The organism is Streptomyces sp. NPDC031497, assembly GCF_055580905.1.
The window spans coordinates 570,845-686,187 of the sequence record NZ_JBVIKO010000001.1 but is presented as its reverse complement, the minus strand read 5'-3'; the positions used below and the strand labels follow the sequence as shown (position 1 = coordinate 686,187).

The following is a 115,343-nucleotide window of genomic DNA, read 5'->3' as shown; positions in this document are numbered from 1 at the left end:
CACCGTCATCGTGCTGCGCGGCTTCATCGGCACGATCCCCCCTGAGCTGGAGGAGTCCGCCCAGGTCGACGGCTGCACCCGGCTCGGCGCATTTCGGCACATAGCCTTCCCGCTCCTTGCCCCGGGGCTGATGGCCACCTCGCTGTTCGGCTACATCACCGCCTGGAACGAGTTCGCGTACGCCAACTTCCTGATCATCAAGCAGCAGGACAACCGCACCCTGCCCGTCTGGCTCTCCTCGTTCCAGAACGTCTTCGGCACCGACTGGGGCGCCACCATGGCCGCCTCGACCCTCTTCGCCGCCCCCGCGCTCGTGGTGTTCCTGCTGCTCCAGCGCCATGTCACCGCCGGCTTCGCGGCCGGTGCGGTCAAGGGCTGACCTCCCACACGACCCCCGCTCCAGCCCCACACCAGCCCCACTCCAGCCCCACGCGACCCCGCTTCCGGAGACGATCCATGCCCGCACATCGATCCGTCCTCACCCTTGTCCCCCGCCCCGCCAGGACCGTGCCGCGGCCGGGGTACTTCACGCTCGACGCCGAGACCGCGCTGCACATCGGCGCAGGGACCGCACAGGCCGCGGAGCTGCTGCGCACCCTGCTCGCCCCCGCCACCGGACTGGCCCTGCGACCCTCCCCGGGCGGGCAGGTGAAGCTGGCCATCGACTCCACCCTCGGCACCCTGGGCGACGAGGGATACGTCCTCACGATCGCCCCGGACGCCGTGCTGCTGCGCGCCGCGCACCTCACCGGCCTGCTGCGCGGCATCCAGACGATCCGTCAACTGCTGCCCCCACAGGCCCTGTCGGAGACACCGCAGCCCGACACACAGTGGCTGCTGCCGTGCTCCGAGATCACCGACCACCCGCGTCACCCCTGGCGCGGCGCGATGCTGGACGTGGCCCGCCACTTCCAGCCCGTCTCCTATCTGCGCCGGTACGTCGACCTGCTGGCGCTGCACAAGATCGGCGTGTTCCACCTGCACCTCACCGACGACCAGGGCTGGCGCATGCCGGTCACGGCCCGGCCCAAGCTCACCGAGATCGGTGGCTACCGCACGGAGTCGCAGAAAGGCCCGGCCGGCAGCGGCGAGTTCGACGGCATCCCGCACGGCGGGGCGTACACGCGGGCCGAACTCACCGGCCTGGTCCGGTACGCGGCCGCTCGCGGCGTCACCGTCATGCCCGAGATCGAGATGCCCGGACACGTACGCGCGGCCCTCGCCGCCTACCCCGGACTGGGCAACCGACCGGAGCGCAGCCTCGACGTCTGGACGCGCTGGGGCGTGTGCGACACCGTCCTCGGTGTCCACGACGAGGTTCTCGACTTCTGCCGCAACGTCCTCGACGAGGTGATGGACGTCTTCCCCTCGCCGTACATCCACGTCGGCGGCGAGGAGTGCCCCACCACCGAGTGGACGCAGAGTGCCGCCGCACGCGAACGGGCGGTGGCCGAGGGACTGCCGAACCCCGAGGCCCTGCACGGCTGGTTCCTCGGACAGATCGGCGAGTTCCTCGTCCGGCGTGGCCGCCGCCCGGTCGGCTGGGCCGAGACCGGCGCCGAACTGCCCCTCGACTTCACGGTGATGACCTGGCGCGACTCGGCGCACACCCTGACGGCGGCCCGCCGCGGCCACCCCGTGGTCAGCGCGTACCACCGGGCCACCTACCTCGACTACGCCCAGTCCGACGACCCGGGCGAGCCGCCGGCCCAGCCCGGAACCGTCGTCGACCTGCGCGCCGCCCACGCCCACGACCCCGTGCCCGAGGACGCCGAACCGGACGTGGCCGGGCGGGTGCTCGGCACCCAGGCCCAGCTGTGGACCGAGTTCGTCACGACGCCCGCCCACATCGAGTACCTCACCTACCCCCGGCTGTGCGCACTCGCCGACCGCGCCTGGAGCGGCGCCACCGACTGGGCCGACTTCCGGTCCCGCCTCGCCGAGCACTCGGCCCGACTCGACGCGCTCGGCGTCCGCTACCACCCCTGACACCACCCCAGACCCTGTCCCGTTCCGGAATCACCCCACCTTCTGGAGAGGAACAACGATGAGATTCGCGAAGAACCGGCTGCGCGCCGCCGCGTCCGCCGCCGTCGCGGTGGCCATGGGAGCCGCCGCGCTCACCGCACTCCCCGCCACCGCGAGCGCGGCCGGCGACGGGCTGAGCGTCCAGTACCGTACGAGCGCCCCCGGAGCCACGGCCGACCAGGCCGAACCCTGGTTCAAGGTGAAGAACACCGGTACCACCAGCGTGCAGCTGAGCGGCGTCAGGATCCGCTACTACTTCAAGGCCGACTCGGCGAGTGCCACCTACCGCTTCGCCTGTTCCTGGGCCGTCAAGGGCTGCGCCAACGTCACCGGCACCTTCGGCACGCTCGCCAACCCGACCGCCACGGCCGACCGCTACCTGGAGATCGGCTTCACCTCCGGTGCCGGCACACTCGCCCCGGGCGCCGACACCGGCGACATGCAGCTGCGCTTCTACCAGTCGACGTGGGCGCCGCTGGTCCAGAGCGACGACTATTCCTTCGGCGCCTCCCAGACCTCGTACGGCGACTGGTCCAAGGTCACCGCGCAGCTGTCCGGCACCACCCTGTGGGGCCAGGCCCCCGCCGGCAACGATCCGACGGACCCGCCCACCGACCCGCCGACCGACCCTCCGGCCACCGGCGCCACGTTGTTCGACGACTTCAACTACAGCGCCTACAACGACCCGAAGATCTCGGGGCACGGCTGGAGCGTGCGCTCCGCCTCCGGCGGCCCCGGTGTGTCCGGCGCCACCTGGGCGCCCGAGAACGTCACCTTCGCCACCACCAGCGGTAACTCCGTCATGAACCTGGAGACCTCGACCGCGGGCACCGGCGAGAGCACCAGGCAGACCGAGGTCGTCACCAACGCGCGGAAGTTCAGGAACGGCACCTACGCGGCCCGGGTCAAGTTCGACGACGCGCCCAGGTACGGCCCGGACGGCGACCACCTCGTCCAGACGTTCTTCACCATCAACGACCTCACCGCGCCGATGGCGGACGACTACTCCGAGTACGACTTCGAGTACCTGCCCAACGGCGGCTGGGGCGAGTCGTCGAACATCCTCTACACGACGTCCTGGGAGACCTACCAGCCGGACCCGTGGGTGGCGGTCAACCAGCACACCGAGGGCCGGCAGAGCTACGACGGCTGGCACGACCTGGTGCTGACCATCGACAACAACAACATCAAGTACTACATCGACGGACAGCTCTTCGGCACCCATGACGCCGCGTACCTGCCGGAGCGACCGATGTCGATCAACTTCAACCAGTGGCTGATCGACTTCGGCGGCCTGACCAGCTCCACCGCGCGCGCGTACGACGAACAGGTCGACTACGTCCTGCACGTCAAGGACCAGGTCCTCACACCGGCCCAGGTCGCCGCCAAGGTGGCGGCGTACCGCGGCGCGGGCACCACGTTCGAGGACACCGTGCCCAGCAGCTGATACCGGCGCCGCCGCGCACTCGGCGCACCGGAACCGGGTGCGCGGCCGGCGGGGCCGCTCTGCTCCTCTGAGACTCCTCAAGTCGCTTGGCACACAAGGAACACGACCGTCAGGCTGATCCTCGTGACAGGAATCGCGGGACTGAGCAAGAGGAACACCTTCGTGCTGGCCATCCGGGACGCGGACGTGGTCGCGGCGGCCTTGCGGCAGGCGCTGGCCGAGGCCTCGGCGGAGGAGCGCCCGGGGCTGGAACGCGCCGCCGCACTCGTCGAGTCCACCGCGTCCGCCACCGAACCCGAGCTGCGCGCCCGCTGGGTCCGCTCCCGGCTGGCAGCCGTCGGCTTCACCGGGGACGTCGGCTCGGTCGCGGCGGTGAAGGCGCTGCGCGAGGCGGAGCCGAAGCTGAGCCTGCTCGCGGCGGTGCAACTGCAGAAGGAGGCGGTGGCTCATCCGGAGTGATCCGGCAGCCCGCGGACCACGTGGGGGCTGCCGGATCACGCATGGGCGGGCTACCGGGTGCGTTGCGTTGCCCTCCTCAGGAGGTGAGGTAGCAGCCCTTCCGTACGCCCGGCAGCGGGTCCGTGCCGCCGAAGGCCGCCGTCGTGCAACCGGTGCCGCCGGTGAACGACTTGTAGACGAAGGTGCCGCGTGCGCCGTAGGCCACGGTCTGCTGTCCGCTGAACGCACAGGTCCCGGCCTCGTCCGAGCAACTCGTGGCGTAACCGGCCGGGCCGCCGGTGGCGGTGTAGCAGGCCTTCGACTCGCCGGGGATCGGGTCGCCGAACTTCGCGTCGGTGCACGGGGTGTCGCCGGTCGCGGTCGTGCCCGTGAACGCTCCGAAGGCGCCGTACATCACCGGCTGTCCCGCCGCGGACGGGCAAGTCCCGTTCTGGTCAGCGCACTTGGCCCAGCCGCCGGCCGGCGCTCCGGCGGGCGGCAGGTAGCAGGACTTGGCGACGCCGTCGACGGGGTCGCCGAAGTGGGCGTTGGAGCAGTCGACGGAGCCGTTGGTGACCTGGTGGACGAAGTTGCCGTTGGCGCCGTAGGCGACGTCACGGTTGTAGCCGGGCACGGCGCAGGTGCCGCCCTCGGCCGCGCAGGCGGTGTATCCGGGCGGACCGCCCGCGTCGGCGACATAGCAGGACTTGACGAGGTTCGCCGCCGGGTCGCCGCCGAAGGAGTCGTTGGAGCAGGCGGTACTGCTCGTCACCGTCTTGTACGTGTACGTCCCGGCGCCGTAGGCCACCGAGCGGGTGCCGCTGAAGGAGCAGGTGCCGCCCTCGCCCGCGCACCGGGTGTAGCCCGCACGCAGGGCGCCGGTGCCGGGGTCGGTGGGTGCCGAGGGATTGCCGAGGCCGGTGGCGGAGACGGTGTAGCTGCCGGGGGCGACGCCCGTGAGGTAGACGTAGGTGTCGTCCTGGCTCCCGCCGGTGATGCCGGAGGCGGGCGTGAAGGTTCCGTTGCTCCAGACGACGGTGCCGTTCACGGTCACCGTGATGGTGCCGCCGAGCTTCGGGACGCCGATGCGGCCGGTGCTGCCGGACGGGCTGGAGAGGGTGGCCGAGTAGGTGCCGGCCGACGGGTTGCGGGACCAGGACGCGTTGACGGCGCCCTGGGGCATGGTGATGCGGCCCTCGGCGCTGGTGAGGTCGCCGGGGTGCGGGACGAAGCGGTAGGCGCCGGTAGCCGACTCCGGTGCGGTGCCGAGCACGTCGAAGGTGAGCGTGGAGGTGGGCGCCGACGACCAGCCATGGGCCAGGCTCATGAACGAACCGCCGTAGGCGAGGCCGCCGTCGGACTTGATGCCCTCCCAGAACGTGCTCTTGGTGCCGATGTCGCCGTCCAGCATGTGGCCCCAGGTGCGGCGGATCTGGTCCAGGGCGGTGAAGTCGTCGTTGGCGGTGAAGCGGGCGTTCAGCTCCATACCCCCGGCGAAGGGCGAGACGTTGCCACCCCACTCGGGGGTGGTGGGGCCGTAGATGCCCCAGTTCTTGCCGAGCCCCGCGGTGATGCTCTTCGACTTCGCCGTGGAGTCGGTCAACCCGTACCAGACGGCGAGGGAGTTGCCGTCCTGCGGATACAGCCCGCTGGTCGGGTTGTCCTTGTACATGCCCTTCGCGGCGTCCCACAGCAGGGAGTTGGCGGCGGACCTGATGGCGGCCGCCTTGCTGTTCCAGCTCGCGGCCAGCGCGCTGTCGCCCTCGACCGTGGCGAGCGTGGCGCCGCCCTTGAGGGCGCCGTACAGCAGCGCGTTGGCGGAGATGTTCTCACCGCCCTGGCCGACCCGGGCCCAGTCCTGGGTGCGGGTCACGTCGAGCAGGTTGTTGCCGTCGATCTTGTTCGTGATGAAGGTCATCCCGCGCTTGTAGTTGGCCCATTCGGAGTCCAGCCACGCCCGGTCGCCGGTGTACGTGTAGTACGTGGACGTCCCCAGCAGGGTCCACGTGTGGTAGGTGTCCGAGCCGGTGAGGTTGAACGGCGGCCCGGACCAAGGGATTTCACCCGCGGACGACTGTGCGTCGTACATCGTGGTGAGCGCGTTGCGGGTCGAGGTGAGGTCGTTCGAGTACGCGTACTGCGTGGGGACGGCGATGCCCATGTCGCCCGGCCACACCGTGCGGTCGCGCTTCGCGCCGTCGACCAGCACGGAGTCACCCACCCCGACGGTCGCGCTGTTGTCCCACGCCGAGGTCGGCGGGGGCCAGGCGCGGCCCTGGTTCGAGGCGACCGTGTTGAGCTGGACGGTGTACGCCCCGGCGTACCAGATGCGGTTGAGCAGGTCGTCGCTGGAGTGGAAGTAGTTGGCGTAGTCGGCCGGGTTCGATTTCCCGGGCGCCGCGGTGAAGCCGAGGCTGACGCCCTTGAGGTCCACCCAGCCCGAGGTGTCGAGGAAGACCGTCAGGTAGCGGAAGCCGCCCCGTAGTTGGGCGGTGGGCACCGTGTAGGTGCCGTTGGCGGAGGCGGTGGCGTACAGGGCGCCGTCCTCACCGTCACGGCCGCTGCTGCGGTCGCTGTTGTTGCCCACGTACAGGGACGACTCGCTGAAGGCCAGGCCGACCCGTTGACCGCCGTCACTCACACCCCCGAAGGACAACGTTGTCACGCCGCCGACCTCTTTGCCGAAGTCGAGGGTGACAGCCGACTGTGAGCCGGAGATCCGGGTCGGCTGTCCGCTCAGGACGTTCTGCGGGTTCGCGACGCTGCCGGACGTCCGGTAGACGGCGGTCGGCTTGAGGGTGCGTGAGGTCGGCGAGTAGTTCAAGGGGTCGACTGCCGCCGCCCGGGCGCCCGTCGGGGTCTCCGTGGCGGACATCGGTACGGCATTGGTGGAGGGGACCGGGCCGGTGGCGAGCGCGGTGGCCGCGAGGACGGCAAGGCCGAGCAGATGATGCCGGCCCGGCGGTCTGCTCAGTGGTGAGCGACGGCGCATGGAGACCTCCTGAGTGGGGGGTGCCTGGGGGAGTGGACGTTCTGAAACGATTCAAAACCGTGCCGCACGAAGCCTGGTGCCTGTTGCGACAGCTGGATGCACGAGGAGCCTCGCCGAAGTTCCACCGATGATGGGCGCCCGAAAACCGGGTGTCAACCCGTCACGGCCGCCTCTCGACTCCCTTGGAACGGGGCGCACTTACGGCATTGACAGGGCCCCGCCAAGCCGGTTCACTGCCTCGCAGACAGGTATGGACCAGTGCTCGATTCCGGCCCGGCTCGACAAGAGCTCCCGGCCTCCGCCACGCGCGTCGACCGTCGTCCCCCATCGTGAAATCGAGGCGAGTCCCGGTGTCCTCACCCAGCTCAGACATCGTTGTCACACCACGTCTTCTCGGCTTCCTGCTGGCGGCCGCGCTCGCGTTCGCCGCCCTGGTGCCGGCCGCGACGCCCGCGTCCGCCGCCACCCAGGTCTGCGTCCTGGCCTGTGACACGCTCGACCCCTCGCAGGCCCGGCAGGAGACCTTCCCGGTACCGGACAAGGACCTCAACGGCCGCCGTCTGGAACTGCACGTGTCCGACGCGGACGACATGGCGTGGGCCAGCATCGACGACGGCGTGACCGGGGACTCGGTGTGGCTGGACCGTTCCTGGGACGGCGGCGCCACCTGGGAGGGACTGCTCGGCAAAGCGAGCATCCCGGGCTCCTGGACCGGCACCAGGACGCTGATGTACAACATCACCGACCCCCGCGACCACCGGCGCGGACTCGTGCGGGCCTGCGGCGACGCAGCCGGAGTCGGCTGCACGAACTGGGTCTATCCCACCGTCTGCGACACCCTCTGCGACGGTACGAGCGCGGGCCAGGCGGCCGGCGACGACCAGCCGGTGCCGTCAACGACCTTGTACGGCCGCACGATCCGGCTGCACGTCGACCAGAAGAACTCCATGGCCTGGGCGAGCATCGACACCGGTGGCGCCGGCGACGAGATCTGGCTCGACCGCTCCTGGGACGGCGGGTCGACCTGGCCGGACGGCTCGTCCCTCGGCCGTACCAGCACCCCCTCCGGAGCCACCGGCACCCGTACCGCGATGTACGCCACCCGCGACCCGCGCGGCCTCCTCTACGGCGGCGCGGTCCGCGCCTGCGGCCGGGAGGCGAGCCACAACGAGGGCAGCTGCACCGCCTGGGTCAGGCCCGCGCCGACCAGGGCGCGCGCGGCGGCGGACGCGCTGATGACGTCGTATGACCCCTACAACGGCTGGTGGCCGAGCAGTTGGTGGAACTCGGCCGCCACGCTCACCTCCGTCATCGACTTCGCGAAGACGACCGGAACGCACGACTACGACTGGGTCGTCGCGCGCACCTTCGACCAGAACAAGGGCGTTTTCGCGGCCGGGACGCGCAGTTCGGACGCGATCGAGGGCGACTTCATCAGCCGTTCCATCGACGACTCGGGCTGGTGGGCGATCGCCTGGATCGACGCGTACGACTACACCCACGACTCCCGGTACCTCAACGAGGCCGTCACCATCGCCAACTACGTCCAGCAGTACTGGGACACCGGCACCTGCGGCGGTGGCGTGTGGTGGGACCGTGAACGGACCTACAAGAACGCGGTGACGAACGGGCAGTACCTGTGGCTGACCACCGCGCTGCACCAGCGCATCCCGGGCGACACCGTGTGGCTCCAGCGGGCGAAGACGTCCGCCGCCTGGTACCGGGCCAGTGGGATGATCAACTCCTCGGGTCTGGTGAACGACGGTCTGACCTCGGCCTGCGCCAACAACGGCTCCACCGTGTGGAGTTACAACCAGGGGCTGGCCATCGGCGGCTTCACCGAACTGTGGAAGTCGACCGGCGACAGCTCGCTGCTCACCACCGCGCGGACCCTCGCCGATGCCGCGATCAGCAGCCCGGCGCTGACCTCCGGCGGGGTGCTCACCGAGTCCTGCGACGTCGGCTCGGCGTCCTGCGACGACAACCAGAAACAGTTCAAGGGCATCTTCATGCGGAACCTCGCCGACCTGGCGACCACCACCGGCGCCGCCACGTACCGGAGTTACGTCCAGAAGCAGGCGGACACCCTGTGGGCGCAGGACCGCACCTCCCTCAACGCCCTGGGCGAGCGCTGGGCCGGTACCAGCCCCAACCAGACCGACTGGCGGACCCAGGCCAGTGCCCTCGGAGCGCTCACCGCCGCCGCGGGCTGACGGCGGAACCGGCCGACGTGGGCGGGCGCGTCAGCCCTGGTCACGGGCCTTCCCGCACTCCGGGTAGAACGTTCTCATTGTCGAGCGGGGCAGTTCGACCGGGTTTCGCTGATACGCGTAGCACGACGTGACCGTGGGGCTGCCCGTGGGACGCGGCGGTGCCCCCGCGGCCGACTCGGCGCAGGCCGCGAGCAGGGCTGCGACGGTGGCCCAGACGGCCGCCTGGCCGAGCAGCCGTCCGTGTCGCTTCGGGCGGGCCGTTGTTCGCATGACGGTGACGGATGCCTTTCGTGGGACGGAGGAGAGGCTCTCATGGATGCGAGGACTCGTCCGGGGAGGGCGACGACGCCGCCGAGGGACCTGCCCTGCCCCGCAGCCGGACCTCCTCCACGTCGAGCGTGCGCTGGACGGTACGCAGGACGATGTCGTCGATACGGCCGACGTCGCGCAGGTCCGCGAGGGTGTCCCGTTTGAGCTGGAGCAGGGCGAGTTCGAGTCGCCGCACGCTCTCCTGGCGTCGCGCGGTGCCGGGAGCGGGGGCCGTGCGGTCCTCGATGTCCTGGATCATGCGCAGGGTGTCCTCTTCGGGGACCCCGAACCGCCGCGCCAGCTCCGGCAGGGCGTCCATCGCGGCGCTGCTCATACGGCAGCGGGCGAGAGCGAGTTCCGCGGTCTTGTCGGTGTCCTCGGGGAAGCGGGCCCTGCGGACCACGGCCGGCAGGGTGGGACCGAGGACCGTGAGGGTGACGACGATGACGACGGTCGTGAGGAACACCACGGCGTCGCGCTGCCCGACGGCGTGCCCCCCGGCGGTCGTGGCGGGCACGGTCAGCGCCGCCGCCAGCGAGATGGCGCCACGCATCCCCGCCCACGCCAGCGGCAGCCGCTGGCGTCCGGTGATACGGCGGCCGCGCTGCCGAGGGCTCCGGTCCAGGAGCCTGACGAGATAGGGGATCGAGTAGAACCACGCGATCCGGGTCCCGATCACGGCGACACTCACGGCGACAGCGGCGAGCGTCGCCTGCGCCAGGGAGACGGATGTCAACGCCCGTACAGTCGCAGGCAGTTGGATGCCGACCAGGACGAACAGCGCGCTGTTGAGCAGATAGCTGGCCACTTCCCAGAAGGCGACGGCCTGGATACGGGCGTCGGAACCGATGACACGAGGGCCGAACCGGGTGGTCACCAGGCCGCAGGTGACGACGGCGAGGACGCCGGACACCTGCACGAGTTCGGCGGGCAGGTACGCCAGGAACGGGGTGGCGACGCTCAGCACGCTGTGCAGCAGCGGTTCGGGCAGCCGGCGCCTGACCGGGATCAGGAGCAGGGCGACCGCGCCGCCGACCAGCACTCCGCCGGCGTAGGACCCGGCGAAGGCGACCGCCGTGCCTGACCAGGAGAAGGGGCGCTCGTCGGTGACGACATCGACGGCCACCGCCAGCAGGACCAGGGCGGTGCCGTCGTTCAGCAGGCTCTCGGTGCGCAGCACGGTCAGGATGCGGCGCGGCATGGCCCTGGCGACGGCGGCGACGGCCGCGGCGTCGGTCGGGGCCAGGACGGCACCGAGGACGAAGGCGACGGGCCAGCCGTAGCCCAGCGCATGGGCGACGGCCGCGACGGCGACGGCCGTTGCCAGGACCAGCCCGGTCGACTGGAGGGCGATGCTGCGGAAGTTGTCGCGGATCTCGCGCACCGAGGAGGTGAGCGCCTCCCAGTACAGCAGGGCGGGCAGAAAGAGGAACAGGACGACCTCGGGGGACAGGGTGAACGACGCGACGGGCGGTGTCAGTCCCACGAGGCCGCCCGCGCCGAGCAGCAGCAGCGGTTCGCTCAGGCCCGTACGACGCGACAGCCAGCCCATCAGGAGGACACCGACGGCGACGACGGCGATCAGTTCCAGGCTTGCCATGGTGGAGTCCTTTGACGTGCGCGGGGCCCTCGGGCCGGCGGGAGAACGCTCAGACGGCCGGGGTGTTCAGTACGTACTCGCGGGAGGCGTGCACCTCGCCGCGCAGAGCGGTCAGGTCGACGTCGAGGACCCGTCCGTCCCACTTGCGGGGTTCGCCGTTGATGAGGACGGCGCTGATGTTGCGGGCGTCGGAGCCCAGCACGATCGTGCCGATCGGGTCGTTGAGCGGCATGTTGTTGAGGTCCTCGGCCCGGATGACCAGGAGGTCGGCCTTCTTGCCCGGGGTGAGTGAACCGGTGACGCCTGCCAGGCCGTTGGTGCGGGCGCCCTGGAGGGTGGCGAAGTCGAGGACGTCGTGCGTGGTGATGCGGGAGGGCTGCCGGCCGGTGCCGTAGGCGGCGTTGACCGCGCGCATCCGCTGGATGGCGTGCAGGGTCCGCATCTGGGTGAACATGTCGCTGGCCAGGGCGACTTCGACGTCTATGCTCAGTCCGGGGCGGATACCGACGGACAGCGCCTCGTCGACGGCGGGGATCGCGGTCTCCAGGCCGATCTGGGCGTCGGAGGTCGGTGCGAGGGCCACGGTGGTGCCGGACTCGCCCATCTCCCGCCATGCCTCGGGGGTCAGTCCGGTGGAGTGGATGAGGGTGACGTCGGGGCCGAGGATGCCGTCCTTGGCCCAGCGCAGGACCGCGTCGGAGGAGGCGGTGCCGAAGACGGCGTCCACGCTCACCCCGATGCCCAGCTCCTTGGCGACGCGGGCGAGTTCGGGGCCGTAGGCGAGCGCGGGTCCGGCGATCTCGTCGGTGGCCAGGGTCGCCAGGCGCAGCGTGAGCAGCTGGTCGTCGCTGCTGAAGTACCGGTCCTTGAGGCGGGTGAGGTCGCCGGGCCACTGCCGGTCCCAGTCACCGAAGTGCGGGCCCATGGAGGCGTGCACGCCGCGGATGCCGGTGTCGCGCAGGGCCTCGACGGCGGCGTCGGAGTGCTCGCGGGTACGGGAGTTGTGGGAGAAGTCGAGCATGGTCGTGATGCCGCTGTCGATCGCGGTCAGGGCCGCCAGCCTGGTGCCGGTGTACATGTCCTGGGGCCGGTAGACCGTGGCGTAGCCGGCCAGGGTGGCCGTCACATAGCCGCCGAGGTCGTCGACGTCCGGCATGATCCGGCGCAGCTGGGCCTCCCAGGCGTGCCGGTGGGTGTCGACGAAGCCGGGGGCCAGGATCGTGCCGGTGGCGTCGACGACCACGGCGTCCGGTGCGTCGAGGCGGGGGCCGACGGCGGTGATCGTGTCGCCCTCGACGAGGAGGTCGCCGCCGTCGACGACGCCGAGGCCGGGGTCCATGGTGACGACGGTCGCGCCGGTGAACAGGATGTGCCGCCGGTCGGCGGGCCGCCGCCGGAGCTCTTCGAGTACGGCGGCGCTGGTGGTGCCGTTGAGGTTCATGAGGGGGTCTTCTTTCGGTATTCGGTATGACGACGGGGGGTGGGGGCGGGGCAGGTCAGCCGAGCTTCATGACGTAGCCCGCGTGGTGGAGTTCGTCGCCCTGGAACGCGCCGTAGGCCCAGAAGCCGAGGTCGTCCAGGTAGTCGATGCGGTCGCCGTCGATCCAGTAGCGACCCTGATAGGCGTGCGGGCGCCCGCCCCGCGTCTCGTCGTAGCGGCCGTCGGCGGTGAGCTCCTGGTGCAGGAAGCCGTTCCGGTCGATCCAGACCCCGACGCGCGGGCTGCCGGTCAGGTCCGCGGCGGCCGGGATGCCCGTCCTGGGGGCGGTGGCCCGGCCGGGGACGGCGGCACCGGCCCACAGGACCGGGCGCCCGGCCGCGACGAGTGCGCGGACCTGCTCCGGCCGGGACAGGAGCGTGGCCACCGCGCTCGGCACGTCGTCGGCGAGTTCGTCGGGCACCACCAGGAAGTCGGTGGTGTTGCCCGGGGCCAGCGTCGCGACGTACTCCGAGCGGCTGCCGCGGCCGCCGGTCAGCGCGACGGTGTCCACGACGGCGGGAACGATGGTCGTACCGGTGCCGTCGACGACGATGGCGTTGTCGTCCCCGGCCGCGGTGACGATGCCAGGGCCGACACCCACGATCAGCGAGCCGACGAACAGGATGTCGGCGCCGACCATGGCCCCGATCAACGGGTCCGTCGTCAGGATCCGGGCATTCGTGAACAGGACGGGCCGCCTCTCGTCGTTCGAGAGGATCTCGTCGAGGGCCTCCGGGTTCCAGTTCACGGTGCCGGCGCCGGTGATGGTCATCGCGTGCTCCTCGAGACGAGTGTCCGGCGGCTACGGCAGCCGCCTGACCATCAGGTTCGTGGCCCGGCGGCGCCGGAACCAGGCCGCTCTGTCCCTAGGTGTCCGGCACCCACGATCCGGCCGGCTCGCGATGCTGGGTGCGCGGCACCCAGGAAGGCCTCACCTGGGGAGACGGCGGCCTGGTCGGCACCGCCCGCCGGGCCGATCGTGGAAACATGACCAGCGACGACACGCCCCGCGACCCGCATCCGTACGTCGGCATGTGGGTGACCGCCGACGGATTCATCCGCCAGGAACTGCTCCCGAACGGCCGCTACGACGAAGCCCGCGGCAACCGCCCGAGCGCCTACACCGGCAGCTACACCGTCACCGGCGACCACCTCGACTACGTCGACGACACCGGCTTCACCGCCACCGGCGACGTCCGTGACGGTGTCCTGTTCCACGAGCACCTGGTGCTCTACCGCGAGGGCGACGAGCGTGCCCGGCGGAAGAGCCGGCCATGACCAGGACCCAAGGGCCGGCAATGCCTCCGCCCCCTCGTACGGGACCGCGTGCGGGGCACCTCCCGGATCCGGAGGGGGACAGCCGCCGTTCCGTCCCGGGAAGGGATCCGCGGAGACCGGCGGGTCCTGGGCCGCCGGCCGGGTGCGGTCGGAGGCGTCGCCGTCCTCGTCGCGTTCGTGGCGGGACAGCGGTTTTCGTCCGAACTCTCCCACGGTGTCTTCGGCATGCTTATCCTGCTGTCCCAGCAGAACAGCACTGTCCGGGGGGATCGTGTCCGACGCTTTCAGGTCCAAGCCCGCGCTCAAGCGGTGTGTCGTGTGCCGACAGCCGGTGGCCACGAAGAAGCTCGTCTTCGCCACGGACGGACAGCCGGTGCACCGCGCCTGCCGGACGACGACCACGGCCCGTCCGGCGGCCCGTCCGGCGGCTCCGCCCCGTCTCACCCGGGCGCCGAAGGACATCAGCCGCGCCGAACTCCTCAAACGGATCGAGGCGTTGCGGAAGCGCGACGCCAAAAGGAAGCCGGCCGCTGTGAAGACACAGCCCGTCGGCCGTCCGAAGCCGCCGAAGCCGCCGCACCTGGGCAAGCGGCCGGTTCCGCCGCCCCAGCCGTACTCCGGTGTGGAGATGAAGTTCATCGGCGGCCGGTGGGTACAGATGCACCCTGACTCCGAATAGTCGCCGCCCGCGCTGCCTGCCCGGTCCGGGACACCCCCGGGCCGCGGCCGGACGGGCCGTCAGGGCGGACAGGCGTCCTGGAGGCACATCCCGTCACACCTCCGGGCCGGCGGGTGAACCTGACTGTGACGCTTGTCCGTCGACCGTGCGGAAGACCTCGGGGGTGAGCCTTGTATGGCACTCGGCTCGGGAGAATGGCCTGTGCGAAGCCTGCTCGGGGCGGTGTCCCCGGACGCCCGCGCGGAACTGCTCGACATGGGTGCGGCCACGCGGTTCGAGGTGGGGGAGACGATGCTGCGCGAGGGCGACGGCAACCGCCATGTGCTGCTCCTGCTCTCCGGGTTCGCCAAGGTGACCGCGCGGGTGGAGAACGGCGAGGAGACCCTGCTCGCCGTCCGGGTCGGTGGCGACAGCGTCGGGGAGATGGCGGCCATGGACGGCGCGCCGCGCTCGGCCACGGTGACCGCCTGCGGTGCGGTGACCGCGCGGGTGATGCCGCCGGAGGCGCTGCACGCCCTGCTGGCCCGGCGCCCGGACGTGCACCTGGCGCTGACCGGGATCGTCGCCGACCGGCTGCGCTGGGCCAACCGCCGGCGCCTGGACTTCCGGGGCTACCCGGTCAAGGTGCGCCTCGCCCGGCTCCTGGTGGAGCTGGCCACCCGGTACGGACGTCCCGGCGAGGGCGGTACGGTCCTCGGCTGCCGTCTGACCCAGCCCGAACTGGCCGCGCTCACCGGCGCCGCCGAGACGACCGTCCAGAAGGCGCTGCGCGACCTGCGCACGGAGGGCCTGCTGACCACCGGCTACGCCTCGACCGTCATACGTGACCTGCCGCGGCTCAGGGACCTGGGGGACCTGGCGCCCGAGGGGTGAGCGGACGGGGTTCGGGGCGGAGCCGGGCCCAGGAGCCTGGGGTGCTCCCCCCTTCCGAACCCAGCCACAACTTGGGACTTCCGCTGTAAGTTCCCGTAACTTTCCGCATCCCGTATTTCGACGGGGTTCGCGGCGCGCGGGGCGTGTACCACTGGCCTACCGGCGTCCGCCTGTGGGGGAGCGGACGTCGGCCTGTACCGTAGCGCGCCCCTCACTGCTCATGGTCCGTCGACGCATGGGTGCGCTGTCACTGAGTGAGCGGGGATTCTGATCATGCAAACGTTCTGGCGCCGACCGCTGCTGGCGGTCGACGCGAAAGGGTACGGCGGCGTCGACGCGGTGACCCAGCGGCAGCTTCAGGAGGCCATCGAGCGGCTGCTGGGCGAGTCGGCCGCGGAGGTCGGCCTGGACTGGGAGCGCTGGAAGCTCCAGGAGGGCGGCGACTCGGTGTTCGCGGTGCTCCCGGAGGGGGCGTCCGAGCCCGACCTCGTCGACCCGTTCATGCGCCGGCTCGACGCCGGGCTGCGCGCCTTCAACCACGGACGCAAGCGGGAGTCGTGGCTGCGGCTGCGGGCTGCCGTGCACTTCGGCACGGCCTCGCCCGGCCCGATCGGCTTCGTCGGCCGCGCGCCCGTGGAGGTCGGACGCATGCTGGACAGCGCGGTGCTGAAGGCGGCCCTCGCGGCCGCGCCGGATGCCTGCCTCGCCGTCGCGGTGTCGCCGACCGTCTTCAACGAGGTGATCGCCCAGGCGTTCACGACCATCCGGACGGAGGAGTTCCGCGAGGTGCGGGTGGTGGAGAAGGAGCACAGCGGGCGGGCGTGGATCTGGGTGCCCGGGTACGACACGGGCGCCCTCGACCTCGGGGCGGCCGCCGGTTCGGGAACGGCGGAGACGGTTGCCGGTTCGGAAGCGGCGGAGACGGCTGCCGGTTCGGAAGCGGCTGGCGCGGGCCGTGCCGCGGAGGCGGTGAGCGCGGGGGGTGGTGAAGCTGTCGACGCGCGCCCCCTGGATGCGCCAACTGCTCCCGGAGACACGGTGGTTCAGGTCTACACCGGAACCATCCATGCTCAGGGGGCCGTCTTTGGGATCTCCAAGTGACCTTGAGTGACGGCTGAGGATGAACGAGGAACCGTGCGAAGAGGGCTCGCCGAGCGAGCCGAGCGAGCAGATGTCCCAGGACACCCCTGAGTCCGCGCCTTCGGGCGACCCGGAACCGGAACCTGAACCGGAACCGCACTCCGAGCCGGAGGCGGAACCGGTGAAGCCGGAGACGGCCCCCGAGACCGAGGCCGAGGCCGGCCATCAGCCCACGTCCAAGAGCCGCCCCGGCCAGGTTCACCAGAACAACGTCAACCAGTACTTCTACGGAGCCCTCGACGCCTCCGGCGCCCTCTTCGGCGTCGGTGCCGCCGACTCCGGCAACGCCCGCCGCCGTGCCGTCGGCCGCCTCGACGCGGGCGAAGCGGAAGCGCTCATCGGGTCGTATGTGAAGCCCGACTGCTTCGGAGAGGCCCTCCAGGCCCTGGAGGAGGCCGGGGTCGTGGTCCTCGTCGGCCCGCCCGGCACGGGCAAACGCTCCGGGGCGGTCGCGCTCGTGGAGGCCGTCGCCGAGGGGTCGGACCACGTGGTGCTCTCCCCGGGGCGCAGCCTGGACGACCTGGCCGGCGGACGGGTCGCCTTCGAGCGGGGCGTCGGCTATGTCCTGCTCGACTGGATGGGCGAGGAGACGTCCGCGACGGCCGACTTCGACTGGCGGCGGGTCCGGGACACCGTGCGGGAGCAGGGCGCGCACCTGGTCGTCACCACCGTCCACCCGGCCGCCCGGGTCGAGTCCGTACGGTACGTGCCCTGGGCGCTGCCCGATCTCGCGGCCGTGCTGCGGGCCAGACTGGCGAACGCGAAGTGCGACGGGGACACCATGCGGCGCGCCGTCGATCTGATGCCCGGCGGGTGCAGGATCACCGAGGTCACCGCGGCCGCCGAGCGGATCGCGGGCGGTGCCCGGCCGACCGAGGTCTGGCAGGAGTACGGCAGCAGCGCCGCCCAGCCGGTGCGCGGCTGGTTCGACCTGGACCGTACGCCGCAGGAGTGGGCCGAGCTGACCACGCTGGCCTTTGTCACCGGCGCGGGCTACCGCGAGGTAGAGACCTGCCAGGAACGGCTGGAGCACTGGCTGGAGCCGGCCTTTCCGCCGCCGTTCACCGAGGAGGACAGGGCCGAGGCGGCGCGCCGCGTCGTGGACCGGCGGCAGTCGTTGACCCGTAACGCCCTGATCACCGCGGAGGAGCGCAAGGACGGCGCGCTCACCCGCACCGCGCTGGTCTTTCCGCAGCCCCAGTACCGGCAGTGGGTGCTGGAGGAGCTGTGGACCAGGCGCTCGACGCTGTTCTGGGACGGCGTCCGGGACTGGCTGACGGAACTCGTGTCCGGCCAGCCGAGTCTCGCCCTCCAGCTGTCCGTGGCACAGGGGCTCGCGCTGCTGGCCCGGCCCGCCTTCGACGAGGTGGCCGACAACTACCTCCACTCGTGGGCGGCCGGAACGGCCGGCCGCTCCGGACAGTCCACGGCGAACCTGGTGCTCCAGTGCATGTGCCTGGAGGAGAACCTCGCCGCCACCGCCCTCGGCATCGCCCGTGGTTGGGCCCGCTCGATCAGTCCCGCGCTGCGGTCGACGGCCACGGCGGCCTTCAGCGGGGCGCTCGGCGTGCTCTTCCCCACGGACGCCGTGCACGGCCTGCTCCAGCTGATGGCACGGCGTGACGGCCGGCCCGTGGAGGCGGCCTACGCGCTGGCAGGGCTGGTCGCGGTGCTCGCCGAGTGCGGCGAGGACACCGGCGCGGTGTTCCGGCCGCTCGCCTACCGGCTGCGGATCGAGCGCGAGACCCGCAGCGGACGGCTCAACGACCACACCCTCGACAGCGTGCTCACCGTCCTGCGGGCGCGGGACGCCCGCACCCGCCGACTGGTGTGCGCCACATTGCTGCAGAACGATCCGCGCCAGACGGACCGGCTCGGCCAGCTGTGGGCGGGCGTCCTGGAGAACCTGCCCCGCCGGAGACTGGCGTTGCGCAGCCTGTACGCCACCCTGTGCCAGCTCCCCGCCGTGTCGCAGGAGCCGAAGACGGTGGCCGAGCGTTTCGGCCGGGCCGTCGGCGCGGCGCTGGCGCCCGGTGAGCGGCCCCGACTGTCCACGGCCCTGCGGCAGGCGGCCGTACCGCCCGTGGAGCCGGACGAAGAACTGATCGACCTCTTCCTTACCGCTGTACTGAGCACGGAGGACTGACACTCATGGCTGAGAATTATCCGCTCGTCGAGCAGCGGGAGTACGGACGGCCGGAGAAGCGCGGCGGCATCCTGAAGAAGCGTGCCCGGCGCGAGGAGGGCGACCTGCCCAGGATCGCCGCCCACCAGGTGCGGGTGTTCAGGGTCGGCGAGGAGTACGTGGAGGACCACGGACAGCTGCGCGCGGACGACCCGCTGGTGGTCTCGGCCAGCTCGGTCACGGTCGTCGACCAGCGGGCCGACGTGCCCGTGGTCGTGGAGACCCGGATCCCCTCCGCGCAGGCGGGCGAGTTCACCGTACGGGTGACGTACTTCAGCAACGTCGTCGACCCGTGCGCGGTCGTGCGGGACGGCGTCACGGAGGTGGAGGCGCTGCTGCTCGCGCAGCTGCTGGCGGTGCCCGGACTCACCGAGGACGGCAGCGACCTGCCGATCATGGAGTCCGCGTCGGTGCGCAGCCGTATCGACGCCCGGCTGACCGCGTACCACGAGATGCGGCCGGCCGAGGTGTCCGGCCTCAAGGTGCGCTGCGGGCAGGTGGAGGTCCGTACCCCGGAGGAACAGGCCGCGCACCTCACCGAGATGGAGCAGGCCGACCTGGTCCAGGAGGCCGCCCTGCGGCGGGAGATCCTGGGCGCGGAGCTGGCGCTGAAGCAGGAGGAGCTGCGCTCCCTGAAGGCCGAGCGGGAGGCGCGCAACGCGCACGCGCTGGCGATGATGGAGGAGGAGAACCGGCAGCGGCGGGACTCGCTGATCAGCCGGTTCAGGCGGTCCTCGGAGTCCGAGGAGCAGGAGCACGACCTCACGTTGCGTGGCCAGCGCAACCGTTCGACCCGCGCGGAGATCCAGGAGGACATCAGCCTGCTCGGCACCGACCCGCTCGGCGCGGCCTACCTGGCCTTCCGCAGCGGTGAGATCAGCGCCGACGAACTCTCCAGGCGCCTGCACGAGGCAGAGCGGGACCGGCTCGGGCGCTCGGAGGAATGGACCCGCGAGGACCGCGAGTACGACATGCGGCGGCAGGCCGTGCGGCGGGAGGAGGAGCGCTGGCGCATCGAACGCGCCGACACCCAGCGGCAGCTCAACCGTGTGGACCAGCGCGAGGACGCCGCCGCCCAGCGGGCCGAGGACGCCCGGCGCTGGAACCTGGAGCACAAGGACCAGCAACTCAAGCACGAGGAGGGCCGCGTGGACGCCCAGCGCTGGGAGCGCGACGAGCGCGAGTGGGCCAAGCAGCAGCTGGCGGTCCGCGCCGACCTGTACAAACAGGGCATCGCCCGAGGGCTGTTCGACAGCACCGGGTACGACCCCGGCACGCTCATCAACAGCGTCGGGAACGTCAACGGCCCGGGCCGGCCCTCGCGCGAGGGCGAGGTGGAGGCCGAGGTGCAGGGCGAGCTGAACGACGGCTCCCGGGCCGCGGACGAGGGCACGGCCGCCGCCGGGCGGGACACCGACGACGCCGAGGACGCCGTGATGGACTTCGGCGGTACCGACCAGGAGGCCAGCCTTGTCGACTGACACCCCGCTCCGCCCCGCCGACCCGGCCTCCGTCGGTGGCCATGGCGACGCCGGCTCCGAGCGCCGCCCGGTGGCACCCGCCGGCGGCCCGGCGGCCCGGCTGCGCAAGCTGATCGGCGTCGACGAGGGGCTGCTGGCCTGGGTTCCGGAGGACCGCCCCCGCTACACCCGGTACGGGGCGCTGGTGTTCAACACCGCTCTGGTGGGGTCGGTCTCGATGGCCCTGGCCCTCACCAGCTTCCGCTCCGACCTGCCGGGCATAGCCGTGGTCCTGGTGGCCCTGATCTGGTTCTGGGTGGTCCTCACGCTGGACAGCTGGCTGGTGTCCAGCACCCACGGCACCTCGGTCAAGAAGTGGACTTTGATGCTCCGCTTCTTTCTGTCGATCCTCCTGGGCCTGTTCATCGCCGAACCGATCCTCTTCCAGATCTTCGACAAGGAGATCCGCCAGGAGATCGCCGTCGGCAACGAGCAGACGGTCGCGGACTACCGGGGCATGCTCGTCTCCTGCAACCCCACCGACGGCGCCTCCACCAGCGATCGCGCGGAGTGCGGCCGCTACCAGCTGAAGGTGGTGGGATCACCCGCCGAACTCGCCCGCCAGATCAAGACCGGAACCGCCCGCGCCGCCACCCTGAAAGCCCAGGTCGACGAGTTGTCCAGGGAGCACGACGACAAACTGGCCACCGAGCAGCGCCTGTGCGGACCGAAGTACTGGATCTGGACGGCCAACGGCCGGGACGTCACCCTCACCTGCAAGCGGGCCCGCGCGGCCACCGCCGCCGCGGCCACCGAACTCGCCCCGTACCAGAGGCAGTTGAAGGAGATGACGGCCAAGGGGCAGACCCTGGCCGCCGAGCAGGACAGCGCCGCCAACGCCTACCAGCCGAAGCTCCAGCGGGCCATCGACGCCAAGACCGCGCAGCGCGCCGCCGACCTGGACACCGACGGCATCCTCACCCGCGCCCACGGTCTCAAGGAGGTCGCCGAGTCGGACGGGTTCGCGTTCTTCCTCACCGTCGTCCTGCACCTGCTGCTCGTGTCCTTCGACGCGATGCCCGTCCTGGCCAAGCTCATGAGCGGCGCGACGGTCTACGACAAGATGCTCGGCAGGCGGTTCGAGACGAGCCAGCGGCTGTACGCGGACGAACTCCAGGTGCAGCACGCCTGCGCGCGGATGGAGCACGAGGCGCAGCGGTACCAGGTGGAACAGGACACCCAGGACCGGATGCGGCGCGTGCAGCGCCGCTACCAGCGGGCCCAGGCGGAGTACGCGGCCGAGGAGCGCGCCGAGCTGGAGGCCCGGATGAACCGCATCCTGGCGGCCCGCAGGGCCTGAACTGAACCTCCAGGGTGCGGTGGTGAGGTCACAGGGTGAGCGTGGCGTGCATCTCCCAGGCGAGGATCTCGGCGGGGGTGGTGGCGCTGACCCGGTGGCCGCCGGCGGCGGTGAAGCGTACCGAGTCGCCCTCGCCGAGGGCGCCGGTGCCTTCCAGGTCGACGGAACCGCGTGCCACGAACAGGTGCAGGTACGGGGCCTCGGGAAGCGTCACCCGCTGTCCCGGGAGCAGCCGTGCCGCGTGCAGTGCGGCGTGCCGGTTCTGGATCCGGATGGCGCTGGCGTCCCGGTGCCTGTCCATGCCGGAGGCCACGGTGACCAGTCCGCCGGCCAGCAGTTCGGCGTCGATCTCGAGCTGTTCGTAGCCCGGGGTGACGCCGGCCTCGTCGGGTACGACCCACATCTGGACGAAGTGCACCGGGTCGGTGGGGCGTTCGCCGGTGGACCGGTACGAGTCGTTCTTCTCCGAATGCAGGATGCCGGTGCCGGCGCTCATGCGCTGGGCCAGGCCGGGGTAGATCACGCCGGAGTGGCCGCTGGAGTCCTGGTGTACCAGGGAGCCCTGGAGAACCCAGGTGACGATCTCCATGTCCTGGTGCGGGTGCGTGTCGAATCCGGTGCCCGGTTGCACCCGATCCTCGTTGTTGACCAGCAGCACGCCGTGGTGGGTGTTGGCCGGGTCCGGCCGGTGGGTGCCGAGGGAGAAGGAGTGCCTGGAGTCGAGCCACGACAACTGGCTGGCCAGGCGCCGGCCGGCAGGTCGCACGTCCACCGTGGGGGTCAGCAGTGCGCTCATGGGTCGCTTCCTTTCGCGCGGAGATCCCGCAAAGTTCAATATTCAACCTCCATGGTACTCCGGGATCACATGAACATTCAACTGTCGGTCGCCTGGCTCGACGCGAAGCCTGGCCCTGCATCTCGTATCCCACTTGAGAATTGAAGTCATCGGCCGGTCGTACCGGTCCCCGGCCGGGCGTCAGGGGATGGCCAGTTCCGCCCAGATGGTCTTTCCGGACGCGGTGTAGCGGGTGCCCCAGCGCTGGGACACCTGGGCGACCAGGAACAGGCCGCGGCCGCCTTCGTCGTCCCGGCGGGCGCGTCGCAGGTGAGGTGCCGTGTGCGCGTTGTCGGAGACCTCGCAGAGCAGGCTGCGGTCCTTGATCAGCCGTAGCATCACGGGACCGGTGGCGTACCGGATGCTGTTGGTGACCAGCTCGCTCACCACCAGCGCGGCGGTGAAGGACAGCTCGGACAGGCCCCAGGTCTCCAGCTGGCGCTCGGTGTCCGTGCGGGCGTTCGCCACCATGGCCGGCTCCGGTGGCAGCCGCAGGTCCGTCACGTGGTCGCTGCCGAGCCGCCGGGTGCGCACCAGCAGCAGCGTGGCGTCGTCGGCCTGGGGCCCGGGCGGCAGGGTCGACATCGCCCGGTCGCACAGTTCCTCCAGCGGGCAGCGCTGCCAGGTGAGCACGTGGGCGAGGCGGTCGATCCCGCTGTCGATGTCGGTGCGCCGGTCCTCCACGACACCGTCGGTGAAGAGAGCCATCACGCTGCCGTCGGACAGGCTCAGCTCGACGTTCTCGTACGGCAGGCTGTCCACGCCCAGGGGCGGGCCCGGCGTCGGCGAGGACAGGGTCACCCTGCCACCGGCGTCGGCCACGATCGGCGGGGGATGGCCCGCGCTGGCCCAGACGCAGCGGCCGCCGACCGGGTCGTAGATCGCGTAGAGGCAGGTCACCCCGAGCGCCTTGTCGGTCAGCCCGTCGGCCGCTTCGGGATCCGCGTCCTGTGCGACCAGGCCGTCCAGCCGGGTGAGCAACTCGGCCGGGTCCAGGTCCAGCAGCGCCAGGGTCCGTACGGTGGCGCGGAGCCGGCCCATGGTCGCGGCCGCGTGCACACCGTGGCCGACCACGTCGCCGACGGTCAGCCCCACCCTGGCACCGGACAGCGGGATCAGGTCGAACCAGTCCCCGCCCACCCCCACCCGGCTGTCGGCGGGCAGGTATCGGTACGCCACCTCGACCGCGCTCTGCTCGGGCAGATGCTGGGGCAGCAGGCTTCGTTGCAGTACCAGGGCCGCCGCGTGCTGGCTGGTGTAACGGCGGGCGTTGTCGATGCCGACGGCGGCCCGCTCGGCCAGCTCCACGGCAAGGGTCTGCTCCTCGGGCCCGAAGGGGTCGGGGTTGTCGGCGCGCCGGAAGGTGGCGAGGCCCAGGACCGCGTCGCGGGCGATCAGCGGGACGAAGAGGTCGGAGCCCCGGCGGGCCGGGAACCCTTCTCCCGGGGATGGGGCGGTTTCGACGACGGGGCGGTTGGTGGCCAGGCTCAGGGCCTGCGGTGACGACGGCGGATAGGAGACCGGACTGGTCCGGAACTCCTCCGGGGTACGGCCGTGCATCCGCAGCAGACTGTGCCCCGGCGCGGAACCGGTCGGCGGCTGCCGTCCCTCGATGACCGCCGGCGGCAGATCCACCAGCACCTCGTCGGCCAGCTGCGGCACCGCCACGTCGGCCAGCTCCGCGGCCGTACGCCGCACGTCCAGCGAGGCGCCGATGCGCTTTCCCGCCCGTACGAGCAGCGACAGCCGTTCCTGGGCGCGGTAGCGGTCGGTGATGTCCAGGGACTCCTCGAAGAGCCCCAGCGGTTCGCCCCTGGCGTCCACCAGCCGGTGGTACGAGCAGGACCAGACGTGCTCGCGCACCGGGTCGGCGGGGGCACGTCCGCGATAGTGCATGCCGAGGACCGGTTCGCCCGTCTTCAGCACCTGCTCCATCACCTGGTCCTCGTCCGGGGGGTGATGGCGGGAGATGAACTCGCCCTCGGGAAAGAGATCCGACGCGGGCCGGCCGACGTACTGGGCCACCCCCGCCAGCTCCTGATCGGTGGAGCTGTTCCCCCAGACGACGCGCATGTCCGTGTCGAAGATCGTCAGACCCACGGAGGACTCGGTCGCCAGTCCCTGCAACATCGCCAGCTGGGCCTCCCAGCCGCGCAGGGCCGCCAGGTCCGCCGCGACCACGACGGTGGCGGCCGCGCCCTGGTGGGTGAGCGAACTGAACGTCACAGCGGCGCGCAGGGTGTGTCCGTCCCGGCAGCGGAGGTCCAGGACCGTGCTGCGGGGCCGGTGTGTCTTACAGAGAGCGGACAGTCGAGGCCCCGGGGCCGTCGCCAGCAGCCGGTCGGCCGGCCGGCCGAGCACCTCCTCCGGGGGATGACCGAGGAGACGCTGGGCCGAGGTGCTCCACCCCGAGATACGGCCTTCCGCGTCCAGCACCGCGGCAGCGGCCTTGGTGAGGTCCAGAGGACTGTGGAATTCGACGTCGGCGGCATTCGGAAAACGATCCATGGCACCGCTTCCCTTCGTGCTCCCTCAGCATCCCGTGCCACACGACGGACGACAACCGCACGCGTTGGCGCCCCCGGTTCACGGGGGTGAGCGGGTCGCGCCGTGATGTGCCGTCGATCGGCTGCGGCGCCGTCGCGGCCGGTCGCTCCCCCACTCTCGGCTTCGCCGGAGCGGGGACCTCCATCGCGGCGGAGCCGCATACCGATGCAGCCCCGCGCCCCTTCGGGGTGCTACCGAACCCCAGCCGACCTCACTCGATCAGGAGGCGGTTCCGCCGATACCTCGGCCGCCGCGGAACCGCGGCGCCGACTCAGATCATGTGGCCGTCGCCGCGGCGACGGCCACGTTCGGGCGCCCCGGGGCCCGCGGCACACGGGCCGGCCGCCCAGGTCAGCGGCTTCGGTACGGCGTTCCCGGTGTGCGGGGTGGCGACACGCCGATCCCGCCCGCCGCCCGCCGCCCGCCGCCCGCCGCCCGCCGCCCGCCGCCGGCCAGCCGGCCGGCAGGCAGGTCCGTGCCGGTCGCGCCGGTCGCGCCGGTCGCGCCGGACAGATTCGCCGTGCACGCCGAGCCCGCGTTGCCGAGGGCGAAGCCCAGGTCGCGCAGCGTGGTCGTGGTGGCGCCGGCCATCCCCAGGTGCCGGGGCCAGGCTGTTCGGCGCCACAGCTGTCACCAGGCCGGCGGTCGGGGCGAACCCGACGCCGATCAGCAGCGCGGTCACCCTCCGCCCGGCCACCGCCTGGTGGCCGAGGTGTCGAACGACAGCCCCTCGGTCGACGCCCACAACGCCCTGCTGCCGCCGGACGCCTTCCACCTCCCCGTGGGCCGCGCGGTCACGCACAAGACCTACCGCGACGCCGCCCTCCCCTCCCGGCCGGTGCTGCCGTTCACCACGGTCACGGCGGCGGAACCGGCCCGGTGCGCGGCCTCAGACGCCCGCGTCTCCCTCCGCGGTGAGGGCGTCCCGGAGCTGGGCCCTGGCCGTGACGCCCAGCTTGGGGAAGACCTTGTGCAGGTGGTAGCCGACCGTGCGCGGCGAGAGGTAGAGCCGGGCCGCGATGTCGCGGTTGGTCAGGCCCTGGGCGGCCAGTTCGGCGATCTGGCGTTCCTGCGGGGTGAGTTCACCGGCCGGGGCCGTGGCCACCGCCGTACCCGCCGCCCGCAGTTCCGCCGCCGCCCGCTCGGTCCAGGGGCGGGCGGCGAGCCGCTCGAAGCACTCCAGCGCCGCGCCGAGATGCCGGCGGGCCTCGGAACCGCGGCGGCGCCGGCGCAGCCACTCGCCGAAGTCGAGGTGGGCCAGCGCCTTCTCGAACGGCCAGCAGTCGGTGCCGGAGCCGTCGAGGGCGGCCCGGAAGTGCCGCTCGGCGTCGTCGGTGTCGGTCAGCAGGGCGGTGGCCCGGTGCAGTACGGCGGCCAGCCGCGGGGAGGGGGCGGGCTTCAGGTCCTGCGCCACACCGTCGACCACCGTACGCGCGTCGTCCGCCCGCCCGGCGCGGACCGCCGCGGCCGCCAGGTCGCCCAGGTAGTAGAGCGAGGCGTGGTAGTGGACGGGGGCGGGGCGGAAGTCGCGGGTGAAGGCCGCGCGCAGTTGCTCGTAGGCGCCGACGTGGTCCCCGGCGACGAACGCGGCCATCCCCAGGGCGTGCCGGTGGCGGACCTGCAGACTCAGGGACTTGCGCAGATCCGCCTCCCGTACCGCCTCCATCGCCCGGGTCCGGGCCGCCGCCGGGTCACCCCGCAGCGCGCACAGCGTGGCCCGCAGGACGCGGGCGCCCACGGTCACGTTGTCGGCGCCCGCCTCCGTCGCCATCCAGAACGCCTCGTCGGCCGCCTCCTCGGCCGCCGTCCACGAGCCGTTCTCGAACAGGGCGAGGGCGAGCGCCTGGGTCACGGTCGCGTTCGTACCCGTGCTGCCCGCGCGGCGCAGGACGTCGATGGTCCGGCCGAGGATGCGTACGGCCTGCTCGGTCTCGTCCAGGATCCAGGCCGTGCCGCCCATCGCGGTGAGGTTCCCGAGGGTCTCTTCACGGGCCAGCTCGGCCAGCCCCTCCGCCAGGTGGCCCATGAGCAGCGGCCGTTCACGATGGGGGTCGGCGACCGCCAGAGCCCAGGAGCGGCCGGCCGGGTCGCCGTCCCCGTCGATCAGGTCGCCGATCCGGCGGAGTTCCGCGCGGTGGTAGGGCGCGCCGGAGTTGTAGACGGAGGTCGCGGCGGTGCTCAGGGCGCCCAGGGCCAGCCCCGGAGCCGAGGCGGCGGTGGCCTCGGCGACGCCCAGCAGCAGCGCCAGCGCGTCCTCGTGGCGGAGCGTGACCCCGAGGGCCCAGCCACCCAGCAGCGAGGCCTCGGCGCGCAGCCGGGGATCCTCGGTCAGGTGGCCGACCCGGCCGCTCATCTCGCCGACCCACTGCGGATGACCGGCGAACATCGCCGACCGCGCGGCCGTCAGCAGCCGCCGGGCGCGCAGTTCCGGATCAGGGGTCAGCTCCGCGGCGCGCTCCAGCGCGGTCGCGGCGGCCGCGTGACCGCCCCGGCCCCGGGCCCGCTCGGCGCTCTCGGCGAGGGCGTCGGCGACCGCGGCGTCCTGGCCGGTCGCCGCGGCGGCCAGCTGCCAGGCGCGGCGGTCCGGCTCCCCGGTGAACGCGGCGGCCAGGGCGAGATGGGCCCGCCGGCGCTCGTGGAAGGAGGCCGCGTGGTAGACGGCCGAGCGGACCAGCGGATGCCTCGGCAGCACCCGGCCGTCCGCCACCCGGACCAAGCCGACGCGCTCGGCGGGGTCCAGGGCCCGGACGAAGTCCAGCTTCGGGGCGGCACGGATGACGTCGGTCAGTTCCGCCGTGCCCGCCGCGGCCACCAGCAGCAGGGCCTGCCGGGTGGGCGCCGGCAGGCCGGGCAGTTCGGCGGCGAACAGGTTCTCCAGCCGCGCGGTGAGCGGAAGGACAGCGCCCCCGGCACCTCCTCCGGCGCCCGCGGCACGGCCCCGGGCCAGGGCGCGCGGCAGCTCGACCAGGGCCAGCGGATTGCCGGCCGCCTGCTGGAGGATCTCCGCGCGCGCCTTGCCCCGCGGCGGATCCGGCTGCGCGTCCAGCAGCTGTCCGGCCGCGGTCCGGCTCAGCGGGCCCACGGTCACCTGCGGGAAGTCCCGGTCGAACCGGGCCGGCACACCTTCCTCACGGGCGGCCAGCAGCAGCACCACCGGCTTGCCCTCCAGCCGCCGGGCCAGAAAGGCCAGCACGTCCACCGAGCCGAGGTCCAGCCACTGGGCGTCGTCCACCAGCAGGAGCAGCGGCCGGCGTGCCGCGGCCCCGGTGACGAGCCCGAGCACACCGACGCACAACGACAGCTGGTCCAGTTTCAGTTCGTACTCCGCCGCCCCCGGGCCGAAGGCCTGGTCCAGGGCCTCCCGGTGCGCCGCGGGCAGACCGTCGCCGGGCAGCAGCGGATGCAGCAGCTGGTGCACGCCCGACAGACCCAGGCCGGCCTCGCCCTCGCTGCCGCGCACCCGCAGGATGCCGAAGCCCAGCGCCAGCCCGCGCTCGGCCGCCCGGTCCACGAGGGTGCTCTTGCCCGCCCCCGGCTCCCCGGTCAGCACCAGCACCTGGGGGCCGCCGCCGTCCACCGCTCCCAGCAGCCGGTCCAGCCGGGCCAGTTCGGCGGCCCGGCCCAGGACGACCGGATCGGTGGGACGGTCGGTGCCGGTGTGCATGAGCGGTCCTTGTCATCGAGGTGGTCGAGGTCATCGAGGTGGTCTAGGTGGTCGTGGTCATCGAGGTGGTCGTGGTGGTCGAGGTGGTCGTGGTGGTCGGGCTCCCGATGGGGCAATCCTGCCAGCGGTGGTCCACGGGGCGGCGGCCGCGGGTGACTGGTCATGTGACAGAAGCGTGGCCGCCCGGTCTCCGTGATGATGGCTCTGGCCAGGGAGAACGTTCACCGCCACGGGAGTATGTGCATGACGGTCCAGTCACCTCAGCAGTCCGCGATCGCCGCCGAGGCCTCCGTTCTGGGCCGGGACGGCGAGACCGAGCGGATCCTGCGGTGCGTGACACGCGAGCCCGGCACTCCCCAGACCCTGCTGGTCCTCGGCGAGGAGGGGATCGGACGTACGGCCCTGCTGCGGCGCGTCCGTGAACTGGCCGCCGGTGAGGGCGTGTCGGTGCTCTCGGCACAGGGCTGGGCCGGCGACCCACAGCACACCCGGGCCTGCCTGCACCAGCTGCTGGCGCCGCCGGTGCCGGCCGAGACGGCCGCCCTGCCCGCCGCGTCCCAGCGGGTGCTGACGGCCGTGCTCCGCGAAGACGACGGGCCGGACGCGGGAACGCTGCGGGCGGCGCTGACCGCGCTGCTCGACCGGCTCGCCGCCGCCCGGCCGGTGCTGGTGTGCGTGGACGACGCCGACCTGTGCGACCGCGCCACCCTGGAGGCGCTGTTCGCCGCCGCCCGACTGCTGGCCGGCCGCCCGCTGACGGTGCTGCTCGCCGCACGCCACGAGACCGCCCTGCCCGGGCTGCCTCCCGGCACCGAGACTTTGAGCCTGGGACCGCTGGACGACGCGTCGGCCGCCGCGCTCCTCGACCGGCAGCCGGCGCCACCCGCCGGCAGACACCGGTTGGAGATCCTGGCGGAGGCCGGGGGCAACCCGCTGGCCCTCGTCGAACTGAGCCGCGGCGCGCCCGGCCCCGCCGGAGCGGTGCGGCACGCACCCGCCGAGCCCGTCTTCGGCGTACGACTCGACGCGGTTCCCGCCGGCACCCGGCGCGCCCTGCTGTACGCGGCGGCCGCCGGACCCGGCGAGACCGTCGCCGCCGTCATGGCGGCCCTGGACACCGGCGACCTCGCGGTGTGGGCCCCGGCGGAGGCGGCCGGACTCGTCTCGCTGGTCGAGGACCGGCTCGTCTTCCGGCATCCGCTGGCGCGGTCGGCCGCGTATCTGCGGCCCCCCTCGGGCGAGCGCCAGCAGGCCCACCGGGACCTGGCCGAGGTCGCCGTACTGCCGGAGGCCAGGGCCCGTCACCTGGCCGCCGCGACCGTGGGCGCCGACGCGTTCGTCGCCGCCGCGCTGGAGACCTCCGCCTGGCGGCACGGGGACGCCGTACAGGCCGCCCGCGCCCTGGAACAGGCGGCCCGGCTCAGCCCACGGCGGCCGGAACACGCCCGCCGGCTGGCCGAGGCCCTGACGGCCGCGCAGGCGGTGGGCGACCCCGGCTGGGTACGCGACCTGTACGGCCGGCTCCTCCGGGAATCCGCCGAGCCGGAGTTCGTCTGTGTCGCGGCCGGTGCCCTGGCCTCCGTCCTCTGCCACGAGGCCGCCCAGCGCGAGGCCTTCGAACTGCTGGCCGCCGCCTCCGAGCACTTCCCCTTGATCGGCGCGCCGCTCGCACTCGCGCTGGTGGGGCAGGCGGCGGGCGTCGCCGCCCAGTCCGGCCTGCCCGAACACCGGGCGGCCCTGCCCACCCTGCTGGAACGGGCCCACCAGGCCGACGGGGGCGGGCGAGGGCATCGTGGTGCGCTCGGGTTCTTCGGGCAGGTGGATGCGGCGGGTGTCCAGCGGGGTGATGGCGGCGGGCGAGGGCACCTCGGTGGGGCTGGGTCGCTCGGCCGTCCGGACGTACCGGGTGCCTGGCGGGCCGACGGGGGTGGGCGTGGGTACCTCGGTGCGGCCGGGCCTCTCGGGCAGCTGGACACACCGGGTACCCGGCGGGCTCTGGCTGCGCTGGTCGCCGTGGTGGTCCGGCCCGAGACCGCCACCGGTGAGCTGCGTGGCCTCGGCCGGCCGCCCCGCGTGCCGCTCGGCGGTCACGACGCGCCGGCCGGCCGGCCGGCGGCCGCCGCGGTGGCCCACCACGCCGACGAGGCCGACCTGCACCTGGGGCAGTCCCGTCTGGCCGACGACCGGCTGCGCACCGCCCACGCCTTCGGCCTGCGCGGCTGGTCGGTCCTCGGCCTGGTGGACAACCTCCTGGCCGTCGGCCGGTTCACCGAGGCCCAGACCGTGATCCAGAACGCCATGACCGAGGCCACGGTGCTGCGCCTGCCACGCCTGCGGGCGGACCTGGAGACGCAGGCGCTGACCCTGCGCGCGCTGCGCGGCACCCTCCCCGCGGAGCCCTGGTTCACCCCGGCCGTCTGGCGTGCCGTCTGCCTGGACGAGAACCGGGCCACCCACGCCCGTCTGCTGCGCGCCCACGGCCTCGCCGCCATGGCGCGCGACGACTGGGAGGACGCCTGGCGGCGGCTGCGCGAGCTGTTCACCGCCGACGGCTCGCCGCTGCACCCCTTCCTGTCGCCCCGGAGCATCGCCGAACTCGCCGTCACGGCCCAGCGGACCGGCCGGTCGGCCGAGGCCCTGCCGATCCTGGAACGGGTGCGCACGGATCAGGGGGACCGGCCGAGCACCCGGATGACGCTGCTCCTGCACCACGCGACCGCCGTACTCGGTCCGGACACGGAGGCCGAGGAGCACTTCCAGCTCGCCCTGGTCAACCACGCGGCGAACCGCTGGCCGTGGGAGAGCGGCCACGTCCGCCTCAACTACGCCCACTGGCTGCGCCGTTGCCGTCGGACCCTGGAGGCGCGCGGGCAGCTGACCACCGTCCTGGAGACCGCCGAACGCCTCGGCGCCGGCCCCCTCGCGGCCGCCGCCCGCCGCGAACTGCGCGCCAGCGGAGCCGCACCCGCCCCCGAGTCCGGCGGCCCGCTGGAGGAGCTGACCGCACAGCAACGGCAGATCGTCCAGCTGGTGGCGAGCGGCCTGTCCAACCGGGAGATCGGCGAACGGCTCTTCCTCTCCCCGCGCACGGTGGGCTCGCACCTCTACAAGGTGTATCCCAAGCTCGGCATCAGCAGCCGCCATCAGCTGCGCGACCTGGTGCAGGACCGGTGAGGGGGCCGGCGGGTCGGCCGGAGGAGCGCCCATGAGGCCCGGACCGGCGAGTACGGCCGTCGTCCTCGACAGCGTGGTGCAGCGGCTCGTCACCGCCTCCGCCGCGCCGCCCTCCCTCGACGACCTCGGTCCGGACGCGGCGCGGCGGGCGCTGCGGGAGACCCAGGCCGACCGGTTCGGGGACTTCGGCGTGGACGCGGCCTTCCAGGTGGCCCCCGTCGGCCCGGCACGGCTGCTCGGCTTCTGGACCGTCCGCCCGGCGGCGGCGACCGGCCGGCTCCCGACCGTCCTGTATCTGCACGGCGGCCGGTGGACCCTCGGCGACGCACAGACCCACGCCCGCCTCATCAGCGAACTCGTCACCGGCGCGGGCGTGTGCGCACTCGTCCCCGAGTACAGCCGCACCCCCGAGGTCCGCTACCCGCTGGCCCTGGAGGAGTGCTACGCCCTGCTGGCCTGGGCGGCCGGCCGGGCCGGTGAACTCGGCCTGGACACGGGCCGGCTGGCGGTGGCGGGCGACTGCGCCGGGGCCACGCTGGCGGCCGCCGTGACGATGCTGGCGAAGGCCCGGCACGGGCCGCGGATCGCCGCGCAACTGCTCTACTACCCGCTCACCGACGCCCGCTGCGACAGCGCCTCGCAACGCCAGTTCGCCACCGGCTATCTGCTCACCCGCCGGGCGCTGCGCGCCTACTGGGCCCGCTACGTCCCCGACCCGGCCCGGCGCTCCGAACCCACCGCCGCGCCGCTGCGGGCCAGTACGGAGCAACTGGCGGGACTGCCACCGGCTCTGGTCGTCACCGCCGAGGCCGACGTGGCCCGCGACGAGGGCGAGCAGTACGCGCGCCGGCTGACCGAGGCCGGTGTCGACGCGCTGTCCGTGCGCTTCCTCGGCACGATCCACGACTTCGTGGCGCTGCACGCCCTCGCCGACAGCGTGCCCACCCGCGCCGCGATCCGGACCGGCTGCGCCTTCCTGCGGACCCGGCTGTCCTGACGGGCACGGAACCGGCCGAGGACCAGTCGGCCGACTGATGCGCCGAGGCCCCCCGCCCGGCGAAGCTGAGGACATGCCAACCGCGATCGGCTCCTACGAGGAGAGACGCCGGCGTCCGACCGCCTCGGCGGGTGCCCGGCCCGGGGGCCTTCCGGCCGCCCTGCCGGGTGCCCGGGCCAGGGTCCTGACCACCCGCTCGGTGCCGCCGGGCGAGAGCCTGGACTACTGGCACGACGCCGTGCTCGGCACCCTGGTGGGGATGGACATCGCCACCGCAGGCGGTACCTACGACGCCACCCTGCGGACCGACCGGCTCGGGGACCTGCAGATCACCACGGTGGAGGCCGACCCCGGCCAGGTCCACCGGGCGCCGCGCTTCATCGCCCGCGGCGACGGACACCAGGTCTTCGTCGCCGTCCAGAGCACCGGCCGGGCCCTGGTCGAACAGGACGGCCGGACCACCGAGTTGTGCACGGGCGACATCGGGATCTTCGAGACCGTACGCCCGTTCCGCACCACCTTCCCGGCGCGCTTCCGGCTGAAGATCTTCGCGGTCCCGCGCCGGCTGCTGGATCTTCCGGAGGCCGACGTGCGCCGGCTCACCGGCCGCGCGATACGCCCGAGCGGCGGGCTCCCCGCGCTGCTCGCGCCCTTGCTGGAGCGGCTGGCGGACACCTCCGAGTCGTATGCGACGCCGACGGCCGAGCGGCTGGCCGAGAGCGTCATCGACCTGGTGGCCGCCACCGCGGCGGACCAGCTGGGGGAGGACCCCGCCGAACTTCCGGGCGCCGACGGCGTCCTGCTGCTGCGCGTCAAGACGTACATCCGCTGGCATCTGTCCGACCCGGGACTCACTCCGTCCGTCATCGCCGCGGCCCACGGCATCTCGGTCCGCTCTCTGCACCGGCTGTTCCAGACCGAGGACACCTCGGTGTGCCAGTGGATCCGCGTACTGCGCCTGCACGAGTGCCGCAGGGAACTCGCCGCCCGGCCGCCCGGAGCCGCCAGCCTGGGCCAGGTCGCCCGCCGCTGGGGTTTCACCGGCTCCGCCGGGTTCGGCAAGGCCTTCCGCACTACCTTCGGACTGTCACCGACGGACTGGCTGGACCGGGTCCGGGCGGGCGGGACGCCATGCTGACGGCGGTGTCCCGCGCCGTCCGGGACCTGGCACCCGGCGACCGTCCCGCGGCCTGGCAGCGGGCGCTGTCGGAAACCTTCGTCGACCTGGAGGTCACGGTGGACGAGGGCCGTCCCTGGACGGGCGAGCTCACCGCCGAACGCCTGGGCGCCCTCCAGATCGCCGTCGAGGAGTCCGGGCCCGGAACCATCCTGCGCAGCGCCCGCGCGGTGGCCGCCGACCCGCGCGGCCACATCCTGGTCCGCAGGCAGCTGACCGGCACCGCCCTGCTGCTCCAGGACGGCCGCACCGCCGAACTCCGCCCCGGCCGACTGGCCTTCCACGACGCCAGCCGCCCGTTCCGGATCCTGCTCCCGGAGCCCCAGCGGGCGCGGATCCTCATGGTGCCCCGCGCCCTGCTGCGCCTGGAGGAACGGCACCTGCACGCCCTGACGGCCACGGTGGTGGACGAGGCCGAAGGGGGCGCGGCGGCCCTGCTGCTGCCGCTCCTCGACGGACTGGTCGACGAGGTCACCCGGGCCGCCCCGGCCCGGCGCGAACAACTCGCCCGTACCGCGGCGGAGATCCTGGCCACCGTCGCCCTCGACCAGGCCGGCCGGCAGCCCGAGCCGGCCCTGTGGGAGCGGATCACCGCGTCGCTGCGGACCCGGCTGGGCGAGCCCGGACTCACCCCGCGGGACATCGCCGACCAGCACGCCATCTCGCTGCGCTATCTGCACCTTCTCTTCCAGCGCCACGGCACCACCGTGGGCGCCTGGCTGCGGACCCGGCGGCTGGAGGCGGCCCGCGAGGAACTCGCCCGGCCCGGGTCGGCCCACCGGTCCATCGCCGTGGTGGCCGCCCGCTGGGGCTTCACCAGCCCCTCCCACTTCAGCCGGGCCTTCCGAGAGACGTACGGCAGGTCACCGGCGCAGTGGCGACGGGCGGCCGCCGAGAACGCCCCCGGGCCGCAGCCCGGACCTCTTAACCTTTCCGATGACGGCCGGATCGAACCGATGGCCCGAGCGACGATGGAGCACGTATGACCGACGAGGCGATGGGTGACGACGTCTACCAGCCGGACGGTTCGGAGGTGCAGGACGACGCGGGTCTGCTGGACGCGTCGGACACCCTGGACTACCGGGCCGGCGAGGAGGCCCTGGACGAGGGCTACTCGCCGCCGGAGCGGCCCTGGGCCGTGGAGCACACGGGCGTCACGGCTGCGGAGGGACAGCGCGGGGAGACGCTCGACGAGCGGCTCGCCGAGGAGGTCCCGGACATCGCCGTCCTGGAGGGCGACGACATCGGCGACGCCTGGGACACGGACGGCGAACTCCTCGACGACGAGGTCGGCGACGGCCGCGCCGGACGGCTCGTCGCACCGGACGAGGGCGCCCACGAGAACACCGAGACGGACCTGTTCGCCTCCGACCGCGGCCTGGACGGCGCCGGGGCGTCGGCGGAGGAGGCCGCGATGCACGTGATCCCCGACGCCGACACCTTCTGACGGCTCCCGCACCTCCGGGCACCTCGCGGCACGGAACCCGCCGCGAGGTGGTGCCGGTGTCCCGTGGGGCCGATGGCCCGTGGAACCGGGGCCGGTGTCCTGCGGGCAGCACCGAGGTGCCGCGTGCGCGTGGCGCCGGTCTCTCGTGTGCGGGGTGCCGGTCTCTCGCGTGCGCGTGGCGCCGGTCTTCCGTGTGGGTGGTGCTGGTCTTTCGTGCGCGGGGTGCCGGTCTCTCGCGCATGGTGCCGGTCTCTCGTGTGCGCCGTGCCGTGGGCCCGTGCGCGTGGCGTCGCCGCGGCGTCCGGGATCGGCGAGCCGGCCTGCGTGCGCCGGCCGGAGTGCCGGGTCAGGTCATGTGCCGCAGCAGTGCCGCGACCGCGGCCGGGGGCTCGCCGGGCGGCCGTACCACCATCACCTTCCAGCTCGGTGCGTGGCGGGCGAAGCGGTAGGTGGCCAGGTCCGGGAAGCGGTGGGCGATCGTCGGCGGCATGATGCAGACGCCGAGGTCGCCCCGGACCAGTTCGGACGCGGCCACGATGTCGTTGACCTCGAAGGTCGCGGCGCGTTCGACACCGGCCGCCCGGAACGCGCGGTCGGCCGCGTCGCGGATCGCCCAGCCGGGGGTGAACTCCACCTGCGGCAGCTCGGCGATGTCGGCCAGGTCGACGCTGCCGCCGGGGCCGCTCGCGGTGAGGCTCCGGCGGGGCGAGGTCACCAGGACCATCTCCTCGTGGGACAGCAGTCTGGTCACCAGCCCGCGCTGCTGCTGGCGGTCCAGCGCCACCACCGCCAGGTCCACCGTGCCCTCCCGCAGCGCCTGACGGAGGTCGATGACCGCGGCCTGCCGCAGACGCACCACCACCCGCGGGTGTTCCGCCCGCAGCGCGGCCAGCGCATGGTGCAGGTTCGCCCAGACCCCCTGCATCGTGCCGACCGTCACCCGGCCGCGCAGCTCCCCCTTCGCCGCGTCGACCGCCTCGCGGGCCAGCTCGGCGGCGCGCAGCGCCTGCCGTGCCGCCGGGACGAACGCCTCCCCGGCCGGGGTGAGCCCGACCCGGTGGGTGGTCCGGGTGAACAAGGGGGTGCCCAGTTCGCGTTCCAGCGCGCGGACGGTGCCGGAGACCGCGGACTGGACCACGTGCAGCCGCCGCGCCGCCGCCGTGAACCCGCCCGCGTCCGCCACCGCGACGACGACTTCCATCTGCCGTAGGTCCATCATCCGCTCCCGCCGGCGCAGCGCCCCGTCTCGGCGGGGCGGTGATCTTCGCTGCATCCTAGGCAGGCGCCGGCTCCCTGCGGCGCGGACCGGGGGAGTGTCGGCCGGACGCTCGGCGGGGAACCGGGCCCGCCGTCCCCCGGGACGGGCCGCCCGGCGCTACGCCGAGCGCTTCGCGCTCTGCCGGCGCTACGCCGAGCGCTTCGCGCTCTGCCGGCGCTCGGTCAGCCAGTACAGCAGCGCCAGCACCGGCAGGGCCGCCCCGAAGAGGCTGACCGCGCTCCAGCCGCCGGCCCGGTAGGCGATCGAGCCGAACTGCGAGCCGAGGGCGCCACCGATGAAGAAGATCGCGATGAAGGCGCTGTTGAGGCGGGCCCGGGCGAGGGGGTCGAGCTGGTACACGGTGTGCTGGCCGAGGATGAGGCTGGTCTGGACGGCCGCGTCCAGCGCGACGGCCCCGAGGGCGATCAGGAGCACGCTGTGCTGACCGAAGCCGGCGATGACGAAGGCCAGCGCGGCGAGCGCGAACGCGGCACCGGTCATCTTCCGGGTCAGCCCGTGGTCCGCCCAGCGTCCGGCGAGCGGCGCCACGGCCGCACCGGCGGCTCCGACCAGCGCGAACACCCCGACACCGACGGCGGAGTAGTGGAAGTACGGCCCGGTCAGGACGTACGAGACGGTGGTCCAGAACGCGCTGAAGGCACCGAACATCGCCGCCTGGTAGAGGCCGCGGCGCAGCAGCGCGGGGTGCGTGCGCACCAGCGCCGCCGTGGAGCGCAGCACCTGGTGGTACGGCACGGACGTGGTCGGCGCGTGCCGGGGCAGGGCCAGCCGCAGGGCCACGCCCAGCAGCGCCATCAGGACGGCCGAGCCGAGGTAGACGACCCGCCAGCCGGCCACGCTGGAGACCAGGCTGCTGAGGGTCCGGGACAGCAGGATGCCGGTGAGCAGGCCGCTCATCACCCGGCCGACGATCCGGCCCCGCGCGTGGTCGGGCGCCAGGCTCGCGGCGAACGGGACCAGGATCTGGGCCACCACCGAGGTGGCACCGCTGATCAGGGACGCGATCAGCAGCATGGGGAACCCGGTGGCGAGACCGGCCGCCACCAGGGCGAGCGTGGTGACCGTCAGCAGCGCGGTGATCAGGCTCCGCTTCTCCAGCCGGTCACCGAGCGGGACCAGGAAGACCATGCCGATCACATAGCCGACCTGGGTGAGCGTGATCAGCAGACCCGCGGTGGCCTCGCCGATGTGGAAGACACCGCGCAGCTCGGACAGCAGCGGCTGGGCGTAGTACAGGTTGGCGACCGTCATACCGGAGGCGACGGCGAACAGCGCGATCAGCCAGCCCGGCACTCCGTGGGCGGGCTCGGCGGCGGGCTTCCGGAGCGGGGAGCGTATCTCGGACGACGACTGGGACACGGGGACCTTCCTCAGAGGAGGTGCTTCTCTTATCCTGCAAGCGCTCCGCCACCCTCCATGCTTCCCTCCGCAGGGCGATGGTCCGGGATGTCAGTCATCTCGATCGCAGATGACCGTCGCTCGCGACGTCCGCCGCCCCTGACGGCCGGGCTCCCGCACCCGAGCGTGCGCTGCGGGGACGCCGGAAGTGCGCTCGGGGACAACTGCCCGGCGCACAGGGCTCCTACGGTGAGGCGTGACAGCGCCGGAACGACCGGTGCGCCCCACGCAATCCCAGGAGACTCGCATGTCCGAAGCCTTCACGCCCGTCAAGCCGGTGCTCGAACCCGCCGCCCAGGCCTTCGTCGAGGCCACCGCCAACCCGCCCTACCTCTTCGACCTCGCCCCGGCGGAAGGCCGCAAGGCCGTCGACGAGGTGCAGTCCGGCGACATCGCCAAGCCGGCCGTCGACGAGGAGTGGATCACCGTCTCGGGCGGCCCCACCGGCACGGTCCGGGCCCGCATCGTGAAGCCCGCCGGTGCCACCGGCACCCTGCCGGTGATCATCTACATCCACGGTGCCGGCTGGGTCTTCGGCAACGCCCACACCCACGACCGCCTGGTCCGCGAGCTGGCCGTCGGCGCGAACGCCGCCGTGGTCTTCCCCGAGTACGACCTCGCGCCCGAGGTGCGCTACCCGGTCGCCATCGAGCAGAACTGGACCGTCGCGAAGTGGGTCGTGGAGCAGGGCGCGACCAAGGACCTGGACGCCACCCGGATCGCGGTGGCCGGTGACTCGGTCGGCGGCAACATGACGGCCGCGCTGACCCTGATGGCCAAGGAGCGCGGCGGCCTCCCGCTGCTCCAGCAGGTGCTGTTCTACCCGGTCACCGACGCGAGCTTCGACACGGCGTCCTACCACCAGTTCGCCGAGGGCTACTTCCTGCGTCGCGACGGCATGTTCTGGTTCTGGGACCAGTACACGACCGACGAGGCCGAGCGCGCCCAGATCACCGCGTCCCCGCTGCGCGCCACCACCGAGCAGCTCACCGGCCTGCCCCCGGCGCTGGTCATCGTCGCCGAGGCCGACGTCCTGCGCGACGAGGGCGAGGCGTACGCCAACAAGCTGCGCGAGGCCGGCGTACCCGTCACCGCCGTCCGCTTCCAGGGCATCATCCACGACTTCGTGATGCTCAACGCCCTGCGCGGCACGCACGCCGCCGAGGCCGCCATCTCGATGGCCGTACGCACCCTGCACACCGCCCTCCACACCGGCTGATCCGCGGGGGGCCGGTGTGAACACCGGCGAGCGGTCGGCCGCGCCCGTCGGGGCCTGGTGGCGGGCTAGCTCCCCGCGGCCGGTTTCCAGTCCTCGGCGAGGAGGCCCAGGAGTACCTCGTCCAGGAACTCGCCCATCACCCAGGCCGCGGAGCGCAGTGCGCCCTCGCGGACGAAGCCGTTGCGTTCGGCGGAGCGCAGCATCGCGGTGTTGTCCGCCAGTGTCTCGATCTGCAGCCGGTGCAGGCCGCGCACGACGAAGCCGTAGTGGCACAGCACGGCGACCACGTCGGTGCCGTAGCCCTTGCCGCGGGCGGAGGCCAGCAGCCCCAGCCCGACGTGCGCGGACCGGTTGTGGGTGTCGATGCCCCACAGCACCGCGCTGCCGACCAGCGTGCCGCCGTCCAGCTCCACCACGGAGAACGGGACGTGCCCTTGCTCCTCGTCGTCCACCACGAACGGCGCGGCCTTCGAGCCGGGCGTGATCGGGCGCCACGGCCGGCTCTGGGCCCGCGCGTGGTTGACCACGTCGTCGTGGAGCTCGGCCTGCAGGACCGGGATGTCCTCCTCGTGCCGGGCCCTGAGCCCGACCTTGCTGCCCTTAAGCATGCGAGTTTCCTATCCGAGCGGACCGACCGGCGGCAAGCCAATATGAGGGCAGGGCCCCGTGGGCGGCACGCGCCGGCTGTGAGCAGGCCCGCCCCACCTGTGAGTTGGACACGCCACCTGTGGATCGCCGTGCGCCTCCCTGCTGGACCGGCGCCGGCTGCCAGGATGATGCGCCATGACGGCAGGGTGGTGTGCGCGCACGGTACGGGCCGCGGTGTTCGCGGCCGTCTGCGTGCTGCTCGCCGCCCTGGGCCACGTCATGATGTCCGGCGGCCCGGTGCCCGGCTGGGCACTGGCGGCCGGCCTCCTGGCCACCGGCGCCCTGGGCTGGTCCCTGGCCACACGTGAACGCGGCCTGCCGCTGGTCGTGTCCGCCGCGGTCGGCGTCCAGACGGCCCTGCACAGCGGCTTCTCCACGGCCCAGGCGTTCACGTCCCAGCGGGTCCCCATGGCCGCCACGCATATGGACATGACCGGCGACATGGCCGGCATGCACATGGGTCCCGGCCACCTGGCCCCCGTCGCGTACCTGGGTTTCGGCACCGGCGGCACCGCCTCCACCGGCATGCTCGCCGCCCACCTCCTCGCCGCGCTGCTGTGCGGACTCTGGCTCGGCCACGGCGAACGCGCCGCCTTCCGCATCCTGCGGGCCGTCGCCGGCCGCCTCACCACACCGCTGCGCCTGCTGCTCGCCCTGCCCGCCGCACCCGAGCGGCCGCGCCCCCGCCCGCTGTGCCGCCGCTCGGACCGGGCGCCGCGGCTGCTGCTCCTCGTTCACGCGATCACTTCCCGGGGTCCGCCCGTGGGGACAGCTGTCGCCTGACGACAGCCGGTGTTCCGGGGCCGCCCGCGCGTGCCCCGGACGAACACGGCGGCCGTACGCCCGCGCACGCACGCAGGGCCGGCCGTCTCCCCCCTCACCTTTCTCACAAGGACACCGAGTGATCACTTCCGTCCTGCCCGCACGCCCCGCGCCGCATGAGAAACGCGACGAGTCGATCACGGCCTGGGCGCTCGCGGCCCGCTCCGGAGACACGGTCGCCGTGGACGCGTTCGTCCGGGCCCTCCACCGCGACGTGCTGCGGTACGTCGCCCATCTGTGCGCCGACCCGCAGGCGGTCGACGACCTCGCCCAGGACACGTTCCTGCGCGCGCTGGGCAGTCTGCACCGCTTCGAGGGCCGCTGTTCGGCCCGTTCCTGGCTGCTGTCGATCGCCCGCCGGGCGGTCGTGGACAGTCACCGCTACGCCGCCGCCCGGCCGCGCCCCGCGGACGTCCCCGACTGGCAGCTCGCCGTCGAGCGGGCCCAGCCGTCCGGGCTGCCCGGCTTCGACGACGGGGTCGCGCTGCTCGATCTGCTGGCGGCGCTGCCCGACGAGCGGCGGGAGGCGTTCGTCCTCACCCAGCTCGTCGGGCTGCCGTACGCGGAGGCCGCCGAGGTCAGCGACTGCCCCGTGGGCACGGTCCGGTCCCGGGTGGCCCGGGCTCGCGAGGCGCTCCAGGATCAGCTGGTCTGAGGCGCGTCGGGGGATTCCCCGAACGCCTTGAGGATCCGCTCGGCGGCCAGCGTCGCCGTCAACGTGCCGTCCCTGACCTGCCGTTCGAGGTCGGGGGCGGCCGCCCGCACCGCCGGATGGGCGGACAGCCGGCCGAGCAGCTCGTCCCGCACCATCGACCAGGTCCAGCCGACCTGCTGCTCGCGGCGCTTCTCGGCGAGCCGCCCGGTGGAGTCGAGCAGCGCCCGGTGCTGCTCGAGCCGCTCCCAGACCAGTTCCAGGCCAGTCGCCTCCCGGGCGCTGCAACTCAGCACCGGCGGGGTCCAGAACGCGTCCCTGCCGTGCATCAGCCGCAGCGCGCCCGCCAGCTCCCGTGCCGCGGACCGTGCGTCGCGCTCGTGCGGGCCGTCCGCCTTGTTGACGGCGATGACGTCGGCCAGCTCCAGGACGCCCTTCTTGATGCCCTGGAGCTGATCGCCGGTGCGGGCCAGGCTGAGCAGCAGGAAGGAGTCGACCATGTCGGCGACCGCGGTCTCGGACTGCCCGACGCCGACGGTCTCCACCAGGATCACGTCGTACCCGGCGGCCTCCATGACCACCATCGACTCGCGGGTCGCCTTCGCGACCCCGCCGAGGGTGCCCGCGCTGGGGGAGGGGCGGACGAAGGCGTCCGGATCGACCGACAGCCGCTCCATCCGTGTCTTGTCGCCGAGGATCGAGCCTCCGGTCCGGGTGGACGACGGGTCCACGGCGAGCACGGCGACCCGGTGGCCGAGCCCGGTCAGTATGGTCCCGAACGCGTCGATGAACGTCGACTTGCCCACGCCCGGCACCCCGCTGATGCCGATCCGCCGCGCCCGGCCGCTGTGCGGGAGCAGCTCGGTGAGCAACTCCTGCGCCAGCACCCGGTGCTGCGGCCGGGTGGACTCGACGAGGGTGATCGCGCGGGCGATGACCGCGCGCTTCTGGTCGAGCACACCCTTCACGTAGGCGTCGACATCGATCACAGGTCGTGCCCGAGTTCCGCCGACAGCCGCTTCACCAGGTCGTAGGCCGCGTCCGGGATCACCGTCCCGGGCGGGAACACGGCCGTGGCGCCCATCTCCAGCAGGGTCGGCACGTCCTGCGGCGGGATCACCCCGCCGACCACGATCATGATGTCCGCCCGGCCCTCCTCGGCGAGCTTCTCGCGCAGCGCCGGTACGAGGGTGAGGTGGCCGGCCGCCAGCGAGGACACGCCGACCACGTGGACGTCCGCCTCCACCGCCTGGCGGGCGACCTCCTCCGGGGTCTGGAACAGCGGGCCGACGTCGACGTCGAAGCCGAGGTCGGCGAAGGCGGTGGCGATCACCTTCTGGCCGCGGTCGTGGCCGTCCTGGCCCATCTTGGCGACCAGGATGCGCGGGCGGCGCCCCTCGGCCTCGTCGAAGGCGTCGACCAGGGCCCGGGTGCGGTCCACGTTCGGGGACTCGCCGGCTTCGTTGCGGTACACACCGGAGATCGTACGGATCTGGCTGGCGTGCCGGCCGTACACCTTCTCCAGGGCGTCGGAGATCTCGCCGACGGTCGCCTTGGCGCGGGCCGCGTTCACCGCCAGCTCCAGCAGGTTGCCCTCGCCGTCGGCCGCCCGGGTCAGCGCGTCGAGCGCGGCCCGGCACTCCACGTCGTCGCGCTCCGCCCGCAGCCGCCGCAGCTTCTCGATCTGCTGGGCGCGCACCGACGAGTTGTCGACCTTGAGGACCTCGATCTGCTCGTCGCTGTCCACCCGGTACTTGTTGACGCCGATCACCGGCTGCCGCCCGGAGTCGATCCGCGCCTGCGTCCGCGCGGCCGCCTCCTCCACGCGCAGCTTCGGGATACCGGCATCGATGGCCTGCGCCATGCCGCCGGCCTGCTCGACCTCCTGGATGTGCGCCCAGGCCTTGCGCGCGAGGTCGTAGGTCAGCCGCTCCACGTAGGCGCTGCCGCCCCACGGGTCGATGACCCGCGTCGTCCCCGACTCCTGCTGGATCAGCAGCTGGGTGTTGCGGGCGATCCGCGCCGAGAAGTCGGTGGGCAGGGCGAGGGCCTCGTCCAGGGCGTTGGTGTGCAGCGACTGGGTGTGGCCCTGGGTCGCCGCCATCGCCTCCACGGCCGTACGGGTGACGTTGTTGAAGACGTCCTGCGCGGTCAGCGACCAGCCCGAGGTCTGCGAATGGGTGCGCAGGGAGAGGGACTTGGTGTTCTTCGGCTCGAACTGCGAGACCAGCTTGGCCCACAGCAACCGGGCCGCCCGCATCTTGGCGATCTCCATGAAGAAGTTCATGCCGATCGCCCAGAAGAAGGAGAGCCGGGGCGCGAACGCGTCCACGTCCAGGCCGGCTTCGCGTCCCGCCCGGATGTACTCGACCCCGTCCGCGAGGGTGTACGCCAGCTCCAGGTCGGCCGTGGCACCGGCCTCCTGGATGTGGTAGCCGGAGATGGAGATCGAGTTGTAGCGGGGCATCCGCTGCGAGGTGAAGGCGAAGATGTCGGAGATGATCCGCATCGACGGCTTCGGCGGATAGATGTAGGTGTTGCGGACCATGAACTCCTTGAGGATGTCGTTCTGGATGGTCCCGGCCAGCTTCTCGGGCGGTACGCCCTGTTCCTCCGCGGCCACGATGTAGAGCGCGAGCACCGGCAGCACGGCGCCGTTCATCGTCATCGACACGGTCATCTTGTCCAGCGGGATGCCGTCGAAGAGCTGGCGCATGTCGTAGATCGAGTCGATGGCCACGCCCGCCATGCCGACGTCACCGGTCACCCGGGGGTGGTCGCTGTCGTACCCCCGGTGCGTGGGCAGGTCGAAGGCGACGGACAGGCCCTTCTGGCCGGCCGCGAGGTTGCGCCGGTAGAAGGCGTTGGACTCCTCGGCGGTGGAGAAGCCCGCGTACTGGCGGATGGTCCAGGGCTGGTTGACGTACATCGTCGGGTAGGGGCCGCGCAGATACGGCGCGATACCCGGGTACGTCCCCAGGAAGTCCAGGCCCTCCAGGTCACGGCCGGTGTAGAGCGGCTTGACCCCGATGCCCTCCGGGGTCTCCCACACGGGGGCCTCGCCGCCGGTGGCGTGCTTGACGGCCGTACGCCACTGAGCGTCACCGCCCTCGGCGACGGGGGTCCCCAGCTCGATGCCGGAGAAGTCGGGGATTCCCATCAGGACACTCCCATGCGGTCAAGGGTCTCGGACAGCACGGCCACGGCGTCGCAGCCCGCGAAGACGTACGCGTCGACACCGGCGAACTCGCCCCGGCCCGCGAGGAACACGTGCCGGGCACCGGCCGCCTTCAGCGACTCGGCGGTTCCCGAGGCCTGTTCGGCGTAGAGCGCGTCGCTGGAGCAGAGCACCGCCTCGGTGGCGCCGCTCTCCTCGAAGCTGCCCTCGGTGACGGTTTCGATGCCGCCGGCCTGGAAGAGGTTGGCGGCGAAACCGGCGCGGGCGGTGTGGGCGGCGGCCGGGCCGATCGTCGCCAGGTAGATCCGGGGGCGGGCGCCGGTCGCCGCGAGGTGCGCGTCCGAGCGGGCGCGCAGCTCCTCGTAGGCCTCGTCACGGCGGACCCGGGGGAGCCCGCCGGACGGCGGCTCGGGGGCGGGTTCGCGCACCGGCGGCTTCTCGGCCAGGAGCGGGAACTCGGAGACGCCGGTGATGGGTTCGCGGCGCCTGGCGAGCTTCTTGGAGCGCTCCGCCCAGGTCGTCGCGAGGTCCGTGCGCAGCCGGCCGGAGCGCAGCACGGCCGCCTGGCCGCCGTCCCGTTCGATCGACCGGAAGAACTCCCAGCCCGCGTGGGCGAGTTCGTCGGTGAGCCGCTCCACGTACCAGGAGCCGCCCGCCGGGTCGATGACCCGGGCCAGGTGCGACTCCTCGACCAGGATCGTCGAGGTGTTGCGGGCGATGCGGCGGGCGAACGCGTCCGGCAGGCCGAGTGCGTGGTCGAACGGCAGCACGGTGACCGCGTCGGCGCCGCCCACCCCGGCGGCGAGCGTGGCCACCGTGGTGCGCAGCATGTTCACCCACGGGTCGCGGCGGCTCATCATCACGGGCGAGGTGACCGCGTGCTGCACCTGGGCGCCCGCGCCGGCCGCCCCGCTGACCTCGGCGACCCGCGCCCACAGCCGGCGCGCGGCGCGCAGCTTGGCGATCGTCAGGAACTGGTCGGCGGTCGCCGCGTACCGGAACTCCAGCTGTCCGAGGGCCTGTTCGATGCCGAGGCCGGCCTCGGTCAGCTCCCGGAGGTAGGCCACCCCGGTGGCCAGCGAGGCGCCCAGCTCCTGCCCGGCCGAGCCGCCCGCCTCGTGGTACGGCAGCGCGTCCACGGTCAGCGCGCGCAGCCCCGGGAACTCCTCGGCGCACCGCCGCGCCAGCCCGGCGACCGGCGCGAAGTCTTGGGACTCGCCCGTACGCGCCTCGAACCCGAGCGGGTCGGCGCCCAGGTTGCCGCGTACGGCCTTGGGGTCGACGCCCTTCTCCTCGTACAGCCGGAACAGCTCAGCGGCCGCCTCCTCCACCTCGCGGCCGGCGTCGAGGACGACCGGGGCCAGGTCGAGGTAGACGCCGTCGAGGGCGCGGGCGAGGCCGGACACCGGGATACCGCCCTGGCCGACCAGCAGCCAGAGTGAGCTGACGCCGTTCTCCAGGTCGGTCAGGACCGCGCCGTCGGGGGCGGCCGCGTGCCGCTGCCTTATGTCCCAGCCGCCCCCGGTACCGCCCTCGGGCCGGCCGCCGCGCACATACGGCGCGAAGCCGGGCAGGCCGGGGTCGGGCGCGGTGTCGCGCGCGGTGTAGAGGGGACGGGTGCGCAGCCCGTCCTCCAGCGTCGTGGACAGAGCGTCCTCAGCGGCCTCGCCCGAGACTTCCCTGCCCGACTTGCGCAGTACACCCGCCACGAGGTGTTGCCACTGCTCGTGTGTCGCGTCAGGGAACTCGGCGGCCAGTGAGAGCCCGTCGTCAGGCAGGACCGTCATGCTCGGATGCTAGGGCAGAGCGTCAGAAGTGCACGGGTGACGGGGCTGTGACCTTGCCCTCTCCATGGTTGTGACCTGAGCCTCCCGCGGGTGGAGCGACCGGATGCATGCCGTCAGAGCGCGTCGTCCGCGAGTTCCGGCATCAGCGCGCACAGGGCCTCGCGCTGCTCCGGTCCGATGACGTGGGCGAAGGCCTGCCCGACCGTCTCGGCGAGGGTGGCGGAGGCGTCCTTGAGGAGGCCCCGGGCCTTGTCGGTGAGGGCGACCTCGATGCCCCGCTTGTCGTCGCAGACGGCCTTGCGGGTGACCAGGCCGGCGTGCTGGAGGCAGGCGATCTGGTAGGTGAGGCGGGTCTTGGGGCGGCCCAGCAGTGCGGCGATCCGGGTCATCCGCAGGCCCTCGCGCGGCTGCTCGGCCAGCAGGCACAGGATCAGGAACTCGTCGTGCGAGACGTCCAGCGCCCCCTTCACGACCGACCGCAGCCGCTGCTCCACCGCCCCTGTCGCGGCCAGCAGCAGCATCCAGGCGCGCAGTTCGTCCGGGAGTAGCCCGCCGCCCGCGTGGGACGGGCATTCGGGCAGCTCTGCGGGGTGTTCCTGGGCGGCGGCCATGGCATCGAGTCTACCTGTTGTCCAAATTTGGATATTGGGCTAGCGTGCAGCCGTACCGCAGTCATCCAAATTTGAACCATCAATCGATCGGAGCACGGCCATGACCGTCACCGTGGAAACCGGCCTCTGGCAGCTCGACCCGACCGCCTCCGCCGTCGCCGTCCGGCACAAGTCGGTGTGGGGCCTGGTCACCGTCAAGGGCACCTTCACGGGCGTCACCGGCCGGGGCGAGGTGGCCGCCGACGGCACCGCCACCGGCACGCTGGCGATCGACGCGGCTTCCCTGGACACCAAGAACAAGAAGCGGGACGACCACCTGCGCTCGGCCGACTTCTTCGATGCCGCCAACCACCCGGAGATAACCTTCGCGGTGCGTGGCGCCGAGCGGCAGGCGGGTGACGTGGTGGACGTCGACGGTCAGCTGACCGTCCGTGGCATCAGCAGGCCGCAGAAGGTCACCGCGAAGCTGGTCTCGGCCGACGCCGACGGACTGACGCTGGAGGCGGAGTTCACGGTGGTGCGCGAGGAGTTCGGGGTCACCTTCAACCAGATGCGCATGATGGGCGGCCCCACCACGGTGACCGCCACCCTCCGCTTCACGCGCGCGGCGGCCTGACCGGTCCTTCCGCGTCCCGCGGGGGCGCGCGTGAGCGGCTGCTAGCCGACCGTCCTGCGCAGCTTGACGTCCTGGCTGGACAACGTCTGCGGATCCGCCGTGAAGGCGCGCAGCCGGATCCGGGTGCTCGGCTTGGCGGGGATGCCGAACCGGCCGTTCGGCGGCCGGAGTTCGACACTCGCCGTGCCGTGCCCGGGAATCGTCGCCGGACCCCGCACCAGCAGCCAGTACCTGCTCATGCCCTGGCCGGTGGTGAGCGTGTAGTGCGGGGTGAGCGGGGCGCTCCCGGTGTTCACCACCTTCAGCGTCATCGCCCGGACCACCGCGGCAGACCGCTCGGCCCGGCGCAGGGCGGTGACCTCCATCCGCAGCGGCGGCCTGCCGGACACCGCGAGGGCCGCGCTCGCCAGCGCCGGGACGAACAGCAGGACGACCGTCGCGACCAGCAGGGGCCGGCGGCGGGGCCCGGTCAGGAAGGCCGGGCGCGGCTGCCAGGCACGGTCGAACTCCGACAGGGGCGCGGTGACCGCGGCCGCCAGCCACAGCGGGGTCATCAGCAGGTAGTAGCCGTCCTGGGAGCGGGTCGCCAGGAAGAAGGCGAGCCAGGGCAGCACGGTCGCGACCGGGCCGAGCCGCCGTACGAACAGCACGAACAGGGCGAGCAGGGCCGCCGCGAGCAGCATGCTGGCATGCGAGTACCAGGCGATGCGGTCACTGCCGTTCGTGAAGTACAGCGTGACGTCCACCAGGCCCTGGCCGTGCACCACGGCGCCCTGGGTCAGCGGCAGCGCGATCCCGCCCAGCCAGCGGCCGGGCTCGGACACGATGAAGTACGTGTTGATCAGCAGCCAGACCGTCACGGCGACGCCGACGATCCGCAGGACCAGCAGGGCGGCGGCCCGGCCGCCCAGCTCCCCGCGCCGCACCGCGTAGATCCCGGCCAGCAGGAACGGCGTGACGAACCACGGCAGTTGCTGCGCCGCGCACGCGGCACCCAGGCACGCGGCCCGGGCGATCCCGGCCGTGCCCAGCCGGCCGCCCGCGCCGATCCGCGGCCAGCGCACCACCACCGGGATCAGCAGGGCCAGCCCGATGATCGCCGGATAGCCGACCCGGGCGTACGTCGACAGGAAGCCGAACCCCAGGCAGGCCAGCGTCGCCGCGGACCGCCACGGCGCCGGGAGCATCCGCCACAGGGTGACCGTGCCGGCGATCAGCGCACCCGTGCACACCGCGGTCGCCGGGGCGCCGGAGTGGCCCAGCCACAGCAGCGGGACGGTGAGCAGCGGGGCCAGCGGGGGATAGCCGTACGTGTAGTCGTAGCCGCCGCCTATCGTCGGCGTGACGGCGATGCCGGTGCCGTGGAACAGCCAGGGCCAGGGCTGCCCGTAGACGGCGTGGCCGGCGACGAGTTCCCTGGCGGCCTGGGTGGTGAGGACACCCTCGTCGCCGCCGTTGTGGTTCAGGGCCCAGGCACACAGGGCGAGGGTCACCGCCGTGACCAGGACCAGCAGGTCCAGGCGGGCCAGCGACCGGGTCCTGCGGACCGTCAGCGTCAGTACGCCGGTCACCAGGATCGAGGCGTAGCAGACGGAGATCAGGGCCGCCAGGACCAGGTGGTGCGTGGCCGCCTGCGTCCACACCGACCGGGTGCCGATGAACAGACCGATGTCGGCGAGGAGGGTCAGGACGCGATGCCAGGGGGCGGGGACTCCGGTACCTCCGGGATCTCGGGGATCCCCCGGGGCGGCGGACACCGCCGACTGTGTCCGCCGGTCGGGTGCCACCTGCTGTGTTTCTGCCAAGTGCACGCCCTGGACCGTAATCCCGGGCGGTGAGCGGGGCGTCGCAGGAGGAGAAGAGTCCGGTGTGAGGGCGGTAAGAAGCCCCCAATGCGCGGCAATCGCCCTAATAGTGACAAGAACGCTGTTCCGGACATGAGCGCCCACAGTCTTTCGCGCTTCGTGTCGCTGTTGGGCCGAACGGGTGACTTGGCGTAAGAATTGGCTGGTGCAGGCATCGAGTGCGAGTCAGGTCAGGGGGAGCCGGTGAGCCGTTACGACGTCACCGATGAACAGTGGGAGGGGCTCGCCCAGGTCGTGCCGCTGCGGGGCCGTGACGCGTGGCCGTCGGCGGTGGGCCACCGGTCGCTCCCGGACGCGGAGACCGAGACACGGCGCCGTTTCGTCGTGCTGCGGGTGAACGTCTTCGCCGACGCGCGTGAGGTGGCCGAGACGCTGATGGCGGGGATACCGGTACTGCTCGACCTGACCGGCGCGGAGACGGAGACCGCCAAGCGCGTCCTCGACTTCAGCACGGGCGTGGTCTTCGGCCTGGCCAGTGGGATGCACCGGGTGGACCGCAACGTCTTCCTCCTCACCCCGCCCGGCACGGAGGTCAGCGGGCTGATGGAGGGCGCGGGAGTCTCGGGCGGCTGAAAGCCCCCCGACCGCCGACCGAGACGCCACACGCACGCCCCCGCCTTCTCGACGGAGGGACGGTACGGCCACCGGGTTTCTTCGGCGGAGGGGTGGCGGTTGCCGCGGTCTTTTCGGTGGAGGGGTGCGGTGGTCGGCGCGGCCTTCCTGGCGGAGGGGGGGGGCGGTGGGCCGGGTCTCCTTGGCGGAGGGGGGCGGTGGGCCGGGTCTCCTTGGCGGAGGGGATGGCGGTCGGCTGGGTCTCCTTGGCGGAGGGGATGGCGGTCGACGCGGCCTGCTGGGCGGAAGGCGCGGTCGTGATCTACGGCTCGGTGGTCGGCGCGTCGGTCATGGGGTAGGTGCGTCCTCGTCCCCCGATCGTAGGAAGGTCCCGACGGCGGAACGGTTCACCGGTCACCCGGAGCCCTACGGTCCGCATATGGCCGTGTCCTCCGCCTCGTCCGCGTCCCGCCCCGCTCCGTCCGCCGGTCCCGCCCCAGGCGATACACCGACGTCCCGTGAAGCCGCGCTGTCACCGGCACCACCGAGCGCCCCGACGCCCCCCGACGGCCCTCCGTCCGAACGTCCCGGCGGGCCTCTGTCCGAACGTCCCGGCGGCCCTCCGTCCGAACGTCCCGGCGGGCCACGCCCCCCGACGCCCGCCGCACCGGGGGAGACCGTCCCTCGCGCACGGTCGGCCCACCGCGCGACACCACCGGCCGCGGGGACCGCCGGTCCGACCGCCGCGACATCGGCCGCCCGCCCGGCCGGCGCCCCCTCCGCCCCTCCCGCCCCCACGGCCCCCGTGGCCACCCCCCGGCGCGACCCTCGTCCCCGGGTCACCGAGCTTCGGCTCTCTGCCTTCGCGCGCCATCGTGGGGCGAGTTTTCCGCTGGGGCGGGTCACTCTTCTCGCCGGGCCCAGTGGCAGTGGGAAGTCCGCTGTGCTCGCGGCCTACGAGGCGCTGGCGCGGCTGGGCGGCGGGGCCTCGCTCGCGGAGGTGTTTCCCGATCCCGTCGCGCTGGTGCCGGAGCGGGCGCGGCCCGACGCGCAGCGGCGGCGGGGGTTTCGCATCGGGTGTACGGCCGACGGCGTCGAGGGCCCCGTGCGGCTCGATGTCGCCGTGCAGGCCGAGCCCGAACTCCGCATCGTGGGCGAGCGGTTGACCGCCGGCGGCCTCGTGCTGCTGGAGACCGCCCTGCGCGACCCGGGGCGCCGCGCCGTACAGGCCGCCTGGCACACGGCGGGCAGTTCCCCGGTGACCCGGGCCCCGCTGCCCGACGACCGGCTCGGTACCGCCCTGCTGCCGCTGCGTGTCGCCGGGAAGACCGACGGTCAGCGCCAGGTCCTCGCCGCCGCCGAGCAGATGGTCGTCGCCCTGCGGTCCGTGTTCGCCTGCGACCCGCGCCCCGAGGACATGCGCACCCCCGTCCTCACCGGCTCGGGGCGGCTGCTGCGCGGTTGCGACAACCTCGCCGACGTTCTGTGGCGCACCCGTTCCGAATGCGGCCGCCGGCACGGACTGCTCGTCGACGCGGTACGCACCGGCTGCGCCGGCCCCGTGACCGACCTGCTCGCCGAGCCGCTCGGCGACGGCACGGTACGGGCGCTGCTCGACCGCGGCGCCGGCCACCGCTCGGAGCTGGCGCGGCTCGGCGACGGCGAGCTGCGCTACCTCGCCCTCGCCCTGGTCCTCTTCACCGGCCCCGGCGTCCTGGAGGTCGACGCGCCGGGTGAGGTCCCCGACGCCATGCGCGGCCTCACCGTCCTCGCCGACGGCTTCGACCGCTGCCTCGACCCCCGCCAGCGCGCCGAACTCCTGCGCACCGCCGTCATGATGGGCGAGCGCGGCCACATCCGCTTCGTCGGCGCGGTGAGCGACGCGGCCTGTGCCGCCGAAGCCGGGGCGATCACAGTGGTACACCTGGACGCGTGACCGACGAAGAACCCCTCGATGTGGCCAAGCTCCAGCACCGGCTGGCCGAGTTCGCCGCCGCCCGTGACTGGCGGCAGTACCACACGCCCAAGAACCTGGTGGCCGCCCTCAGCGTGGAGGCCTCCGAACTGGTCGAGATCTTCCAGTGGTTGACCCCGGAGGAGTCCGCCCGCGTGATGGACGACCCCGACACCGCCCACCAGGTCACGGACGAGGTCGCCGACGTCCTGTCCTATCTGCTCCAGCTCTGCGAGGTCCTGGACATCGACCCGCTGGCCGCGCTGGACGCGAAGATCGAACGCAACGAGAAGCGGTTCCCGCCGGCCTGACGCGAGGTCATGGAGCGGCTTCGGTACTCCGATATAACGCTGGGTAGCCAAAATCCCGCCCGAATCCGAATTGTTGTCCACAGATTTCCCTCTTCCTCTGGCTCCACGTCTCACTTGCCCTCACTCTGGGTAGTGAACTACTGAATGCTGCAAGGCAGTTCGGACCGACGGGGACGGGGCGACGGATGGACGCGATGCGGCTCATCATGGCGAGCAGACGGGCGCTGGCGAGCGGTGCGGGCGTACCGGAGATGATGACCGAGGTGTGGCAGGCCCAGGCCCTGGCCCAGGCGATCGGCAGCCGGCTGGCGGTGTCAGGACCGCCCGAGCTGCGCGGCGAGGCCCTCGGCCTGACCGAGCTGGCGGGCCGGGGCTGCGGGATCCTGGGCGCCCCTGACCTGGACCCCGGCACCCTGCGTGCCGCCCAGCTCACCGAACTCGACGACGCCCGTGCGACGCTTCTCTGCCTCGGCGGCCTCCTTGCCGAGGTCGGCATCACGCTGGTCGGCATGGCCAGCGCCGCGGCCGACGAGGCGACGTACTGGCAGTGCATGGAGGCCATCGACGCGGCCGACGAATCCCGCGACCGCGTCCTGGAGATGCTGCGCAAACTGGCAGCACGAGAGGAAGTCCGCGACGGCTAGGAGACCCTAGCCCAGGTCGGCCTCGTCCTTCGGGGCCCGCTAGCCCAGGTCGGCCTCTGCCTTCGGGGCCCGCTGCAGATCCTCGTCCAACGCGGACAGATCCGCGTTCAACGCCGCCATGAGCTCCTCCATCTGCTGGAGCAGCCCCTTCGGCCGGCCGGTGGGGCCACCCTGCTGTGGAACGGACTCTTCGGACAAGACGGCCTCCTCGGCCCCCCGGCCCACCGCAGGCGGGCCACACGACGACGCGCGACGGCGAGGACCGTCCGGCGCGGGTGCCGGACGGCCCGGCTCCCCCCAGCCAACGATCACCGCAGAGGCCGGTCACTGGCCCGCCGCGCCCCGCGCCCCCGCCGTTGACGATATTCACCTTGGCGGGGACGCGCGCGACGGCCGGTGCCTATGCGGTTGACGGGACCACGGCCGTGCAGGATGGACGCATGGACCTTCGCATCTTCACCGAGCCCCAGCAGGGCGCCAGCTACGACACCCTCCTCACCGTCGCCAAGGCCACCGAGGACCTCGGCTTCGACGCCTTCTTCCGCTCCGACCACTACCTGAAGATGGGCGACGTCGACGGCCTGCCCGGTCCCACCGACGCCTGGATCACCCTGGCCGGCCTCGCCCGCGAGACCAAGCGGATCCGCCTCGGCACCCTCATGACCGCCGGCACCTTCCGGTTGCCCGGCGTGCTCGCCATCCAGGTCGCGCAGGTCGACCAGATGTCCGGCGGCCGGGTCGAACTCGGCCTCGGCGCGGGCTGGTTCGAGGAGGAGCACAAGGCGTACGGCATCCCCTTCCCGAAGGAGAAGTTCGGCCGCCTGGAGGAGCAGTTGGCGATCGTCACCGGGCTGTGGGAGACCAAGCTCGGTGACACCTTCGACTTCCACGGCACCTACTACGACCTCACCGACTCGCCCGCGCTGCCCAAGCCCGCCCAGGCGCGGATCCCGGTGCTGATCGGCGGCCACGGCGCCACCCGCACCCCGAAGCTGACCGCCCGGTACGCCGACGAGTTCAACATGCCGTTCGCCTCGGTCGAGGACAGCGCGGCCCAGTTCGGCCGGGTGCGTGCCGCGGTCGAGGCGGCCGGCCGCAAGGGCGACGACCTGACGTACTCCAACGCCCTCGTGGTCTGCGTCGGCAAGGACGACCAGGAGATCGCCCGCCGCGCCGCCGCGATCGGCCGCGAGGTCGACGAGCTGAAGACCAACGGTCTGGCCGGCACCCCGGCCGAGGTCGTCGACAAGATCGGCCGCTACGCGGAGATCGGCTCGCAGCGCTTCTACCTCCAGATCCTCGACCTGTCCGACCTGGACCACCTGGAGCTGATCTCCGCCCAGGTCCAGTCGCAGCTGTCGTAACCCTCATGGCCTCCCGCCCCCGACCCCTGCCGGGCCGGGGGCGGTTGCTTTCCGAGCCGTCGATATTTCTGACACCGGCCGTAAGAAAAAATTGCACCCGCCCAATTCCGGGCCTTCCGGGCCGTAATGCCGAGGAGTAAGCGGTGGAATTGCGGGAGTGAGTCGCCGGTACCGTACTTTCCTACACCAACCGGTTTTTACATTCTCGTTTCCTGGGGCCTTTGACAACCCGGTGTGCCGGTTTCTATTCTCGGCGGGTATTCAGAGCTCCGGTGCCGTGGCTCTCGGTAGTGGCCTGGTCGGTGGGGGACGATGTACAGGTACTTGCTCTGTCGGTGTTCCGGAACGCTCGATTTCTGTTTCCGAGGTTCCGCCGTGCTGCCCTGCAGAAGTCTCTGAGCCTGGGCGCGCTTCCGGTGTGGTTTCCCGGAGTTTTTCCCTGCCCGGTTTCCCCGGCTGACCTGCCCGGTTTCCTCAGTTGAACGGTGTGCCGTACGGCCCTGCCCGGCACGCCGTACGCCATTCGATCCGCCGAACCGCCACGGCACGCCCGGCCACTACCCGTGGCCGCCACCCGCCCTGGCCGCCACCCGTCCACGGCCACCACACACCGGCCATCGACGCGACAGGAAGAGAAGGCATCGCCATGACCACAGCCGTATCGTCCACACGGACCATCGTGGACCTGCTGCGCGACGCCGCCCGGAACCACGCCACATCCGGGCTGCGCTACCCCCGGACCGCGACCGACCCCGACGCGTCCTTCCAGACCTATCCCGAACTCCTCGACGCGGCCCGCTCCGTGCTCGGCGGCCTGCGTGGCCGCGGGCTCACCGCCGGGGACAAGGCCGTACTGCTCCTGGAGCGGCCGAAGGAGTTCCTCGCCGCGTTCTGGGCCTGCCAGCTGGGCGGTTTCGTGCCCTGCCCGATGGCCGCGCTCGGCGGCGACCCGGAGCGCTGGGCCGCCCAGCTCGCCCACGTCGACACCCTCCTCGACCACCCGCTGGTCGTCACCAGCGAGACCCTCGCCGCCGAACTCCCGCGCACCGAGGGCCTGTCGGTCGTCGCACTGGAGGAGCTGTACGCCGAGCCCGCCGACGCCTTCCACGAGGCCGATCCGAAGGACACCGCCGTCCTGGTGCTGACCTCCGGCTCCACCGGCAACTCCAAGGCGGTGATGCTCTCGCACGGCAATCTGCTCGCCTCCATGGCCGGCAAGAACGGCTACCACCGGCTGACGGCCGCGGACACCACCCTCAACTGGGTCTCCTTCGACCACGTCGCCGCCCTGCTGGAGTGCCACATGCTGCCGCTGTCCACGGGCAGCACCCAGCTGCACGTCGAGGCACCCGTCGTCCTCCAGGAGCCGCTCAACTTCCTGCGGCTCATATCGGGCTTCGGCGTCACCATGACCTTCACCCCCAACTTCCTGCTGGGGCTGATCAATCCGCAGGCCGACCGGCTCGACGAGGAGGACGGCCGGGACCTCGACCTGTCCCGGCTGCGGCACATCATCAGCGGCGGCGAGGCCGTCGTCCGCACCACCGGCGAGACCTTCCTCAGCCGCTTCGCCCCCTACGGCCTGCGCCCCGACGCCCTCTGGCCCGCCTTCGGCATGTCCGAGACCTGCGCCGGCAGCATCTACTCCGTCGAGTTCCCGGCCGCCGACCAGGGCCAGGAGTTCGCCAACCTGGGACGGCCCGTGGAAGGGCTGCGCATCCGGATCGCCGACGAGGAGGACCATCGCGAGCTGGCCGAGGGGGAGGTGGGGGAGCTCCAGCTCAACGGCCCGATGATCACGGCCGGTTACCACAACAACGAGCAGGCCACCCGGGACGCCTTCACCCCCGACGGCTGGTTCCGCAGCGGTGACCTGGGCCGCCTCGACGAGGGCCGGCTCACCCTCGTCGGACGCAGCAAGGACAGCATCATCGTCAACGGCGTCAACTACTTCAGCCACGACATCGAGTCGGTGCTCGAAGGCCTTGACGACGTGGCCCGCTCCTATGTCGCCGCCTTCCCGACCCGAGCCCCCGGCAGCGACACCGAGCAGCTGGTCATCGCCTTCCACCCGGAGTGCGCCGACGGCGACGAACTCGCCCTGTACCGGGTGCTGACCGCCGTCCGCAGCAGCGTGGTGATGCACTGGGGCTTCCGGCCCGCCCTCATCCTGCCGCTGCCCGCGGACGCCTTCCCCAAGACCAGCCTCGGCAAGATCCAGCGCTCGCTCATGCGCAGGCGCCTGGAGGCGGGCGCCTACGACGAGGTCCGGGCCGCCGTCGACGACCTGGTGCTGCGCCGGCTCGGCGGCTACAACGCGCCCGAGGGCGACACCGAGACGGTCCTCGCCGGCATCTACGCCGAGATGTTCGACACCGACCCGCGGAAGCTGAGCGCCACCGCCAACTTCTTCGACCTCGGCGGCACCTCGCTGGACATCCTGCGGCTGCGCTCCCTGGTCGCCCAGCGCCTCGGCGCCGCTGACCTCCAGATCATCACCGTGCTGCGGGCCCCGACCGTCCGTGCCCTCGCCGCCCACCTCGACGGCGCCGCGAGCGGCGAGCAGGAGTACGACCCGATCGTCCCCATGCAGACCGGCGGCGACAAGACCCCGCTGTTCTGCGTGCACCCCGGCGTCGGCGAGGTCCTCGTCTTCGTCAACCTCGCCAAGTACTTCGTCGGCGACCGGCCCTTCTACGCCCTGCGCGCCCGAGGCTTCAACCCCGGCGAGACCCCCTTCGAGAGCTTCGCCGAGATGGTCGACACGTACGTACGGGCCATCCGCGAACGGCAGCCACACGGTCCGTACGCCGTGGCCGGTTACTCCTACGGCGGTGCCGTCGCCTTCGAGATCGCCAAGGTGCTCCAGGACCAGGGCGAACGCGTGGACTTCGTCGGCAGCTTCAACCTGCCCCCGCACATCAAGTACCGCATGGAAGAACTGGACTTCGTGGAGACCGCCGCCAACCTGGCCTTCTTCCTGGAGCTGATCGACAAGAAGCAGTCCCTCGAACTCCCGTCGCAGCTACGTGATGTGGAGAGGGACGAGCAGCTGGCGTACTTCATCGACCATGCGCCCGAGGGCCGGCTCGCCGAACTCGACCTGACCTTCGAGAAGTTCAAGGCCTGGGCGGAACTCGCCGACGGCCTCACCAACCTGGGCCGCAGCTACGCCCCTGGCGGCAAGGTCCGCTCGATGAGCGTCTTCTACGCCATCCCGCTGCGCGGCACCAAGGAGGACTGGCTCGCCAACGAGCTGCGCCGCTGGGACGAGCACACCACCGAGGAGAACCGTTACATCGACGTACCCGGCGAGCACTACACCCTGATGGGCCCGCAGCACGTGGCCACCTTCCAGTCCATCCTCCGCAAGGAACTCGACCGCGCGCTCGGCGACGCCTGATCACAGGGAGAGAATCAGTGAACGGCAAGAAGATCCTGGTCACCGGCGCCACCGGGCAGGTCGCCGGGCCGGTGGCCAAGGCCCTGGCCCAGGACAACGAGGTGTGGGCGCTCGGCCGCTTCGGCACCCCCGGTGCCGAGGACGACCTCACCCGGCACGGCATCCGCACGTTCCGCTGGGACATGGACGACACCGGCGACGGTTCGCTCAAGGGCCTGCCGGAGGACTTCACCCATGTCTTCCACTCGGCGGTGCGGCGCGGCGAGGACGGTGACTTCAACGCGGCCGTCGAGGTCAACTCGGTCGCCGCGGGACGCCTGATGACCCACTGCCGTACCGCCGAGGCGTTCCTGTACGTGTCGACGGGCGCCCTCTACGCCCGCCAGACCCTCGACCACAAGTACACCGAGACCGACCCGCTGGACGGCAGGGCCGACTGGCTGCCCGCCTACCCCGTGGTCAAGATCGCCGCCGAGGGCACGGTCCGCGCCTTCGCCCGCACCCTCGGTCTGCCCACCGTCGTCGCCCGCCTCAACATCGCCTACGGGCCCGGCGGTTACGGCGGTGTCCCGATGCTCTACTTCAAGCGGATGCTCGCCGGCGAGCCCATCCCGGTCCCCGTCGAGGGCCAGAACTGGTGCTCCCTGCTGTACACCGACGACCTCGTCGAGCAGGTCCCGCACCTGTGGAACGCGGCCAGCGTGCCGGTGACCCTGACCAACTGGGGCGGTGACGAGTCGGTGGGCATCACCGACTGCGTCCGGTACCTGGAGGAGCTGACCGGGGTAGAGGCGAACCTGGTGCCGAGCGAGGTCACCCGGGAGACCTACCAGTTCGACCCGACCCTGCGCCGCTCGATCACCGGCCCGTGCCGGGTGCCCTGGCGCGAGGGCATCCGACGGACCGTGGCCGCGCTGTATCCCGAGTACCTCAAGGACTGAGACGGACATGACCGAGAACACCACCGATCCACTGGCCCCGATCCACGCCGCCTACGCGGCCTTCGCCGCCGGGGACGTGGGCGCGCTGCTCGACGCCTTCGACCCGGACATCGAGTGGGTGCACCCCGACGGCATGGCGAAGTACGGTCTCGGCGGCACCAAGCACGGGCACGCCGGCGTCAAGGAGTTCCTGGCGCATGTGCCGACCGTGCTGGGCGGGATGCGGCTGCACCCCGAGGAGTTCGTCCGCGAGGGGAACCGGGTGGTCGTCTTCGGCCACCGGGACGTCGTCTCCTTGTCCGGCCACACCGAGACGCTGCCGTTCACGCACTCCTGGGTGCTGCGCGACGGGCGTGCGGTGCGGATGGCGGACATCTTCGACACGGTCGCCTTCCACCGCGTCATCGAGAGCTGAGAGAGCCGGCGGTCCGCGATGACCTACGCCTATCTCGGCCCCGAGGGGACCTTCACCCAGACCGCCGTACGCCGGCTGCTGTCGGTGGTCCCCCCGGGCCGGCGGGGCCCGCACCGCCCGTTCCCCACCGTCCCGGCCGCCCTGGAGGCGGCCCGGCGGGGGGAGGTCGAGGCGGCCGTGGTGCCCCTGGAGAACTCGGTGCGCGGGGTCGTACCCGCCACCATGGACCAGCTGGCCGCGGCGGACATGCACATCAACGCCGAGGTCGAGGTACCCGTGCGGTTCGCGCTGATGGCCCCCGAGGGCACCGGCCCCGCGGACGTCACCGAGGTGCTCAGCCATCCGCACGCGCTCGGCCAGTGCGAGGACTGGCTGCGCGCCCACCTGCCCGAGGCCCGCACCCGGACGGCCACGTCCACCGCGGCGGCCGCCCAGGAGGTCGCCCGGACCGGCACCCCCGGCCGGGCGGCCGTCGCGGCCCCGGCCGCCGCCGAGCTGTACGGGTTACGGATCCTCGCCGCCGGCCTCGGCCGGGAGGCGGGCGCGGTCACCCGCTTCGTGTCGGTGGCACCCCGCTGGCACCACCCGGCCCGCACCGCGCGCGAACGCACCTCGCTGCTGCTGGCCCTGGGCGAGGGCGGCCCCATGCTGCTCCCCGACGTGCTGCAGGCCTTCCGGGCCCGCGCGGTCGACCTGTCCTGGATCCAGTCCTGGCCCACCGGCGAGGGCCTCGGCCGCTACCACGTGTTCCTCGACGTCGACGCGCACATCGACAGCAGACGGCTCCGGCTGGCCATGGCGGACGTCGAGGCGCTGGACGTGGAGGTGCGCTTCCTGGGCAGCTACCCCCGCTGGCCGGCCGCGTCCTGATGGCGTGTCAGCTCGGCGGCGGCCTCCCGCACGGCCGGCAGCAGCGCCGCCACCTGCGGGCTCCGCACGGCGCCCTCGCGCACCACGAGGGTGATGCGGCGGGTCAGTTCGGGTCCGTCCGGGGTCACCCGGGCGACCGGAAGGCCCGGCCGGGTCGGCACCAGATCGGGCACCAGCGCCACGCCCCAGCCCAGCGAGACCAGCCCGAACACGGCCTGCATGTCCCCGATGTCGGAGACGATGTCGGGCACGAAGCCGGCCCCGGCGCAGGCGTGCAGGGCGAGCCGGCCGAGCCGCGAGGTCCGGTCGAGCAGCCAGGGCACCTCGGCGAACTCCGCCAGGCGGCGGGGGAGTTCACCCTGGGCCAGCGGATGACCGGGGGCGACGATCAACCGGATGCGGTCGCTGAGCACCTCCTCCTCGTACAGACCGGGCACCCGGGGCTCGGGCACCTGCGGGTAGCCGGCGGCCAGCACGGCGTCGAGGCGGCCGAGCCGCACGGTCTGCCGACCCTCGTCCGGGGCCACCCCGTGCAGCGTGATGCGCAGCTGCGGATGCTCCTCGCGCAGCCGGTTCAGCGCCGGCACCAGCAGCGCGGGCCCCTCGTGCAGCGGGACGCCCACCCGCAGCTCGCCGCCGATCTCCCCGTCCCGGGCCAGCAACTGGACCTCGGCCGCCTCCAGCTGGCTCACGATCCTGTCCGTGTGCGCCACCAGCAGCCGGCCGGCCGGGGTGAGCTCGGCCCGCTTGCTGCCCCGGTCCAGCAGCGCGGTACCGGTCTCCGACTCCAGCGCGGACAGCTGCTGGGAGACCGCGGAACGCGTGTAGTTGAGGGCCTGCGCGGCCGCGGCGATGGAGCCCCGGGCGCCGACCTCACGGAGCAGAACCAGTTTCCGTACGTCCAGCACCGTCATCCTCGCTAACGCTTCCGGTTACGAACTGCCACGCCAGATTACGGGACAGCGGCCCTGGCCGGCCTTTCAATGAATCACGGACCGACATGAACGACCTGATCAGACAGGGGTTTTCCGCCATGGCCACACTGCTCCACCTCGACTCCAGCCCGCGCGTGGGCTCGGTTTCCCGCCAGATCTCGGGCGAGTTCGCCGAAGCCTGGCGCAAGGCCAACCCCGAGGGCAGCTACATCTACCGCGACCTGGCCGCCGGCCCGGTGCCGCACGTCGACCACGCGCAGATCGAGGTGATGCACCGCCTGGAGAAGGAGGGTGTGCGCGACCTCGCCGCGGCCCGGGAGGCGGCCATCACGCCCGAGGAACAGGCGAGTTGGGCGATCACCTGGCCGCTGATCGAGGAGCTCCTCGCCGCCGACACCATCCTGCTCGGCGTGCCGATGTACAACTTCTCGGTGCCGTCGACCTTCAAGGCGTGGTTCGACCGGGTACTGATCGCGCCGCTGATCGCCGACCCCGCCACCGGCAAGGGCCCGCTGTCCGGCAAGAAGGTCGTGGTGGCCTCGGCGCGCGGCGGCGCCTACGGCCCCGGCACGCCCCGCCAGGACTCCGACCACCAGGAGCCGTACCTGAAGGCCGCCCTCGGCATGGTCGGCCTCGCGTCCGACCTCACCTTCCTGCACGCCGAGCTGACCAAGTCGGCGCACGTGCCCCGGCTCGCCCAGTTCCAGGAGCTGGCCGCGGCGTCGTACCAGAAGGCGATGGACGGCGCGCGCACCCACGGCGCGTCCTGAATCCCGCTACTTCAGCGGAAAGTTGCGGTCGAAGACGTTCTCCGGGTCGTAGCGGTCCTTCAGGGCGCGCAGCCGGGTCAGGGCCGGCTCGGGGAACGCCTCCGCCAGCACGTCCGGGGTGCGTCGGGTGTCGAAGCTGAGATACAAGCCGTTCAGGTGCGGGGCCAGCCGCGCCCAGTGCACGTCGAGCTCCCGTTCCCGTTCGGGGACGGTCGCGGCGAGCAGCGAGAAGTTCTGGGTGCGGTGGGCGTAGGCGGTGGCCGCCGGATCCACGTCGTTGACCGCCCCGCCCACCGAACGGAACTGCTCCATCAGCACCTGCCCCGACCCCAGGGCGTCCGCGACCGCCCGTGCCGCGTCCGCGGTGAGGTGGTCGAGCAGGCCGGAGCGGGTGGCGCTGAGCTGCTGCTGCCCATGGTGCGCGGCGCCGCTCACCGGCACCAGCGCCGGGTACGGCGCGAGCACCGCCCGCTGCCGGAGCGGCGGGCCGATGCCGAGCAGCGGTGTCAACGCCCGTTCGGCGGCGCCGTGTTCGGCGCTTCCCGCATACACCGCCGTGACATTGGCCAGCTGCGGGCGGCCCGGGCCGCCGGGCATGAACGTCAGAAAGCTGGTCAGCTCGCGCGGCGCCGCCTCCAGCACCGCACCCCACGCCTCGATCAACCCCGCCGCGTCCGCCGCGTCGAAGACGAGGTCGGCGAAGACCACGTCACCCGTCTCGTACGCCTCCAGTTCCACGGCGGTGACGACGCCGAAGTTCCCGCCCGCCCCGCGCACGGCCCAGAACAGGTCGGGCTCCAGCTCGGCGTCCGTCCGCACCGACCTGCCGTCGGCCAGGACGAGTTCGACCGCCGTCACATGGTCGACGGTCAGCCCGTGCAGTCGCGCGAACCAGCCCATGCCGCCGGCCGTGGCCAGCCCGCCCACGCCCACGTCACCGGTGTCCCCGGAACTGACGGCGAGCCCGTGCGGCGCCAGGACCTGCGCCACCCGCCCCCAGCGGGCACCCGCCCCGACCCGGATCCGCCGCCGGGCCCGGTCCAGGATCCGCACCTCGTCGAGGCGGGACATGTCGACGACAGCGCCGCCGTCATTGGTGGAGCGGCCGCTGATGCCGTGCCCGCCGCTGCGCACCGAGACCACCGAGCCCAGCGAGCGCGCGTACCCCAGCGCCTCGGCGGTCTGTCCGGCGTCCTCGGGCAGCAGCACGGCGGCGGGGGCGCCGCGGTGCACATAGCAGTGCCGCAACCGCTCGTACCGCGCGTCGTCCGGTACGACGATCCGCCCGGCCAGGGACGGCGGGACCGGCGGCAGCGTGGACGTCATGACGGGGAGTTCCCTTCCTCGGCTACGGCTACGGCTTCGGCTTCGGCTACGGCTTTGGCTAGGGCTACGGTTTCGGTTTCGGCTTCGGCTTCGGCTTCGGTTTCGGCTTCGTCGAGCGGCTCCAGCGCGCAGCGCAGGGTCCGCGCCAGGTAGCGCACCAGCCGCTCCGGCGCCATCTCGGCCACCGGCCCGGTGCGCAGCACATACCGGCTGAAGGCGACCCCGATGAGATGCGCGCCGAGCAGGTCGATGCGCTCGTCGGCGTCGGGCCCGGTCAGCACCGTGCGGTAGGCCTCCGTGCTGCTCTGCCGCATCGCCGTGTACAGGGCGGTCGCCGCGCTCTCGTCGGAGGCGGCGCCGCGGATCAGCGCGAGGAACGGATCGCCGCCGTCGGCACGCTCCATGCGCTCGACGAACGCCCGCGCGATCCGGTCCGGCAGGGTCCCGGGCGGTCCGGGCACCAGCTCCGGCAGGTCCCGGGTGCCGGGCACGGCGGCCAGGAACAGCCGCTCCTTCGAGCCGAAGTGCCGCATCACCAGACCGTGGGTGACCCCGGCCCGGCCCGCGATCTCCCGGATGGTGGCCCGCGCGTATCCCCGCTCGGCGAACGCGGCCCGCGCCGCTTCGAGGATCGCCTCTCGATGTGCCTCGGGCGCCCGCACCCGCTTCCGGGCGGGCGGCTCGCCGCCTGACGTCGTGGTGGTCACGGGCCCTAATGTACATCTGGTCATTAGCGGCCTCCGAGGCTGTGCATGAGCAGATGAGCAGTGGTCCAGCGGGGTCCGAGGAGCCGTGTCGGCGTGGCCGCGGCCGGCGTGCTCGTCGTCGACGCGACCGGCCGCGGCGCTGCTGAGTCCAGGCCCTCGGACGGTCCGACCTGGACCACCTGGAGCCGGTCTCCGCACAGGTCCGGTCGCGGCTGTCGTAGCCGCCCCGGGCCGCGCATGCGACCGGCTGTGACGCGGCTGTGACCGGAACTATGGCCTCCACCACACTCGTTCGGGGTTCGTCCTGATGAGGTGGCCCGATGCGCAGACCTCACCCCCGTCTCCTCGCCCCCGCCGCCGCCCTTCTCCTGGCCACGGCGTGCGGCGCGGAGCACGCGGACACCGGCCGCGGCGCCGGCGCGGACGTCCCGGCACCCCGCGCCACCGTCACCGACCCGCCGGTGGACGGCGTCCGGATCACCTCGGTCACCATCCCCGCGGCCTCCCCGAGCCCGACCCCGTCCGCCGCCCTGGGCCGGGTGCACGCGGACCCGCTGACCGTGCCCGGTGACTCCGGCATCTCCGCCGCCTACCAGGTCAGCAACGACGGCGACGAAGCCATGACCTACACCGTGCTCTTCGACTTCACGACGGACACCGGCGCCGTCATGGACAACAAGGAGGTGACCGTGCCCGGGGTCCGGCCGGGCCGCAGCACCAGCGGAACCGTCGACCTGGGCGTGCTCGCCCCCGGCGCCTCCCCGGTGACCAAGGTGAAGGTCGCCAAGGTCACCAAGGTGCCCGCCGACGAGGCACCGGCCGAGACGGGTGCCTGTCCCTCCTCGGGCGTGCGGCTGTGGGCCGACGACGGCGACGCCGCGATGGGCCTGCGCGTCGTCGGGCTCCACCTGCAGAACTGCGGAAAGCGGGACTACTCGCTCGACGGCTATCCGCAGCTGAGCCTCCTGGACGACAACCGCGAGCCCGTCGACGGCATACGCATCCTGCACGGCGGCGCCGCCATCGCCACGGGAACCGGCTTCGACGACCCGCCCGGGCCCCTCGTCCTGAAGCCCGGTGAAGCCGCCCTTTCCGGCCTGATCTGGCGCAACACGACACTGGCGGGCACGGCGGTGAACGTGCCCTACGTCCGGGTCCTGGCGAAGCCGGGCGCCGCGCCCGTCGTGGTCACCCCGGGCCTGGATCTCGGGACGACGGGGAAGCTCGGCGTCGGCGCGTGGCAGCGGGCCGACCGGTAACGCGGGAGAAATTCGGCGGCCCCGCACGGCGACCCTCTGTACGTTGGAACCGCGCACAAGCGCACGACCAGCGCTTTCGCACTATTTCCTGACCCTTTTCGAGGCGACCCACCGTGTTCCTGACGCTCACCACCACCGGCACCCCCGAACGTCCCGCGACCGACCTCGGGTTCCTGCTGCACAAGCATCCCGACAGCGCGCAGACGTTCTCGACCTCCTACGGCATCGCGCACGTCTTCTACCCCGAGGCGGACGCCGAGCGCTGCACGGCGGCCCTGCTCCTGGAGGTCGACGCGGTGGCGCTGGTCCGGCGCGGAAAGGGCAAGGGACGCGGCGGGGCACCCGACGCGGCGCTCGCGCAGTACGTCAACGACCGCCCGTACGCGGCCTCCTCGCTGCTGGCCGTGGCGATCGGCAACGTCTTCTCCAGCGCGATGCGCGGCGTGTGCCGGGCCCGCCCCGAAGCCCCGGAGCAGACCAGGCCGCTGCGCGTCGAGGTTCCGGCGCTGCCCGCACGGGGCGGCCCCGACCTGGTACGACACCTCTTCGAGCCGCTCGGCTGGACGGTGACCGCCGAACCGGTCGCCCTGGACACCACGTTCCCGGAGTGGGGCGACTCGCGGTACGTCGGTCTCGTCCTGGAGTCCGAGGAGCTGACCCTCGCCGAGGCGCTGCGCCACCTCTACGTCCTGCTCCCCGTCCTCGACGACGCCAAGCACTACTGGGTGTCCGCCGAAGAGGTCGACAAGCTGCTGCGGGCGGGCGAGGGCTGGCTGCCCGGCCACCCCGAGCAGAAGCTCATCACCACCCGCTACCTCTCCCGCCGCTGGTCGCTGACCCGGCAGGCGATGGAGCGGCTGGAGCTGGTGCGGCTCGCCGAGACCGACGACAGCGAGGTCGAGGAGATCGACAACGCGGTCGAGGAGGAGACGGAGACGGAGGAGAAGCCGGCGCCGCTCGCGGTACAGCGCCGCGAGGCGATCCTCGGGGCGCTGCGCCGGGCCGGTGCCGCCCGGGTCCTCGACCTCGGCTGCGGGCAGGGCCAGTTGGTGCAGGCGCTGCTGAAGGACCCGTCGTTCACCGAGATCGTCGGCGTCGACGTGTCGGTGCGGGCGCTCACCATCGCCGCACGCCGGCTGGGGCTGGACCGCATGGGCGAACGCCAGGCGTCCCGTGTCAAGCTCTTCCAGGGCTCGCTGGCCTACACCGACCAGCGGCTCAAGGGGTACGACGCCGCCGTGCTCAGTGAGGTCGTCGAGCACCTCGACCTGCCCCGGCTGCCCGCCCTGGAGTACGCCGTGTTCGGCGCCGCCCGCCCGCGCACGGTCCTGGTGACCACGCCGAACGTCGAGTACAACGTCCGCTGGGAGACCCTCCCCGCCGGACACGTCCGGCACGGCGACCACCGCTTCGAGTGGACCCGCGAGGAGTTCCGCGCCTGGGCCGCCCGGGTCGCCGAACTCCACGGCTACGAGGTCGAGTTCGTGCCCGTGGGCCCGGACGACCCAGAGGTCGGTCCGCCCACCCAGATGGCCGTCTTCGAGATGAGCACAGCCCAGCTGAACACCACCGCTCCCGCCGTGAAGGAGGCGAAGGCAGCATGACCGAGCAGACGACTGGACGGGTCCTTCCCGTCACCGACCTCTCCCTGGTCGTGCTCGTCGGCGCCTCCGGCTCCGGCAAGTCCACCTTCGCGCGCCGCCACTTCAAGCCGACCGAGGTGATCTCCTCCGACTTCTGCCGGGGACTGGTCTCCGACGACGAGAACGACCAGGGCGCCACCAAGGACGCCTTCGACGTGCTGCACTACATCGCGGGGAAGCGCCTGGCGGCCGGCCGCCGTACGGTCGTCGACGCCACCAGCGTGCAGCAGGAGTCCCGGCGCCAGCTGATCGACCTGGCCAGGCAGTACGACGTGCTGCCCATCGCGATCGTCCTGGACATCCCCGAGGAGGTGTGCGCCGAGCGCAACGCGGCCCGCGCCGACCGCGCCGGCATGCCCCGCCGGGTCATCCAGCGCCACATCCGCGAACTCCGGCGCTCCCTCAGGCACCTGGAGCGCGAGGGCTTCCGCAAGGTGCACATCCTGCGCGGTGTGGAGGAGGCGGAGTCGGCGACCGTCGTCACCGAGAAGCGCTTCAACGACCTGACCCACCTCACCGGCCCCTTCGACATCGTCGGCGACATCCACGGCTGCGCCTCGGAACTGGAGTTGCTGCTCGGCAAGCTGGGCTACGCCGACGGCGTGCACCCCGACGGCCGAACCGCCGTGTTCGTCGGCGACCTCGTCGACCGCGGCCCGGACAGCCCGGGCGTGCTGCGCCGGGTGATGTCGATGGTGAGCTCGGGCAACGCCCTGTGCGTGCCCGGCAACCACGAGAACAAGTACGGGCGGTATCTCAGGGGCCGCAAGGTCCAGCACACCCACGGACTCGCCGAGACCATCGAGCAGATGGAGGGCGAGAGCGAGGAGTTCGCCCAGCAGGTACGGGAGTTCATCGACGGTCTGGTCAGCCACTACGTCCTCGACGGCGGGAAGCTGGTCGTCTGCCACGCCGGGCTGCCCGAGAAGTACCACGGCCGCACCTCCGGCCGGGTCCGCTCGCACGCGCTGTACGGCGACACCACCGGCGAGACCGACGAGTTCGGCCTGCCGGTGCGCTACCCGTGGGCCGAGGACTACCGGGGCCGGGCGGCCGTCGTCTACGGCCACACGCCCGTCCCGGAGGCGAGCTGGCTGAACAACACCATCTGCCTGGACACCGGCGCCGTCTTCGGCGGCAAGCTGACCGCGCTGCGCTGGCCGGAGCGGGAGCTGGTCGACGTACCTGCCGAGCGGGTCTGGTACGAGCCGGCCCGGCCGCTGCGCTCCGAGGCGCCCGGCGGCCAGGACGGACGCCCGCTCGACCTGGCGGACGTGCGGGGCCGGCGGGTCGTGGAGACCCGGTACCAGGGCCGGATCGCGGTCCGCGAGGAGAACGCGGCGGCCGCCCTGGAGGTGATGAGCCGCTTCGCGATCGACCCGCGCCTGCTGCCGTACCTGCCGCCGACCATGGCCCCGACGGCGACCTCGCGCGTCGACGGCTACCTGGAGCACCCGGCCGAGGCCTTCGCGCAGTACGCCGAGGACGGGGTCGCCCGGGTCGTGTGCGAGGAGAAGCACATGGGCTCGCGGGCGGTGGCCCTGGTCTGCCGGGACGCCGAGGTGGCGCACAAGCGCTTCGGTGTCGCGCCCGGCCCCACCGGCTCCCTCTACACCCGCACCGGACGCCCGTTCCTCGACGACGAGTCGGTGACCGAGGAGATCCTCGGCCGGATCCGCGCCGCGGTCGACGCGGCCGGGCTCTGGGACGAACTGGCCACCGACTGGCTGCTGCTTGACGCCGAGCTGCTGCCCTGGTCGCTCAAGGCAGGCGGCCTGCTGCGCACCCAGTACGCGGCGGTGGGCGCCGCCTCCGGCGCGGTGTTCCCGGGTGCGCTGGCCGCCCTGGAGGGGGCGTCGGCGCGCGGTGTGGACGTCGGCGGCCTGCTCACCCGGCAGCGTGAACGCGCCGCCGACGCGGCCGCGTTCACCGACGCCTACCGCCGGTACTGCTGGACCACCGAGGGCCTGGACGGGGTGCGCCTCGCCCCCTTCCAGATCCTCGCGGTGCAGGGCCGCAGCCTCGCCGCGCTTCCGCACGACGAGCAACTCGCCCTCCTGGACCGGCTGGTGGAGAACGACCCGACCGGCCTGCTCCGGACCACCCGGCGCCTGTACGTCGACACCGGGGACCCGGAGTCGGTGCGGACCGGCGTCGACTGGTGGCTGGAGATGACCGGCCGGGGCGGCGAGGGCATGGTCGTCAAGCCGCTCGGCGCGGTGGTGCGCGACCCGAAGGGCCGGCTGGTCCAGCCCGGCATCAAGTGCCGGGGCCGCGAGTACCTGCGGATCATCTACGGCCCCGAGTACACCCGCCCCGACAACCTCACCCGCCTGCGGGGCCGCTTCCTCAACCACAAGCGGTCCCTGGCGATCCGCGAGTACGCCCTGGGTCTGGAGGCCCTGGACCGCCTCGCGGACGGCGAACCGCTGTGGCGGATCCACGAGGCGGTGTTCGGGGTGCTGGCCCTGGAGTCGGAGCCGGTCGACCCCCGGCTGTGAGGCCGGCCGGCACCGGGGTCAGCCGACCAGCCGGAGCCGGTGGGCACAGGCTCCGACCCGGACCGTCTGCCCCCAGGTGAGCTCCAGGGCGTCGGTCTCGATGCCGTCGCCGAAGGCGATCAGACGGTCCGACTCGACCGTGAGCGTCAGGGCCGCCGAGGCGGTCAGCTCGCCGGCGACCAGGGAGGTCCCGGTCGCCGGCGAGGGCCAGGCCTCCCGGACGAACCACAGCAGGCGGTCCTCGGTGGGGGAGGGCAGCGTCAGCCGGGCGCCGCGCTCCTGCCACAGCGAGCGCAGCCAGCCGGTGGCCCCGGTGCCGGTGCCCACCAGCACCCCGGAGGAGGCCTGGGCCTCGACGACACCCCCGTCGTCCTCGAGGCCCAGGCGGTATCGGGCGGTCTGATGACCGGCGGTTCCCAGATAGATCTCGTTGAGCGCCACGAGCCGCTGGGTGTCGTCGGCCACCGCCTCGACCATGGTCAGCTCGTCGGCACGGGTGGCCTCGAACGAGGCCAGCAGCAGGGCCGCGTGCTCCGGCCGGTGCCGTACCAGCACACCGGGGTTGCGGCCGGGGTCGGTGTCGATGCCGATCACCGGCTGGCCGTCCAGGTACTTGGCCACGTTCGCCACCAGCCCGTCCTGGCCGACCACCAGGACCACGTCCTCGGGCCCGAAGAGAAAACGGTCCAGGTCCGCCCGCTCGACCCGGGCCTGACGCCAGGTCAGCGGAATCGCCGCGGTCACCTCGGCGAGGGCCCGCCCGGTCCGACGGTGCCGCTCGGCGATCTCCTCGATGTCCCGCCCGCGGGTGGAGAGGAAGAAGGCGGCCTGCCCGTGGGTGCCGTGGTGGGCCACCAACTCGTCGTACTCGGTGGTGCGGTGGACGAGGACCACGCGGGGCGCGAGGCTCATGACGCCGCCTCCGGGCGCCGACCGAGCCCGACGGCAGGCCCCGGCGGCCCGGCCGTCCGGGGTGCGGCTGGTTCTGCGGCCCGGTGGGCGGCTGTGCTCCTGGTGGCTTTCGCGGTGGGGGTTCGGCTGTGTTGGGCGGTGGGGTTCGGTGGGGTGGTCGTCCGGGGTGCGGCTGGTTCCGCGGCCCGGTGGGCGGCTGTGCTCCTGGTTGCTTTCCCCGTGGGGGTTCGGCTGTGTTGGGCGGTGGGGTTCGGTGGGGTGGTCGGGCGGGGTGCCGCCGATTCGGCGGCCCTCCGGGCGGCCGCGCCCCCCGTGCCGTTCCCTGCCGGGGACCTGTGGGCCGCGTTCACGACCCCTCCGCCGAGCCCAGCTTCGCCAGCAGCCCCGTCAGCACGTCCGGCGACACGGTCACGCTGTCGATGCGCGGCAGGTTCTCGGCGAGCCGCGTGCCCGTGAGGGCGTGCAGCGTGGCCACGTCCACCTCGCCGTGCACCCGCAGCCAGGCCGCCTGTGCCGCGGCCCGGGCCTCGCCGACCTCCCGGGCCGCCTCGGCCTCGGCCCGCGCGAGCGTGACCGCCCGGGCCGCCTCGGCCTCGCCCAGCTTCACCGCCCGGGCCGCCTCCGCCTCCGCGAGCCGTACCGTGCGCGCCGCCTCCGCCTCCGCCAGCTTCACGGACCTGGCGGCCTCCGCCTCCGCGCGCACCGCGTCGGCCGCCGCGTGCTCCTCCGCCTCGCGCCGCGTGTTCGTGCCGCGCTGTTCGACCAACTGCTCCTCGCGGCGGGCCAGTTCGATCTGGCTGGCCAGCTCGTTCTCGGCGATCGCCCGCTCCCGCTCGACGGCCACCGCCCGCCGCTCGTAGGTGGCCCGGTCGGCCTCCTGCTGGATCTGCTCGCGGGCCGGGGTGCGCAGCGCCCGCTCCACCTCCGGTTCCGGACGCAGCGCCATCACCCGCACGGCCACCACCTCGATCCCGGTGGCCGGCAGCCGGGGCTCCGCGCCCAGCCCCTCGGCGATCCGCTCCCGGACCGCCGTCACCCCGTCGACCAGCGCCGCCGCCAGCGGGGTGCGGGCCAGCACGGCCAGCGCGTGCTGCTGGGCCGTCTCCGTGAGCAGGGTGCCCAGCTGCTCCAGCGGGGTGCCGCGCCAGACACCGGTGTCGGGGTCGATCGAGAAGTCGAGGCGGGCGGCGGCCAGCGCCGGGTCGCCGACGCGGTAGGTGACGGTCGCCTGCACCGACACGTCCTGGAAGTCGGCCGTACGGGCGTGGAAGGTCATCGTCAGTTCGCGGTCGTCGACCGGTATCTCGGAGATCGCCGCGGTGAGCGCGCGGAACCAGAAGCTGATGCCCGGCCCGTCGTGCAGCAGCTTTCCGCCCCGGTGATGTCTGATGTGCGCCGTCGGGGCTCCGCGCAGATGGCGCCGGCCCAGCCGCCGGGTGATGTCGGCCATGAAGTCCCCCTCGTGATTTAGAGTCAGCATGACAATAATCGCCCCCGTTCCGCTTGTCGTCAAGGGGACGAGAATAAGAAACGGTCGACCTGGGGGTGAACCCGGTCCGCGATGGTCAGGATGGAGTCATGGGATTCCACGTCGACTCCGAAGCCGGGCGGCTGCGCCGCGTCATCCTGCACCGGCCGGATCTGGAGCTCAAAAGGCTCACCCCCAGCAACAAGGACGCCCTTCTCTTCGACGACCTCCTCTGGGTACGCCGGGCCAGGGCCGAGCACGACGGTTTCGCGGACGTGCTCAGGGACCGCGGGGTCGCCGTCCATCTCTTCGGCGACCTGCTCACCGAGACGCTGGCCATCCCGGCGGCTCGCACCCTCGTCCTGGACCGTGTCTTCGACGAGAAGGAGTACGGCCCGCTCGCCACCGACCATCTGCGCGCGGCCTTCGAGGACCTGCCCGCACCCCAGCTGGCCGAGGCGCTGGTCGGCGGCATGACCAAGCGGGAGTTCCTGGACGGGCACGCGGAACCCACCTCGGTCCGCTTCCACGTCATGGACCTCGACGACTTCCTCCTCGAACCGCTCCCCAACCACCTCTTCACCCGCGACACCTCCGCCTGGGTCTACGACGGCGTCTCCATCAACGCCATGCGCTGGCCCGCCCGGCAGCGCGAGACCGTGCACTTCGAGGTGATCTACCGGCACCACCCGCTCTTCCGTGGCGAAACGTTCCACGTCTGGTCGGAGGGGCAGGCCGCCTACCCCTCGACCATCGAGGGCGGTGACGTCCTGGTGATCGGCAGCGGCGCGGTCCTGATCGGGATGAGCGAGCGCACCACCCCGCAGGCCGTGGAGATGCTCGCGCACAAGCTGTTCGAGGCGGGCTCCGCGCAGACGATCGTGGCCCTGGACATGCCGAAGCGGCGCGCCTTCATGCACCTCGACACCGTGATGACGATGGTCGACGGCGACACCTTCACCCAGTACGCCGGGCTCGGCATGCTCCGCTCCTACACCATCGAACCGGGCGCCGGCGAGAAGGAGCTCAAGGTCACCGACCATCCGCCGGAGCACATGCACCGCGCGATCGCCGCCGCCCTCGGTCTCAGCGAGATCCGGGTCCTCACCGCCACCCAGGACGTGCACGCGGCCGAGCGCGAGCAGTGGGACGACGGCTGCAACGTCCTCGCCGTCGAACCCGGTGTGGTCGTCGCCTACGAGCGCAACTCCACCACCAACACCCATCTGCGCAAACAGGGCATCGAGGTGATCGAGATCCCGGGCAGCGAGCTGGGCCGGGGGCGGGGCGGTCCGCGCTGCATGAGCTGCCCGGTGGAGCGGGACGCCGTATGAGACCGGAGCCGTGGAAAACCGGAGACGTGGAAAACCGGAGACGTGGAAAACCGGAGGTGTAGAGGACCGGAGCTGCCTGTATAGAAATGTGAAACATCGTATAGACTTCCAAAAGTCCCGCGTCGATCTCTACTGCTGGAGCGCCCCCATGGCGACAGTCCCGACCGCCCTCACCGGCCGCCACTTCCTCAAGGAGCTGGACTTCACCCAGGAGGAGTTCCGCGGGCTGGTCGAGCTGGCCGCCGAGCTGAAGGCGGCCAAGAAGGCCGGGGCCGAGACGCCGTACCTGCGCGGCAGGAACATCGCGCTGGTCTTCGAGAAGACGTCCACCCGCACCCGCTGCGCCTTCGAGGTCGCCGCCGCCGACCAGGGCGCGCACACCACGTACCTGGACCCGGCGGGCTCGCAGATCGGCCACAAGGAGTCGGTGAAGGACACCGCCCGGGTCCTCGGCCGGATGTTCGACGCGATCGAGTACCGCGGGCACAGCCAGGGCGTGGTCGAGGAGCTGGCCGCGTTCGCGGGGGTGCCCGTCTACAACGGGCTCACCGACGAGTGGCACCCCACCCAGATGCTCGCCGACGTGCTCACCATGACCGAACACAGCGACAAGCCGCTCACCGGCATGGCCTTCGCCTACCTCGGCGACGCCCGCTACAACATGGGCAATTCCTACCTCGTCACCGGCGCCCTGCTCGGCATGGACGTGCGGATCGTGGCGCCCCGGCTGCTGTGGCCGGACGACACCATCGTCGAGCTGGCCCAGCGGCTCGCCGACGCGTCCGGCGCCCGGATCACGCTCACCGACGACGTGAAGGAGGGCGTGCGGGGCGCCGACTTCATCGCCACCGACGTCTGGGTCTCGATGGGCGAGCCCAAGGAGGTCTGGGACGAGCGGATCGCGCTGCTCGGCCCGTACGCCGTGACCATGGACGTGCTGCGCGCCAGCGGCAACCCCGACGTCAAGTTCCTGCACTGCCTCCCGGCCTTCCACGACCTGGGCACCGACGTCGGCCGGGAGATCTACGAGCGCCATGGACTGACCGAGCTGGAGGTGACCGACGAGGTGTTCGAGTCCGAGCACTCGGTCGTCTTCGACGAGGCCGAGAACCGGATGCACACCATCAAGGCTGTACTGGTGGCCACACTCGGCTGACCGCCGCCGTACCGCTCCGCCCTCACCAGGCCTTATTCTTTCCGGCGGCCCGGCGCCACCCCTGCCGCGGCCGCCCCGGCGACCGACCCGGATCGCACCCGCACCACCAGAAACGAGCACCACCCGCATGCCCCGCATCAAGTCCCCGCACCTGCTGGTCGCCGAATCCGGCGCCGACCGCGCGGGCCACGGCCTCCGCCGCACCATGGGCCTCTTCCAGCTGATCTGCTTCGGCATCGGCGCGATCGTCGGCACCGGCATCTTCGTCGGGCTCTCCGACTCGGTCGCCCAGGCCGGCCCGGCCGTCGTGATCTCGTTCGTCCTCGCCGCGGTCACCTGCGTCTTCACCGCCCTCTCCTTCGCCGAGCTGGGCGGCGCGATCCCGGTCTCCGGATCGTCGTACTCCTTCGCCTACGCAGGTCTCGGCGAGTCCACCGCGTTCCTGGTCGGCTGGTGCCTGCTCCTGGAGTACGGCATCTCCATCTCGGCCGTCGCCGTCGGCTGGAGCCAGTACGTCAACGAACTGCTGCACAGCCTCACCGGCCTCCAGCTCCCGCACGCCCTGTCCGCGGGCCCCGGCGACGGCGGGATCGTGAACCTCCCCGCCGTGATCGTCATCGCGATGGCCGCCGTGCTGCTGGTGCGCGGGGTCCGGGAGAGCGCCCGGGCGACCGCCGCGATGGCGGCCGTGAAGCTCGTCATCCTGCTCGCCTTCTGCGTGATCGGCTTCAGCGCCTTCAAGGACGGCAACCTGGTGCCGTTCTCCCCGGCCGGGCTCGGCGGCATCGGCGCGGGCACCACCGCCGCGTTCTTCTCCTACATCGGCTTCGACGCGATCACCACGGCCGGCGAGGAGGCCAAGAACCCGCGCCGGGACATCCCCGTCGCGATCCTGGTCTGCATGGGCGTGGTCACCCTGCTCTACTGCGCGGTCGCGCTGGCCGCGACCGGCGCCATCGGCGGCGACCGGGTGGCCGGGCGTCCCGCGGCCCTCTCCTACGTCGTCAACCAGGTCACCGGGTCCACGATCGGCGGCGGTGTGATCGCTTTCGGCGCGGTCGTCGCCATCGCCTCCGTCGTCCTCGCGGTGATGTACGGCCAGACCCGCATCCTCATGTCCATGTCCCGGGACGGGCTGATCCCGCGCGTCTTCGAGAAGGTCTCCCCGAAGACCGCCACCCCGGTCGCCGGGACCCTGATCGTCGCGGGCGTCTTCGCGCTGCCGGCGGCCTTCGCCTCGCTGGACGCGGTGATGAACCTGTGCACCATCGGCACCCTCGCGATCATGGCCGTGGTGAACATCGCGGTGATCGCCCTGCGCCGCCGCGAACCGGCCCTCGCCCGCACCTTCCGGGTGCCGCTCTACCCGGTCGTGCCGCTGCTGGGCGTCGGTTTCTGCCTGTACCTGATGTACGAGACCGGGTGGACGACCTGGATCCAGTTCGCCGTCTTCCTGGCCGTGGGCCTGCTGGTCTACGTCGGCTACGGACGCCGGAGGTCCACGCTGGCTGTTTCGACCAGCGGCGCGGTCACGCCGGACGCCACTGACGCGGTACTACAGGAAGCCTGAACCACACCGCCTTGCCGGACTCGGTGGGGCGGTGCCCGCAGGACGCGCTGAGGGCGCGGATCAGCAGCAGACCGCGCCCGCCCTCGTCCATGGGGTCGGGCTCCTCGATCACCGGACGGGTGAGATGGCCGGGCGGCGCCGGGTCCGGGTCGTGGACCTCGACCTTGCAGCCGCCCGGCAGCAGCTCGACGACCAGCTCTATCGGCCCCTTGCCTGCGGTGTGCTCGACGGCGTTGGCGACCAGTTCCGCGGTGAGCAGCTCGGCGGTGTCGGGGTCGGCCGCGTGGCTCGCCTCCTCCATCGCCGTACGCACCAGGGCACGGGCGACCGGCACGGCCGCGACGGTGTGCGGCAGCGCGATGCGCCAGGAGGCGGCGGAAGGTGGTTCGTACACGGCGATTCCGTTCATGGAGCAGGCGATCACTGCTTGTCCTGCTTTCAACTGTAGGAATGGTACGGGCCCCGTCCCGGAGCCCGTCGGCGGGCCCCGAACCGGACCATCGGCCCGACAACAGGCTGCTTACCCCGGCCGGCGGGCCGTCTTTCACGGCCGCCCGCTCTGTTACCGCCTTATTGACGCGCCGTGACCTTGTGACCGTCCGAACGCGCAGAGCCCCCGACACCCGCCGGGGGCTCTGCGACCGAAGAGGGACTCAGACGAAGTCGACCATCCCCGCGGTCAGCGTCGCGCCGTCCGCCGGATCGATCAGGATGAACGCACCGGTGCGCCGGGAGACCGCGTACGCGTCCAGCGGCAGCGGCTCGGCGCTGCGCAGGGTGATCCGGCCCAGGTCGTTGGCGGTGAGCTCGGCCGCGCCCGCCAGCTCCCGGACGATCGCCTTGACGGTCCGGGTGGTGTGCTTGAGCAGCACCCGGTCGCCGACCCTGAGCGGCCGGTCGGCCAGATGGCACACGGCCGCCGTGACGTCCTGGGTGAGCACGGGCACCTCCGGCCCGGCGGTGATCATGTCGCCGCGGGACACGTCGCGCTGGTCGGCCAGGCGCACCCCGACGGACTGCGGGGCGTGCGCCGCCCCGACCGCGGTGCCGAGCACGTCGATCGCGGCGATCTCGGAGGTCTCCCCGGACGGGTGGACGGTGACCCGGTCGCCGACCCGCAGCGAACCGGAGACCAGCTGGCCCGCGTAATGACGGATGTCACCGTGCCGGATCACGTACTGGACCGGGAAACGGGCCGGGGCGTCGGCCGCGTCCGCGGCGACCGGGACGCTCTCCAGGAACTCCAGCAGGGCCGGCCCGCCGTACCAGTCCATGGCCGCGGACCGGTCGACGACGTTGTCGCCGACCAGCGCGGAGACCGGGATCGCGGTGACCTCGGGAAGGCCCAGCTCGGCGGTCTGTGCGGTGAAGTCGGCGACGATCCGCTCGAACCCGGCCCGCTCGTAGCCGACCAGGTCCATCTTGTTGACCGCGAGGACGACATGAGGGACCCGGAGCAGGGCGGCCACGGCCGCGTGCCGACGGGTCTGCTCGAGGACCCCGTTGCGGGCGTCGACCAGGATGATCGCCAGCTCGGCGGTGGAGGCGCCGGTGACCATGTTCCGGGTGTACTGCACATGCCCCGGGGTGTCGGCCAGGATGAACCGGCGCTTCGGGGTGGCGAAGTAGCGGTAGGCCACGTCGATGGTGATGCCCTGCTCACGCTCGGCGCGCAGCCCGTCGGTGAGAAGGGCCAGGTCGGGGGCGTCCTTGCCGCGGCTGAGGGAGGCCTGCTCCACGGCTTCCAACTGGTCGGTGAGGACCGACTTGGAGTCGTGCAGCAGCCGTCCGACGAGGGTGGACTTGCCGTCGTCGACCGAGCCGGCGGTGGCGAAACGCAGGGTGTCGACGGCCGGACCGGCCGGGCCGGCGATGCTCGTGCTGGTCATGCCTAGAAGTACCCCTCGCGCTTGCGGTCTTCCATCGCGGCCTCGGAGAGCTTGTCGTCGGCCCGGGTGGCGCCGCGCTCGGTGAGCCGGGAGGCGGCGATCTCGGTGATCACGGCCTCCAGCGTGCCGGCGTCGGAGTCCACCGCGCCCGTGCAGGACATGTCACCGACGGTCCGGTAGCGCACCCGGCGCTTCTCGACGGTCTCGTTCTCGCGGGGGCCGCCCCAGTCGCCGGCGGTCAGCCACATCCCGCCCCGCCGGAACACCTCGCGGTGGTGGGCGAAGTAGATGTCCGGCAGCTCGATGCCCTCGCGGGCGATGTACTGCCAGACGTCCAGCTCGGTCCAGTTGGAGAGCGGGAAGACCCGGACGTGCTCGCCGGGGGCGTGCCGCCCGTTGTAGAGGTTCCACAGCTCGGGGCGCTGGCGGCGCGGGTCCCACTGGGAGAACTCGTCCCGCAGCGAGAAGACCCGCTCCTTGGCGCGGGCCTTCTCCTCGTCCCGCCGGCCGCCGCCGAACACGGCGTCGAAGCGCTCGCTCTGGATCTTCTCCGTCAGCGGCAGCGTCTGCAGCGGATTACGGGTCCCGTCGGGCCGCTCGCGCAGCACACCCCGGTCGATGTAGTCCTGTACGGAGGCCACATGGAGGCGCAGCCCATGTGCGGCCACCACACGGTCCCGGTACTCGAGGACCTCGGGGAAGTTGTGTCCCGTGTCCACATGCAGCAGCGAGAAGGGGACCGCCGCCGGGGCGAACGCCTTCAGCGCGAGGTGCAGCATGACGATGGAGTCCTTGCCGCCGGAGAACAGGATCACCGGCCGCTCGAACTCGCCGGCCACCTCACGGAAGATGTGGACCGCCTCGGACTCCAGCGCGTCCAGGTGGGACAGGGTGAAGGTGCTCATGCCAGCCCCCGCTCCCTCAGCAGCGCGTGCACCGCGTCCGCCGACTCCTGCGGGGTCTGGTCCTGGGTGTGCAGCACCAGCGCCGGGTCGACGGGCGGCTCGTACGGGTCGTCGACACCGGTCAGCCCGGTCATCTCGCCCGCGGCCTGCCTGGCGTACAGACCCTTCACGTCTCGCTCGCTGCACACCTCGACCGGGGTCGCCACATGCACCTCCAGGTACGGCGTGCCGCTCTTCTCGTGCCGGTTGCGGACCGCCTCGCGGCTGTCGGCGTAGGGGGCGATGACCGGGACTACGGAGAGCACGCCGTTGCGCGCCAGCACCTCGGAGACCAGTCCGATGCGCTGCACGTTGGTGTTGCGGTCCGCCCGGGAGAAGCCGAGGCCGGCCGAGAGGAAGCGGCGTATCTCGTCGCCGTCGAGGACCTCCACGCGGTGTCCCTGGGCCTTGAGCCGATCGCCCAGGAGCCGGGCGATCGTCGTCTTGCCCGCGCTCGGCAACCCCGTCAGCCAGACCGTGGCCCCCTGAGCCCTTGGCGTGGTGGTCATGCGCAACAGACCTCTTCCCTACCTACTCAAACTCGCGTACGACCCGTCGAAGAGTAGGTAAGAAGTCTGAGAGGAGTGGTTAAGGAAGCTGAGGTTTAGCTGAGTGACTCGTGGTACGCAAGAGGTCACGGGGTCGTGCAATGAACATTTCACAATCGGCGATCTGCCCACCGGTCCGTTCACAGCCCGGCGAAGGTGCCGCCCGGGTCCCGCAGCCGCTGGTGCAACGCCCGGAAGACGGCGGCCGAACGGGTGCCCGGCCAGTCGGCGGGCAGCAGGCTCGTCGGCAGTCCGGGGTCGGTGTACGGCAGATGGCGCCAGGAGTCCAGGGCCAGGAGATAGTCGTGGTAGGCGTCCTCGGGCGGGGTGTCCGTCCGGTGCTCCCAGCCGCGCAGCACCGGCTCGTGGTCGTCGAGGAACTGCTCGTGCGCCTTGGCGATCGCTGTCAGGTCCCACCAACGGGCGACCGCCTCGGTGGTGGGCGCGAACCCGAGGTGGTCGCCGCGGAAGAAGTCCACGTACGGATCGAGTCCGAGCCGGTGCAGGGTGTGCCGGGTCTCCTCGAACAGCCGGGCCGGGGCGATCCACACCCCGGGGGCGGCCGTGCCGAAGCCGAGTCCGGCGAGCCGGGACCGCAGCACATGCCGCTTCTGCCGTTCCGACTCGGGCACCGAGAACACCGCGAGCACCCAGCCCGCGTCCTCCGGCGGCGCCGCCGCGTACACCCGGCGGTCGCCGTCGTCCAGCAACTGGCGTGCCTCGGCGGAGAGTCCGTATCCGGCGGCGCCCTGTGCGGTGCGGGCCGGGGCCAGCAGACCGCGGCGTTTCAGCCGGGACACCGACGACCGTACGGAGGGCGCGTCCACGCCGACGGCGGCCAGCAGCCGGATCAGCTCGGCGACAGGCACCGGGCCGGGCAGGAAGCGGCCGTACGCGCCGTAGAGCGTGACGATGAGGGACCTCGGGGCGTGTTGCTCGGACACGTTGATCATTTTAGGTCCCCGGCATCGCTGCTGGTCACCTCAGGTACGCGCCTGAACGTGAGTCAGGATTCCGGAGAGCGCGTCGAAGGGGCCGGGGGAGGGGGCCGACGGGGCGTCCGCCGAGCCTCCGATGATCGGTCCGGGCCCCGCCCGCGCAGGGTCAGGCGGCGACGGCGAGCCGGCCGTCCGGGCCACGGTGCGGCTCGGTCACACTGCCGTCGGGGCGCAGCTCGCCCGTGTCGTCGAAGACGATCGCCCCGTCGCACAACAGGGTCCAGCCCTGCTCGGGGTGGGCGGCGACGATGTGCGGGAGGCCGCGGTCGGCCGTCGCGCTCGGGAACGGGTGGGAACACATGGCGCACCTCCACGGGTCTGCCTCCGGCACGGTCGCCGACCGGCATGACCAGACCATGCTCCCGTCGTGAACGCCGCGGAACCTCCTGCCGCGACCTGTGACAACACACGGACAACTCCCGGACGCTCCCACGACGACCGCCGCACGTCCGCGACGCGACCGGCGTCTTCGGCGTGGTGGACGCGCCACCGAAGGAGTGACGGTCACGCTTCCCGGGCCGGGCGCCCGGTATCCAGGGCATGCCCCACCCCACGACCTGGGAAGGATGTCATGCCCCTACGCCCCGCCCTCGCCGCGGCCCTCGGCTCCGCAGCCCTGCTCTGCGCCGCCGTCGCCCCCGCGACCGCCGCCCCATCAGAGTCTGTGACCGTCGATCCCACCGGCCGTCTCGCCGACGACGGCACGGTCACCCTCTCCGGCACCTACACCTGCACCGACGCCACGGGCCCGGTGTTCGTCAGCTCGTCGGTCAGCCAGGAAGCGCCGAACTACCGCCACGGCGTCGGCGGCACCATGGCCGTGTGCGACGGCGCCAAGCACCACTGGAAGAACACTGGCAAGGTGACCTCGGAGAAGCTGAAGACCGGTGCGGCCCATGTCGAGGCCACGATCATGGAACTGCGCCCCCAGGGCGGGCTGCCGCTGCCCTCGTTCCACGCCGTCCAGCAGCAGGACGTCACCCTCAAGAAGGGCTGAGGCGCGTTCCCGGCGGCGGCCCGGCACCCCGGCGGTGCCGGGCCGCCGCCGGGTGGTGCGGGACCCGGCGCATCCCTCGCCGTGCCGGCAGAGCAGGCCGGTGCCCCTCCACGGATCACCGGGTCAGCAGCTTCCGCAGCGCGGACGTGACCTCGTCCGGTGCCTCCTCCGCCATGAAGTGCCCGCAGTCCACCGTGCGGTGCTCCAGGTCCGGCGCCCAGGCCCGCCACAGCGCGGCCGCGTCGTAGCCGAGGGCGGCGCCCCAGTCCTGCTGGAGCACGGTCACCGGCAGGCCCAGGACGTTCCCGGCGGCCCGGTCGGCCAGGTCGTGCTCGGTGTCGACGCCGGCCGAGGCCCGGTAGTCGGCCACGATCGAGGGCACCGCCGCCCGGCAGGCCGCGAGATAGACGGCACGGACGTCGGCGGGGATCGCCGAGGGGTCGCGGGTCCACAGGTCGAGGAAGTGACCGAAGAAGAGGTCAGGGGCGGCGCCGATCAACTGCTCGGGCAGGCCCGGGGGCTGGGCCATCAGGTAGAGGTGGAAGGCGACGGCGGCGGTGGTGCCGTGCAGTACCTCCCACATGTCCAGGGTGGGCAGTACGTCGAGGAGGGCCAGGTGCGTGACGGCGTCCGGGTGGTCCAGGCCGGCCCGGAACGCCACCAGCGCGCCCCGGTCGTGCCCGGCCAGCGCGAAGCGCTCGTGGCCGAGGGCCCGGGCCAGCGCCACGACATCGGCGGCCATGGTCCGCTTCGCGTACGACAGCCCGTCCGCGTCGGCCGGCTTGTCGCTGGCGCCGTAGCCGCGCAGGTCGGGACAGATCACGGTGTGATCGGAGGCGAGGCCGGCGGCAACCTGCCGCCACATCAGATGGGTCTGCGGGAAGCCGTGCAGCAGGACGACCGGGCTGCCGGCACCGCCGACGGCCACGTGCAGGGAGACGCCGTCGGCGACCGGGAAACGGTGTGCGGTGAAACCGGGGATGTTCATGAGCCGACACTCCCGCGCCCGAATCAGCAGCCGATCAGCATCGGCGGTGGGCCGGGAGCTGCCGGTGGCCGGGGCCTGCCGTTGAGGGGCTGAGCGTGGGTCGGGGTCTGTGGTGGGGTGGGGGCTGAGCGTGGGCCGGTAGCTGCCGCGGGCCGGGGTCCGCCGTGGGAGGGGACCCAGTCTCGGCCGGGACCGAGCGTGCGGCGAGATCTCCCGTGGGGCGGGACCTCGCGTGGGGCGGGACCTCCCGTGCGGCGGGACCTCGCGTGGGTCGGGAACTACCGTGGGGCGGGTGAGGACGGAGCAGGTCGAGTTCGGGGTGCTCGGGAGCGTTACGGCGGAGCGTGCCGGTGGACCGCTCGCTCTGAAGGGGCCCCGGCACCGGGCCGTACTGGCCCGGCTGATCGTGGCCCGCAGAAGGGTCGTCCCGGTGGCCCGCCTGGTCGCCGACCTCTGGGACGAGCCGCCGCCCACCGCCGTCGGCTCCGTCCGTACCTTCGTCAACGACCTGCGCCGCGCCCTGGAACCCGACCGCCCGCCCCGCACCCCGGCCCGGCTGCTCGTCACCGACGGCCCCGGCTACGCGCTGCGCGCGGAAGCGGAGGCGGTGGACGCCTGGCGGTTCGAGTCGGCCTTGGAGAGCGCCGTACAGGAGGAGCCCGTGCAGGCAGCCCGGCGGCTCCGGGCGGCGCTGGAGCTGTGGCGGGGTCCGGCCTACGCCGAGTTCGCCGACGAGGAGTGGTGCGGCGGCGAACGGGCCCGGCTGGCCGAGCTGCGGCTGCGGGCGGTGGAGCAGCGGGCCGGGGCGCTGCTCGCCGGGGGCCGGGCGGCCGAGGCGGTGCCCGATCTGGACGCCCACCTCACCGGGCACCCGTGGCGCGAGGAGGGCTGGCGGCTGCTGGCGCTGGCCCTCTACCGGACCGGTCGCCAGGGCGACGCCCTCGCGGTGCTGCGCCGGGCCCGCGCGACCCTCGCCGACCAGCTGGGGCTCGACCCCGGCCCGGCGCTGCGGCGACTGGAGGCCGGCATCCTCGCGCAGGACCCCGCCCTGGACGCGGAGCGGGAGGCCGCGGCGGCACGGGTGTGGTCCCGGGCGGCCGAGGCGTACGACCGTACCGTCGCCGCCGGTGCCCGAGCCCGGCTCGAATCGACCGTCGGCCTGCTGCGCACCCTCGCGGTGACCGGATCCGGCGGACTGGCCGCCGCCCGCGAGCACCGCCTCGCGGCGATCACCGCGGCCGAGGAGTCCGGCGACCCGGAACTGACCGCACGGGTCATCGGCGCCTACGACGTCCCGGCGATCTGGACCCGCTCCGACGACCCGGCGGACGCCCGCCGCGTGGTCGAGGCCGCCGAACGCGCGCTGGCCCGGCTGCCCGCGACCCCGGCCCAGGACACCGCCCGCTGCCGGCTGCTGGCCACGGTCGCCCTGGAGTCACGCGGCACCCGATCGGCCCGTGCCGCCGAGGCCGCCGCCGGAGCGGAGCGCCTGGCCCGCCGCCTGGACGATCCTGCGCTGCTCGCCTTCGCCCTCAACGGCGTCTTCATGCAGTCCTGCACCCGGGCCGGCCTCGCCCGGCGCCGCGACGCCCTCGGCACCGAACTGATCGCCCTGGCCGGCCGGCACGGCCTGGTCACCTACGAGGTGCTCGGCCACCTGATCCGGGTGCAGGCCCGCGCGGGCCTCGCCGACCTCACCACCGCCGACGCACACGCCGAGGCGGCCGACCGGCTGGCCGACCGCCACGAACTGCCGCTGGTGGGCGTGTTCACGGACGGCTACCGGGCGCTGCGGCTGGCCGCGACCGGGCACGCGGAGCGCGCCGAGGCCGCCTACCGCGAGGTCGACCGGCTGCTGGACGGGCCGGGCATGCCCGGGGTACGCGCCGGGCTGCTCCCGCTCGCGCTCCTCTGTCTCCGGTTGGCCGGGCGGCCGTACAGCGTCCGCGCGGCCCTGGACCCGGCCGCCGACTGGGGGCCGTACCTCCCCTGGATCCGCCCGGGGCTCGCCCTCGCCGCCGACGACGAGAGGACGGCCCGCGCAGCGCTGCGCGCGCTGCCCGAGCCTCCTGCCGACCTGGTGCAGGAGGCGCTGTGGTGTGTCGTGGCGGCCGTCGCCCTGGAGCTCGGCGACCGCCGGGCCCTGCGCCGCTGCCAGGACCGACTGCGCCCGGCCGCCGGCCAACTCGCCGGAGCCGGCAGCGGGTTGCTGACGGCCGGCCCGGTCGACGCCTGGCTGACGGCGGTCGAGGGAGCACTGCGCTAGGCCGGCACCCCACCCGCGAGCCGCCCGCGAGTCACCTGCGACTCGTGGGCAAGTCGAGCGCGGGCCGTGTGCGAGCCGCGGGTGAGTCACAGCCGGTCGCCAAGTGTGGCGTGTCGGTGGCCGGTTGGTCGTTCAGCGCGGACTGCACACCGTCCGTGGCGCGGCCCTGCTGGGGGTGCCCTGCGCGTCCTGCACCCGCTGGACGTCCCGCAGGAGGCCCGGGACGGCGGGGTCCTGGCCGGCCGCGACCCTGGCGATGGTCTGCAGGACCGCCTCGTAGAAGGCGTCCCGTACGGCGGGTGCCATGACGTCCGAGGCGTCCAGGCAGCGCGGGCCCTCGCGGAGCCGCGTGGCGATCTCGTGATCCACCTCGTGGTTCCGCGGGGTCACCTGCCGGTTCGCCGAGAAGAAGTCCGTCGAGCGGGCCCACTCCTGCTGGCCCTCCTTGGAAGCCAGCCGCCGGACCAGCTCGCGGGCCTCGGAACGGCCGCTGAACAGTGCCGCGAAGTCCCCGGTGACCTCGTGGGCCCGGACCCGGCCGCCGCCGGGCAGCAGCGGAGCGGAGTCCGTCAGGTTCGCGTGCGGCGCCTCGGTCTTGTAGAAGGAACGCGCGAACGACCCCTGGTGCTCCAGGCCGCATCCGCCCCAGCCGTCGAACAGCAGCCCGTCGCTGTCCGGAGCGCCGCGGTGGTCGGTGAGCAGGGCGTGCCGGGCCCTCGTCCGGTCCTGCCCGAGCAGACCGGCCCAGGCCTGCCAGGCGGAACGCACCGCGGTGCTCCGCCACCACTGCGTGTCGCCGGTGCTCAGCGCCCACTTCTCGTAGACGTCCGGGCCCGCCCGTTGCAGCACGAGGTCCTCGATCCAGTCGGTGCCGGGCCAGCCGGAGGCGCCGTCGTCCCCCATGCCGATGCACCAACTCCGCAGCGGCGCGGGCGAGCCGGCGGGCGTCCTGTCCTGCCGGAACCAGACGATGCTCTTCAGGTCCGCCTTGACCGGAACCCAGTACACGGACGAGGAGACGGTGCCGGTCGCGTTCCACGGCGCGCCGTACTGCCGCGCGTCGTAGAGCCCGTTCAGCGGTTTGAGGCGGTTCTGGTCGGCGTACTCGGCGAGTTCGCCGATGCCCGGCATGATCACGATGTCCGGGGGCTCACCCGACTGCACCTTCGAGAGCAGCACCTCGCGCTGGGCGGCGGTGCCCTGGTAGCGGAAGGGGATGCCGAAGTCCCTTAACACGGCCTTGAACTGCTCCGCCTGCTCCCCGGTCCAGGTCCCCAGGATGGTCACCGGCTCCCTGTCGTCGTGCCGTGCCCAGGCCACCACCAGCCCGCCGGCCGCGATCAGCAGCAGGACCACGAGCACGACCAGTACCTTGAACCGCCGGGTCACCGCCGCCTCCAGTAGTCGCTGTCGAGCCGGAGCCCCAGGCCCAGCGCGGGCAGGACGACGACCAGCAAGCCGCCGACGACGGTGCCCCGGTACATCCGGTCGGTCCAGCCGCCGTCGGTGAGTTCCTGCCGGACCTCCTCCGACTTCTGCGCGACGCTCTGCTGCGCCTCGGCCAGCCCCGGGCCGGTGTGCCGGGACACCTTGGTGATCTGCCCGAGATCGCCGAGCGCCCTGTCCAGGCGGTCCTCGGTGGCGGTGGTCGTCAGCAGCGGGAACACGGCGAGCAGCGCGGTGAGGACGAAGGCCGCGAGCAGATACGGGTTCCAGTCGCGGCCGCACCGGTCGCGCAGCACGAACAGCGCCGACAGCAGGGTCAACGACAGTGCGGCCAGGGCGAGTTCGGCGATCCACCAGCCGGCCCGCTGCCACTGCCCCATGGTGGCCGTTGCCTCGGCGTGCCGCAGCTGGACCCGTTGCAGCGCGTCGAGCCGGGGCGCGAGCCCGACCTTGCTGCGGGTGAGCAGCGAGTGCGCCTCGTCGAGTTTCTGCTCCCGCATCAGCGGCTGGTCGCGGTACATGGACGTACCGAGGTTGAGCGAGTTGCCGTAGGTGGCGAGCAGACCGTTGACCGTGCCGAGGTCCTGGTCCGTGCGGTCGGCGATCCGGGACAGCCCCTGGTCGGCGGCGGAGAGCTGGGACCGGTAGGTCTCGCCCGAGCCCGCCACGTCGACGAGGTGTGTCGTCACCAGGGCGTGGGCCTCCTGGTCGGCCCGCAGCGCCGCCAGCCGGGCGGCGGCGAGCCCCTGCACGGCCGGTGCCTCGCGGGCGGCGAGGGCCGCGGCGCCGCGCTGGGTCCCCCGGTAGGAGAGGAACAGGGCCGTCGCGGCCACGGCGGCGCACAGGAACAACACCAGCAGATGCGTCTCCAGCAGCCGGCGGGTCCCCCGGTGGCTCAGCCGCCCGCGCCAGAACGCGGCGGGGGAGTACCGCCGCGGGAAGGCCGTCCGTACGGTCGTCACAGCAGCTTCTCCCCGCAGACGATGCAGTAACGGGCCTCGCTCCCGGCGCGGCTGCGGCAGGTGCCGCAGCGCGGGCCCGGCGAGGCGTCGACGGCGCCGGCCACGGGCGCGCCCGGATGGGAGCCGGCCCGCAGGATCATCGGGCCGAGCGCGTCGGCGTCGACGGCGCGCAGCCGGATCCGACCCGCGTCCGCGTCCTCGATGTCGGCGACCGTACGGATCTCGTCCAGCACCCAGCCCGTGCCGAACCGCGCGGCCAGCTGGGCCGCCTGCGCCAGGCACTCCCGGGCGGTGCCCGGCCGGTGCTCCTGGAGCGCGGTGAGCCCCTCACGCAGCGCGCCGCGCATCCGGGCGGTGGCGTTCAGGCTGCGCACGCTGCCGCCGCCCGCCGTCGGCGTGGGCGGCGCGGACTGCCCGGGGAGGTGCCAGCGGGCGACGACCGGCGCGTGCACGTCGTTCACGGAGACCATGGCGAACTGCAACTCGGTCTCCAGCGGGTCGTCGTCGGCGTTGGCGACCAGGGTGAGCAGGTAGTCGCGGCTGCCCTGCTCCCACTGGTGGGTGGGGAAGCTCCAGCAGTGCGGCCGCCCGGACCGGGGCAGCCCGACGAGGCGGTGCGGCCGGGGCGCCTTCTCGCTGAGCGAGACCTGGCGCACCGAGGGCCGCAGGGTCACCTCGATCGGCAGCTGGGACGTGCGTACGCGACGCAGCCGCGCGATGGCGTCGGTGACCGCCCGGCCGAGACCCTCGTCCACGAACTGGGCGGTGCCGTGCAGCCGTTCGGCGAGGGCCAGCAGCGGATCGGGGGTCCAGTCGGCGCCCACCGCGAACACGTCGCAGGTGAACTGGCCGGCGCAGGCGTCCAGTTCCTCCTCCAGACGGGTCTCGCCCGCGGCGCTGCTGCCGTCGGTGATCAGCACCAGATGCCGTACGGACAGCGGGCGGCCGGCGAGCAGGGCCCGTGCCCCGGCCGCCCAGGGGGCGTACCCGGCCGGGCGCGGGCCGTCCCGGTGCAGCGGCAGCGAGCCCGTGGCGAACGCGGCATGGCGCCGCTGGTTCTGGTCGGCGACGGCCCACTCGTCGTCGCCGAGCGGATAGCACCGGACCGGCTCGGGGCCGCCGCCGAGCACGGCGAAGGAGATCCGGTCGGGCAGGGCGCGCAGCGCGGCCGGCAGGGCGTGCCGTACGGCCGCCCGGTTGGGCTCGGCGACGTCCACCGCGATGATCACGGCGAGTTCGACCGCGGGCAGGTCGGTCGGGGCGCCGTCGGCGGCCACGTCGACCCGCAGATGGGCCTCGATCTTCGCGCTGCGGTGCGGGCGCAGCTCGCCGTCGAGGTCGACGTGGAGCCGGATGCCCGGCTGCGACGGCCGGGTGTGGCTGCTCATGTCCTACGTCACCGCTCCTTCCCTTCATCGCCGCGGGCACCGCGTGACCGGAGCCGTGCGGGTGCGTCGTGCCGTGCGGTTGCGTCGTGCCGTGCGGTTCGGTGGTGCCGTGCGGTTCGGTCCTGCTGGGCGTTTCCGCCGTGCCGTGCCGTGCCGTGCCGTGCCGTGCCGTGCCGTGCCGTGCGGTCTCGTGCCGTGCTGTGCGGTTGGGTCGTGCTGTGCGCTTCCGTGGTGTCCTTCGGTTCGGTCGTGTCGTGCGTCTCCGGCGTGTCGGTCGGTCAGATCCGGGTCTGTGGCCGCACCGCGTGCAGGAGGTCCACGAGGTGTTCGTGGGTGATGGCCGACTCCCGGTGCCGGGCGGCGAGTTGCCGGTAGAGCGACTCCATCCGCCTGCGCTGCTCGCGCTCCGGCGGGGTCAGGCGTCTCAGCCGGCGGGCGTCGAGCCGGCCGGCGCCCGCGCCCGGAGCGGCGGCCCGGTCGCTCTGGTGGTGCAGCGCGTCCAGTTTCCATTCGTGCAGCTCGGTCCTGAGCCGCAGCGCCTCGTCCTCGGACAGGCTCGGCTCGCCGGCGCCCGGTCCGCGGCCCACCAGGCCGGGCAGTTCGGCCAGCGCCGCGTCGACCTCGGCGGGCGCCGGCAGCGCGTCGAAGTACTTCGGCGAGGGACCGACGTCCCCGGGCAGCCGCGCCGCGCGGATCCGCAGGGAGGCGATCCGGGCGACGGTGTGGTCCAGGGTGCCCGGCCCCACCCGGCCGAGCACGTCGAGGGCGGCTCGCCGGTCGCCCGCGCGCAGCGCCAGCCTGGCCAGCCCCAGCGCGGCGCCGCCGTGCGCGGGGTTGCGGGCGAACACCGCCTCGTACAGCTCCCTGGCGGTGGGCCCGGTGCCGTGGTCGCCGAGCCGCTCCCCGCAGTAGGCGAGGGCCAGCTTGGGGGCGTACTCGCCGGGCAGTTCGAGGTGGACCCGCAGGAAGTGGGCCTGGGCGTCGGCGACCTGCTGGGGGGTGTCGTGCAGACCGGCGTGGCGCAGCGCGAGCAGCGCGCGGTGCCACTCCAGCCGCCACCGGCGCACCGCGGACGGTCCGGGGATGGAGTCGGCGGTGTCGAGCTCCACCTGGGCCAGCTCCAGGTCCTCCGTGGTGTTCCGGCCCAGCAGGACACGCACGTTGTGCAGGCAGATCTCCACCGAGGCCGGCTTCTCGTCCTCCTGGTCGAGGAGCAGTCCGGGGTCGTACCCGCTGCTCACCTCGAACCGCGCGGTCTGCGGGTCGCCCGGATAGCGCCGCGGCACCGGCAGACAGCCGGCGATCTCGGTGGGCGTGGGGGCGCCGAGGTCGAGGGCGGGGGCCACCGGCGGCTCGTACCGGTCGCGGCGGGGCCGCTCCAGCCAGTGTTCGATGCCCGGCACCGTGCCGAGCCTGGCACCGAGCAGCTGCGGGGACGGGCGGAAGTAGTCGGAGGGCTCGGGCGGGTCGCTCTTGCCGCGCAGGGCCCGGATCTCCCGCAGCGCGCCCCGCAGCTGGCCGGCCATCTCGCGGGCGTCGGCGAAGCGCAGGCCGGGGTCCTCGCGGACGGCGCGCTCGACGACCCGGCGGAAGGAGTCGGTGCCGAGGCCGGGCACCTCGTCGACGGCCCAGTGGGCGAGTTCCCGCAGGGTCACGCCGACGGTGTGCAGGTCGTGGGCGACGGTGGGCAGACCCGAGAACGCGGTCTCGGGCGCCATGTAGTCGACGGTGACATGGGCGGGCGGCCTGCTCTGGCCCTCCTCGCGCATCCCGCCGAGGTCGATGACCTTGACGCCGTCTCCGTGGTGCACGACGTTCGAGGGCTTCATGTCCCCGTAGACGAAGACCCGTTCGCCGCCGGCGTGCAGATGCACCAGGGCTTCGAGGATCTGGCAGCCGTACGCCGCCACGTGTTCGATGTCGAGGACCGACTCGCCGCGCCGGGTCTCCTCGACGACCTTCTCCAGGGTGCCGTCCCCGACGTCGTCCATGACGATGTAGCCGCCGGTGATCTCCCCGGTGCCGTCACCACGGGCGACGAAGTCGCGGATCTGGACGATCCGCGGGTGGCGCATGGCGACCAGGTTGCGGCGCTCCACGTCGGCGAGCCGGGCCCCGTCGTGCTCGTACCGGTTGAGCAGGCCCTTGACGGCGACGACGTCCCCGAGATGGGTGTCCTCGGCGAGGTAGACCCAGCCCTGGCCGCCGTGCGCGATCGGCCCCATGATCCGGTACTGGTCACGCAGCAACTCGCCCTCGGTGAGCTCCGGTTCGTACGAGTACCGGGCGCCGCACGCCGGGCAGTACCCCGTGATGGGCACCGGGCCCTGGGTGTAGGGCGGGGCGAAGGTGATACCGCAGTCGCCGGCCGAGCAGCCCATGCGGACGCGCGGCGGCGTCTTCGCACGGACCAGGCGCGCCTGGGCGGGGCGGGGCGCCCGGTCGGGGAGCGTGAGGAGCTCGCGGGGGCCGAGGCGCCGCGGATCGTCGGGCAGGGCGGGCAGTCCGGGGCCCTGCTCGGCGCGGCCGCACTGGTCGCACCAGCCGGTGGGCAATACGGAGCCCTGGCAGCGGGACCCGTCGAAGTTCCGGTGCGGGCAGCCGGTCACCCTCCCGTCGCCCTCCCTCGCGGCCCGGTCCGGGGCGGCGCCCCGCATCACCGGCCTCCCTGGCGGTCCAGGTCGACGCGCAGGGTTCTGAGCAGCGCGCGCAGCCGGGCGAGCTGCTGCTGCGGGTCCCGTGACGCGGCGATCCGGCGGAGTTCGGCCCGGCGCAAGTCGGCGGTCTCGGTGACGGAGTCGAGGGAGGCGCTGTCGATGACGTCGCGGCGGATCGCGTTGCCGAACTCGGCCAGTTCCAGCCGGCCGAGCAGCGCCTCCGCGTGGTCGAGGAGCGCGGGCCGCAGCAGGTCGTCGCGGGCCGTGTTCCAGCCGGTGCCGCCCTCGTGGCGGAAGACGAGCAGCAGCCGGAAGCCCAACGTACGTAATCGGCACAGCAGTTCGAGCAGAGGACCTGGCCGGGGCTCCTCGTCGAGGCCGTCGACCACCACCGTGACAGGCCGGACGGGTGCGGGGACGGGTGCGGGGGCCACGCCCGTCGGCCGGCGCGCGTTGCCGAGCAGCCAGTCCCAGTACGCGAGGTACTCGCCGACCGGGAAGGAGATCCGGCCCAGGGCGTGGTCGGCGAGGTGCGGTCTGCTGTCGCCGCCGCGATGGACGAGGCCGGCACGGTGCAGCAGACGGCGCAGCGAGCGGTCCTTGCCGCTGCCCGGGGACACCACGGTGATCTTCACCGGGTCCTCGTCCGGATCGTCGTACCACCGGCCCAGCCGCTCCTCGAAGCCGTGGTCCCAGGCGTCCGGGCTGCTCAACTCCTTGACGAGGGGCGAGAGTTCGGCGATGCGGTCGATCGGGATCAGATACGAGAAGGCGAGCCGGTTCTCCTCGGGCAGCAGCTCTCCCATGTCCCCGCGCCAGCTGACGACCAGGCCGACCACCCGGGCCGGGCGGCCCTCCCGTGGCAGGGTGCACACGGCGGCACCGCTGAACCCCGCGCGCACCACCTCCGCCTTGGTGACGGCGTCGAGCTGCACCCGCTCGCCGCTGGCGCCGCCGATGCGGCCCCACAGGCTCATGCCGTCGTCGAAGCCCTCCGCGTACCCGGTCGCGTACACCTCCGTACCGGCCGTGAGCGAGGTTTCCAGTGGAGCGGGACGGGCCTGCGGACGCGGGCTGTCCAGCCGTAACACGGCGACGTCCTCGCCTTGTTCGCCCTCCGGGAGCCAGCCGCCCGCCATGACCCGGGCGGCCACCGGTTCCAGCGCGCTGTTCTCGGCGAACTCCAGCCACATCACGGCGTCCGGGCGGCGCACCACGTGCGCGCAGGTCAGCGCCGTGTGCTGGTCGACGAGTACACCGGCCCCGCAGACGGGACCGTGCGCGTCCTCGCGTCGCAGCCTGAGTCTCCAGTCCGCACGCAGTTCCCCCATGCTGTCTCACACTACGCGCGGGGCATCGCGTGTCCCTAGACTCATGAGCAGGTTGGATCGGTCAATCAACGGAAACCGGCGGTGAGTTGCCATGGGGTATCCGGAACCGGTCTGCCTCGCGGAGGCCATCGGCACGGTGCGTGCGGAGCCCGCCCGGGCCCGGGCCGAGGGCGCCGAGAGCGTCCGGCGGTTCCCCTTCGCGCGGGGATGAGGGACGCCCGTTCGGGGACGTCGCTGACGGCCGGACGCCGTGCGCACAATGGCTCGCGTATGCGGGCACCGCACGAGTGAGGCCACAAGATGGCATTGCAAGTGGCAGAGAGAGACGAAACTCCCTGCTCGTTCATCGAAGTCGACTCCCCCTCTTTCCGTTTCGACGACCACCGTCTGCGTCTGGCGCGCGCCGAGGGCCGGCTCCTGGACAGCATGTACGGTCCCGTCGTCTGCGATCACGCGACGGTCGCCCGGCTGTTGCGGCAGCCGACCCTGGTGCACGACCCCTGGCGGCAGCTTCGGTACTCCGGGGTGACGGACGACGCGATCGGGGCCTGGTTCGCCTCGCTGCTCATCTTCTCCCGGGCCGAGGACCACGACGCGCTGCGGCAGAGCATGCGGCCGCTCCTGCGCGGTCCGGCCTTCGACCCGTCCTTCGCCGCCGCGGAGGCACTCGCCGCCACCGCCGAACTCGACGGTGAGTGCGAGTTCGTGACGGACGTCGCCGACTCGATCGTGCACGCTCAGGCGGCACGGCTGCTCGACATCGACAAGGGGACGTATCGCGAGATCGCACAGCCGGTGCGGGATCTGGCGCTCATCCACCGGCTGACGCCGGCGCAGACGCTCGCACAGGCGAAGTCGGCGGTCGAGCAGGTGCAGGACTTCCTCGGCCGGCTGGCCCGCCGGGAGGGCGTCATGGCAGCCGGACGCACCGACTGGACGCGCTCCAGGATGTCGCTCCTCATCGGGTTCGAGCCGTATCGCCTCGCGCTCGGCCAGCTGGTGGCCACGCTCGCCGGCCATCCGTGGACCTGGTCGGCGGCGGCGGACGACGAGACGACCGCCAGGTCGGCGGTACGGGAGCTGCTGCGCTGGATGCCGACGGCGCCGATCCAGATCCGTTTCACCGAAGCGGAGTTGGCGCTGGCCGACCGCACCCTGGAACCCGGCCGGCCGGTCCTCCTGTGCGCGGTGCAGGCCAACCGCGACGCCGAAATCGACGGCGACGCCTACCAGCCGCTGCGGGAACCGACACGCCCGCACCTCAGCTTCGGCGCGGGCCTCCACTACTGCATAGGCGCCACGGCTTCCGAGCGTCAACTGACGGCCGTACTCGGGGCCCTGGCGGCGCGATTCCGTACCCCGGAGCCGACCGGCGCCGTGCGCTGGGGCCCGCCGTCCGGGGTGCAGGGACCGATCGAGGTCCCGGTCCGGCTGAACCGGCGTCCGACGCCGGGCCGTTGAGCGGCGGACGCCATCGCTCGCGCACCACGACCGACAAGACGCACCCATGGAGGGACGGGCCGTGCCGATCGCGTTGGTGTCCCACTGCCTGCTGAACCAGAACGCGAAAGTCAGTGACGGGGCGATCTGTCCCGGAGTGGTGTCGCCGGTGATCGACCTGCTCCGGCGGCGTAACCATCGCATCGTGCAGATGCCCTGCCCGGAATTCACCTTCGCCGGGCCGGATCGCTGGTGGCAGTCGAGGGAGCAGTACGACACCCCGACCTACCGGGAACACTGCCGCGAGCTCGCACGGGCGGTCGTGGACGAGCTGGCCGCGGACCCGTCGGCCGCCGACACCGAGGTGGTCGTGATCGGAATCGACGGCAGTCCTTCCAGCGGGATCGACCTGATCACGAGCGCCCCCGGCTGGCGCGGCGAGCCGGGGAGGTCCGACGCGTGGACGGTGGCCCCCGGACGCGGGGTGTGGATCGAGGAGCTGGAGGCCGAGATCCGCTCACGCGGACTGCGGCCACCGCGCATGATCGGCGTCGGAATGGACCTGCCCGGCGCGACACCGGACTCGCTGCGGCGCGACCTGGAGAGCGGGTTGGCCGGATGAGCGCGTCGCCCGGTATCGCGCACGGCGCCGCTCCGGACGGCCGCGGCGGCCGGGTCGCCGTGGTCGCGGCACGCCTGGTCGGCGCGCCGAAGGTGCTGGACGTCCTCGCCGACGCCGGCTACGGAGTGATCTCCCTCCCCACCACGTCCCACCGCACACTGCTGCGCTGCGCGGTCATCGACGTACACCAGTACGCCGCCCGTGGCTACGTCGTGCGCAAGGTGGGCGTACGCGGGGAGACCGACGACGGCCTGCACCGCGGTGAGTGGAACTCGCTCACGAACGAGCTCCGGCTCCCCGACCTCACCGTTCCCGAGTTCCTCGGGAACTTCCTCGTGAACGCCGGTCCCGGGTCCGAGTCGCTGGAACACCTGAGGACATTCCTGAGCTTCTGACCCGGGTGCCCCCGCGGACCCGTTGTGACCACGCGACACCGCCGACCGGAGTTGGAGTGCGACGATGACCGACAGCTCACCCACCGTCCCGATCGAGGACCCGGCCTTCTACGTGGACGATCCCTGGCCGGCCTTCGCCCGCATGCAGAAGGACGCGTCCTTCTACTACCACGAACCTCTCGACTCCTTCGTGGTGACCCGGCACGCCGACATCCGGACCATCGCCGGCCTGCCGGATGTCTTCGTCAGCTCCAAGGGCCTCTTCCTCAACGACGTCAAGTACCAGGCGCAGGCCGGGGACGAGCTGATCACCGACAGCTTCTTCCCCAAGGGCGGCGAGCAGGTCGGTACGACGGACCAGCCGCGCCACGCGGAGCTGCGCCGCGTGATGGCCCCGGCGTTCTCGGCGGAGGCGATACGGCGGGTGCGGGAGGCGTTGACGCCGGACGTCCGCGCGCTCGTGGCCGGGATAGCCCCGGACACCGTCGTCGACTGGGTGTCCCGCGCCGGCCTGGTGCCGATCAACACCGCGATCCGGATGATCGGGCTGCCCCACACGGAGTTCGACCGCGTCCGGTTCTGGAGCGACGAACTGGAGAAACTCGCCGGCGACGTGACGTTCGAGGAACTGCGGGCCGCCGCCGCCGAGTTCCAGAGCCTGCAACGGTTCATCGTGGAGAGCCTGGAGGCCAAGCGCCGGGACCCCGGCGACGGCGACCTCCTGACCGTCCTGCTGACCGCGGAACTCGACAGGACGAACGTCTCCGAGGCCAACGTCGTCATGTTCGCCATGACCATGCTGGCCGCCGGCAACGACACGACCCGGTCCCTGCTCGCCGGCCTGGTCCACCAGCTCGCCCTCCACCCCGAGCAGTGGGAGCTGCTCCGCCGGGACCGCTCGCTGGTCCCGGCGGCGGTCGAGGAGACCCTGCGCTATGTCACACCGGCGCGTGCGATGCTGCGGACCGCCACGGAGGACGTCGAGATCGACGGCCGCCCGATCCGTGCCGGGCAGCATGTCTACCTGATGTACATGGCGGCCAACCGGGACGAGTCCGTGTTCCCCGACGCCCACCGCTACGACGTCACCAGGGGCGAGAGCGTCAAGCACCTGGCGTTCGGCGCCGGCATCCATCACTGCGTGGGAGCCCGCCTGGTCCGCGCCGAGGCACCGATCGTGCTCGACGCACTGCTCGACCGCTTCTCGGGCGTGACACTCGCCGGCGACCCCACACCGGTCATGAACCACATCCGCAACGGCTGGACCAGCATGCCGGTGATCTTCAGCACCTGAGTCCGGAGAAGCCCCGGAGAAGCCCCGGAGACGCCGCCGCACCCCTGTCCGACAGGGGCGCGGCGGCATCGCGGATCTAGATGTCCCGGAAGATCTCGATCTGGGCCCCGATCGTGTTGAGGCGTTCGGCGAGGTCCTCGTAGCCGCGGTTGATGACGTAGACGTTGCGCAGTACGGACGTGCCCTCGGCCGCCATCATGGCCAGCAGGACGACCACGGCGGGGCGCAGCGCCGGCGGGCACATCATCTCGGCCGCACGCCAGCGGGTCGGGCCCTCCACCAGCACCCGGTGCGGGTCCAGGAGCTGGAGGCGGCCGCCGAGGCGGTTCAGGTCGGTCAGATAGATCGCACGGTTGTCGTAGACCCAGTCGTGGATCAGGGTCTTGCCCTGTGCGACCGCCGCGATGGCCGCGAAGAACGGCACGTTGTCGATGTTCAGGCCCGGGAACGGCATCGGGTGGATCTTGTCGATCGGCGCCTCCAGCTTGGAGGGGCGGACCGTGAGATCGACCAGGCGGGTACGGCCGTTGTCGGCGACGTACTCCGGCGTGCGGTCGTGGTCGAGGCCCATCTCCTCCAGGACGGCGAGTTCGATTTCGAGGAACTCGATCGGCACCCGGCGCACGGTCAGCTCCGACTCCGTCACCACCGCCGCGGCCAGCAGGCTCATCGCCTCGACCGGGTCCTCGGAGGGGGAGTAGTCCACGTCCACGTCGATGGTGGGGACGCCGTGCACGGTCAGGGTCGTGGTGCCGATGCCCTCGACCCGGACGCCCAGCGCCTCCAGGAAGAAGCAGAGGTCCTGGACCATGTAGTTGGAGGACGCGTTGCGGATGACGGTGACACCGTCGTGCCGGGCGGCGGCCAGCAGCGCGTTCTCGGTGACCGTGTCCCCGCGCTCGGTCAGCACGATCGGGCGGTCCGGCCGGATCGAGCGGTCGACCTGTGCGTGGTACTGCCCCTCGGTCGCCGCGATGTCCAGCCCGAACCGGCGCAGCGCGATCATGTGCGGCTCGATGGTCCGCGTGCCCAGGTCGCAGCCGCCGGCGTACGGCAGCTTGAAGTGGTCCATGCGGTGCAGCAGCGGGCCGAAGAACATGATGATCGAGCGGGTGCGTACGGCGGCCTCGGCGTCGATCGACGACATGTCGAGGTCGGCCGGCGGTACCAGCTCCAGGTCGACGCCCTCGTTGATCCAGCGGGTGCGCACGCCGATGGAGTTGAGCACCTCCAGGAGGCGGTACACCTCCTCGATCCGGGCCACCCGGCGCAGCACCGTGCGCCCCTTGTTGAGCAGCGAGGCGCACAGCAGGGCCACGCACGCGTTCTTGCTGGTCTTCACGTCGATCGCGCCGGACAGCCGGCGGCCGCCCACCACGCGCAGATGCATCGGGCCCGCATAGCCCAGTGAGACGATCTCGCTGTCCAGGGCTTCGCCGATTCGAGCGATCATCTCAAGGCTGATGTTTTGGTTGCCGCGCTCGATGCGGTTGACAGCGCTCTGACTGGTGCCGAGCGCCTCCGCGAGCTGTGCCTGTGTCCAGCCGCGGTGTTGCCGGGCGTCACGGATGAGCCTGCCGATGCGTACGAGGTAGTCGTCTGCCATGAGGTTGAGGCTATCTCAGATATGAGATGGTGCCCGTTGGGGGGTCCGTTCGGGTGATGCGCTGTCAGGGGGCCTGACTGTTCGGCCCGTCGACCGTTGTTCCGATGCGTGCAGGGGTGGGAAGGAGGGGGCATCGAGGCGATTTCCGACGATTGGTCATGAATTCCGCCGGTCGTTGTCCGGAGGTTTTTCCTCTGTACGCCGGTGCAGCGCCCGGCGCACACCACCGGTACGTTTCATCAGGCTCAAGTCGGAGGTGCGGGAAATGTCTCAGGCGGCCATCGAGACAGCCCTGTTCCTCGGAACTCGGGAAGCCCCGGAGATCACTCCGCCGACTTCTCTCTCCGCCCATCCGTGGGGAGTCGGATACGGTCCGGACCTTCTCCCGGCCCGCGAAGAAGCAGGCGTGACCGGCGCCGGAGCGGATCTCGCCATCCGCCCTCCGGAACAACTCAAGATCTTCATCCGTACCCGCCCGGAAATTCTCCCGGACGAACACTCCACCACCGGAAAGCACTTCGAGGTCGTCGTGGTGCCGCCCGGTCCGGTCGGCCGTATCGGCGCCGCCCTCACGGTTTCCGGAACACTGCGAACAGATTCCGTACTCGTCGCCGAACACCGGAAACCGCGGGGCGCCCGTGCCGACCGATTCAAGGCCGCCGTCGAAATCACGGAGGCGAGGTGGAAATCCTGTCCGTCGCAGGTGGCGATCCAGGACAACCGGTCCGTCGACGGGCTCGGCCCCTTCGCCGACGGCATGCACGCGACGAGCGGGCCGGAGTGCCGGGGAGCGGTCACCGAGGTCTCCGTCGGCACCGGCGGGCTGTCCGCCGACCGGGTGGACCGGAGCCCGAACTGCCTGCTCGGCGAGGGTGCGGCGGGCGTCCGTCCGGGGGTGGGCGACGGCCTGGCCGGCAAGCACTTCGGCGTTATCTCGCGGGATGCCCGGCTTGATGCTCTTTGACATGTTGTGCGACACGCCGACGATCCGCCTTGTGGGTTCCCTGCCCCTCCGTCCGGGGCCGGACGGAGGCGTCCGGCTGGTCGGCGGCACGGCCTTCACCGTCGCCCGCGTGAACAAGGCGGCCCGCACGCTCCAGGAGGCGCCGCGCGCATCGCGCACCGAACAGGACCCGGCGGCCCCTCTCGCCTCCGCCGTCGACTGCTCCCCGGCGGCGGCCTTCTGGGGCCCGGGGCCGCCGGACGGCGCCGCGGGGCGGACCGCCCGGTCTCCGGCCCGCCCCGCGGACGTCACCGGCGGCGCTCCCTGGAGGTGCGCCGCCACCCGAACGGTCCGGGCAGATCCATCGACGTCGTCCGGCGTCCCGTACTGCTGCGCGTGTGCCGGGGTCCGTGCTTGCCCCCGGTGGTGATGGACCATGAGTGCCGATTGATGTTGAGGCGCACTCCGGGCAGGATCCGGAAGCTCTTCCGGAAGGTGAGCGGCATGACTGCGTCTCCTTTCGCTTCCCTCGTCGGCTACCCCCGCTCCGCGAACTGATGGGTGCGGAACCCGGATTGACTTACGGGCGCCCGCTCGGGGCGCGGTGACGCACCCCCGCGAGCCGGCCCCGGACACGCCACGGGGACAGCGGAGAGCGGGTCCGGGCATGACCATCCCGCGCCCGTGTACTAGAGTTATCTCGACATCGAGATATCTGCCTAGGCGCACCGTAGCCGCCACCTCTAGTAAGGCATGCCTAACTTAGCCTGACCTTACTGGATCGGCCAAGCCGGCGTGGCGGCAGGATTGACGGTGGTACGCGCACATCAATGAAGGAGACTGTCGTGTCGGCGAACAGCTTCGACGCCCGCAGCACGCTGCAGGTGGGCGACGAGTCGTACGAGATCTTCCGGCTGGACAAGGTGGAAGGCTCGGCTCGCCTTCCGTACAGCCTGAAGGTGCTGCTGGAGAACCTGCTCCGCACGGAGGACGGCGCGAACATCACCGCCGACCACATCCGCGCCCTCGGCGGCTGGGACTCGCAGGCCCAGCCCAGCCAGGAGATCCAGTTCACGCCGGCCCGCGTGATCATGCAGGACTTCACCGGCGTTCCCTGTGTCGTGGACCTCGCCACCATGCGTGAGGCCGTCAAGGAGCTCGGCGGCGACCCGGCGAAGATCAACCCGCTGGCCCCGGCCGAGCTGGTCATCGACCACTCCGTCATCGCCGACAAGTTCGGCACCCACGAGGCCTTCGCGCAGAACGTCGAGCTGGAGTACGGCCGCAACCGCGAGCGCTACCAGTTCCTGCGCTGGGGCCAGACCGCGTTCGACGAGTTCAAGGTCGTCCCGCCGGGCACCGGCATCGTCCACCAGGTGAACATCGAGCACCTGGCCCGCACGGTCATGGTGCGGGGCGGCCAGGCCTACCCCGACACCCTGGTCGGCACCGACTCGCACACCACCATGGTCAACGGCCTCGGCGTGCTCGGCTGGGGCGTCGGTGGCATCGAGGCCGAGGCCGCCATGCTCGGCCAGCCGGTCTCCATGCTCATCCCGCGCGTCGTCGGCTTCAAGCTGACCGGTGAGCTCAAGCCCGGCACCACCGCCACCGACCTGGTGCTCACCATCACCGAGATGCTCCGCAAGCACGGTGTGGTCGGCAAGTTCGTCGAGTTCTACGGCGAGGGTGTGGCGGCGACGAGCCTCGCCAACCGCGCCACCATCGGCAACATGTCCCCGGAGTTCGGCTCCACCGCCGCGATCTTCCCGATCGACGGCGAGACCCTGAACTACCTGCGCCTGACCGGCCGCTCCGACCAGCAGGTCGCGCTCGTCGAGGCGTACGCCAAGGAGCAGGGCCTCTGGCTGGACCCGAAGGCCGAGCCCGACTTCTCCGAGAAGCTGGAGCTGGACCTCGCCACGGTCGTCCCCTCGATCGCCGGCCCGAAGCGCCCGCAGGACCGTATCGTCCTCGCGAACGCCGCCGAGCAGTTCAAGAGCGACGTCCGCAACTACGTCGCCGACGACGACGAGGCGGGCAAGGAATCCTTCCCGGCCTCCGACTCCCCGGCCACCGCCAACGGCGTCCCGACCAACCCGGTCACCGTCACCGCCCCCGACGGCTCGACCTACGAGATCGACCACGGCGCGGTCACCGTCGCGGCCATCACCTCCTGCACCAACACCTCCAACCCGTACGTCATGGTCGCCGCCGCCCTGGTGGCCAAGAAGGCGGTCGAGAAGGGCCTGACCCGCAAGCCCTGGGTCAAGACCACCCTCGCCCCGGGTTCCAAGGTCGTCACCGACTACTTCGAGAAGGCGGGCCTGACCCCCTACCTCGACAAGGTCGGCTTCAACCTGGTCGGTTACGGCTGCACCACCTGCATCGGCAACTCCGGCCCGCTGCCGGAGGAGGTCTCCAAGGCCGTCAACGACCACGACCTCGCGGTCACCTCGGTCCTCTCCGGCAACCGGAACTTCGAGGGCCGGATCAACCCCGACGTCAAGATGAACTACCTGGCCTCCCCGCCGCTGGTCGTCGCCTACGCCCTCGCCGGCTCGATGAAGGTCGACATCACCAAGGACGCCCTGGGCACCGACACCGACGGCAAGCCGGTGTACCTCCAGGACATCTGGCCCACCGAGGCCGAGGTCAACGAGGTCGTGGCGAGCGCCATCGGCGAGGACATGTTCAACAAGTCCTACGCCGACGTCTTCGCCGGCGACGCCCAGTGGCAGTCGCTGCCGATCCCGACCGGCAACACCTTCGAGTGGGACCCGCAGTCGACCTACGTGCGCAAGCCCCCGTACTTCGAGGGCATGGCGCACGAGCCGTCCCCGGTCACCGACATCGCCGGTGCCCGTGTCCTGGCCAAGCTGGGCGACTCGGTCACCACCGACCACATCTCCCCGGCCGGCGCCATCAAGGCCGACACTCCGGCCGGCAAGTACCTCACCGAGCACGGTGTGGAGCGTCGTGACTTCAACTCCTACGGCTCCCGCCGAGGCAACCACGAGGTCATGATCCGCGGTACGTTCGCCAACATCCGCCTGCGCAACCAGATCGCGCCGGGCACGGAGGGCGGCTACACCCGCGACTTCACCCAGGCGGACGCGCCGGTGGCGTTCATCTACGACGCCTCCCGCAACTACATCGAGCAGGGCATCCCGCTGGTCGTCCTGGCCGGCAAGGAGTACGGCTCCGGCTCGTCCCGCGACTGGGCCGCCAAGGGCACCGCGCTGCTGGGCGTGAAGGCCGTCATCGCCGAGTCGTACGAGCGCATCCACCGCTCGAACCTGATCGGCATGGGCGTGCTCCCGCTGCAGTTCCCGGAGGGTGCCACCGCCGAGTCCCTCGGCCTGACCGGCGAGGAGACCTTCTCCTTCACCGGCGTCGAGGAGCTCAACAACGGCACCACGCCGCGCACGGTCAAGGTCACCACCGACACGGGCGTCGAGTTCGACGCGGTCGTCCGCATCGACACCCCCGGTGAGGCCGACTACTACCGCAACGGCGGCATCATGCAGTACGTGCTGCGCAGCCTGCTCCGCAAGTAGCGGACCCGGTACGGCAGTCGGGGCCGCGCTCCTGGTGGAGGGAGCGCGGCCCCGCCCTGTTCCGCTACTCCGCTACAGCCAGCCGCGCTGAGCCGCCCGCAGCCCGAGCTGGAAACGGCTCGCCGCCCCGAGCCGTTCCTGCAGGTCGCTCACCCGCCGCCGCAGCGTTCGCTACCTGCGGTGCTGGCGGGGCGAGGTACGGCGGAGTGCCGAAAGGCACACCTCGTGCTCGGCACGGGCGTACATCTCCACCAGACGGGCCGCGATGGCACCCTCGCCGGAGGGACCTCGATCAGTCGGGTCGACGCCCGGACCGTCGTAGCCCGCCTGCCCCACCTCGGGCGCGCCGATCTGCGGCACGCTCACGTCGAGGGACGCCTTCACCCTCGCGTCCAGCCAGATCTTGTCGATGCCGTCACCGAGATGCTTCGCTGCCTTCGCGGTCGGCTCGGTGCCCAGCGGCGGGGCGATGTCCGACCAGAACGCGGTCGACTTCCGCGCGCTGAGCGCCGCGCCGTCGATCCCGGGCAGCGCCGCGTCCGGCGTGCGCCCTCGGGGGTCTCGGCGCCCTTGGCGTAGGTCGCGATGACCGGGGTGCTGCCGGCCCTCGCGTCCGTGTACCCCTGTTCAGCGTGGGCGCCGGGTCGGCGGCGGCTCAAGGGAACACGGTGGCCGAAGGGTGCCAACGCCCGCTTCGGTCAGAGGAGTTGGCGCAAACAGCCCACCCGGAGGACCTGGCCGCGGCCGGTCGCCCCCGGTCCTGGCGTCCGTATTGCGGCCCCCGCGCCCGTCCTGTCCCACGGCTTCGGCTCAGCGGGAACACAGCATTCCCCCAGGAGACCGGCACAGACTTGGTACATGTCTGCCACCGCAGGGTCCCGAACCGGCCGCGTCCGCGTCCTGATCGTCGACGACGAGCCCGGTCTCACCGAGTTGCTCTCCGCCGCCGTCGCGGAGGCGGGCTGGCGACCCTACCCCGCGCTCGACGGACAGAGCGCCCTGCGGCTGGCCCGGGGCTGCGCCCCGCACGCGGTGGTGCTCGACGGGATGCTGCCCGACCTCGACGGCCTCCAGGTGCTGCGCAGACTGCGCTACGAGATGCCGAGGCTGCCCGTCCTGATGCTCACCGCCCGCGACGCCGTCGAGCACCGTATCGACGGCCTGGAGGCGGGGGCCGACGACTACGTCACCAAGCCCTTCTCCCTGGAGGAGGTCGTGCTGCGGCTGCGCGGACTGCTGCGCCGGGCCGGCACCGAACAGCCCTCCGTCGACGACTCCGTACGCGTCCTCGGCGACCTGGTGCTGACCGGCGAGTCCCGCGAGGTGCAGCGCGCCGGCACCCCGATCAGGCTCACCGCCAAGGAGTTCGACCTGCTCAGCCTGCTCCTGGACCATCCACGCCAGGTGCTGAGCAAGGCCCAGATCCTCGACCACGTCTGGAGCACCTCCTTCGACGGTGGCGGCAATCTCGTCGAGGTCTACATCTCCAGCCTGCGCCGCAAGATCGACCGGGGCCGGACGCCGATGATCCACACCGTCCGCGGCATGGGGTACGTCGTACGGCCCGTGGAGGACGGCAGATGACCGCCCGGCCGCGCAGCCGGTCGCTGCGCACGCGCCTGCTCGTCTTCATCACCGCCGTTCTCGTCTGCGTCTGCGCCGCGATGGCCCTGACCACCGTCTTCGCCCAACGCGCCTCTCTGATGGGCAACCTGGACGACCGGGTGAGCGACGCGGCCGAACGCGGCGTGGGCGGCGCCGCCCTGCACCCGGAGCTCACCCGCGACCTGACCTTCCTCAACGAGACCGGCCAGCCGGCCGGCCTGCTCGCCGCCCGCCTCGACGCCGGGGGGAACATCATCACCGCGGCCGTCGTCAGCCGGGACGCGCCTCCGCGCTCCCTCAGCACCGCCCAGACCACCGCCCTCAAGGGCGTCCCGCCGGACGGCTCGACGCACACCCGCGCGGTTCCCGGCCTGGGCACCTACCGTGTCACCGCCCTGAACGCCGGCGGCATCCGCGTCCTGGCCGGGCTCCCCATGGACGACGTACTGGACACCATCAGCGGCCTGGTGGAGGTCGAGACCGGGGTCGCGGCGGTCGGCCTGACCGTCGCGGGCTGCGTGTGCGCGGTGGTGATACGACGACAGCTGCGCCCGCTCGGCCGGGTCGCCGCCACCGCCGTCGAGGTCTCCCACGCGCCCCTCGGCCGGGGCCAGGTGACCGGACTGACCCGGGTGCCCGAGCGGGACACCGACCCCGGCAGCGAGGCCGGCCAGGTCGGCGCCGCCCTCAACCGCATGATCGACCACGTCGAGGCCGCACTGGCGGAACGCCAGCGCAGCGAGGAACAGGTGCGCCACAGCGAGGAGCGCATGCGCCGCTTCCTGGCCGACGCCAGCCATGAACTGCGCACCCCGCTCGCGTCCATCGCCGGGTACGCGGAGCTGATGAACCGCGGTACGGACCGCATCGAGCCGGACCTGGCCTGGCGCAGGGTCAACGCCGAGTCCGTGCGGATGCGCAGCCTGGTGGAGGACCTCCTGCTCCTGGCCCGCCTGGACGAGGGCCGCCCCTTGCAGTCCGCCGAGGTGGACATGGCCGCGCTGGTCGCGGAGGCGGTGTGGGACGCCAGGGCGGCCGGGGCCGGTCATCTCTGGCGGCTCGAACTCAACCTGGACGACGGCCTGGCGTTCGTGAAGGGCGACGAGGCCCGCCTGCACCAGGTGGTGGCCAACCTGCTGGCCAACGCGCGGGTACACACCCCCGCCGGGACGACGGTGACCGCGACGGTCGAATCCACCCCCGTCACCTGCGTGGTCCGCGTCCGCGACGACGGCCCCGGCATCCCGCCCGACCTGCTCCCGACCGTCTTCGAACGCTTCACCCGGGCCGACACCTCCCGTACCCGCGCCGGAGTCCTGGAAGGCGGCTCGGGCCTGGGCCTGGCCATCGCCACGGCCATCACCACGGCCCACGGCGGCCGTCTCGACGTGGCGAGCGTGCCGGGCCGCACGGAGTTCACGCTGGAACTCCCGACGGCCGGACTCCCGCCCGCCGGAACGGTGATACGCGCCCGCACGGCGCCGGTCTAGGAGAGCACCGAGGGCCGTGCGGACGCCGCCGTCGAAGGGGACGGTCAGGGGCTGGTGGTGAAGGTGTCGAAGTCGGCCTCGCCGGTGGTGCCGGAGGCGTGCGAGGTCTGGGTCAGGCCGACGTCCTGGGTGGCCGCGGCGGTCGGGACGGTGACGGTGCCGACCAGGTTCCAGGTGGCGTCGTCGGTGGAGTAGTAGCCGCTGTAGGTGGTGCCGTTGCGGACCAGCTTCAGCCACGAGGGGTAGGCGGCGGTGCCGGTGGAGTCCTGGGAGTCCAGCTTCCCGTCGCCGTCGCTGTCCCAGTCGAGCAGGTAGCCGTTGCCGGGCGTCGCGACCAGGGCCAGGTAGCCGGGGGAGGTGTTGGGCTGGGTGATGTCGTTGCGGACCATGATCCCGGCCTTCGCCCAGACGTCCGTGTTCGACTGGGAGTCGAGCTTCACGGTGGTCACCGAACCGTCGTGCTCGGCTCCCGGCAGATAGACCGTGCCGTACTCGTTGGTGCCGTTGTAGAGGTCCGCTCCCTGGGCCCGGATGCCGAGCTGGGTGCCGGACTGGCTGAAGCTCGCCGTGGTGGACGCGAACGTCTTGTACGGGGCCGTCACTTGGTGGTTGACGGTGATCGTGTCACCGGCGGTGAGCCGGGTCCTCCCGTCCGACCGGAAGCGGTAGCTCGCGCTCCCCTGGAAGTCGCTGGAGGCGAAGAGCTTCGCCGAGGGCGGGATGGAGACGGAGTAGGTGGCCTTCAGCGTGTGGCCGCCACGGACCGTCCGGGCCCGGGTCACGTCACGCGTGGTGATCTTCGTGCCGGACGGCCCGGTGAGGGTCAGGGCGGCGTCGGTGATCGACCGCGAACCGTTGTCGGACAGGACAGCGGTCACCGTGCGCGTCGTGCTGTCGCTCGACGCGGGGGCCCAGTCGAGCCCGAAGGAGACGTCCGGAGCCGCGCCGGTCACCGTGCGGTGGGTGCCGTGGACCCGGTACAGGACCACGCCGTGCGGCGGCACATCGGCGGCGATCCGGCCCGCGGACTCGGTCAGCCGCTTGCTCCACAGATCCCGCAGGGAGTAGTCGCGCGCCTTGGCCAGACCCAGCGCGGACGCGGTCGTGGCGACCTCCCGGGGCGCCGACCCGGTGTTGAACAGACCGACCACGGCATCGCCGTCGGGCTCGGTCTTGGCGAACACCTGGGAGTTCGCGTCCGTGGAGATCCGCTTGGCGTCGATGCCGTCCTGGTCGACCGCGAGGACATCGGTGTTCTTCAGCAGCGCGAGGTCGGCGGGGTCGAGACGGGTGAGGTCGGTGCCGAGGATGAGCGGGGAGGCGGCCAGCGACCACAGGCTCATCTGCGTCCTGCGCTCGTCGGGCGTCAGGCCGTTGTCGGCGCCGTTCCCGATCTCCAGGGAGTCGTAGTCGTTGTACCCGCCGGGACCGCCGTACGGTGCCCACGCGGCGACCTGGTCGAACCGGGAGGCGACGGAGGCCCAGGTGGTCAGGGGGTAACTGCTGCCGTCCGGACCGCAGTAGCACTCGACGTCGCCGCCGGTGCGCCAGCCGTTGGAGAGTTTCTTCCAGGTGGCGGCGTTGTTGATGTCGAGGTTGTTGGACAGCTCCAGATGGATGGGCCGACCCGTCTTCCGCAGCGCGTCCGACCAGGCCTGCACGTCCTGTTGGTCGGGTGTGCCCACACCGTCGATCTTGAGGTAGTCGATGCCCCAGCCGGCGAACTGCCCGGCCCACGAGTCTATGAAGGTCTGCGCGCCGGGCTTGGTGTAGTCGATGCCCACCATGCCGCCGCAGTTGTAGTTGTTCTCCGTCGTCGTGGTGGCGATGTCCCGTGCGTGGTACGGGGTTCCCTGGATCTCGGTGTTCTTGGAGACCGCCTGCTGGGAGATGCCGGGAGTGACGTACAGGCCGAACTTCAGCCCCAGGGAGTGGACGTAGTCGGCCACGACCTGGATGCCGTTCTCACCGCCCCGGGGCGGGAACTTCGTGGGGTCGGTGACCCAGCGGCCGTACTGGTCGACGTCCGGCCCCTGACTGCCCGGGCACTGGTACCAGAAGTCGTCGATGTTGGCGTAGACGAAACCATTCTTCGCCAGCCCGCTGGTCTTGAGCGCCTTCGCCTGCGCCTCGATGGTCCCCGCGGTCGGATTGCGGCGGACGAAGCTCCAGCTGCTCCACCCCAGCAGGGGCTTGAGTCCGACACCGTTGTCATCGGCCTGCGCGGGCTGGCCGCCGGTCACGGTGACTCCGGTGGCGAGCAGCAGCGCTCCGGTGAACGCGGCCAGCACACCGCGGATCTGTCTTCTCATGAGTTCTTCCTCCATCGCAGCGCCCTGACAGCGCGACGGTCGGTATCGGAAGGTCGAGATTCGGCCGGGGCGGCAGCCCTGGTTCGCGTGATGAAACGGTCGCTCTCACACCGCCTTGGCACGCGGACGTCCGCACGACCACCCGCCTGTCTCAGAAAACGTCAAGAACCAACCTTATGGACGCGACAAGTGAACATGACCAAACGCCAGTCACCACATAGCGCGCTTGGCCAAAACTGGGTCAAGTCTGTGGGCCCACTGTGGCGCGCCGCGGAGCAAACCCCTCTGTTCGCGCTCCTGTTCAGCGAAACCCGTCTGCTCGCGCTCCTGTTCAGTGAAAGGGGAGGTGCCGCCGGGCGTTTACACCGGCCCCCGTCCGCGCTAGCTTCACAGAGGAGTGGGGTGGGAGCGCTCCCATTCCGTTCCGGCGGACCGGAACCCGTCGGTGCCGGGCTCGCTCCCACCCCGCTGTGCTCATCACCGTGACCCGCGCGCGACCGTTCACCCCACACAGAGGCTGATCTGTCATGGATATGACAAACTCCGGGGTGCGTCTGCCCCGATTACCCCTCCCCACCCGAGGCCGGGCGCTCTTCCTCACCCTCCTCGCCCTGCTCTCCACGGTCCCCGCTCTCGCCCTGATCCTGGCCGCCGGTGCCCCGGCGCAGGCGCACGGCACCCCCATGAAGCCCGCCAGCCGTACCTTCCTGTGCTGGCAGGACGCGCTCACCGACACCGGTGAGATCAAGCCCGTCAACCCGGCGTGCAAGGCGGCCCAGCAGGTCAGCGGGACCACGCCGTTCTACAACTGGTTCTCCGTGCTGCGCTCGGACGGCGCCGGCCGCACCCGCGGCTTCGTGCCCGACGGCGAGCTGTGCAGCGGCGGCAACCCCAACTTCACCGGCTTCGACCTGCCCCGCGACGACTGGCCGGTCACCCACCTCACCTCCGGCGCGACCGTCGACTTCTCGTACAACGCCTGGGCCGCGCACCCGGGTTGGTTCTACGTCTACGTCACCAAGGACAGCTACACCCCCACCCGACCGCTCACCTGGGACGACATGGAGGACACGCCGTTCCTGACCGTCGACCACCCGCCGCTCAACGGCACCCCGGGCACCGTCGAGGCCAACTACTCGTGGACCGGGCGGCTTCCGGCGAACAAGACCGGACGGCACATCATCTACATGGTGTGGCAGCGCTCGGACAGCACGGAGACCTTCTACTCCTGCTCGGACGTCGTCTTCGACGGCGGCAACGGCGAGGTCACCGGCATCCACGACCCGGGCAACCCCACCGAACCCCCGCCCGGCACCTGCACCGCCACCCGGACCACGACCAACAGCTGGCCCGGCGGCTACCAGTCCCAGGTCACTGTCACCAACAGCGGTGACGTCCCGATGCTCGGCTGGATGGTCGACTGGACGCTCCCCGGCGCCCAGTCGGTGGCCAGCCTCTGGAACGGCAACGCCACCTACAGCGGACAGGACGTGATGGTCCACAACGCCGACTGGAACGGTTCGCTCAGTCCCGGGCAGAGCACGACCTTCGGCTACGTCGTCCAGGGCGACGGCGGGGACAGCGCGACCGCCCTGCCCTGTCAGGTCGGTTGACGCGGCTGATCCGCTCTGGGCGGACCCGGTGTCGGTGCACACCGGGTCCGCGAGCCGGGCAGGGAGGGGGGTGGGGTGCCTGCCCGGGGGGAAGTGGCTCGAACTGCCTCGTGAGCGTTGTGCTGTTCGGCTTGTGTGACGCTGTGGAGCACGACAACGTTGTCTGATGGTCCTGTACATGACTCTACCGCCTCAACCGACAACGATGTCAACCCGCTTCGGGTAGCCCGGCCGGGTGAACCGGAGCCGTGCCTGTCGGGGCACACGCGGTCTTCCGTGCTACGGGTGGCGCAGGATACTGTCCCTGCGGCTTGTGCGACCTGTGGTGCGCGACCCGTCCGGAGGAGGAGGGGCCGCGTCATGCGTTTCCGTCCCATGTCCCTGCTGCTGGCCGCGGTGCTCGCGACCGGCGGTGCCACCCCCGCCCTCGCGGCGACCGCGAGCGGGCCACCCGAACTGGTCAAGGACCCCACCGCATACGTGGATCCGCTGATCGGCACCAAGAACGGCGGCGACACCTTCCCGGGTGCCGTCGTGCCATTCGGCATGCTCTCCTGGAGCCCGGAGAACACCAGAGGCGACGCGACCAGAACGGCCGCGCCCGGCGGCTACCAGTACGACGCCACCCGCATCCGCGGCTTCAGTCTCACCCACATGTCCGGCACCGGCTGCGCGGGCGGCAGCGGAGACATCCCGTTCTTCCCGTACGCCGGTGAGGTCACCTCGTCCCCGGCGAGCGACACCAAGGACGCCGTCTACGCCTCGGACTTCGGTCACGCCGACGAGACCGCCGAGCCCGGCCACTACAAGGTCGGCCTCGCCTCCGGCGTCACCGCCGACCTCACCGCGACGGCCCGCACCGGCTCCGGCCGCTTCACCTACCCGGCCGACAAGCCCGCCTCGCTGCTGATCCGCACCGCCAACTCCGAGGTGGGCTCCACGGATTCGTCGGTCACCATCGACCCGGCGACCCGCACGGTCTCCGGCTCTGTCACCTCCGGCGACTTCTGCGGCTACCTCGACCCCGAGGGCCAACGCGCCTACTACACCCTGTACTTCACCGCCACCTTCGACCGCGCCTTCAAGACCACCGGCACCTGGCAGGACGACAGGCTGACCCCGGGGTCGACGAGTACGACCGGCGGCACGGGCGGGTTCACCAACGGCGGCCGTCCCGTCGCGGGCAAGGGCGCGGGCGGCTACGTCGAGTTCGAGCCCGGCACCGGCCCGGTCGGCGTCAAGGTCGGTATCTCGTACGTCAGCCAGGCCGGCGCCCGGGCCAACCTCGCCGCGGAGAACCCGCCGAAGCGCTCCTTCGACGCCGTCGAGGACGCGGCGCACCGGGCCTGGCGCGACCAGCTCGGCGCGATCAGGGTCGGCGGCGGCACCGACGCCGAGCGGACCACCTTCTACACCGCGCTCTACCACTCCCTCCTGCACCCGAACGTCATCAGCGACGCCGACCGCCGATACACGGGCAGCGACGGCAAGGTGCACAAGGTCGGGCGGGGCCACGAGGCGCAGTACGGCACCTTCTCCGGCTGGGACATCTACCGCTCCCAGGTCCAACTGCTCACTCTCCTCAACCCCCGCACCGGCTCGGACATCGCGCAGTCCCTCTACGAACTCGCCCAGCAGAACGGCGGGATCTGGGACCGCTGGCTGCACGGCGCGAGCGGCACCCACGTCATGAACGGCGACCCCTCGCCCACCGCCCTGGCCGGCATCCGAGCCTTCGGCGGCACCGACTTCGACCTGAACGGCGCCCTCGACTCCCTCGTCCAGGCGGCGACCGTACCGACCGCGCAGGACCTGTCCTCCTCGGGCAAGCCGGTGCTCTCGGCGGGCCAGCGCCCGTCCCTGGACAAGTACTTGAAGCTGCACTACATGCCGTCCGTCTCCAACGCCTGGGGCGGCGCCGCCGAGACGCTGGAGATGTCCACGGCGGACTTCGCGCTCTCCCAACTCGCCACGGCAGCAGGGAAGAAGAGCACGGCGAACGACTTCGCCAAGCGCGCCCAGTGGTGGCAGAACAACTTCAACATCGCCGCCGACCCCACCGGCGGTTACATCGCCAACCGCAAGGCGGACGGGAGCTGGGTCACCGGCTTCACCCCGGGCACCGGCAACGGCTTCGTCGAGGGCACGGCCGCCCAGTACACCTGGATGGTCCAGCACAACCCGGCGGGCCTCTTCGCGGCGATGGGCGGCACGGACAAGGCACTGGCCCGCCTGGACTCCTTCTTCCACGAGGCGGACGGGAGTTGGGCCTTCACGGGCAGCGGCGGCGACAAGTCGGAGCTCGACAACGAGCCGTCCGTCAACGTCCCCTACCTGTACGACTACGCGGGCGCGCCCTACAAGACGCAGGAGACGGTCAGGGCGGCCATGCAACAGCTCTGGACGACCGATCCCGCCGGCATCCCCGGCAACGACGACCTCGGCGAGATGTCGTCCTGGTACGTCTTCTCCGCGCTCGGCATGTACCCCCAGGTCCCCTCCCGCGCCGAACTCACCCTCGCCTCACCCCTGTTCGAGCGCATCGAGATCAAGCGCCCGCACGGCAACGACATCTCCATCCGCGCGAAGGGCGCGGCGACCGACGCCCCGTACATCCAGTCCCTGAAGGTCAACGGCCGCACCAGCGACCGCCCTTGGCTCTCCTCCTCGATCGTCAGGAACGGCGGCACCCTCGACTACACCCTCGCCACCACCCCGAACAGAACCTGGGGCAGTGACCCCGCCGACGCCCCGCCGTCCTTCCGCGCCGGCGAACAGCCGTACCAGATCGGCGTCGGCCCGACCACGGCGACCCTCGCCCCCGGCGCCACCACCAAGGTCGACATCCGGGCCCTGTCGCTGAGCGGCGGCACCGGACCCGAGGTCCGCTACAGCGTCGAGACCCCCACCGGAGTCACGGCGACCCCCGCCCAGGGCACGGTCGTCGACGGCTCGCAGGACATCACCCTCACGGCCGCCGACGACGTCACACAGGGCTTCTACGACGTGAACGTCACCGTCACCTCGGGCGACACGTCGTACGAGCAGCCGGTGTCCCTCACGGTCGCCGCGCCCGGCACCCTTCTCGCCGCCTACGACAACACCGGCGTCTCGGACGACGTCGGTGACCACGACGAGGGCGACTTCGACGGCGGCGGCTGGAGCTACTCCCGCCAGGCCCTCGCGGCGGCCGGCCTCACCGCGGGCGCCCAGGGCACGGTCGACGGTCTGGCCTACACCTGGCCGAACGCCCCCGCGGGCCGCCCCGACAACGCGACGGCAGCGGCCCAGACCATCGAACTCGCCACTCCCGCGACCAAGTTGTCCTTCCTCGGCAGCGCAACCAACGGCAACCAGTCCGCCCGGGCGACCGTCACCTACACCGACGGCAGCACCGGCACCGCCGACCTCTCCTTCACAGACTGGACCGTCGGCGGCGGAGGCGGCACCGTCCAGTACGGCAACGAGACCGTGGCGAGGACCCCGTACCGCAATGTCGCGGGCGCCGACAAGGACCCCGTGGCGACCTACGTCTTCGCGACCAAGCCGTTCGAGGCGCCGGCGGGCAAGAGCATCAAGAGCGTCCGGCTCCCCGAGAACACCGACCTGCACGTGTTCACCCTCGCCACCGGCTGACACGGAGGAACGAAAGAGGAACGAGAGGAGGGGGCGGACCCGAACGGGCCCGCCCCCTCCTCTCGTTCCTCCGTGCCGTGTCTCAGGCCAGCAACTCCACCTCCGCCAGCGTCGACGCGCCGTCCAGGACGAGGCGGTAGTGCGCGTACGTCCCGGGCGTGCGGACCGTGAACGCCCGGGTCTGCAGGTTCCAGGCGAAGGACTCACCCGAACGCCGGTCCACGGTGCGCCAGGTGGTGCCGTCCGCCGAGGCCTGCAGGGTCCAGCCCGTCGGGGCCCTGGTGTGGTCCGCCGGTGAGGTGAGCGTGTACTGGATCCCCTTGACCGACCGGGACACCGGCAGGTCCACCGACGTCACCGCCTGCTCCGTCGCCGACGTGTTGTCGAACAGGGAGCCGTCGCCCTTCAGGACGTCCGCGCGCGGAGCCGGCACCCTGTCGTCCGTGGCGATCGAGACCGGGCCCGCGTTCTTGCCCGTGCCCCACGTCGACGGCTTCGGGCCCATCGTGAAGTCGATGACCCCGCCCTTGGAGATGAGCGAGTGGGGGAGCGAGGTCGACGTCCAGATCCGGCCGTCGACCCGCACGCCCTGCACGTAGACGTTGGTCGCGCTGTTGCGGGGCGCCCGGATCACCAGGTCCCGGCCGTTCTCCAGGTGGACCGTCGCCTTCTTGAACAGGGGGGAGCCGATCGAGTAGTCGCCGCTGCCCATCACCAGCGGGTAGAAGCCGAGGGCCGAGAACAGGTACCAGGCCGACTGCTCGCCGTTGTCCTCGTCGCCGTGGTAGCCCTGGCCGATCTCGCTGCCCAGGTAGAGCCGGGAGACCGCCTCGCGGACGTACGCCTGCGTCTTCCAGGGCTCACCGGCCGCGTCGTACATGTAGATGACGTGGTGGGCGACCTGGTTGGAGTGGCCGTACATGCCCATCCGGACGTCCCGGGCCTCGGTCATCTCGTGGATGACCCCGCCGTAGGAGCCGACGAAGTCGGTGGAGGCCGTCTCGGGTGTCGCGAAGTACTCGTCCAGCTTGTCGGCGAGTCCGGACCGGCCGCCGTACAGGTTGGCCAGGCCCCGGCTGTCCTGCGGGGCCGTGAAGGCGTAACCCCAGCCGTTGGTCTCGGTGTAGTCGTAGCCCCACACCCGCGGGTCGTACGCCGACGAGTCCACCCGCCACCTGCCCTGGGCGTCCTTGCCCTGGAAGAAGCCGGCCTTGGAGTCGAAGAGGTTCACGTAGTCCTGGGCGCGGTTGAGGAAGTAGTCCGACTCCTCCTTGTAGCGCTTCTCACCGGTCTTCTTGTACAGCGCCTTGCCCATCTCGGCGATGCCGTAGTCGTTGACGTACCCCTCCATCGCCCAGGACAGGCCCTCGCGGGTGTCGTCGCTGGTGTAGCCGAGGAAGGGAGAGGCCGACATGCCCTTGCGGCCGACGCCGGAGGAGGGCGGGACGACCGTCGCGTTCTTCACGGCCGCGTCGTAGGCCGCCTTCGCGTCGAAGTTCACGCCCTTGACGTACGCGTCGGCGAACGCCACGTCCGAGGAGGTGCCGGTCATCAGGTCGGCGTAGCCGGGGGAGGACCAGCGCGAGGTCCAGCCGCCGTCCTTGTACTGCTGCACGAACCCGTCCACCATCTGGCCCGCCTGACTCGGCGTCAGCAGCGAGTACGCGGGCCAGGTCGTGCGGTAGGTGTCCCAGAAGCCGTTGTTGACGTACACCTTGCCGTCCACGATCTTCGCGCCGGTGTGCGTCGGGGTGTCCTGGCTGGTCATCGGCGAGAACGGGGAGGCGTACTGGTCCTTCGAACCGACCCTCTCGAAGCCGGAGTTGGGGTACAGGTACAGCCGGTACATGCTGGAGTAGAGGGTGGTCAGCTGGTCCGCGGTGGCACCCTCCACCTCGACCTTGCCGAGCAGCTTGTCCCAGGCCTTCCGGGCGTGTGACTTGACCGTGTCGAAGGTGGCGCCGTCCGGGATCTCCTGGCGCAGGTTGTCCTGGGCCTGGTCGACGCTGATCAGGGAGGTGGCCAGGCGCAGGGTGACGGTGTGGTCGGAGCCGGCGTCGAAGCGCAGGTAGCCCTTGACCCCGCTGGAGTCGCCGCCGGTCACCGGCTTGTCGAAGACGCCGTAGACGAACAGGCGGGTGGCGCCGGTCGACAGGCCGGACTTGACGTCGGAGTAGCCGGTGACGATCCCGTGCTCCTTGTCGAGGGTCAGGCCCGCCTGCTCGGTGACGTTGTCGAAGATCACGCTCGCGTCGTCGCCCGGGTAGGTGAAGCGCAGCGCGGCCGCGTGGTCGGTCGGCGCTATCTCGGCCTTGAGGCCGTTCTCGAACCGCACCCCGTAGTAGTACGGCCGCGCGGTCTCGTTCTCGTGCCGGAAGGCCAGCTCCCGTGCCTCCCGGCCGGTGTCCGGGGTGCCGGCGGCGACGGACGGCATCATCTGGAAGGTCTGCCGGTCGCCCATCCAGGGGCTGGGCTCATGGCTGGCGCTGAACGCCTGGATCGTCGGCAGGTTGTCGTCGTTGTTCGCCCGTGCGTATTCGTACAGCCAGCTCTCCGAGGACGCGTTGGTCACCGGCGTCCAGAAGTTGAAGCCGTGCGGCAGGGCCGTCGCCGGGAAGTTGTTGCCGCGCGAGAAGCTGCCGCTGGAGTTGGTGCCGCGGGTGGTCAGCGCGTAGTCGGACAGATGCGCCTTGGGCTTCTCGGGAGCGACGCGCCCGATGTTCACGTCGTCGATCCAGCCCCGGAACTTGGCCGGGCCGGCGGGGGAGTCGTAGCCCACCAGGATCCGGTCGACGGTCTTGCCGGACGCGACCGAACCGATCACCGACGAGACGTCGTTCCACTGGTTGACGTACAGCCCCTTCGACGCGCCCTGTCCGCGCGGGGACAGCGCGAACCCGTGCTGGTCCACCGCCCCGAGGCCGCTCAGATAGGTGCCGTCGGTGAAAGCCAGGTCCACGGAGACGTTGGTGGCGTCGTA

At 72.2% G+C, this 115,343-nt stretch carries 90 protein-coding genes (2 of these 90 running past the window's edge); 50 read left to right on the top strand and 40 right to left on the bottom strand.

Annotated features, from left to right (window positions below; genetic code table 11):
- The 4 genes from ACZ5K7_RS02960 to ACZ5K7_RS02945 form a co-directional block, all read left to right on the top strand.
- Positions 1-379, top strand: partial view of a carbohydrate ABC transporter permease gene (locus ACZ5K7_RS02960; protein ID WP_468909710.1) — the final stretch only. It extends 461 nt beyond the left edge of the window; the window shows 379 of its 840 coding nt (coding positions 462-840); its start codon lies beyond the left edge, outside the window; it ends in the stop codon at positions 377-379.
- Positions 380-456: 77 nt separating this feature from the next.
- Positions 457-1,989, top strand: a complete 1,533-nt coding sequence (locus ACZ5K7_RS02955; protein ID WP_468909707.1) for a beta-N-acetylhexosaminidase — start codon at positions 457-459, stop codon at positions 1,987-1,989.
- Between the two features lie 58 nt (positions 1,990-2,047).
- On the top strand, positions 2,048-3,475 hold the full coding sequence (locus ACZ5K7_RS02950; RefSeq protein ID WP_468909705.1) for a cellulose binding domain-containing protein: 1,428 nt from the start codon (positions 2,048-2,050) through the stop codon (positions 3,473-3,475).
- A gap of 123 nt (positions 3,476-3,598) precedes the next feature.
- On the top strand, positions 3,599-3,934 hold the full coding sequence (locus tag ACZ5K7_RS02945; RefSeq protein ID WP_351710178.1) for a hypothetical protein: 336 nt from the start codon (positions 3,599-3,601) through the stop codon (positions 3,932-3,934).
- Positions 3,935-4,010: 76 nt separating this feature from the next.
- On the opposite strand, the gene ACZ5K7_RS02940 is transcribed toward ACZ5K7_RS02945, so the two are convergent.
- Positions 4,011-6,905 (bottom strand): alpha-L-rhamnosidase-related protein, encoded by a 2,895-nt coding sequence (locus ACZ5K7_RS02940; protein WP_468909702.1) that lies wholly within the window; start codon positions 6,903-6,905, stop codon positions 4,011-4,013.
- A 590-nt stretch (positions 6,906-7,495) separates the two neighbouring features.
- Between ACZ5K7_RS02940 and ACZ5K7_RS02935 the strand changes: the two genes are divergently transcribed.
- A complete protein-coding gene (locus ACZ5K7_RS02935) occupies positions 7,496-9,118 on the top strand; it encodes a glycoside hydrolase family 76 protein (RefSeq protein WP_468909863.1) in 1,623 nt (540 codons plus the stop codon).
- Between the two features lie 30 nt (positions 9,119-9,148).
- Here ACZ5K7_RS02935 and ACZ5K7_RS02930 read toward each other — a convergent pair whose 3' ends face one another.
- Genes ACZ5K7_RS02930 through ACZ5K7_RS02915 form a run of 4 tightly spaced genes read right to left on the bottom strand, consistent with a single transcriptional unit; the run spans position 9,149 to position 13,279 of the window.
- Positions 9,149-9,388, bottom strand: coding sequence for a hypothetical protein (locus ACZ5K7_RS02930; protein ID WP_468909700.1), 240 nt, complete (start codon positions 9,386-9,388; stop codon positions 9,149-9,151).
- 40 nt (positions 9,389-9,428) lie between these two features.
- Positions 9,429-11,027, bottom strand: coding sequence for a Na+/H+ antiporter (locus ACZ5K7_RS02925; protein WP_468909697.1), 1,599 nt, complete (start codon positions 11,025-11,027; stop codon positions 9,429-9,431).
- 49 nt (positions 11,028-11,076) lie between these two features.
- A complete protein-coding gene (locus ACZ5K7_RS02920) occupies positions 11,077-12,468 on the bottom strand; it encodes an amidohydrolase family protein (protein ID WP_468909694.1) in 1,392 nt (463 codons plus the stop codon).
- A 55-nt stretch (positions 12,469-12,523) separates the two neighbouring features.
- Positions 12,524-13,279, bottom strand: a complete 756-nt coding sequence (locus ACZ5K7_RS02915; protein WP_468909692.1) for an Atu4866 domain-containing protein — start codon at positions 13,277-13,279, stop codon at positions 12,524-12,526.
- A gap of 215 nt (positions 13,280-13,494) precedes the next feature.
- On the opposite strand from ACZ5K7_RS02915, the gene ACZ5K7_RS02910 reads away from it, so the two are divergent.
- The 7 genes from ACZ5K7_RS02910 (at position 13,495) to ACZ5K7_RS02880 (ending at position 21,482) form a co-directional block, all read left to right on the top strand.
- Positions 13,495-13,785: an Atu4866 domain-containing protein gene (locus ACZ5K7_RS02910; RefSeq protein WP_468909860.1), complete on the top strand. Its 291-nt coding sequence runs from the start codon at positions 13,495-13,497 to the stop codon at positions 13,783-13,785.
- A gap of 271 nt (positions 13,786-14,056) precedes the next feature.
- Complete coding sequence (locus ACZ5K7_RS02905; RefSeq protein WP_468909690.1) at positions 14,057-14,464, top strand: hypothetical protein; 408 nt, start codon at positions 14,057-14,059, stop codon at positions 14,462-14,464.
- Positions 14,465-14,665: 201 nt separating this feature from the next.
- Positions 14,666-15,337, top strand: coding sequence for a Crp/Fnr family transcriptional regulator (locus ACZ5K7_RS02900; RefSeq protein ID WP_450972411.1), 672 nt, complete (start codon positions 14,666-14,668; stop codon positions 15,335-15,337).
- 273 nt (positions 15,338-15,610) lie between these two features.
- Positions 15,611-16,438, top strand: a complete 828-nt coding sequence (locus ACZ5K7_RS02895; RefSeq protein WP_468909686.1) for a hypothetical protein — start codon at positions 15,611-15,613, stop codon at positions 16,436-16,438.
- Positions 16,439-16,457: 19 nt separating this feature from the next.
- The gene (locus ACZ5K7_RS02890; RefSeq protein ID WP_468909684.1) at positions 16,458-18,623 is read left to right on the top strand and encodes a hypothetical protein; all 2,166 of its coding nucleotides are present in this window, start codon (positions 16,458-16,460) and stop codon (positions 18,621-18,623) included.
- Positions 18,624-18,628: 5 nt separating this feature from the next.
- On the top strand, positions 18,629-20,143 hold the full coding sequence (locus ACZ5K7_RS02885; protein ID WP_468909681.1) for a hypothetical protein: 1,515 nt from the start codon (positions 18,629-18,631) through the stop codon (positions 20,141-20,143).
- The gene (locus ACZ5K7_RS02880) at positions 20,133-21,482 is read left to right on the top strand and encodes a DUF4407 domain-containing protein (protein ID WP_468909678.1); all 1,350 of its coding nucleotides are present in this window, start codon (positions 20,133-20,135) and stop codon (positions 21,480-21,482) included. Before ACZ5K7_RS02885 ends, ACZ5K7_RS02880 begins: the two co-directional genes overlap by 11 nt.
- Before the next feature lie 28 nt (positions 21,483-21,510).
- Here ACZ5K7_RS02880 and ACZ5K7_RS02875 read toward each other — a convergent pair whose 3' ends face one another.
- The 4 genes from ACZ5K7_RS02875 to ACZ5K7_RS02860 form a co-directional block, all read right to left on the bottom strand.
- Entirely contained in the window at positions 21,511-22,278 is a 768-nt protein-coding gene (locus ACZ5K7_RS02875) for a pirin family protein (RefSeq protein WP_351710208.1), read from the bottom strand.
- Between the two features lie 180 nt (positions 22,279-22,458).
- On the bottom strand, positions 22,459-24,825 hold the full coding sequence (locus tag ACZ5K7_RS02870; protein ID WP_468909675.1) for a SpoIIE family protein phosphatase: 2,367 nt from the start codon (positions 24,823-24,825) through the stop codon (positions 22,459-22,461).
- Positions 24,826-25,215: 390 nt separating this feature from the next.
- On the bottom strand, positions 25,216-25,455 hold the full coding sequence (locus ACZ5K7_RS02865) for a hypothetical protein (RefSeq protein WP_468909672.1): 240 nt from the start codon (positions 25,453-25,455) through the stop codon (positions 25,216-25,218).
- A gap of 298 nt (positions 25,456-25,753) precedes the next feature.
- Positions 25,754-28,528 carry an AAA family ATPase gene (locus ACZ5K7_RS02860; protein WP_468909669.1) on the bottom strand — a complete coding sequence of 925 codons (2,775 nt, stop codon included), beginning with the start codon at positions 28,526-28,528 and terminating at the stop codon, positions 25,754-25,756.
- A 243-nt stretch (positions 28,529-28,771) separates the two neighbouring features.
- On the opposite strand from ACZ5K7_RS02860, the gene ACZ5K7_RS02855 reads away from it, so the two are divergent.
- From ACZ5K7_RS02855 to ACZ5K7_RS02835, 5 genes are all read left to right on the top strand, one after another.
- Positions 28,772-31,702, top strand: coding sequence for a helix-turn-helix transcriptional regulator (locus ACZ5K7_RS02855; RefSeq protein WP_468909666.1), 2,931 nt, complete (start codon positions 28,772-28,774; stop codon positions 31,700-31,702).
- A 31-nt stretch (positions 31,703-31,733) separates the two neighbouring features.
- Positions 31,734-32,699 (top strand): alpha/beta hydrolase, encoded by a 966-nt coding sequence (locus ACZ5K7_RS02850; RefSeq protein ID WP_468909663.1) that lies wholly within the window; start codon positions 31,734-31,736, stop codon positions 32,697-32,699.
- A gap of 73 nt (positions 32,700-32,772) precedes the next feature.
- Positions 32,773-33,837, top strand: coding sequence for an AraC-like ligand-binding domain-containing protein (locus tag ACZ5K7_RS02845; protein WP_468909660.1), 1,065 nt, complete (start codon positions 32,773-32,775; stop codon positions 33,835-33,837).
- A gap of 5 nt (positions 33,838-33,842) precedes the next feature.
- A complete protein-coding gene (locus ACZ5K7_RS02840) occupies positions 33,843-34,862 on the top strand; it encodes a helix-turn-helix domain-containing protein (RefSeq protein WP_351713332.1) in 1,020 nt (339 codons plus the stop codon).
- Entirely contained in the window at positions 34,859-35,323 is a 465-nt protein-coding gene (locus ACZ5K7_RS02835) for a DUF5709 domain-containing protein (RefSeq protein WP_351713330.1), read from the top strand. The genes ACZ5K7_RS02840 and ACZ5K7_RS02835 overlap by 4 nt, the downstream gene beginning before the upstream one ends.
- 346 nt (positions 35,324-35,669) lie before the next feature.
- Here the strand turns inward: ACZ5K7_RS02835 and ACZ5K7_RS02830 are convergent, their stop codons facing one another.
- Together ACZ5K7_RS02830 and ACZ5K7_RS02825 are read right to left on the bottom strand one after the other, a co-directional pair.
- Entirely contained in the window at positions 35,670-36,539 is an 870-nt protein-coding gene (locus ACZ5K7_RS02830; RefSeq protein ID WP_468909857.1) for a LysR family transcriptional regulator, read from the bottom strand.
- A gap of 189 nt (positions 36,540-36,728) precedes the next feature.
- Positions 36,729-37,961 carry an MFS transporter gene (locus ACZ5K7_RS02825; RefSeq protein ID WP_351713326.1) on the bottom strand — a complete coding sequence of 411 codons (1,233 nt, stop codon included), beginning with the start codon at positions 37,959-37,961 and terminating at the stop codon, positions 36,729-36,731.
- Positions 37,962-38,247: 286 nt separating this feature from the next.
- Here ACZ5K7_RS02825 and ACZ5K7_RS02820 point away from each other — a divergent pair, with 286 nt between their 5' ends.
- On the top strand, positions 38,248-39,219 hold the full coding sequence (locus ACZ5K7_RS02820; protein WP_468909655.1) for an alpha/beta hydrolase: 972 nt from the start codon (positions 38,248-38,250) through the stop codon (positions 39,217-39,219).
- Between the two features lie 65 nt (positions 39,220-39,284).
- Here the strand turns inward: ACZ5K7_RS02820 and ACZ5K7_RS02815 are convergent, their stop codons facing one another.
- The gene (locus ACZ5K7_RS02815) at positions 39,285-39,827 is read right to left on the bottom strand and encodes a GNAT family N-acetyltransferase (protein WP_468909652.1); all 543 of its coding nucleotides are present in this window, start codon (positions 39,825-39,827) and stop codon (positions 39,285-39,287) included.
- A 175-nt stretch (positions 39,828-40,002) separates the two neighbouring features.
- On the opposite strand from ACZ5K7_RS02815, the gene ACZ5K7_RS02810 reads away from it, so the two are divergent.
- Together ACZ5K7_RS02810 and ACZ5K7_RS02805 are read left to right on the top strand one after the other, a co-directional pair.
- Positions 40,003-40,650 carry a hypothetical protein gene (locus ACZ5K7_RS02810; RefSeq protein WP_468909649.1) on the top strand — a complete coding sequence of 216 codons (648 nt, stop codon included), beginning with the start codon at positions 40,003-40,005 and terminating at the stop codon, positions 40,648-40,650.
- Positions 40,651-40,768: 118 nt separating this feature from the next.
- Positions 40,769-41,344, top strand: coding sequence for a sigma-70 family RNA polymerase sigma factor (locus tag ACZ5K7_RS02805; RefSeq protein ID WP_351713318.1), 576 nt, complete (start codon positions 40,769-40,771; stop codon positions 41,342-41,344).
- On the opposite strand, the gene meaB is transcribed toward ACZ5K7_RS02805, so the two are convergent.
- The 4 genes from meaB to ACZ5K7_RS02785 all read right to left on the bottom strand — a co-directional run bounded on the left by meaB (position 41,332) and on the right by ACZ5K7_RS02785 (position 46,917).
- On the bottom strand, positions 41,332-42,330 hold the full coding sequence (gene meaB / locus ACZ5K7_RS02800; RefSeq protein ID WP_468909646.1) for a methylmalonyl Co-A mutase-associated GTPase MeaB: 999 nt from the start codon (positions 42,328-42,330) through the stop codon (positions 41,332-41,334). The two genes, ACZ5K7_RS02805 and meaB, sit on opposite strands and share 13 nt — an antisense overlap.
- Positions 42,327-44,501 (bottom strand): methylmalonyl-CoA mutase, encoded by a 2,175-nt coding sequence (gene scpA, locus ACZ5K7_RS02795; RefSeq protein WP_468909643.1) that lies wholly within the window; start codon positions 44,499-44,501, stop codon positions 42,327-42,329. Before scpA ends, meaB begins: the two co-directional genes overlap by 4 nt.
- A complete protein-coding gene (locus ACZ5K7_RS02790) occupies positions 44,501-46,306 on the bottom strand; it encodes a methylmalonyl-CoA mutase family protein (RefSeq protein ID WP_468909640.1) in 1,806 nt (601 codons plus the stop codon). The genes scpA and ACZ5K7_RS02790 overlap by 1 nt, the downstream gene beginning before the upstream one ends.
- A gap of 113 nt (positions 46,307-46,419) precedes the next feature.
- Positions 46,420-46,917, bottom strand: a complete 498-nt coding sequence (locus ACZ5K7_RS02785) for a MarR family winged helix-turn-helix transcriptional regulator (RefSeq protein ID WP_468909637.1) — start codon at positions 46,915-46,917, stop codon at positions 46,420-46,422.
- Between the two features lie 100 nt (positions 46,918-47,017).
- Between ACZ5K7_RS02785 and ACZ5K7_RS02780 the strand changes: the two genes are divergently transcribed.
- Positions 47,018-47,533 (top strand): YceI family protein, encoded by a 516-nt coding sequence (locus ACZ5K7_RS02780; protein WP_450972420.1) that lies wholly within the window; start codon positions 47,018-47,020, stop codon positions 47,531-47,533.
- Positions 47,534-47,574: 41 nt separating this feature from the next.
- On the opposite strand, the gene ACZ5K7_RS02775 is transcribed toward ACZ5K7_RS02780, so the two are convergent.
- Entirely contained in the window at positions 47,575-49,344 is a 1,770-nt protein-coding gene (locus tag ACZ5K7_RS02775) for a hypothetical protein (RefSeq protein WP_468909633.1), read from the bottom strand.
- A gap of 237 nt (positions 49,345-49,581) precedes the next feature.
- On the opposite strand from ACZ5K7_RS02775, the gene ACZ5K7_RS02770 reads away from it, so the two are divergent.
- From ACZ5K7_RS02770 to ACZ5K7_RS02750, 5 genes are all read left to right on the top strand, one after another.
- Entirely contained in the window at positions 49,582-49,971 is a 390-nt protein-coding gene (locus ACZ5K7_RS02770) for a cell division protein SepF (RefSeq protein ID WP_351713306.1), read from the top strand.
- A 197-nt stretch (positions 49,972-50,168) separates the two neighbouring features.
- Positions 50,169-50,309 carry a hypothetical protein gene (locus ACZ5K7_RS02765; RefSeq protein WP_468909629.1) on the top strand — a complete coding sequence of 47 codons (141 nt, stop codon included), beginning with the start codon at positions 50,169-50,171 and terminating at the stop codon, positions 50,307-50,309.
- A 446-nt stretch (positions 50,310-50,755) separates the two neighbouring features.
- Positions 50,756-51,886, top strand: coding sequence for an AAA family ATPase (locus tag ACZ5K7_RS02760; RefSeq protein WP_468909627.1), 1,131 nt, complete (start codon positions 50,756-50,758; stop codon positions 51,884-51,886).
- A complete protein-coding gene (locus tag ACZ5K7_RS02755; RefSeq protein WP_351713301.1) occupies positions 51,883-52,215 on the top strand; it encodes a nucleotide pyrophosphohydrolase in 333 nt (110 codons plus the stop codon). Before ACZ5K7_RS02760 ends, ACZ5K7_RS02755 begins: the two co-directional genes overlap by 4 nt.
- Positions 52,216-52,400: 185 nt before the next feature.
- Complete coding sequence (locus ACZ5K7_RS02750; RefSeq protein WP_351713299.1) at positions 52,401-52,859, top strand: DUF6099 family protein; 459 nt, start codon at positions 52,401-52,403, stop codon at positions 52,857-52,859.
- A 39-nt stretch (positions 52,860-52,898) separates the two neighbouring features.
- Here the strand turns inward: ACZ5K7_RS02750 and ACZ5K7_RS02745 are convergent, their stop codons facing one another.
- Positions 52,899-53,057: a hypothetical protein gene (locus ACZ5K7_RS02745; protein ID WP_468909622.1), complete on the bottom strand. Its 159-nt coding sequence runs from the start codon at positions 53,055-53,057 to the stop codon at positions 52,899-52,901.
- A 242-nt stretch (positions 53,058-53,299) separates the two neighbouring features.
- Here ACZ5K7_RS02745 and ACZ5K7_RS02740 point away from each other — a divergent pair, with 242 nt between their 5' ends.
- The 5 genes from ACZ5K7_RS02740 (at position 53,300) to pheA (ending at position 59,852) form a co-directional block, all read left to right on the top strand.
- Positions 53,300-54,223, top strand: coding sequence for an LLM class F420-dependent oxidoreductase (locus tag ACZ5K7_RS02740; RefSeq protein WP_468909620.1), 924 nt, complete (start codon positions 53,300-53,302; stop codon positions 54,221-54,223).
- Positions 54,224-54,869: 646 nt separating this feature from the next.
- A complete protein-coding gene (locus tag ACZ5K7_RS02735) occupies positions 54,870-57,626 on the top strand; it encodes an alpha/beta fold hydrolase (RefSeq protein WP_468909617.1) in 2,757 nt (918 codons plus the stop codon).
- A 17-nt stretch (positions 57,627-57,643) separates the two neighbouring features.
- Positions 57,644-58,567 (top strand): NAD-dependent epimerase/dehydratase family protein, encoded by a 924-nt coding sequence (locus tag ACZ5K7_RS02730; RefSeq protein WP_351713292.1) that lies wholly within the window; start codon positions 57,644-57,646, stop codon positions 58,565-58,567.
- A gap of 7 nt (positions 58,568-58,574) precedes the next feature.
- Complete coding sequence (locus tag ACZ5K7_RS02725; RefSeq protein ID WP_468909614.1) at positions 58,575-58,982, top strand: nuclear transport factor 2 family protein; 408 nt, start codon at positions 58,575-58,577, stop codon at positions 58,980-58,982.
- Between the two features lie 18 nt (positions 58,983-59,000).
- On the top strand, positions 59,001-59,852 hold the full coding sequence (gene pheA / locus ACZ5K7_RS02720; protein ID WP_351713288.1) for a prephenate dehydratase: 852 nt from the start codon (positions 59,001-59,003) through the stop codon (positions 59,850-59,852).
- On the opposite strand, the gene ACZ5K7_RS02715 is transcribed toward pheA, so the two are convergent.
- The gene (locus ACZ5K7_RS02715) at positions 59,825-60,766 is read right to left on the bottom strand and encodes a LysR family transcriptional regulator (protein WP_393841923.1); all 942 of its coding nucleotides are present in this window, start codon (positions 60,764-60,766) and stop codon (positions 59,825-59,827) included. The genes pheA and ACZ5K7_RS02715 overlap by 28 nt on opposite strands.
- 119 nt (positions 60,767-60,885) lie before the next feature.
- On the opposite strand from ACZ5K7_RS02715, the gene ACZ5K7_RS02710 reads away from it, so the two are divergent.
- Entirely contained in the window at positions 60,886-61,557 is a 672-nt protein-coding gene (locus tag ACZ5K7_RS02710) for an FMN-dependent NADH-azoreductase (protein WP_468909610.1), read from the top strand.
- A 6-nt stretch (positions 61,558-61,563) separates the two neighbouring features.
- Here ACZ5K7_RS02710 and ACZ5K7_RS02705 read toward each other — a convergent pair whose 3' ends face one another.
- Both ACZ5K7_RS02705 and ACZ5K7_RS02700 read right to left on the bottom strand, forming a co-directional pair.
- Positions 61,564-62,883, bottom strand: a complete 1,320-nt coding sequence (locus ACZ5K7_RS02705) for an FAD-binding oxidoreductase (protein ID WP_468909607.1) — start codon at positions 62,881-62,883, stop codon at positions 61,564-61,566.
- A complete protein-coding gene (locus ACZ5K7_RS02700; protein ID WP_468909604.1) occupies positions 62,880-63,590 on the bottom strand; it encodes a TetR/AcrR family transcriptional regulator in 711 nt (236 codons plus the stop codon). Before ACZ5K7_RS02700 ends, ACZ5K7_RS02705 begins: the two co-directional genes overlap by 4 nt.
- 320 nt (positions 63,591-63,910) lie before the next feature.
- On the opposite strand from ACZ5K7_RS02700, the gene ACZ5K7_RS02695 reads away from it, so the two are divergent.
- The 3 genes from ACZ5K7_RS02695 to ACZ5K7_RS02685 all read left to right on the top strand — a co-directional run bounded on the left by ACZ5K7_RS02695 (position 63,911) and on the right by ACZ5K7_RS02685 (position 68,993).
- Entirely contained in the window at positions 63,911-64,849 is a 939-nt protein-coding gene (locus ACZ5K7_RS02695) for a DUF4232 domain-containing protein (protein WP_468909601.1), read from the top strand.
- A 113-nt stretch (positions 64,850-64,962) separates the two neighbouring features.
- Positions 64,963-66,453, top strand: coding sequence for a 3' terminal RNA ribose 2'-O-methyltransferase Hen1 (locus tag ACZ5K7_RS02690; protein WP_468909598.1), 1,491 nt, complete (start codon positions 64,963-64,965; stop codon positions 66,451-66,453).
- Positions 66,450-68,993, top strand: coding sequence for a polynucleotide kinase-phosphatase (locus ACZ5K7_RS02685; protein WP_468909595.1), 2,544 nt, complete (start codon positions 66,450-66,452; stop codon positions 68,991-68,993). Before ACZ5K7_RS02690 ends, ACZ5K7_RS02685 begins: the two co-directional genes overlap by 4 nt.
- 18 nt (positions 68,994-69,011) lie before the next feature.
- Here ACZ5K7_RS02685 and ACZ5K7_RS02680 read toward each other — a convergent pair whose 3' ends face one another.
- Entirely contained in the window at positions 69,012-69,905 is an 894-nt protein-coding gene (locus tag ACZ5K7_RS02680; protein WP_351713272.1) for an NAD(+)/NADH kinase, read from the bottom strand.
- A 346-nt stretch (positions 69,906-70,251) separates the two neighbouring features.
- Positions 70,252-71,355, bottom strand: a complete 1,104-nt coding sequence (locus ACZ5K7_RS02675) for an SPFH domain-containing protein (RefSeq protein ID WP_351713270.1) — start codon at positions 71,353-71,355, stop codon at positions 70,252-70,254.
- A gap of 128 nt (positions 71,356-71,483) precedes the next feature.
- Between ACZ5K7_RS02675 and ACZ5K7_RS02670 the strand changes: the two genes are divergently transcribed.
- From ACZ5K7_RS02670 to ACZ5K7_RS02660, 3 genes are all read left to right on the top strand, one after another.
- Positions 71,484-72,707, top strand: a complete 1,224-nt coding sequence (locus ACZ5K7_RS02670) for an arginine deiminase (protein WP_468909592.1) — start codon at positions 71,484-71,486, stop codon at positions 72,705-72,707.
- A gap of 148 nt (positions 72,708-72,855) precedes the next feature.
- The gene (argF, locus tag ACZ5K7_RS02665; RefSeq protein ID WP_351713266.1) at positions 72,856-73,863 is read left to right on the top strand and encodes an ornithine carbamoyltransferase; all 1,008 of its coding nucleotides are present in this window, start codon (positions 72,856-72,858) and stop codon (positions 73,861-73,863) included.
- 127 nt (positions 73,864-73,990) lie between these two features.
- The gene (locus tag ACZ5K7_RS02660) at positions 73,991-75,433 is read left to right on the top strand and encodes an amino acid permease (protein ID WP_468909589.1); all 1,443 of its coding nucleotides are present in this window, start codon (positions 73,991-73,993) and stop codon (positions 75,431-75,433) included.
- On the opposite strand, the gene ACZ5K7_RS02655 is transcribed toward ACZ5K7_RS02660, so the two are convergent.
- The 6 genes from ACZ5K7_RS02655 to ACZ5K7_RS02630 all read right to left on the bottom strand — a co-directional run bounded on the left by ACZ5K7_RS02655 (position 75,393) and on the right by ACZ5K7_RS02630 (position 80,113).
- Complete coding sequence (locus ACZ5K7_RS02655; protein ID WP_450972432.1) at positions 75,393-75,842, bottom strand: ATP-binding protein; 450 nt, start codon at positions 75,840-75,842, stop codon at positions 75,393-75,395. The two genes, ACZ5K7_RS02660 and ACZ5K7_RS02655, sit on opposite strands and share 41 nt — an antisense overlap.
- A 244-nt stretch (positions 75,843-76,086) precedes the next feature.
- Positions 76,087-77,322: a sulfate adenylyltransferase subunit 1 gene (locus ACZ5K7_RS02650; protein ID WP_468909585.1), complete on the bottom strand. Its 1,236-nt coding sequence runs from the start codon at positions 77,320-77,322 to the stop codon at positions 76,087-76,089.
- A 2-nt stretch (positions 77,323-77,324) separates the two neighbouring features.
- The gene (gene cysD / locus ACZ5K7_RS02645; RefSeq protein WP_468909583.1) at positions 77,325-78,227 is read right to left on the bottom strand and encodes a sulfate adenylyltransferase subunit CysD; all 903 of its coding nucleotides are present in this window, start codon (positions 78,225-78,227) and stop codon (positions 77,325-77,327) included.
- Entirely contained in the window at positions 78,224-78,775 is a 552-nt protein-coding gene (gene cysC / locus ACZ5K7_RS02640; protein ID WP_351713748.1) for an adenylyl-sulfate kinase, read from the bottom strand. The genes cysD and cysC overlap by 4 nt, the downstream gene beginning before the upstream one ends.
- Before the next feature lie 179 nt (positions 78,776-78,954).
- A complete protein-coding gene (locus ACZ5K7_RS02635; protein ID WP_468909581.1) occupies positions 78,955-79,767 on the bottom strand; it encodes a PaaX family transcriptional regulator in 813 nt (270 codons plus the stop codon).
- Between the two features lie 151 nt (positions 79,768-79,918).
- Positions 79,919-80,113: a DUF5999 family protein gene (locus ACZ5K7_RS02630; RefSeq protein ID WP_468909578.1), complete on the bottom strand. Its 195-nt coding sequence runs from the start codon at positions 80,111-80,113 to the stop codon at positions 79,919-79,921.
- A gap of 270 nt (positions 80,114-80,383) precedes the next feature.
- On the opposite strand from ACZ5K7_RS02630, the gene ACZ5K7_RS02625 reads away from it, so the two are divergent.
- Complete coding sequence (locus tag ACZ5K7_RS02625) at positions 80,384-80,809, top strand: DUF6299 family protein (protein ID WP_351713754.1); 426 nt, start codon at positions 80,384-80,386, stop codon at positions 80,807-80,809.
- 115 nt (positions 80,810-80,924) lie between these two features.
- Here ACZ5K7_RS02625 and ACZ5K7_RS02620 read toward each other — a convergent pair whose 3' ends face one another.
- On the bottom strand, positions 80,925-81,797 hold the full coding sequence (locus ACZ5K7_RS02620) for an alpha/beta fold hydrolase (RefSeq protein ID WP_468909576.1): 873 nt from the start codon (positions 81,795-81,797) through the stop codon (positions 80,925-80,927).
- A gap of 292 nt (positions 81,798-82,089) precedes the next feature.
- Here ACZ5K7_RS02620 and ACZ5K7_RS02615 point away from each other — a divergent pair, with 292 nt between their 5' ends.
- On the top strand, positions 82,090-84,063 hold the full coding sequence (locus tag ACZ5K7_RS02615; protein WP_468909574.1) for an AfsR/SARP family transcriptional regulator: 1,974 nt from the start codon (positions 82,090-82,092) through the stop codon (positions 84,061-84,063).
- A gap of 132 nt (positions 84,064-84,195) precedes the next feature.
- Here the strand turns inward: ACZ5K7_RS02615 and ACZ5K7_RS02610 are convergent, their stop codons facing one another.
- From ACZ5K7_RS02610 to ACZ5K7_RS02590, 5 genes are all read right to left on the bottom strand, one after another.
- Complete coding sequence (locus ACZ5K7_RS02610; RefSeq protein WP_468909572.1) at positions 84,196-85,452, bottom strand: ABC transporter substrate-binding protein; 1,257 nt, start codon at positions 85,450-85,452, stop codon at positions 84,196-84,198.
- Positions 85,449-86,471 (bottom strand): hypothetical protein, encoded by a 1,023-nt coding sequence (locus ACZ5K7_RS02605; protein ID WP_351713762.1) that lies wholly within the window; start codon positions 86,469-86,471, stop codon positions 85,449-85,451. Before ACZ5K7_RS02605 ends, ACZ5K7_RS02610 begins: the two co-directional genes overlap by 4 nt.
- Entirely contained in the window at positions 86,468-87,859 is a 1,392-nt protein-coding gene (locus ACZ5K7_RS02600; protein ID WP_468909569.1) for a vWA domain-containing protein, read from the bottom strand. The genes ACZ5K7_RS02605 and ACZ5K7_RS02600 overlap by 4 nt, the downstream gene beginning before the upstream one ends.
- A 278-nt stretch (positions 87,860-88,137) precedes the next feature.
- On the bottom strand, positions 88,138-90,516 hold the full coding sequence (locus ACZ5K7_RS02595) for a serine/threonine protein kinase (protein ID WP_468909566.1): 2,379 nt from the start codon (positions 90,514-90,516) through the stop codon (positions 88,138-88,140).
- Positions 90,516-91,847 (bottom strand): S1 family peptidase, encoded by a 1,332-nt coding sequence (locus ACZ5K7_RS02590; RefSeq protein WP_468909563.1) that lies wholly within the window; start codon positions 91,845-91,847, stop codon positions 90,516-90,518. Before ACZ5K7_RS02590 ends, ACZ5K7_RS02595 begins: the two co-directional genes overlap by 1 nt.
- Positions 91,848-92,159: 312 nt before the next feature.
- Between ACZ5K7_RS02590 and ACZ5K7_RS02585 the strand changes: the two genes are divergently transcribed.
- The 4 genes from ACZ5K7_RS02585 (at position 92,160) to ACZ5K7_RS02570 (ending at position 95,598) form a co-directional block, all read left to right on the top strand.
- Positions 92,160-93,308, top strand: a complete 1,149-nt coding sequence (locus tag ACZ5K7_RS02585; protein ID WP_468909561.1) for a cytochrome P450 family protein — start codon at positions 92,160-92,162, stop codon at positions 93,306-93,308.
- 61 nt (positions 93,309-93,369) lie between these two features.
- Positions 93,370-93,909 (top strand): hypothetical protein, encoded by a 540-nt coding sequence (locus ACZ5K7_RS02580; protein WP_351713772.1) that lies wholly within the window; start codon positions 93,370-93,372, stop codon positions 93,907-93,909.
- Positions 93,906-94,304, top strand: a complete 399-nt coding sequence (locus ACZ5K7_RS02575; RefSeq protein WP_468909558.1) for a hypothetical protein — start codon at positions 93,906-93,908, stop codon at positions 94,302-94,304. The genes ACZ5K7_RS02580 and ACZ5K7_RS02575 overlap by 4 nt, the downstream gene beginning before the upstream one ends.
- Before the next feature lie 64 nt (positions 94,305-94,368).
- Positions 94,369-95,598, top strand: coding sequence for a cytochrome P450 (locus tag ACZ5K7_RS02570; protein ID WP_468909555.1), 1,230 nt, complete (start codon positions 94,369-94,371; stop codon positions 95,596-95,598).
- A 76-nt stretch (positions 95,599-95,674) separates the two neighbouring features.
- On the opposite strand, the gene ACZ5K7_RS02565 is transcribed toward ACZ5K7_RS02570, so the two are convergent.
- Complete coding sequence (locus tag ACZ5K7_RS02565; protein ID WP_351713778.1) at positions 95,675-97,204, bottom strand: helix-turn-helix domain-containing protein; 1,530 nt, start codon at positions 97,202-97,204, stop codon at positions 95,675-95,677.
- A gap of 406 nt (positions 97,205-97,610) precedes the next feature.
- Here ACZ5K7_RS02565 and ACZ5K7_RS02560 point away from each other — a divergent pair, with 406 nt between their 5' ends.
- On the top strand, positions 97,611-98,168 hold the full coding sequence (locus tag ACZ5K7_RS02560; RefSeq protein WP_351713780.1) for a CgnE/CgnB domain-containing protein: 558 nt from the start codon (positions 97,611-97,613) through the stop codon (positions 98,166-98,168).
- A 287-nt stretch (positions 98,169-98,455) separates the two neighbouring features.
- Here ACZ5K7_RS02560 and ACZ5K7_RS02555 read toward each other — a convergent pair whose 3' ends face one another.
- Positions 98,456-98,653, bottom strand: a complete 198-nt coding sequence (locus ACZ5K7_RS02555; protein ID WP_351713782.1) for a DUF4236 domain-containing protein — start codon at positions 98,651-98,653, stop codon at positions 98,456-98,458.
- A 339-nt stretch (positions 98,654-98,992) separates the two neighbouring features.
- Between ACZ5K7_RS02555 and acnA the strand changes: the two genes are divergently transcribed.
- Positions 98,993-101,707 (top strand): aconitate hydratase AcnA, encoded by a 2,715-nt coding sequence (gene acnA, locus ACZ5K7_RS02550; protein WP_351710445.1) that lies wholly within the window; start codon positions 98,993-98,995, stop codon positions 101,705-101,707.
- A 171-nt stretch (positions 101,708-101,878) separates the two neighbouring features.
- On the opposite strand, the gene ACZ5K7_RS02545 is transcribed toward acnA, so the two are convergent.
- On the bottom strand, positions 101,879-102,073 hold the full coding sequence (locus ACZ5K7_RS02545) for a hypothetical protein (RefSeq protein WP_468909549.1): 195 nt from the start codon (positions 102,071-102,073) through the stop codon (positions 101,879-101,881).
- A gap of 492 nt (positions 102,074-102,565) precedes the next feature.
- On the opposite strand from ACZ5K7_RS02545, the gene ACZ5K7_RS02540 reads away from it, so the two are divergent.
- Together ACZ5K7_RS02540 and ACZ5K7_RS02535 are read left to right on the top strand one after the other, a co-directional pair.
- A complete protein-coding gene (locus ACZ5K7_RS02540; protein ID WP_351710441.1) occupies positions 102,566-103,291 on the top strand; it encodes a response regulator transcription factor in 726 nt (241 codons plus the stop codon).
- Positions 103,288-104,802: a HAMP domain-containing sensor histidine kinase gene (locus ACZ5K7_RS02535; protein WP_468909545.1), complete on the top strand. Its 1,515-nt coding sequence runs from the start codon at positions 103,288-103,290 to the stop codon at positions 104,800-104,802. Before ACZ5K7_RS02540 ends, ACZ5K7_RS02535 begins: the two co-directional genes overlap by 4 nt.
- Positions 104,803-104,846: 44 nt before the next feature.
- Here ACZ5K7_RS02535 and ACZ5K7_RS02530 read toward each other — a convergent pair whose 3' ends face one another.
- The gene (locus ACZ5K7_RS02530; RefSeq protein ID WP_468909543.1) at positions 104,847-107,114 is read right to left on the bottom strand and encodes an NEW3 domain-containing protein; all 2,268 of its coding nucleotides are present in this window, start codon (positions 107,112-107,114) and stop codon (positions 104,847-104,849) included.
- 527 nt (positions 107,115-107,641) lie between these two features.
- Here ACZ5K7_RS02530 and ACZ5K7_RS02525 point away from each other — a divergent pair.
- Together ACZ5K7_RS02525 and ACZ5K7_RS02520 are read left to right on the top strand one after the other, a co-directional pair.
- The gene (locus tag ACZ5K7_RS02525; protein WP_468909540.1) at positions 107,642-108,727 is read left to right on the top strand and encodes a lytic polysaccharide monooxygenase auxiliary activity family 9 protein; all 1,086 of its coding nucleotides are present in this window, start codon (positions 107,642-107,644) and stop codon (positions 108,725-108,727) included.
- Between the two features lie 360 nt (positions 108,728-109,087).
- The gene (locus ACZ5K7_RS02520) at positions 109,088-112,363 is read left to right on the top strand and encodes a GH92 family glycosyl hydrolase (RefSeq protein ID WP_468909537.1); all 3,276 of its coding nucleotides are present in this window, start codon (positions 109,088-109,090) and stop codon (positions 112,361-112,363) included.
- An 82-nt stretch (positions 112,364-112,445) separates the two neighbouring features.
- On the opposite strand, the gene ACZ5K7_RS02515 is transcribed toward ACZ5K7_RS02520, so the two are convergent.
- Positions 112,446-115,343, bottom strand: the 3' portion of a protein-coding gene (locus tag ACZ5K7_RS02515) for a GH92 family glycosyl hydrolase (protein WP_468909534.1). It continues 846 nt past the right edge of the window; 2,898 of the gene's 3,744 nt are visible here — the last part of the coding sequence; its start codon lies beyond the right edge, outside the window; its stop codon occupies positions 112,446-112,448.

Excerpts from the sequence above, each read along its gene's own strand:
- ACZ5K7_RS02955 (WP_468909707.1), top strand. The coding sequence starts at position 457 with ATGCCCGCACATCGATCCGTCCTCACCCTTGTCCCCCGCCCCGCCAGG.
- ACZ5K7_RS02950 (WP_468909705.1), top strand. The coding sequence starts at position 2,048 with ATGAGATTCGCGAAGAACCGGCTGCGCGCCGCCGCGTCCGCCGCCGTC.
- ACZ5K7_RS02940 (WP_468909702.1), bottom strand. The coding sequence starts at position 6,905 with ATGCGCCGTCGCTCACCACTGAGCAGACCGCCGGGCCGGCATCATCTG.
- ACZ5K7_RS02935 (WP_468909863.1), top strand. The coding sequence starts at position 7,496 with ATGGCGTGGGCCAGCATCGACGACGGCGTGACCGGGGACTCGGTGTGG.
- ACZ5K7_RS02930 (WP_468909700.1), bottom strand. The coding sequence starts at position 9,388 with ATGCGAACAACGGCCCGCCCGAAGCGACACGGACGGCTGCTCGGCCAG.
- ACZ5K7_RS02925 (WP_468909697.1), bottom strand. The coding sequence starts at position 11,027 with ATGGCAAGCCTGGAACTGATCGCCGTCGTCGCCGTCGGTGTCCTCCTG.
- ACZ5K7_RS02920 (WP_468909694.1), bottom strand. The coding sequence starts at position 12,468 with ATGAACCTCAACGGCACCACCAGCGCCGCCGTACTCGAAGAGCTCCGG.
- ACZ5K7_RS02915 (WP_468909692.1), bottom strand. The coding sequence starts at position 13,279 with ATGACCATCACCGGCGCCGGCACCGTGAACTGGAACCCGGAGGCCCTC.
- ACZ5K7_RS02910 (WP_468909860.1), top strand. The coding sequence starts at position 13,495 with ATGACCAGCGACGACACGCCCCGCGACCCGCATCCGTACGTCGGCATG.
- ACZ5K7_RS02895 (WP_468909686.1), top strand. The coding sequence starts at position 15,611 with ATGCAAACGTTCTGGCGCCGACCGCTGCTGGCGGTCGACGCGAAAGGG.
- ACZ5K7_RS02890 (WP_468909684.1), top strand. The coding sequence starts at position 16,458 with ATGAACGAGGAACCGTGCGAAGAGGGCTCGCCGAGCGAGCCGAGCGAG.
- ACZ5K7_RS02885 (WP_468909681.1), top strand. The coding sequence starts at position 18,629 with ATGGCTGAGAATTATCCGCTCGTCGAGCAGCGGGAGTACGGACGGCCG.
- ACZ5K7_RS02875 (WP_351710208.1), bottom strand. The coding sequence starts at position 22,278 with ATGAGCGCACTGCTGACCCCCACGGTGGACGTGCGACCTGCCGGCCGG.
- ACZ5K7_RS02870 (WP_468909675.1), bottom strand. The coding sequence starts at position 24,825 with ATGGATCGTTTTCCGAATGCCGCCGACGTCGAATTCCACAGTCCTCTG.
- ACZ5K7_RS02865 (WP_468909672.1), bottom strand. The coding sequence starts at position 25,455 with ATGGCCGGCGCCACCACGACCACGCTGCGCGACCTGGGCTTCGCCCTC.
- ACZ5K7_RS02860 (WP_468909669.1), bottom strand. The coding sequence starts at position 28,528 with ATGCACACCGGCACCGACCGTCCCACCGATCCGGTCGTCCTGGGCCGG.
- ACZ5K7_RS02855 (WP_468909666.1), top strand. The coding sequence starts at position 28,772 with ATGACGGTCCAGTCACCTCAGCAGTCCGCGATCGCCGCCGAGGCCTCC.
- ACZ5K7_RS02850 (WP_468909663.1), top strand. The coding sequence starts at position 31,734 with ATGAGGCCCGGACCGGCGAGTACGGCCGTCGTCCTCGACAGCGTGGTG.
- ACZ5K7_RS02845 (WP_468909660.1), top strand. The coding sequence starts at position 32,773 with ATGCCAACCGCGATCGGCTCCTACGAGGAGAGACGCCGGCGTCCGACC.
- ACZ5K7_RS02835 (WP_351713330.1), top strand. The coding sequence starts at position 34,859 with ATGACCGACGAGGCGATGGGTGACGACGTCTACCAGCCGGACGGTTCG.
- ACZ5K7_RS02830 (WP_468909857.1), bottom strand. The coding sequence starts at position 36,539 with ATGGACCTACGGCAGATGGAAGTCGTCGTCGCGGTGGCGGACGCGGGC.
- ACZ5K7_RS02820 (WP_468909655.1), top strand. The coding sequence starts at position 38,248 with ATGTCCGAAGCCTTCACGCCCGTCAAGCCGGTGCTCGAACCCGCCGCC.
- ACZ5K7_RS02815 (WP_468909652.1), bottom strand. The coding sequence starts at position 39,827 with ATGCTTAAGGGCAGCAAGGTCGGGCTCAGGGCCCGGCACGAGGAGGAC.
- ACZ5K7_RS02810 (WP_468909649.1), top strand. The coding sequence starts at position 40,003 with ATGACGGCAGGGTGGTGTGCGCGCACGGTACGGGCCGCGGTGTTCGCG.
- scpA (WP_468909643.1), bottom strand. The coding sequence starts at position 44,501 with ATGGGAATCCCCGACTTCTCCGGCATCGAGCTGGGGACCCCCGTCGCC.
- ACZ5K7_RS02790 (WP_468909640.1), bottom strand. The coding sequence starts at position 46,306 with ATGACGGTCCTGCCTGACGACGGGCTCTCACTGGCCGCCGAGTTCCCT.
- ACZ5K7_RS02785 (WP_468909637.1), bottom strand. The coding sequence starts at position 46,917 with ATGGCCGCCGCCCAGGAACACCCCGCAGAGCTGCCCGAATGCCCGTCC.
- ACZ5K7_RS02780 (WP_450972420.1), top strand. The coding sequence starts at position 47,018 with ATGACCGTCACCGTGGAAACCGGCCTCTGGCAGCTCGACCCGACCGCC.
- ACZ5K7_RS02750 (WP_351713299.1), top strand. The coding sequence starts at position 52,401 with ATGGACGCGATGCGGCTCATCATGGCGAGCAGACGGGCGCTGGCGAGC.
- ACZ5K7_RS02740 (WP_468909620.1), top strand. The coding sequence starts at position 53,300 with ATGGACCTTCGCATCTTCACCGAGCCCCAGCAGGGCGCCAGCTACGAC.
- ACZ5K7_RS02735 (WP_468909617.1), top strand. The coding sequence starts at position 54,870 with ATGACCACAGCCGTATCGTCCACACGGACCATCGTGGACCTGCTGCGC.
- ACZ5K7_RS02725 (WP_468909614.1), top strand. The coding sequence starts at position 58,575 with ATGACCGAGAACACCACCGATCCACTGGCCCCGATCCACGCCGCCTAC.
- pheA (WP_351713288.1), top strand. The coding sequence starts at position 59,001 with ATGACCTACGCCTATCTCGGCCCCGAGGGGACCTTCACCCAGACCGCC.
- ACZ5K7_RS02715 (WP_393841923.1), bottom strand. The coding sequence starts at position 60,766 with ATGACGGTGCTGGACGTACGGAAACTGGTTCTGCTCCGTGAGGTCGGC.
- ACZ5K7_RS02710 (WP_468909610.1), top strand. The coding sequence starts at position 60,886 with ATGGCCACACTGCTCCACCTCGACTCCAGCCCGCGCGTGGGCTCGGTT.
- ACZ5K7_RS02705 (WP_468909607.1), bottom strand. The coding sequence starts at position 62,883 with ATGACGTCCACGCTGCCGCCGGTCCCGCCGTCCCTGGCCGGGCGGATC.
- ACZ5K7_RS02695 (WP_468909601.1), top strand. The coding sequence starts at position 63,911 with ATGCGCAGACCTCACCCCCGTCTCCTCGCCCCCGCCGCCGCCCTTCTC.
- ACZ5K7_RS02685 (WP_468909595.1), top strand. The coding sequence starts at position 66,450 with ATGACCGAGCAGACGACTGGACGGGTCCTTCCCGTCACCGACCTCTCC.
- ACZ5K7_RS02680 (WP_351713272.1), bottom strand. The coding sequence starts at position 69,905 with ATGAGCCTCGCGCCCCGCGTGGTCCTCGTCCACCGCACCACCGAGTAC.
- ACZ5K7_RS02675 (WP_351713270.1), bottom strand. The coding sequence starts at position 71,355 with ATGGCCGACATCACCCGGCGGCTGGGCCGGCGCCATCTGCGCGGAGCC.
- ACZ5K7_RS02670 (WP_468909592.1), top strand. The coding sequence starts at position 71,484 with ATGGGATTCCACGTCGACTCCGAAGCCGGGCGGCTGCGCCGCGTCATC.
- argF (WP_351713266.1), top strand. The coding sequence starts at position 72,856 with ATGGCGACAGTCCCGACCGCCCTCACCGGCCGCCACTTCCTCAAGGAG.
- ACZ5K7_RS02660 (WP_468909589.1), top strand. The coding sequence starts at position 73,991 with ATGCCCCGCATCAAGTCCCCGCACCTGCTGGTCGCCGAATCCGGCGCC.
- ACZ5K7_RS02655 (WP_450972432.1), bottom strand. The coding sequence starts at position 75,842 with ATGAACGGAATCGCCGTGTACGAACCACCTTCCGCCGCCTCCTGGCGC.
- ACZ5K7_RS02650 (WP_468909585.1), bottom strand. The coding sequence starts at position 77,322 with ATGACCAGCACGAGCATCGCCGGCCCGGCCGGTCCGGCCGTCGACACC.
- cysD (WP_468909583.1), bottom strand. The coding sequence starts at position 78,227 with ATGAGCACCTTCACCCTGTCCCACCTGGACGCGCTGGAGTCCGAGGCG.
- cysC (WP_351713748.1), bottom strand. The coding sequence starts at position 78,775 with ATGACCACCACGCCAAGGGCTCAGGGGGCCACGGTCTGGCTGACGGGG.
- ACZ5K7_RS02635 (WP_468909581.1), bottom strand. The coding sequence starts at position 79,767 with ATGATCAACGTGTCCGAGCAACACGCCCCGAGGTCCCTCATCGTCACG.
- ACZ5K7_RS02630 (WP_468909578.1), bottom strand. The coding sequence starts at position 80,113 with ATGTGTTCCCACCCGTTCCCGAGCGCGACGGCCGACCGCGGCCTCCCG.
- ACZ5K7_RS02625 (WP_351713754.1), top strand. The coding sequence starts at position 80,384 with ATGCCCCTACGCCCCGCCCTCGCCGCGGCCCTCGGCTCCGCAGCCCTG.
- ACZ5K7_RS02620 (WP_468909576.1), bottom strand. The coding sequence starts at position 81,797 with ATGAACATCCCCGGTTTCACCGCACACCGTTTCCCGGTCGCCGACGGC.
- ACZ5K7_RS02600 (WP_468909569.1), bottom strand. The coding sequence starts at position 87,859 with ATGAGCAGCCACACCCGGCCGTCGCAGCCGGGCATCCGGCTCCACGTC.
- ACZ5K7_RS02595 (WP_468909566.1), bottom strand. The coding sequence starts at position 90,516 with ATGCGGGGCGCCGCCCCGGACCGGGCCGCGAGGGAGGGCGACGGGAGG.
- ACZ5K7_RS02590 (WP_468909563.1), bottom strand. The coding sequence starts at position 91,847 with ATGGGGGAACTGCGTGCGGACTGGAGACTCAGGCTGCGACGCGAGGAC.
- ACZ5K7_RS02575 (WP_468909558.1), top strand. The coding sequence starts at position 93,906 with ATGAGCGCGTCGCCCGGTATCGCGCACGGCGCCGCTCCGGACGGCCGC.
- ACZ5K7_RS02570 (WP_468909555.1), top strand. The coding sequence starts at position 94,369 with ATGACCGACAGCTCACCCACCGTCCCGATCGAGGACCCGGCCTTCTAC.
- ACZ5K7_RS02565 (WP_351713778.1), bottom strand. The coding sequence starts at position 97,204 with ATGGCAGACGACTACCTCGTACGCATCGGCAGGCTCATCCGTGACGCC.
- ACZ5K7_RS02555 (WP_351713782.1), bottom strand. The coding sequence starts at position 98,653 with ATGCCGCTCACCTTCCGGAAGAGCTTCCGGATCCTGCCCGGAGTGCGC.
- ACZ5K7_RS02540 (WP_351710441.1), top strand. The coding sequence starts at position 102,566 with ATGTCTGCCACCGCAGGGTCCCGAACCGGCCGCGTCCGCGTCCTGATC.
- ACZ5K7_RS02535 (WP_468909545.1), top strand. The coding sequence starts at position 103,288 with ATGACCGCCCGGCCGCGCAGCCGGTCGCTGCGCACGCGCCTGCTCGTC.
- ACZ5K7_RS02530 (WP_468909543.1), bottom strand. The coding sequence starts at position 107,114 with ATGAGAAGACAGATCCGCGGTGTGCTGGCCGCGTTCACCGGAGCGCTG.
- ACZ5K7_RS02525 (WP_468909540.1), top strand. The coding sequence starts at position 107,642 with ATGGATATGACAAACTCCGGGGTGCGTCTGCCCCGATTACCCCTCCCC.
- ACZ5K7_RS02520 (WP_468909537.1), top strand. The coding sequence starts at position 109,088 with ATGCGTTTCCGTCCCATGTCCCTGCTGCTGGCCGCGGTGCTCGCGACC.